Raw genomic sequence first — 111,472 nt, forward strand, 5'->3', positions numbered from 1 at the left:
GCGCGGGCAATCGAGCCAGTCGTTCCCGACGCCGTCGCAACCATTGTTGGGAGCGCCTTCGGTGGACGTGAAAGTCGTCGGCGTCAATGGCGTGAGATTGCCGTAACCGCTGTTGCGCAATCCATCCATGCGCGCGCTCAGCATCGCAGCCACGCGCCCACGCACCTTCGCGTCCGCGGAGGACCGCGTCATGTTGCCCTGCAGGGCAGCGAGCGCGAGCAAGCCGACCGACAGCACGACGACGGCGATCAACACTTCCAGGAGGCTGAAGCCAGGCGCCCGGCGATGCATGACGAAGAAGCGATTCATGGCGTCCTCCTGCCTCAGTACGACCGTGCGTCGGTCCACGCGCCCGGCAGGGTCGAGAAGACCATGCCCGCGTCTTCCACGACGCCCTGCATCACGTTGCCGTCGTAGATGACCGCCGACGTGCCGTTGACCTTGATCTGGCCCTGGATCACGAGGCCGCCATAAATCGCCGAGCCCGCGTTCATGCGCAGCATTTCGCCGCCCGTGCTGGTGCCGGTATCCGGATCCAACGGCGAGCCGGTATCGCGGATGAAGACGAAACCGAAGACCACGCCGTGGATCTGCACGGGGCCGTCGAGGATCAACAGCACCGGTGCACTCGGCGTGCCCACTTGTGCGTTGCCGATGTCGCAATCGGTCTGGCACCAGATGATGCCGTGGCTGGCGGAAGAGCCCAGCAACGCCGACGTGCCGAGCTGGCTGACTTTCACCAGCGGACGATTGGCGGTGGTCGGGATGATCCTGTCCGCGATCTTGTACAGGTAGGCCTCGTCCGGACCGACCGACGCGACGGCCGCAGTGTTGTCGGGATTCTGGTAGATCACGTTGGCCATCTTCGTTTCGGCGAAGCAGTCGTGGTCGTTGTCCTGCCACGCGGAGACGCCGAACACGAAACGGAACAGATCGGGCGGGAATTCGCAGTTCGGCCACGACAGGGAGTCCGAGCGCACGTTGTAATTCGCACCCACCTGGCCGCCGGTGTTGTAGCCCGTCGTGGAGTTGGTCCCCGCGTCGACATCGAGGACGTCGATGCCCTCGCAGTCGGCCGTGCTGCTTGCGCAACGGTTGTAGCCGCTCGCATCGAAACTGAGCGTCTGCGGCGACCCGTTCGCGTCGCACTTGCAATCGTCGCAGCGGATCGTGTTCTGGTAGATGCTCGGCGTGTGGCTGCCTTGCGTGTAGCGGAAGAATTCGTCCGCGTAGCAGGTGTTGGGCGTGCCGTGCTTGTCGACGTCGTGTCGCGTCCACACCGACACCGGCACGCCCGTCCCTCCCGCATTCGGATTGGTGACGATCTGCAGGTTGCCCGTCACGTCCGCCGTGCCCGACGTGGTGATCGGCGGCTTGTTGACCAGGCTGTCCGGCACCTTCGGGTACTGGCCGATGGTCTGCACGAGCGTGCTGCCCGCGTTCTCGCCCGGGATGCGCGCGACGCTGACGAACGTGACGATGCTCGTGCTGGTGAGCGTGGCGCCCACGCCATTGCCGCACGGAATGCCCGTGTTGAGGCCGTTCGGCGGCGCGGTGGCGAAGCACACGACGGGCGCGACGCCGTAGGCGACCGTTTCGCCGTTCGGCATCGTGCCGATCTTCGATCCCGCGGCCAACGGGAGCATGTACTGCGTCAGCGCGGAGTCGAGCCCCGCGATCGTGTTGGTGTTGTCCGCCTTCAGGCGGTACATCGTGCCGCGCCGCACCACGGGCGCCGTGGTCGGGTCGCCGTCGTTGTCGAAGGTGGCGTTGCTGATCGCACCGCAAGGGAAGGTCGTGTCGTTGTCCGCGCACTTCTCCCACAGCGACGGCGTGATGAGCATGTCGCGATGCTGCCGGATCAGGTACTCGAACCCCTGCGCCAGCCCCGCCTCGGCCACGTCCGCGACTTCCTTGCTGCGCATGTCGTTGCCGGTACTGCGCTGTTCGAACAGCCCGACCTTCAACGCGAACACCGTGAGGATGCCCGCGAGGAGCAGCAGGACGATCGCGACCACCAACACCATGCCGGATTGACGGCGATGGGCAAGCAGGCCATTGGTGCGCATGGCACCCTCCTCGGATGTCGTGGACTCAGATGCCGGTGCCGACCGAACGGACGTAGACGGTCTGGCTCATCGTGCGGTTGACGGCGGCGACGTTCGCGTCGCTGTCGACCAGGTGCCCGGTGATGGTGACGTCGAACTGGCGCACCACGTTTTCATCCGTGGCCAGCGGTGGCGTGCTCGACGTCGTCGTCGGGGTGAAGGTGAGGCTGGTGATCTGGACCTGGGCGGAACCGATCGGCGTGGGCGTTCCCGCGGGCGTGCAATTCGCCGGGCGGTTCACCGAACCTTGCAAGGTGATGCGCCCGTTGTTGTCCAGGCGCACGATGTGCCACGGGCCATCGACGGCACCGTCGTAGGCATACACGATGCAGCTCCCGTTGACGCTCATGGCGCCGAACGGATTGCCGCCGACGGCCAGCGCGGTCGTCAGCGGATCGCCGACGCCGCGCGCACGGCGCAGGTCGCTGGCCACCACCGCCAACGTGGCGCGCAGTTCCTGGTTGAGCCGCGTGGACTGCAGCGTCTGCCGGTTGGAACGGATGATCGACAGCACGAGCGCGAGCACGGCGGTCATCACGATCAGACCGAGCGCGAGCGCGACCATCATTTCGATCAGGGTGAAGCCGCGTGCCGGCTTCCGGAGGCGGGCGGTCAGCATGACGGCAGGCTCGACATCGTGGGCTTGCCCGCCGGCGTGCAGGCACTCGCCTGCCCCAGCGGATTGACCTGCACCTGCACGTCGTACTTGCCGCTCTGCGAGGTGAGCGTGATCTGCCGCGCACCCATCGGGACGAGCACGCCCATGTTGCTGTCGAAGGTCATGTTCGCGGGCAGCGCACCGATCGACACGGTGGGATGCGCACCGGATTCCACCGCGTAACGCGTGCCGTCGATCAGGCATTGCGTACTGTCCGTGCAATCGCAGGCCGCGGCCGTGGCGGCGGGCGCGCCACCGGTAGGCGGCGTTGCGCCGTTGCCGCCGGCGCACCAGTTGGTGCCGGTGCCCTGCAGCGAGATGCTGACGTCGAGGTCATGCTTGACCGCTTCGGCGCGCGCGTTGCTGACCAGGCTGACGAGGTCTTCCGCTGCGTTGCGCACGCGACCACGCTCGAAGAAGTCTCTGAACGACGGTACGGCGACCAGCGCCAGGATGATCAGCACCATCACCGCGACCATCAGTTCGACGAGCGTGACCCCGGGGGAAGGGTTCGCTGGACGATGCATGATGTACTCGCTTTGCGCGCAGGGGATTCGCGCTTGATGGAGGCTACGTTGCGCGATGCCTCTTCACGGGCACCCAACGGACGGACGGGCTCGTTCGTGGGACAAGCGAGTGTTGCGATGCGGAAGTCGCGCTAGCTCTGCAGTTCGCGCACCGAATGCGGATCGACTGAATAGGGATGCACGACGCCGTCGAAATCCGGCTGGGCTTCGATGCGCGCGACCCATTCACGAAGGCGTGAATATGGCGTGAGCGCGATCCCGGCTTCTTCCGCGCGGCTGGCGTAGGCGAACAAGGCGATGTCCGCGATGGTGTATGCGTCGCCTGCGATGAAGGGGTGGCTGGCGAGCAACGTATCCAGGATGTCGAGCGCGCGCAGTCCCGCCTTGCGCTTGGCCGCCACGAGTTCCGCCGAACGCCGTTCGAGCTTGCCGGTCATCGTCCAGTGGCGCAGTGCGCCGATGGTCGATTCGACGTTCTCCTGCTCGAACGACAACCATTGGTGCACCTTCGCGCGCGCGTACGGTTCGCTCGGCAGGTAACGCGTTCCGTCGGCGAGGAACGCCAGGATGGCGTTGGATTCGGCGAGCGCGCGGCCGTCGTCCAGGCGGATCGCCGGCACGCGGCCGGTGGGATTCAGCGCGAGGAAGCCGGGCGACTGCCCTTCCCCTTCGAAGATCGACACCTGCTGCGTGGCGTGGGGAATCCCGAGGTGGGCGAGCAACTGGCGGACTTTCCAGGCGTTGCGCGAAGGGAGGTAGTCGAACAGCGTGAGCATCGGCGTTGGTCCGTGTCGGTGGAGGCGCAGTGTCGGTTCGACGCGTCGCGTGCGATATCCGAATCCTGCGCCGTGGCGTATAACGCGCACTCCCTCGCAGCCGCTTCCGGAGCCCATGGCGCATTCCGACGAGACGCATTCCGATGAGGTCAGGATCGTGCCGGTCGCGCAGGACGACGCGGCCGCATTGTCTGCGCTGTGCCGCGCGATCTATCCCCAGTTCTACACGCACCTCTGGGACGACGAAGGGGCCTGGTACACGGAGGCGACCTATGGCGTTGCGACGCTGCAATCCGAACTGGCAGCCCCGAACTCGCGCTTCTGGTACCTCGAAGTCGATGGCCAGCGCGTCGGCTATCTCAAGCTGAACCTCGCGCGCGACCTCGCCGGCGAACCCGGCGGTCTGGAGATCGAACGCATCTACTTGCTGCGCGAGTTTACCGGGCAAGGGCTGGGTGGACGCCTGATGGCCTTCTCGCTCGACGTCGCCCGCGGACTGCACCGGCGCTATGCCTGGCTGCACGTCATGGACAGCAGCGAGGAATCGATTGCGTTCTACACACGCCTGGGCTTCACGATCGTCGGCGAGACCATGCTTCCCTTCGACCACATGCTCCCGCACTACCGGCGCATGTGGCGGATGCGCAAAGCGCTGGACAATTAGGCCAGCGCGTCAAGAATGTCGCGCCGCCACGGTTCCTGTTCGAATTGCCCGAGCAGTCGCCGCGTCACCATCGCGACGCCATGCATGCGCGCACCGCGCGAACCGATGCACTCGTGCGCCGCCTTGATCACCACCGCGACGCCGCGCGGTTGCAACACGCGACCCAGCGTATCGGCGATCTCCGCCGTCAGCCGCTCCTGGATCTGCAGGCGCCGGCCGTAGGCATCCACCAGGCGCGCGAGCTTGGAGATCCCCACCACGCGCTTGCCCGGCAGGTAGGCGACGTGCACCACGCCGCGGATCGCGGCCATGTGGTGTTCGCACACCGATTGCAGCGGGATGTCGCGCAGCAACACGATGTCGTCGTAACCGCCGGTTTCCTCGAAGGTGCGGCTGAGGATGCGCGCGGGGTCGAGGCGATAGCCGCCGAACCATTCCTCGTAGGCGCGCACGACGCGCGCGGGCGTCTCGTGCAGGCCCTCGCGCGCCGGTTCGTCGCCGGCCCAACGGATGAGCGTGCGCACCGCGTCCTCCGCCTCTTCGCGTGAAGGGCGCGCGGCCGGTTGGGCCGCCGGCTGCGCCAGGGAACGTTCAATGAGTTGCAGCGGGTCGTCGAGCACGACGCATACCTCGAAACAGGTGGGCCTGTTCGAATGGATGCACCAGTGCGGCAGCGGTTCCCGGGAACCGGCCCCTGCCCGCTGCATCCAATCCATTGCACCGACGAGGAGAACGACGATGGGCCACTCCGACACGCCGCCGCCAGGGCCGGATTTCGCGCAAGGCGTCGCGTTGTCGAGCGTGCCCGCAGCGGGCGTGCTCGCGGGGCATGTCGACGGCGAAGCGGTGTTGCTCGCGCGCCTGGACGACGGCCTCCACGCCGTGAGCGGCACATGCACGCATTGGAGCGGCACCCTCGGCGAGGGGCGCGTCGAAGGCGATGTCGTCCACTGCCCCTTGCACCACGCCTGCTTCAGCCTGCGCACGGGGCGGGCACTGAAAGCACCGGCCTTCGCGCCGCTCGATACGTGGTGCGTCGAGGTCGAGGGCGACAAGGTCTTCGTGCGTGCGAAGCAGGACATCGCCGGGACCCGCGCGCCAGGCACGCAGGCCCATCCGCAACGCATCGTGATCGTCGGCGGTGGCGCGGCGGGGTTCGCGGCCGCCACGCGCCTGCGCGAACTGGGCTTCGAGGGTGCGCTGACGATGTTGAGCGCCGACCACGATCCGCCGTGCGATCGACCCAACCTGTCGAAGGATTTCCTGGCCGGCAACGCGCCGCCCGAGTGGATTCCGTTGCAGCCGGATTCGTATTACACCGAACGGCGCATCGACCTGCGCCTGCGTTGCGACGTCAGCGACATCGATACGACCGCGCGCGAAGTGGTCACCGGCGCCGGCGAACGCTTCGGCTACGACGCGCTGCTCCTTGCCACGGGCGCGGAACCCGTGCGCCTGCCCACGCCGGGATTCGATCGTCCCAACGTCTTCATGTTGCGCACGCTGCAGGATGCGAGCGCAATCGTGGCGGCCGCGAAGAGCGCAAGGACAGTGGCACTCGTCGGCGCGGGCTTCATCGGCATGGAGGCCGCCGGGGCGTTGCGCGCGCGCGGCCTCGACGTGCATGTCATCGCGCGCGAAGAAGTACCGCTGGAACGGGTGTTCGGGCGCGACTTCGGCAACGGCATCACCGATCTGCATCGCGCACATGGCGTCAACATCCACCTGAAAGCCACGGCGGCGTCGTTCGACGGGGCGTCGCTCACGCTCGAAGACGGCGCGCGCATCCCCGCGGACCTGCTGATCGTCGGCGTCGGCGTGAAGCCGCGCACGCAACTCGCCGAACGCGCGGGTTTGCAGGTGCAGGACGGCATCCTCGTCGACGCGCTGCTGCAAACCTCGACGCCGGGCATCTGGGCCGCAGGCGACGTCGCGCGCTATCCGCTCGGCGAAGGTCGCGCGAGGATCGAACATTGGGTGCACGCCGAACGCCAGGGGCAAACGGCGGCGGCGAACATGCTCGGCGCGAAGCAGGTGTTCGACGATGTGCCCTTCTTCTGGACGTACCACCAGGGCCACGAATTCCGCTACACCGGGCATGCGGAGCAATGGGACGACCTGCGCGTCGACGGCAGCGTGCCGGACGGCGATTGCACGGCGCGCTTCTATCGCGGGGGACGCTTGCTGGCCGCTGCGTCGGTCGGGCGCGACGTGGAAAACCTCGAGATCGAGGCGCAATTGCGGGGTTAGGGCGCCAGCACCTTGCGATACACGATGAAACCGGTGGGCGCTGCGAGCGTGTCGTAAAGCCGGCGCGCAGTCGCGTTGGCCTCCTGCGTCTGCCAATACACCTTCGGCAAGCCCTGCGTCCGCGCGAACGCGTACACCGCTTCGATCAATGCACGCCCGACCCCTGCGCCGCGCACCGCATCGTCGACAAAGAGATCCTGCAGGTAGCAGTTGTCCTGCACCTGGATGGTGCTCCGATGCAGCACGACGTGGGCGAGGCCCACCAGCGCACCTCCTTTCTCCGCAACGAATCCAAGCACGGGTTCGGCCGGATCCAGCAGGCGCGACCAGGTCGTCGCGTTGATGGCGTCGGACAGCGCCGTCGCGCCCAGCCGCCCGTAGAACGCGTTGTAGCCGGACCAGAGCGCCGACCACTGCGCCTGATCGGCGGACGACAAGGGACGAACCATGAGATCGGACATGCGTTGGCCATTCCGCGAGGCGGACCGACAGGATGCTGCCCGCCCGATGCGCGCGCAATTGCACTTTGACGGGAGGGACTTGCGCCCCCGCCCAGACCATGTATACGCTGTATACATGCCCGACCCGACCACCGCCGAACGCATCGTCCTGGCCGCCCGCGAGCTCCTCGAGCGCGAGGGTGTCGGCGCCGTTTCGATGCGTCGCGTCGGCGACGCGGTGGGCATCACGCCGATGGCGATCTACCGGCATTTCCCGGATCGCGAGGCGCTGCTGCAACGGATCAGCGATGACGCCTTCGGGGAGATCGCGCGCCAATGGGCGGCCGCTTCGCGCAAGGGCACGCCGCTCGCGCGCCTGCTGGCCGTGCATCGCAACTACCTCGACTACGCGTTGGCGCACCCCCACCTGTTCGATTACGTGTTCTCCAGTGCGCACACCGGGACGCGCCAGTTCCCCGAGGACATGCGCGCGCATCGTTCGCCCACGCTCAACGTCGTCGCCGACCTGGTGCAGGCCGCGATGGACGAAGGCGTGCTGCGACGCGACGACGTGTGGGAGATCGTCATGACCTTCTGGGCGCATTCGCACGGATTGATCGCGCTCTACCGCGCCGGCCGCTTCAGCTACGACGCCCCGGCGTTCCGCCATTTCTACGATGCCTCCCTGCGGAGATTGATCGATGGACTCAAGGCCTGAAACGAATTTCCGGCGCACGCTGTTCGCGGCGTGCGTCGCCGTTGCGATCTCCGCCACCGCATGGTGGTTCGGCACGGGCTTGCAGCCGATCTGGTGGATGACGTGGATCGCGCCGATGCCGCTGCTCTGGCTCGCGACGCGCTTCCCGCTGCGCGTGTGGATGCCCGCGACGCTCATCGCGCCCATGCTCGGCAGCTTCAACCTGTGGTCCTACCTGCACGACAAGCTGCACCTGCCGGCGAGCGTGCTGGTCCAGCTCATCGTCCTGCCGGCCTTGGTCGCCACGCTGCTCGTTGCGCTCTTTCGTGCATGGATCCGTCGAGGGCGGCCGTTGCACGCGGCATTGGCGACGGCGGCGGCCGCCACGGCCATCGGCTTCGCAAGCGCTGCGTCCTCGCCCCACGGCACCTGGGGCGACATCGCCTACACGCAGATGGATGCGGTGTGGGTGATCCAGATCGCGGCGCTCACCGGTTTGTGGGGCATCGGGTTCGTCCTGTGGTGGGTTGCGGCATGCGTCGTCGCGGCGACGGCGCCTGCGTTGCCGCGCAAGGCGCGCATGCAGGCCGGCCTCGGTGCGGTCGGCATGCTCGCGATCAGCCTGGGCTTCGCGGCGTGGCGGCTCGCCGTGCCTGCGCCTGATGCCGAAGCGCGCGTGGGCCTGCTGGCCGTCGATGGCCCCATTCGCGCGGATGTCGACACCCCGGTCGGCGCATCGTTGTTGCGACGCTACGTCGCCGGCATCGATCGCCTGGCCGATGCGGGCGCGAACGTCGTCGTGTTGCCTGAAACGGTGTTCTCCGCCTCGCAGACCCGCATCGCACCGCTGGCCGACGTGGCCCGCGCGCGCGGCGTGCGTTTGGTGGCCGGCGTCGACCATCGCATCGCGCCGAGCGAAGAACGCAACACGGCCGTCGCCTTCGTGGCAGACGAGACGTTCGCCTACGCGAAGCAACATCTGTTGCCCGGGCTCGAATCGCAGTACCAGCCTGGCAATGCGCGCCTGTCCTTGCCGGGCACGCCCCGCATGGCGCTGGCGATCTGCAAGGACCTGGACTTCAGCCACATCGGCCGCGACAACGCCGGCACGCAATTGCTGCTCGCACCGGCGTGGGACTTCGGCGTGGATGGTTGGCTGCACGCGCGCATGGCGATGTTGCGTGGCGTGGAGAACGGATTCGCATTGGCGCGCACGGCGCGCGATGGACGCATGACCTTGAGCGACGATCGCGGGCGCGTGGTGGTGGATGCTTCGGCTGCGGGCGACGTCGCGTCCGCGATCGGCACCCTGCCCTTGCGTTCCACGCGCACGCTCTATGCGCGATGGGGCGACTGGTTCGCCTGGGTGTGCGCGGCGGCCAGCGTGGTGTTGCTGGCCGCGTTGCTCGTGCGACGGGGCGCCGCTACTCGGTGAACCCGACCACGGTCCACGTCTTCGCCGCCACCGTCGAGACAGCCTGCGTCATCGCCGAATTCGCCGACAGCCAGATGACGTTGGCGCCGGTGTTGGAATTGCGCCACAGGACGTCCGCGCGACGGTCGCCGTTGTAGTCGCCCGACGCCACGATCTTCCACACCGCGGGAACGGTGGCCACGGACTGTGTGGTCGCCGAGTTGCCCGCACGCCAGATCACGTTCGCGCCCGAGCTGATGTTGCGCCACAGGATGTCCGACTTGCCGTCGCCGTCGTAGTCGCCGGAGCCGGCCACGGTCCAGACCTGGCCCGCCACCGTCGTGACGGCCATGGTCGTCGCCGAATTCGCGGCACGCCAGATCACGTTGGCGCCGGTCGCACTGTTGCGCCACAGGATGTCCGACCTGCCGTCGCCGTCGTAATCGCCCGAGCCCACGATGTGCCAGACACTCGCGATCGTCGGCATCGCGGTCGCGGTGGTGGAGTTCCCCGAGCGCCAGATCACGCCCTGGCCGGTCGTGACGTTGTGCCACAGGATGTCGGCGCGGTGGTCGCCGTCGTAGTCGCCCGAGCCGGCCACTTGCCAGGCCGTGCCGGCCACGCGGCCGACGGCCAGCGACGCGGCGGAGCTGCCCGCGCGCCAGATCACGTTCACGCCGGAGCTGGCGTTGCGCCAGAGGATGTCCGACTTTCCGTCGCCGTCGTAATCGCCCACGCCCACCACTTGCCACGGCGGGACGGCGGTCGTCACTGCGGTGGTCGCGTTCGAAGCACCCGAGCGCCAGATCACGTTGGCCCCCGACGCTGTGTTGCGCCACAGGATGTCGGAACGTCCGTCGCCGTTGAAATCGGATTTGCGCGACATGACCGCCGGCGCGCTGATGGTGATCACGCCCGACATGCCGACGCCATTCGGCCCGCCATGTTCGTCGCAGAAGAACCGCACGGTGCCCGCCGTCGGGAACGCGACGACCGCCGACCAGGCCGCGCTGCTCAGGTTGCCGTTGCCACCTGCGCCGTCGCATCCGTTTGCGCAACGGAACGCAGTGATCGCGCCGGGATCGGAGCGCGCGTTGTGGAAGCCGCCGCCGTTCTGGAACGTCACCGTATCGCCGGCCGCAATGGTCAGCGTGTTGGGCGTGAACGTGCGGTTCGCGTTCGCCGTCACGACGTGGTTGGCGGCGGACGCCGTCGCCGACAGCACCAGGCCGGCGGCCAAGGCCGAACCGAGGGTCCCGGCATTCGCAAACGCTGATCCCTTCGCTCGCATGGCGCACCTCGCGTCTTGGCCCGATGTTCCGGGCCGAATTAGGAGGGCACCACCGCTTCGATTGCGTGAACACGCCACCGACGAGCTGCCCCGACGGCACGTGCATATCGGTTGGACGCGGATTGGTTCATCGGCGCCGCCCGGCGGTTAAAACTTCGTTGCCGGGCGGGGGGGGCAAGGATTACGCGGTCGCGCCGGATTTCGCCTTGCGCGGCGGATTGGCGGGCGCGGGATGCGTCCCTTCCGAGGCCGCGATGTGCTTCAGCGTGCAGGTATTCCCGAGCTTTTCGATCACGCCACCTGCCTCTTCGAAGGCGGTCAGGTCCGCGGCGATGCTTTCGTGCGTGGGTTCGCGATTCGCCTTCGCGAGGGGCTTGCGGGCGAACAGGTGCCCTGTGTTGCCGGGCGTTTTCACAGCCATGGTGTCGTCCTGAGTTCCGGAACAGAGCTGCACGGAGGCTCGGGACACGACGCGAGGCACGGGGCCGGTCGAGTGCCGGCCCACTATACAGGGCGAACGTGAATGCCTTCGATCAGTGGGCCGGGGCCGGCAGGGCCTTCACCGCATCGAGGGTTTCCTTCACGTGCATGTTCGGATTGAGGTCCGAATACACGTGCGCGATGTTGCCCGAGGGCGCGATCACGTAGGACGTCCGGTTCGACCACTCGGGCTTCTGCGACAGGATCGCGTCGTATTGCTTGGCGATTTTCGCGCCCGGATCGGCCGCGACCGGGAACTTGCCGCCGCAGTGCTCGGTTTCCTTCGAGAACGCGGCGAGCTCGCTCGTGTTGCCCGCGGTGACGCCGATGACCGTGGCGTGCTGCGCCTTGAAGTCGTCGATGGCTTCGGAGAACAGGTGCGCTTCCAGGTTGCAGCCCGGGGTATGGGCCGCGGGGAAGAAGTACAAGACCACCGGGCCCTTCTTCAGTGCATCGGCGAGGCTGAAGGTGAAGGGTTTGCCGGCGAGGTAGGCCGGGGCGCTGAAGTCGGGCGCCTTGGTGTCGACCTTCAGGGCGGCGAAGGACGGTGCGGCGAACGCGGCGACGGCGATGGCGCAGGAGGCGGCAAGCTTGAGCACGGGCTTCATGGCGGTCCATTCCTCGTGGGGTACGCGACAGCATAATGCGCCCCGACCGCCGCTGCAGGACGACGCCTTGGAACACCTCGCCCACCTCTCCACCTTCGTCTCGCTGATCTACGGATTGGGCGTGGCCAACGTGCTGGCGCACCTCGCCTCGCTCATCAAGCGTGGCAAGCGCGCCGACTGGTACTGGGTCCACACGCTGTGGAGCGCGTTCCTGCTCCTGGCGATGGCGAGCTTCTGGTGGTTGCTGCAGAACTGGGCCCGCGTGCCGCACATCAGCTACCTCACCTACCTGAGCATGCTGCTGATTCCTTCGCTGTTGTTCATGCTGTCGGACCTGCTGTTCCCCGATCGCGGCGAAGGCGCGGTGAACCTCAAGGCGCATTTCTTCGCGATCAAGCGCCCGCTGTTCCTGCTCCTGTCCGCCCTGGTCGCCGCCGACACGCTCGACTCCGTGCTCAAGGGTTGGCAGCACATGCGGGAGCTGGGGCCCCTGTACTGGAGCGCGCAGGTGTTCTTTTTCCTCGGCTGCCTAGTCTGCGCCCGCTCCGGCAGCGAGCGCGTGCAGGGCGCGTTCGCGGTCGTGACCTTCGGGCTGTATCTCGTCGGGATCAGCAACGCGCTGGCATCGGTCTGACCGGACCTGCGTCACGGTTGACATGACTGATGGGCCAGCGGTCGGGGCCGGTGGGGGTGGCAAACTCGCTTCTTTGTCGCGTTTCCACAGGGGAAAACCAATGAAGCGAGTGCTGCTGGCGGCTACCGTCGCCATGCTGGTCGGCGGGCTGCACGCCGAAGAACGTGTCGACCTGTCGATGACGGGTCGGATCCGCACCGAGGCCTTCCAACGCTCGCAGGTGATGCCGCTGCTGACGCACCTCACCGAGGACATCGGTCCGCGCCTCACCAATTCGCCGGCGATGGCGAAGGCCAATGCCTGGACGCGTTCGAAGTTCAACGAATGGGGCCTGGCGAACGTGCACGACGAAGCCATGAGCGAACCGTTCGGCCGTGGCTGGGAGTTCCGCTCGGCGAGCATGGAGATGCTGGGCCCGCGCGCGTTCCCGCTGCATGCGCTGCCGAAGGCGTGGACTCCGGGCACCAACGGCCCCGTGGAAGGCGAAGCGATCGCCGCCAAGCTCGAAAAGAAGGAAGACCTTGAGAAGTTCAAGGGCAAGCTGAAGGGCAAGATCGTCTTCCTCAGCGAAGCGCGCGCGTACAAGCCGGGCGAGAAGCCCGACTGGAACCGCGAGACCGACGACACGCTCCACGCGATGAAGGACTTCACCGTTCCCGCGGACCAGAAGCCGGAAGCGAAGAACGAAGCGCGCGAGCGCCGTCTGCAGCGCCTGGAATTCGCGCCGCTGCTCAACAAGTTCCTGGTCGATGAAGGCGCGGTCGGTTCGGTGAGCCAGAGCAGCTGGGACAACGGCGTGATCGTCGTGTCCGGTGGCGGCTCGCGCAAGGCGGGCGAATCCGTCGGCGTGCCCTCGATGGCGATGGCCGCCGAGCACTACAACGCCGTGATGCGCGCGCTCGACCGCAAGGAAACGGTGCGTCTGCGCATGAACGTGGATGCGAACTTCACCAGCGACACCGACCAGCCGGCCTACAACACCATCGCCGAAATCCCGGGCACCGGTCCGCACCGCAACGAAGTGGTGATGATCGGCGCGCACATGGATTCCTGGCATGGCGGCACGGGCGCGGCGGACAACGGCGCGGGCGTGGCGGTGATGATGGAAGCGATGCGCATCCTGAAGGCCGTGGGCGCCAAGCCCGATCGCACGATCCGCGTCGCGTTGTGGACGGGCGAGGAACAGGGCCTGCTGGGTTCGGCCGATTACGTCTCGCGCCACTTCGGCCATTTCCCCGAGCCGACCGATCCGAAGGAAAAGGCGCTGCCGGCGTTCCTGCGCACCTCGCGCGGCCAGCTGCAGCCGACGGGCGAGTACAACAAGCTCGCCGCGTACTTCAACGTCGACAACGGCGGCGGCAAGATCCGCGGCGTGTACGCGCAGGAAAACATGGAAGCTGCGCCGATCTTCGAGCAGTGGCTGACGCCGTTCAACGACGTCGGCGCCACCGTCGTCACCCAGCGCAACACCGGCAGCACCGACCACATCTCCTTCGATGCGATCGGCCTGCCCGGCTTCCAGTTCGTGCAGGATGGCCTGGACTACTTCACCAACGTCCACCACACCGATCTGGACGTGCTCGACCACATCGTGCCGGAAGACCTGAAGCAGGCTTCGGCGATCGTGGCGTCGTTCGCGTACGACGCGGCGATGCGTCCGGAAAAGCTGCCGCGCAAGCCGGTCGCTGCGGAGTAATCCCGATACGCGCAGCCGGTCAACCGACCGGCTGCGCTTCCGGGAATTTCCAGGTGCCGTCGAGGATCTGCGGCTTCGACCGGTACAGGCGCACCATGTAATTCCAGCCCGGCGCGATCGGCAGGCAGTTCGGGATCTTCCCGTCGCAGCCGCCGAACTGGATGTCGATCCCGCCGTCTGCGTTCTTCTTCGCCGTGATGTTGTTGAGCGTGTACGCGTTGTAGTCGTTCTTCTCGTAGTAGCCCTTCGCGTTGTAGACGCTGATCGACCAGAAGCCGTCGACGGGCACGTCCTTCACGCTGAGCTTGTAGATCGTCTTGCCGTCGTTCTTCTCCGGCGTGACGTTGAGGTACAGCGCGTCCTTTTCCGGATTGCCACCCCAGGCCGACGCCGACGCGACCAGGTGGCGCACGGGATCCACCTTGCCGCGCGGGCCGAACGCGCCCTTGGTATCCGGCATCGATTCGGACAAGGTCAGCAGCGCGTCGCGGATCTTCTTCTGGCTGACCGGATCCCAATTGGGGATCTCGAACGTGCCCGGCTTGTCCTGCTTGACGACGATCTTGTCCTGCAGCGCGTTGGCTTGCTTCACGTCCTCCGGATCATCGGGATTGACGAGCGTGCGGATTCCGGTGGCGACGTAGCGCGTGCCGATGTCCTTTCTCGTGAGCGTGTGCGTGCCCGCGCCGTAGTACACGTTCGGCACATGCTCGTCTTCGTCGATGATCTGCAGCGCCTGGAAGCGCTTGCCGGGGTCGGGCATTGTGATCGTGACCGGCCCGGCATCCAGGTCGAACACGCCGATCGAATACAGCGTGTCGCGATTGCCACGCACGACGAACTGCTGGTCGACGCCCATCAACTCGCGATGGTGCAGCAACTTGGAGAACGCATTGTCCTTCACCGCCGTGTTGGCGAAGTACGAGTCGGTCTCGGCGCGGGCGAAATTATCCACGGTGACCGGCATCAGCGGCCCCTTCTTCACCGCAGCGATGGCGGCGGTATCTTCGGTGGCGCCTTCGGCGACTGCGGTCGTGGCGGCCGTCACGGCAGCGGCGACCGACTTTGCGGCGGACTCGGCAGTCGCCGCGGCGTTGGCCGCCGTCTCCGGCGCCTTGTTGCAGCCGGCGATGGTGAGCAGTGCGGCGGCGAGCGGAAGCAAACGGTTCGTCTTCATGGCGATATGTCCAGACTGCGTATGGATGAGCCCGATTCGAGTCTCATGTTCGACGGCGGCACCGATGGGCGGCATCAGTGATTCGTGCACTTCCAGCCAGTAGAACTACGCAAGGCGCAGGCGACACCGTCTCGCACAATGGCGCGGACTTCGCTGCTGGGCGCCGCGTCGCATGGAATCGGTACACGCGAACCCGTTCGTTTCGACAGGGACCTTGCCACCCGTCGATCTCGTCACCGAGCTGGTGCTCGAGGCGCATGCGCGTTTCGGCGAGGTGACGCTCGGACAGAATTCGCAGGTCTATCCCGCGCTCGCGCGCGTGCCGGCCGAACTGTTCGGAATCTGCGTCGTGTCCGTCGACGGGCGTGTGTTCTCCGCCGGCGATGCGGAGCACACGTTCACCATCATGAGCGTGTCCAAGCCGTTCGTGTTCGCGCTGGTATGCGACCTGATCGGCGCGACGGGCGCGCGTGAACGCTTGGGTGCCAACGCCACGGGCTACGCGTTCAACTCGTTGGCGGGCATCGAACGCACCGGCGATGGCCGCACCAATCCGATGGTCAATGCGGGCGCGATCGCGACAACCAGCCTGGCCCCGGGCGACACCGAAGCGGACAAGTGGCGCTTCCTGCACGAAGGCCTGTCGCGCTTTGCCGGACGCACGCTCTCCGTCAACGACGAAGTGTACGAATCGGCATCGAAGACGAATTTCCGCAATCGCAGCATCGCGTGGATGTTGGAAAGCATGGGCCGCCTGTATTGCGACCCCGCGCTGGCGACGGAGCTGTACACGCGACAGTGTGCGCTGGATGTCAGCGCGAAGGACCTTGCCGTGATGGGCGCGACGCTCGCCCACGGCGGCTTCAACCCGGTGACGCGCGAACAGGTCGTCAAACCCGAGGTCTGCCATCCCGCACTCGCCGTGATGGTCACCGCAGGCCTCTACGAAACCTCGGGCGACTGGCTCTACGAGATCGGCCTGCCGGGCAAGAGCGGCATCGGCGGCGGCATCGTCACCGTCTCGCCCGGCAAGGGCGGGCTGGGCACGTTCGCGCCGCCGCTGGATGAAGCAGGCAACAGCGTGCGCGGGCAACTGGCGGCGCAGTTCCTCTCGCAACGCCTCGGACTCGACTTGCTGGTGTCGTCGCCCGACTGATCCAGCTGGAGCATCGCCATGGCAGAAGCAAAAGCCTCGTGGATCCCGATGATCGCCATCGCCTTCGGGCAGGCCATCATGTCGTTCAACGTGGCGTCCTTGCCGGTCGCATTGGGCGGCATGGTCGAAAGCTTCGGCGTCGCGCCGACGGTGGTGGCCACCGGCATCGTCGCGTATTCGATGATCGTCGCGGGCTTCGTCATGTTGGGTGCGAAGCTCGTGCAGCGCTTCGGCGCGCTGCGTGTGTTCCGCTTCGCGGTGATCCTCTTCGGCGTGGGCCAGGTGCTCATGACGATCAGCCCCAACGCCACCGCGATGATCACCGCGCAAGCGATCTGCGGCGCGGCGGGCGCGGTCATCGTGCCCTCGCTCGTGGCGCTGATCGCGGAAAACTATTCGGGCACGCAGCAAGCGAAGGCGCTGGGGGCGTTGGGCTCTGCGCGCGCCGGTGCCGGCGTGCTCGCGTTCCTGATCGGCGGCGTGCTCGGCACCTACATCGGGTGGCGGCCCGTGTTCGGCATCCTCGTGGCCGTCTCCGCGTTGGTGCTCGTGCTGAGCCTCAAGCTCAGGCCGGACCACGGGCGCCCCGACGTGAAGATCGATTTCGTCGGCGTGCTGTTCGCGGCGACCGCAATCATCCTCATCAGCTTCGGCTTCAACAACCTCAATCGATGGGGCATGGCGCTCGCGCGCCCGGGCGCGCCCTTCGACATCGTCGGGCTGTCGCCGGCGCCGGTGATGATCGTCGTCGGCATCGTGCTGGGGCAGGCGTTCTTCTTGTGGACGCGCCGCCGCGAAGCCCAGGGTCGCACGCCGCTGCTCCCCTTGTCGGTGCTCGAATCCCCGCAGGAGCGCGCGGCCGTCTACGCCATGTTCTCCGTGGTCGCACTCGAAGCCGCGCTCAACTTCTCCGTGCCGCTGTACATCCAGATCGTGCAGGGCCGCTCCCCGCTGGCGACCGCCGTCGCGATGCTGCCGTTCAACCTCACCGTCTTCTTCGCCGCGATGTTCATCGTGCGCTTCTACGACCGCCTCACCCCCCGCCGGATCGGCCTGTTCGGCTTCGGGCTGTGCGCCACCGCGCTGTTGTGGCTGGCGTTCGTGGTGCACAACGACTGGAGTTCGGTGCCCGTGTTGTTCGGCCTGATCCTGTTCGGCATCGGCCAGGGTTCACTGGTGACGTTGCTCTTCAACGTGCTGGTCACGTCGTCACCCAAGGAACTTGCGGGCGACGTGGGCTCGTTGCGCGGTACCACCAACAACCTGGCTGCCGCGGTGGGGACGGCGGTGGCGGGTGCGTTGCTGGTGGGTTTGTTGAGTTCGGCGGTGGTGCGGCAGCTTGCGCAGAATCCGACGTTGCCGATCGAGGTCCAGTCGGAGGTCAATCTCGACAACATCACGTTCGTCAGCAACGATCATCTGGAGGAGGTGATCGGGCGGACGAGTGCTTCGCCTGAGCAGAAGGCGGAGGCGTTGCGGATCAACACGGAGTCGCGATTGCTCGCGCTGAAGATCGGGTTCTGCATCATGGCGGGGTTGGCGTTGCTCACGATGCTGCCTGCGTCGCGGTTGCCTGCGTATCGGCCGGGGGAGATTCCGGCGGACGACTGAGTTTGTTGCTGCACAAGACGGGCGTTCCGCCGCGAGCCGTCGTGTGCTCCTCGACGGGAGCTTGCTGTATGTGAGCGGCGAGGAGCACACGGCAGCTCGCGGCGGACCGCCCGTCTAGTGGAGATCAAGGCTTAGCAGCAGCCAGTGTGTTCTTGAAAACCTGCCCGTTCTTCATGATCACCAGGAACTTGTTCTGCGGATCCGCGACCAGCTTGATGTTCTCGATCGGATTACCGTCGACCAACAACAAGTCCGCCAACGCCCCCTCCTGCACACGCCCCAACACCCCAGGATAAGGATTGCGCTTCCCCGAAAGCTGCAGCAGATCCGCATTCGTACTGGTCGCCATCGTCAACGTCTCCGCGGGCGTGTACCAACGCGTCAGGCTCGCCAGGATCGCACCCTGCTTCGTCGCGAGCGCCCGGGAGAACAACACGTCGGTGCCGAAGGCCACCTTGATGCCGAGCTTCTTCGCAAGCTTGTAGGCATTGTCATTGCCGGCAAAGACTTCCTGCGCCTTGTTCCACTCGTTAGAACCCTTCGGGAAGGCATCGGCCAGCTCATCCGGGAACGGCTGCATGCTCAACCAGACGCCCTTGTTCTTGACGAGCTGCGCGGTGGGCTCGTCCATCAGGCTGCCGTGCTCGATGCAGGTCACGCCAACGTCGATCGCCTGGCGCATCGCTTCGGACGTGTACGCATGCACCGTGACGTAAGTGCCCCAATTCTTTGCGGCTTCGACGGCCGCACGCAGTTCTTCCGGCGTGAACGTGATCGCGTCGAGCGGGCTGTTCGGTGACGACACGCCGCCGCCGGCAGTGAGCTTGATCTGCGAGGCGCCTTGCGCGAGCTGTTCGCGCACGCGCATGCGGACTTCGTCCGGGCTGTCCGCGATCATCGCTTCGCCGCTGGCTTCCTGGTGCGACAGCGGGCCGCCGATCACCCGGGGAAATTGGTTGGCGCTGCGGAAGTCGCCATGGCCGCTGGTCACGGAGATCATCGCGCCCGAGGGATAGATGCGCGGCCCGGGGAGTTGGCCTTCGTCGACGGCGCGCTTGAGCGCGAAGGACGAGCCGCCCACGTCGCGCACGGTGGTGAATCCGCGCATCAGCGTCCGGGTCGATTCGGCCGCGGCGAGGATGTTGATGTAGCCGTTGTCCGCGGTCTCGACTTCCGCGAGCGGGGCAACCGCGAACATGGAATGCCAGTGCATGTCGATCAGGCCAGGCATGAGCGTGCGCCCTGCCCCGTCGATCACCGTGGTGCCCGCTTCCGGCGCGATGTCCGCGGTGGAGATGCGCTCGATGTGGTTGCCGCGCACGAGCACGTTGCTGGCGGCCGACAAGTCCGTGCCCGTGCCGCTGAAGATGCGGACGTTCTTGAAGAGCGTCGTGGTCCCTGTCGCCGCTGGCGGCGGCGTATTGGGTTGGGCCTTCGCCGCCTGCAGCTCTGCAACACCTGCGGTCGAAGAGGTGCCTTCCTGCTCCTTTGGGGTGCAACCGAGCACCGCCATGGACACCAGGACCGCCATGAGGATTCGTCGGTTCGACATGCACATGTCCTGTCAGCGGCGGCAATCAGATCATTGAGTGGCACGGGCCGTTAACGAAAGGTGTTGCAGGAATGAGGATCACGGCGCGTTAACCGGCATGCGTATGCTCGCCACCACATGGAACGCCACCGCGCCACGCCGTCGCTTGCACGCCGCGCACCGCTGCGGTGGATGACTCATCTGTTCCTCGCCGCCTGCGTCGTCTGGGCGTTCCTGGGGATCGGCTATGCGCCGCTGGGCATCGCACCGGTGCGGTGGATCGTCGCCACGATGTTCCTGCTGTTCGCAGGCTGGTCGCTGTGGAAGGAACGGTGGCGCTGGCCTGCATGGATCGCGCTCGCGCTCATCGCCTTCGTGTTCGGGAGCCGTTGGCTCATCCATCCCTCGCTGCATCGCGACTGGACGCCCGAGGTCGCCGTCATGCCGCACGTACGGATCGACGGCGACCGCGTGCACATCACGGGGTATCGCGACTTCCATTACCGCGGCACGGACGACTTCGACATCCACTACGAAGAGCGGGAACTGCGGTTGTCCGATCTGCAATCCATGGATTTCTTCGTGTCCTATTGGTGGCCGGGGCCGGTGGCGCACACCTTCGTCAGCTTCGACTTCGCCAATGCCGATCCGGTGGCGGTGTCGATCGAGACGCGCCCCGAAGTGGGCGAAGGCTTCGACCCGATCGCCTCGATGTTCCGGCGCTTCGAACTGATCTACGTGGTGGGCGACGAGCAGGACATCGTCGGCGTGCGCACGAACTACCGGCACGAAGATGTCTACCTGTATCGCACCAACACGTCGCCGGAGGCCGCGCGGCGCCTGTTCCAGGTGTACGCCGAGCGCATCAACGCGCTCGCGGTCCGCCCCGAGTTCTACCACCTGCTGAGCAACAGCTGCACGATCAACATCGTGCGCTACGCGAACCGCGCTGGCCGCACGGGCCCGCTGGACTACCGCCATGTGTTGAACGGCTACAGCGATCGCTACCTGTATCGCAGGGGCTTCATCGATACATCCCTGCCCTTCGCCGATCTGCGCGCGATGTCCCGCATCAACGCCAAGGCCGAGGAGGCCGCGGATTCGCCCGAGTTCTCCCGCCGCATCCGCGAAGGACTGCCGGTGCCGGCAGCGCGCTAGCGCAAGTCCGAGAACACCTCGATGCGTTCGACCATGTACGCGTGGAACGGATTCCAGCTCAGCCGGTTGAGGCTGTCCTGCGACACCGCGAGCGTGTTGCGTTCGCCGCGAACCGCGATGGTGCCGAGCTGCAGCGCCCAGCGCGAAGCACGCTGGTTGCCGTAGAGCGGATCGTCGGCCGGGAACGGGACGGCGATGTGCGACAGGGAATAGATGTCGGGCGGATAACGCAATCCCGTCGGTTGCACCTGCACTTCCGTCGCGCCCGGTGCCCGCGATCGCGCCACGACGGTCGGATCGTCTTCCGAGGCCGCGCCCAGCACCGTCAGCGCATAGCGGCGCGTCGACACGGCGAGCGCGTCGCGCGACCACGCCGTCGCCGATTCGCGGAGGATCGGTTCCATGGCGCGCGAACGATTGACGTCGAACAACACGAGCTCGCTGCCGTTGGCGGGCAGCGCATCGAACAGCTGCGTCATCACGGCGGACGCGGTGACCGTGTCATCGACCACGGACTGGAACGCCAGGATCGGGGGCACCTTCCCCATCGCGCCATGCGCCGCCACGTCGGCGATCGCCGTTCGCAGCTCGCTCGTGACCAGGAACGACTCGCGCGCGGCGCGCACGGGGAACGAGTTGTACTTGAAGGCGTTGAACTCCGGCAGCAGGTCCAGCCACGCGGCCCTCGCGTAGCGACCGAGCAAGGCCGGCCAGGCCGCGATACCCGCGAAACGTGCCGCCGCGTTGACCTCGATCATCGGCGAGAGCAGGACGACGCGTTGCACGTCGCTGGGCTCGCCTCGGGCGATGCGCCGCATGACGTGCAGGGTCGCGAGGGCGCCGCCGTTCGAGTAGCCCACCAGGTGCACGGGCAAGCGACCGCCTGCGCGCCGCGTCGCTTCGGCCATCGCCATGTCGACGGCGGCCTCCCATTCCACGCGGCCTTCGCGTGTCAGGCCGGCGGGCACGGTGCCGTGCCCTGGCAAGCGCGGCACGAGTGCGATGAAGCCGTGGTCGCGATACACCATCGCGAGGCTGCGCATGCTGTACGGCGAATCGGTCAGGCCATGCAGCAGCACCACCACGCCGCGCGGTGCGCCTGCGGGCGCGAGTTCGAAGGAGCGATTCCAATCGCGCCCATAGGCCAGCGGCGACGCGCGTCCGCCATCGAGGTAACGATTGAGCGGCGTGCGATCCGAAGGATTCATCTTGCGCTGCAGGCCGTCGTGCACCTGCTCGAACATGCGCGATTCCGCCGCGACGTACTTCGCCCAACCGCCGCGCCGGATCGCGTCCGCATCGAGCTCGACCGGTGCGAGCGTGTGCCACGGCCGCAGCGGCGGGCCCTGCGTGGATTGCCACGCACGCAAGCCGACGATGGCGAGCAGCAGCAGGATCGCGAGGGTCGCGAGCTTGCGCGCCACGCCGCCGATGCCGCCGATCGCGCGGCGCAGCAGTGAAGGATGGCCCGGGGTCCCCATGGCCGGCACGATACCAAGTCCCGCTGCAGGTAGAACTGCTGTAGGTAGAACTACTGAAGCCGGCGCACGAACGTGGCGGGATACTGCGCGCATGGATCGAACTCTTCGGTTCGCATGCTCGCTGGCGCTCGCGCTCGCGGCGACCCCCGCGCTGGCATCGGGGGAAGGCACCCCCAGGTTCACCGCGCGCGTGGTGTTCACCAACTTCGGCACCGCTCAACTCGCGGGCGATGGCGACACGGACGCGTGGTTCGCCGGCAAGGTCGATGCGTACCTGACGGTGCGTGGCTGGGAAGGCTTCACCCTGGACCTGCAACCCGAATACACCTACGGCCGCAATCCCAACGGCAGCGGCAACGGTGCGTTGCTGCCGGTCAACACGGCGGCCGCCTTCCCGATCAACAACAAGGCCGACTTCGACATGGCCCTGAGCGTGAGCCAGCGCATCGACAATGCGACGCTCACGATCGGCAAGATCAACATGGTCACGCGTGCGGCCGCCACGCCCATTCTCGGCGGCGGCGGTCGTGAAGGCTTCCAGGCCCTGCAACTGGCCGCGCCGGTGTCGTTCAACACGCCACCGATGGTGCTCGGCGGTTTGCTCGTGGTGCCGACGGCGCGCGCGCAAGTGGTCATCGGCTTGTGGGATGCGCAGGACGCCACCAATCGCACCGACCTGCACGATGCGTTCCAGAACGGCGTTTCAGGATTCGCCACCGTCACCTTGCGCAAGCCATGGCGTGGACGCATGGGCTTCCACAGCTTCACGGTGGGCGGCACGACCGAGCGCAGCCTGGATCTGCGCTCCATTCCCGAACTGATCTTCCCGCCGGGCACGGGCGGTGCCACGCCCAGCCAACGCGAAGGGGGATGGCAGGTGCGTTATGCGTTCCAGCAATTCGTGCGGCAGGATCCCGCGCAACCGCTGCGCGGCTGGGGCGTGTTCGGTTACGCGAGCCTGTGGGACGGCAACCCGACACTCGGGCGCTGGTCGATGGGGCTGGGGGTGGCGGGCAATCCCTCGTTCACCGCGGCGCGCCCCGACGATCGCTTCGGCATCGGCTACTACCGGTTCGCGCCCAGTTCCACGCTCAAGCGCGGCCTGGCGCCCGTGTTCTCGGTCGGCGACGAACAAGGCCTGGAGCTGTTCTACACCTTCGCCTTCAGCGCGCACTTCCTGCTGACGGCGAACGTGCAGTTCATCGATCCCGCGCCTGGGGGATACGCCAACGACGTGTTCGCGGGCCTGCGCACCAACATCCAGTTCTGAGCGTGGCTCAGCGCCGGAACCAGCGACGCCAGACACGGGTGAAGTAGAGGGCGACCAGGACGCCGACACCGATCGCCAACAGCAAGCCCGTCGTACGGAACCACGCGTTGCGCGCATGACGGAGGCGCTCGCCGCTGATCACCTGTTCGAGCGCCTGCGTGCAATTCGCATCGAGGGTCGCGACGCCCGCGGTGGCACTGCGCGCACGGTCGAGTTCGCGTCGCGCCTCGCGGCGCGTCACGGGCTCGGTGAGCGTCGGACATTCGGCCAACGTGCCGGTGGACCGCGCCGTCGGCCAGGACGGCATCCGATACACGCCCACCAACGCGATCAGGATGCCGATGGCGATCCACAGCGCAGTTCGATACATGGCCCGGCTCCACGCACGTCGAAGCGCGCAAGCATGTCGCGCGTGCGTGAAATCCGCGTCATCGGAACTGCTGTGTTGATCGCCGCTTTACCGACGTTGGCGTATGCAGCGGCAGTCGGTCGTCGACGATTGCCGGGAATCGAGATGAAAGCACTGCTGTTCGTCCTGACGCTGGCGGGCGTGAGCGCCTGCTCCCACGGGCCCACCTTGTCGACGGAGGATCGCCTCTCGCTGTATCGCGAGCACGCCGGCGATTCGGTGAACAGCTTCCGCATGGATCGTGCACCCGGCATGCAGAACTGGACGCCTTTGGGCGACCAGGCCGTCGCCGTGTGGCAGACCGCGAATCGTGGCTTCCTGCTGGAGCTGCGCACGCGCTGCAGCGGCCTGGGATCGGCGAGCCGCATCTCCATCACCAACTCGCTCGGCGTGGTGACGACGCGACTGGATAGCGTCGTCCCGCGCACCGCCGCCGGGAGCCAGGTGGGCATGTCGTGCCGCATCGACGTCATCCGTCCGATCGACGGCAGTGCGTTGCGCGATGCCAAGCGCGAGCTGCGCGAAGCCGAGTACATCGAGCGCAGTGCGGCGCCGCCGGAAGAAACGCCCGCGCCCTGACGGCGACTATTTCCAACCGCGATCGCGGTAGATCGCGATGATCGAATCGGCGATGCCGTCCGCGGTGCGTTGCGCGGCGCCGCGGATCGATTCCGCACCGCGTTCCTGCATGACGTTGGACGCGCCCGACACCGCCGCGTTGGTGCCCATGCCCGCAAGTCCGATCGGCAGCAGCACGCCGGGCAAGCGGCCGCCTTGCGTGTCGGCCTGCGCGCTGGCGAGCGGGCGCGGACCTGCGGCCGTGATCTGGTATGTCTCCACGAGCGTGCTCATCTGCGCCCGACCTGCGCCGAATCCCACGAGCACCCGCATCGAGCGGCTGCCGGTGTCGACCGACACGAACTCGCCGCGCACGACCACGTCGCCGACTTTCGGCACGGGTCCATACGCGACGGGATAAGCGTCGATGCCCGCGCTGCGCAGCCTGGCGACAAGTCGCTGCGCCACCTGCTGGCCCAACTGCTTGCCGAGCGCCACGTCGTCCGCCGACTGGGCAGGCGCACTCGCATCGACGGCGCTCGCGATCTGCGTGTCCGGCGGAAGTTCGTCGCGCGTACCGACGAAGTCGTAGACGAGGATGCGCTCCGGTCGCACGACCGCCTGCGTCGTGTCGGATTGTTCGAACCGAGGCGACGGCGTCGTCGCGCAACCGGCCGTTGCGGCGAGGATCGCGCATGACAACAGGCAAGCAAGTTTGCCGCGATCGAGCACGTCCATGACCTGCATGCAAAGTCGTGGAACTAAACGCCCTGCACGGTGATGCGTAAGTGAGCGCAACCCATGCATCCCCCATGCGGGTGACTTGCCCGGTCGGCTACGCAACTTGTACAGGGAAGCACGCCCAGCAAAGGAGATCGATGCAATGCGCACGTTATCGAAATGCGCCTCCGCAGTCGCGTTGGTCGTCGGCTTGTGCTTCGCGGGCGTGACGCACGCGCAGCACGTCGTGGTCGACGGCAACATGTGGCTGAAGTCGTCGCAGGAAGTCCGCAAGGTGTTTCTCGTGGGCGCGGGCAACATGGTCGCGCTCGAGAAGGCCTATGCACAGAAAAAGGGCACGCCGCCACCGACCGTCGGCACGATGGCCGCGAAGGCGGTGGAGGGCATGACGCTCGACGACGTCTCCAACCGCATCACGCAGTGGTACCAGGCGCATCCGGATCGCACCGACGTGCCCGTGATGGGTGTGTTGTGGATGGACATCATCAAGCCCGCATCGACCAAGTGAGGACATCGACATGAAGCGCACATTGAGACTCTTCGCCGCGCACTGCCTGCTGCTCCTCGCTGCATGCGCCACAGTCGCCGGCACCGCCGTGGGTGCGGGCATCGGCAGCATCTCGGGCAATGCCGGCGCAGGCGCGCTGATCGGCGGCGGCATCGGCATGATGGTCGACGTCATCGATTGACGAGCGCGGCTAGAGCAGGAGCTGCCAGTACCCCACGTCGATCCATCGATCCTGCTTGAAGCCGACCTGCCTGAAGCGCGCGACGTTCTCGAAACCCAGGCGCTCGTGCAAAGCGATGCTCGCCGCGTTCGGCAGCGCGATGCCGCCGATGACGGTGTGCATCGCGCGTGCGCGAAGCGCGTCGATCAGCGCGACGTACAACGCCTTGCCGATGCCCTGCCCATGGTGTGCGGCGTCGATGTACACGGTCGACTCGACCGCGTACCGATACGCGCAACGCCCTTTCCATTTCGAGGCGTACGCATAGCCCGCCAGGACGTCGTCCTTGAGCGCCACCAGCCAGGGCAGGTTTGCGGCCGAGGCTTCGGAGATGCGCGCCGCCATCTCCGCCTTCGAGACAGGCTCAGTCTCGAACGTGATCGTGCTATCGGCAACGTAGGGGTTGTAGATCGCAGCGACGGCGTCGGCATCGCGGGTCGTGGCAGCCCGGAGTTCGAGTGGCATGGGAGGCCTTCAGCAGGTGCAGCAGGCACGGTCCGCCTGCCTGGGCGGACACGGGACCGAACCGTACGAACAGAACACGCAACAGTCTCCTTCCCTGGGCTGGAAGATCGCGCCGCACGCGAGGCAATCGAAGAAGAACACGCAGGCGTCCTCGGGCATGGCGTGCGTGGTCGTGTGACCGCAGGCCGGGCAGGTCAGATCGCTCTGGAGTTGGATGTTCATGCATTCTCCTCAAGCGAACAGAAGCGGAAGGACGAAGGCAAACGCGACCCCGGTGGCCACTGCGACCAGCGCCACCCACCACAGCACCACGCTCGTCGCACGCAACCGACGGCACGCCGCTGCAGCTTTCGGGTCTGCCGGACAGGGCAGCGACCGCGCGCGCCACAGCATCACGCCGGATAGCGCGAGCATACCCGCCGCGACGCCGAAGACGAGCGCCTTGTGCTCCGACAGCCAGATCAGTTGCGGCACCGCAGTCACCAGCCCCGCCAGCGCCGCGCCGGCGCCCAGCGCCACCATGACGGCGGGCAGGACGCAGCAGACGAGTGTTCCGGTGCTGGCGAGCAGCGTCAGCGCTGCGACGCCGACGTTGCGTTTGAGGGGTGCGTTCGCGGCGACGTCATTCATGCGTGCCCATCCCCGGCATGTCCTTCATGTCGTGGTTGTGCTTTGCGGGATCGGCCTTGGGCAGCGCCTTCTCGTGCGACACGCGCTCGCGGATGGTGGCGATGGATTCGTCCGTGCGGCGGATCGTGACGAGCGCGTATCCGGCATCGGTGATCGCTTTCTTCAGCGCGGCGTCGTCTATGTCCTGCCCATCCTTGAGCTCCACCGCGACGATGCGGTGTTCGAGGCTGACGAACACCTGCTCGGTGGCCGGGAATCCCTTGAGGGTCTTCTCGATGCCCTGCGCGCAGAACGCGCAGACCAGGCCGTTGACGTCCATCTCGATCGTCTTGGCGAACGCACCGGGCGCAACAGCGAGGAGCATGGAGAACAACAGGGTCTTGAGGATTTTCATTGTCGGGGTCCTTCGAATCAGAAATTGAACATGGCCATGGCTTGCAGCTTGCCGTCGGTCGTCGCGCCGAACTCCACCCAGGTGCCGCCCTTGAAGAAGCGAACGAGCAAGGCAGTTTCGGTGCCGTCGGAAATGCCGCCGGTGTAGCGGCGCCCCTGGACGACGAACCACGTGGCCAGTTGGTCGTAATCGTGCGCGTACGGTGCCCAACCGAGTTGCAACGTATCGATGCGGTGGGAGAAGCGATCGCTTTCGTGCAGGTCGCTGCGGAACGACGAGTAGACACGCCGCGTTTCGTAGTCCGCCTGGAAGCCGACATTGCGCGACAACTCGGGGCCTTCGAAGTCGTTGCCGGTCGCCCGACCGAGGCCGCCCCAGACGAAGACGTTCGCCTGCGCATTCGGCATGTTCCAACGTTTCGCCAGCAGGTTGGCCCGCAGGTAAGTGATGTCGCGTCGCTTCCGGCCGTCCTCGCTGTCGAGTTCCAGCCATCCGCCGCCGAGCGAATACCAGTAGCGTGGCGCGTAGAACATCTGCGCCTCGTACATGGTGCCGGCGCCCCACTCCAGCATCAGCGTCTTGCCTTTCGCGAACGCGATCGGCTTCGCCGCTGCCGCGAACGGCAGCAACCCGAGCAGCAACAATGCTGCCCAGCGTTTCGTCGACTCCATCCCAAGTCTCCATGGAAGCCGCGCACGGCGGCGTCGGGCGCGTGGATGCGCCCTCGGATCACGCGATGGGATTCAGGCGATGGGAGGCCGGAGGGGCGTGTCGAGCACGCCGGAGGGCACGAACGGCACGTCCGCGATATCGAGTCGGCCGGCGCTCGGGACGTGCGCGGTCATGCGCGGCATTTCGGGCAGGCACGCCGCGGCGCCCAGACAGACCGCGAGGCTGCAATGCGCTTTCGCGGCAGGGTCGTGCGAAGGCGCCTGCTGCATTGCGCCCATCTCGGCGCACGGCATGTCCATCGGCGCGGCGCCGGGGATGCTCGCCATCGCTTCCTTCGCCGCGGACACGGGCGCCATCACGCCAGCCAGGCCCATCGAGAGGACCAGGACCAGGTGCAAGGCGACGCGAGTGAGCTTGCGCAGCGACATGGCGTGGATTCTACGCGTGCATCTGCGGGCGTCGAGGCGGGGGCTTGACCATCCTCGTTATTTCCATATTCTTGGAACTATGGAAATGCCATCCGCCCTTGCCAGCCTCTCCTCCCTCGGCCACGAATCCCGACTCCGCGCGTTCCGCCGCCTCGTCGAGGCCGGCCCCGATGGCATGCCGGTCGGCGAACTACGCGAACACCTGGACCTCCCCGCCGCGACGCTGACCGCGCACCTCAACGTGCTGCGCGGGTCCGGCCTGGTCGTCGACCAGCGCGAGGGCCGCGTGATCCGCGTGCGCGCGAACTACGACCAGATGAACGCGCTGATCGCTTACTTGACCGAGAACTGCTGCGCAGGGACTGCGGATTGCGGCCCCGATTGCAAGCCGCGCAGGAAGCGCCGATGAAGCGCGTCCTGTTCGTCTGCATCGAGAATTCGAACCGCAGCCAGATGGCGGAAGGATTCGCGCACATGCTCGGTGGCGCGGACGTCGAAGCGATGAGTGCGGGGTCCGCGCCGTCCGGCGTCATCAACCCGAAGGCGATCCGCGCGATGGCGGAACTCGGCTATGACCTCACCACGCACGGCTCGAAGTCGCTCGATGACATCAGCGGCGAGTTCGACGCCGTGGTGACGATGGGCTGCGGCGATTCGTGCCCATGGGTGCCCGCGAAGCGGCGCGAAGACTGGGCGCTGCCCGATCCGAAGCACCTCGAAGGCGACGAGTACCGCGCGGTTCGCGACGAGATCCGCGAGCGCGTCCGCGCACTGCTGGCATCGCTGTGAACGCACTCGGCCGTCGGCTGCTCGCCGAGTTCATCGGAACCGCCGTGTTGCTCGCCACCGTCGTCGGCTCGGGCATCATGGGCGTGGCCTTGTCGCGCGGGAACGACGGCATCGCATTGCTCGCGAACGCCGGGGCCACCGCCGGCGCGCTCTACGTGTTGATCGTGCTGTTCGGGCCGATCTCGGGGGCGCACTTCAATCCCGTGGTCACGATGGCGATGCGCCTGCGCGGCGAACTCGATACGCGCACTGCCCTCGCCTATGTCGCCGTGCAGGTCATCGCCGCTGTTGTCGGCGTGGCGATCGCGCACGCAATGTTCGGCCAGGCGTTGCTGCAGACCGGCACGCATGCGCGAACGGGCGCTGCGCTGTGGTTGAGCGAAGGCATCGCGACGTTCGGCCTGCTTCTCACCATCCTGCTCGGCGCGCGACATCGTCCAGGCGCGTTGCCTGCGCTCGTCGCCGCGTGGATCTTCGCCGCGTACTGGTTCACGGCCAGCACGTCATTCGCGAACCCCGCGGTGACCTTTGCGCGCGCGTGGACACAAAGCTTTTCCGGCATCCGGCTCATCGACGTGCCCGCCTTTGCTTGCGCGCAAGTCATCGGTGCGATCGTTGCCTTGCTTGCCGCGTCTGCGCTCATCAAGCGCGACGATTGATATCGCGGCTATTCGCCCGCCGGAATCGATCCGTCGAACATGCGCCACTTCCACGCATCGCCGTGTTTGACCATCACGCCCGAGAATCGATAGGGCGTCCTGCTGGTTTCGCCGACGTCGTTTGTCAGCGTCATGGTGCCGTCGACGAACACCCAGGCGGTGTTCCCGTTCGAGTCGATGTCGGCGTGCGAGAGGTCCCACGAGAAGCGATGGTGTTCGAACAGCCCGCTCACCCAAGTGCGAATGGCCGCCTGGTCGCGGAACACCTCACCGTGGTCGGAGCCCGCGAGGAGCACCTCGCCGGCGGGGTCGAACTGTTGCATGAAGGCATCGATGTCGCCCCGACTGGCCGCTGCATTCCATGCTTCCAGCGCCGCGGCGACTTGCTGTTTCGTGTCCTGTTTGCCTGCAACCCCCATCGGAGACAACGCGAACAGCAACATGCAGGACAGCACTGCGTTCCGGATCATCCGACGTTCTCCCCAGATCGCCCTCAGGCGTAATACGACAAAAACATATCCACGGCCGATTCGGCCACCTGCTTCTGCTTCTCCGGCGTGAGCGGCGGCTGCCCCATCGCGATCTGTGGCCAGAACGCGAAGCCTTTCACCAGCGCCTGCATCTGCTCCGCGGCGAACAAGGGATCGGTCGTCTTCAAACGCCCGTCCGCGGCGGCGGCGCGGATCCACGTGGTCATGCCTTCTTCGCGATTGCCCATGCGCGCGATGAGTTCCTGCGCCAGGTCGGGTGCGTGCAGGCCGGCGGCGATCGCCACGCGCGCGAGGTCCGCGAAGTACGCGTCGTTCAACAGGCGGAATTTCTGTTCCAGCAGTTCGAGCAACTGCGCGCGCAGCGGCCGATCCTTGCGATACGCGAGGTCCGTCCCTTCAAACGCGCGTTCCCACAACTGTTCGAGGATCTGCACGAACAACACTTCCTTGCTGGGGAAGTGGTTGTACACGGTGCGCTTGGACACGCCGGCGGTGGCGGCGACCTTGTCCATGCTGGTGGCCGCATAACCCGACTGGCGGAACTCGGCCACGGCGGCGTCGATGATCGCCGCGCGCTTGCGGTCGGTCAGGCGGGCGGGGGCGGTCTGGCTGGACATGGCGGAAAGTTTACACCGGGGGGTTTACTTTTCGAAAATGGAAACTACACTGTGTCGTGTACTTCCTCAGGTCCCGGTCATGAACGCCCCCCTCGCCCCCTCCCAACGCTTCCGCAACCCCGCCCCCAAGCCGGCCGACGGCATCGCCAAGACCCTGGGGATCATCTGGAACGTCCTGCTCAACAAGCCGAAGACGACGGTGCCGGCTGCCCCGGTGCCGGTCGAGCGGCTGACCCGGGCGGACCTCGAGGCGGCGCCGGACCGCAGCCTGTTCCGCCTCGGGCACTCGACGATGCTCATCAAGCTGCGTGGGGATTTCTGGATCACCGATCCGGTGTTCGCGAAGCGTGCGTCGCCGGTGCAGTGGATGGGCCCCAAGCGTTTCCATGCCCCGCCGATCGCGCTGCAGGACCTGCCGCCGCTGCGCGGCGTGCTCCTCTCTCACGATCACTACGACCATCTCGATCGCACCACCATCCTGCACCTGGCGCGCACGACCGATCTGTTCCTCACGCCGCTCGGCGTCGGCGACCGATTGATCGCATGGGGCGTGGAGGCGTCGAAGGTGCGCCAGTTCGATTGGTGGGAAGGCACGACCATCGACGGCATCCAGTTCACCGCCACGCCAGCACAGCATTTCTCCGGGCGCGGCATGTTCGATGGCAACAAGACCTTGTGGGCCTCGTGGGTCATCGTCGACGACGCGCTGCGCTTGTTCTTCAGCGGCGACACCGGCTACTTCGACGGCTTCAAGGAAATTGGCGAGCGCTTCGGCCCCTTCGACGTGACGTTGCTGGAAACCGGCGCCTACGACCCGCAATGGCCGTACGTGCACATGCAGCCCGAACACACCGTGCAGGCGCACGAAGACCTGCGCGGCCGCTGGCTGCTGCCGATCCACAACGGCACCTTCGACCTCGCCATGCACCCCTGGCAGGACCCCTTCGAACGCGTGCTCGCCCTGACCCGTGACCGCAACATCCCCCTGGCGACGCCGCGCATGGGCGAACGTGTCGATTTGAAGGCCCCTCGTTCGTCTACAAGATGGTGGCGCGAAGTGGAAACGGCGATCGACGTGGATCGCATCACGGCGCTGACGGCGGAGTGAGTCCAATGGCACCGATCCAGCAAGCAGTCGAAAGTGCGGCGATCGCGATGCCCACGATCGCCGCCAACATTCAACTGCAAACCGCAGCGCCATCGGCTTTCCGCGCGTGCGGATGCCCGTACGACCAAGCCTGCACGTGCACGCCGCGCCTGCGCATCCTCGACCCGACGGGCAAGCTGCTGATGATGCCCGTGTACTACTGAGTCGCCGTCCCGAAGGTCCACAGCGGGCGGAAGGCCCGACGGAAATGCCATGCAAGGGCGAGGAGTACCGCCATGTGCAAGGTGCCCCAGATCCAGGCGGTATCGAGCAGCGTGTTGGTGAGGAAGATGATCAGCATGACCGGCGCCAGCAACACGATCCCCAGCGGCGCGGTGCGATGGAAGAGCATCGCGATGCCCGCGACGACATACGTGGCCGCCAAGGCCGGCACGATGAACCCGGTCTGCGCCAGCGCGGCCTGGAATGCGCTGTCTTCCGGACTGAGCTTGAGCTGCGGCGGCGGCAGCAGGCCAAGCAACACGAGGGCCATCTGCATGCCGGTGACGATGTAGAAAGCGGCGTACAACCAACGAATCAAACGCCAGGCGACAGGGTCTTTCATCGAGCCTCCGAGTGATTGGGCGGGCCGAGCATATCCAAACACCGCACCGCAACACGGCCGGGCGCGCAGACGCGCGCCACCCTCGCGAGTGACGTCCGATACCCCGAGTTGGTGCGCGATCTACGCCAGATCGTCAGCGCAGCCGCACCACGTGCCCGTTGGAGTCGACTTCCACCGTGTCGCCGACGCGCAAGTCGCTGGCGTCGTCCACCGTGACATTGATGAAGTTGCTGGCTCCGAGCTTGATGCGCACCGTCGCGCTGCTGGTGGGCGCGTTGTTGCTGGAGGCCGCGTTGCCGACCGCGCCGCCGGCGACCACGCCACCCACGGTGGCGGCCCTGCGGCCTCTTCCACCGCCGACCCGGTTGCCGATCAGACCGCCCACCACCGAACCGGTGATGGTCGCTGCCGTGCTGCCTCCGGTGCTGGCCTGGTTGTTGACGTTCTGCGTGATGCTTTCCACGGTGCCGCACATCGCACACCGCAGATAGATCCCATCATCGCGTTCGAGGACACCGTTGTTGGCGTTCTGGGCACTCGCGACGCCCATGCCCGCGAGCACCAGCGAACCCAGCAACATCATCTTGGACATAGCGTTGCGCTTCATGATCGGGAGCCTCCGCGTGGGGACCGCTCAATTTCGCACCCAGCCACCATGTGGGCCATGCGCAATATTTCGTTTGCCCGTCGGTAAAACTACTGAGGGCCGGTGCAAGCGCGCTTCGGAACGGATGGGTTCGGAGGCTTCCGCCAGCGGACGATCAGCGGACGCTCGCTCGATACGCTCGCGGCTCCTTCTCGAAGCTGGAGCCCGTCATGGCGATCTTCGACCACAACCGAACACTGTTCGCCGAAGTCGATCCGGCGACGCCCGTCGTCATCTTCAACCATTCCCGGCCGCATGCGCGCACGCCAGTGTTCATCTGCCTGCCCGCAATGGGCCTCGCCGCGCGCTACTACGCGCCCTTCGCGGAAGCGCTTGCGAAAGCTGCCGCGGGCGTCGCGGTGCTGGCCGACCTGCGCGGACAGGGCGAGAGCGCGACGCTTGCACGAGAGGGCGCGCGATTCGGCTACCACGAGATCGTCGCGCAGGATATTCCGTCGTTGATCAGCGCGATCGCCGCGCAGTTTCCCGCTCGGCCCATTTATCTCGTGGGCCACAGCCTGGGCGGCCAACTCGGCAGTCTCGCGACCGTACACGCGACACCACGCCTTGCGGGTTTGATCCTCGTGGCGAGCGGCACCGCGCACTATCGCGCGTGGCCGAAAGCGCTGCAGTGGCGCGCGCGCATCACGGTGCAGGCGGTCCGCATCGCGTCGACCATGCTGCCGTGGTATCCGGGCCGACTGCTGGGCTTCGGCGGCGACCAACCGCGACGATTCATGGCCGATTGGCGTTACAACGCCACCACCGGCCGGTATCGCGCTGCCGGCAGTAGAATCGATTATGAGGAGGCGCTGCATGACCTCGCGTTGCCTGTCCTGTCGGTCGAAATCCGTGGGGATCCCGTGGCACCGACGGGCGCGACGAGCGAACTGCTTGCGAAGCTCGCCTCCTGCGCGATCGCGCGTCGACCGATCGACGGCGTCACGACCGACGCACCATGGAAGCGTCACTTTTCCTGGGCGCGGCAGCCGGACGAAGTGGTCGCGGAAATCGTGGACTGGGAGCGGTTGCACCGCGCCGATGTCGAATGCTTCGATCGGGCCGCTGCATGAGCGTTGAGGTCGCGGCACGTCCCGTGCTTCGCGTGCTCGGACCCGTGCGCATCGAGTCCGCATCGGGGGCGTTCGAGCCGGGCGCACGGCGCGAGCAGGCCGTCCTCGCCCTGCTCGCCGCCGAGGCGCGCCCGATGAGTCGCGCGCGCCTCGCCGCAATGCTCTGGCCCGACGCGGATGAAGTCGACGCACGCGCGCGCATGCGTCGCTTGTTGCATGCGTTGTCGCACCACGTGGGGCAGGACGCGCTGGTCATCGATCGTCAGACCGTCGCGCTCGCGCGCGATCTGTGCGACGCCACGGATCTCGCTTCGCTGCGCGGCGCGCTCGCGCAAGGCCTGTATCGCGCGAACGACGAAACAAGCGACGAAAGTCTCGCCGCCCTCGAACGGGCAGCGCAGCTGGCCGCCGCCGAGTTCGCGGAGGGCCTGGCGCTCTACGAATGCGACGAGTTGTCGGCATGGCTCGAACGACAGCGCGAATCGTTGCGCCAGGCACGCGCGCAGGCTTTGGCGCAGCTCGTCGTGCGACTGGAAGGCGCAGGACAGCACGAACGCGCGCTCCACCATGCGCAAGAACTGGTCGCGCTCGATCCGCTGAACGAAGCGGCGCAGCGCCAACTCATCCGGTTGTATGCCACCGTCGGACAGCCGCACGCAGCGTTGCAGCAATTCGAGCGATGCCGGCAACTGCTGCACGACGAGCTCGGCGTCGATCCGGAAGCCGCAACGCGCCAGCTCGCCGACGAAATACGCGCCAACACGGCGACGTCCATCGACAACCCGCCGGCGCCGGTCGCGGTGCAGTTCACGCACAGCGGCGACACGCACCTCGCTTATCAAGTGCTGGGTTCCGGACCGCTCGACATCCTCTTCATCAGCGGCTTCGTCTCGAACCTCGAACAGGCCTGGGAGCCTGGCGGCCCCGCGAATTTCTTCCGAGCACTCGCCCGCGACTTCCGGCTCATCCTCTACGACCGGCGTGGTGTCGGACTCTCGGATCGCACCGTCGATCCCGCCGACACTTCCGTGAGCAGTGCTGACGCGCTCTCTGTCCTCGACGCCGCGGGCAGCCGCCGCGCGCTCGTGTTCGCGGTCTCCGAAGGCGGCCCGATCGCGATCCGGCTCGCTGTCGAACATCCGGAGCGCGTCGCGGGCCTGGCGCTCTGGGCAACGCTCGCACGCGGAACCGCCGCACCCGACTACCCGTGGGCACTGACGGCCGAACAATTCGAGCGTTGGCTCAATGCACTCGTCGCGCAATGGGGCCGACCGGCGGCCATCGAGACGTTTGCGCCCGATCAGGCAAGCGATCCGCTGTTGCGACGCTGGTGGGCGCGCATGCTGCGCCTCGGCTCCAGCCCGCGCTGCATGCAAGCCGTCCTGCGCACCCTCGCCCTGAGCGATGTCCGCACCTTGCTGCCGCAGGTACGCGTCTCGACGCTGGTCATGCATCGCACAGGCGACCGCGCCGTCCGCGTCGACGCCGGCCGCCACGTCGCGACCGCGATTCCCGGCGCCCAGTGGCTCGAACTGCCCGGCACCGCACATTGGTGGTGGCTGGGCGACACCGCACCGATCCTCGAAGCGATCAAAGACTTCGCAAAGCGTCTCTAGAACGCTTTCGGCCAATGCGATGACATTTGTGACACGACCCGACAAGTCGTCGATTAGAAAGGACGCCCGGCTTGGCCAGGCGTCCTCGAATCCGCTTCAGCAGTCGATGTCTCCGGCGATCAGTCCCTCGCAAAGGCGCTGGCCGCGAGCTTCTCCAGATCGAGGTACTGTGCCTTTTCCACCGTCACGCCGACGAACTTGATCTCGCCGCCCTGGAACTCACCGGGCGACTGGTATTCCTCGCTGACGGCGTCGCCGCTGTCGCGACCGATGCAGAGGCCGTCGCCCGCGAGCGTGAACTTGCCGAGCTGCGTCTTCATCGGCCCTTCCGCGACGACCTTGTCGTCCACGTACAGCTTGGCGCTGCCGAGCGATTCCCCATGCTCCCCCGCCTTCTCGCGCGTGAACTCGATGCCCAGCGTGTACTTCCCGGGCTTGAGCGCTTGCTTCGACACGAACTTCTGCTCCGGCTTGATGCCCAGGAAGTTCGACACGTAGTGCAGCTTCTGGTCCTTGATGAACAGGCTGTGCCCGCCGAACCGCGAGCCATGCGCGAAGATCACGCCCTCGCAGTCGGCGCCCTGGATGTCGACGTCCGCGACGATCTTGTAGGAACGGCCGCGCGTGTTCACCGCGACGCCCTCCGGCACGGGCGATGTGCCCGGGTAGTAGATGTAGCGCTCGCGCGGGGCTTCCTCCGTCGGACGTTCGACGCCCAGCAGTTCCGCGGCGCTCCGATCGTCCAGCGGCAGGACCTTGTTGGTCTCGGCTTCCTCGAACCAGGCATCGATCAGTGCCTTGAGTTTCTCCGGGTGCTCCTTCGCCAGGTTCTTCGATTCCGAGCGGTCCACGTCCACGTGGTACAGCTCCCACTCGTCCTTGTCGAAGTGGCCCTTGCTCACCAACGGCGCATGCAGCGCGGCCGCCTTCCAGCCGTCCGCCCACATCCCGCGCGTGCCGAGCATGGCGTAGTACTGACGCTTCTTCGCGGTCGGCGAATCGGGCTTGGCGTCGAAGGAATACTTCATCGACACGCCCGACAGCGGGTATTGCTCGACGCCGTTGTAGACCTTGGGCATTTCAAGCCCGCAGGCTTCGAGGATCGTCGGCACGACATCGGTGCTGTGGTGGTACTGGTTGCGCACCTGCCCCTTGGCCTTGATGCCCTTCGGCCAGTGCACGACCATCGGGCACGCGGTGCCGCCGGCGTACTCGGAGTAGCGCTTGAACATCTGGTAGGGCGTGGAGAACGCCACCGCCCAGCCGGTCGGATAGTGGTTGTAGGTTTCCACGCCCCCGAGGACGTCAATGTATTTCAGGTTTTCCGACAACTCGTCGGGGAAGTTGTTGAAGAACTTGTTCTCGTTGACCGAACCGCTGGGGCTGCCCTCGCCCGATGCGCCGTTGTCCGAGCAATAGAACACCAGCGTGTTGTCGAGCTGGCCGCTCTGTTGGAGATAGTCGATCAAGCGGCCGACCTGCACGTCGGTGTACTCCGAGAATCCGGCATACACCTCGGCCATGCGCGCGAACAACTTCTTTTCATCGGCGTTGAGCGACGCCCATGGGCGCACCGCGTCGCCTGCGTTGGCCACGTCTTCGGGCAACGGGTTGATCGGCGTGAGCGTCGTTCCCTTGGGCAACATGCCGCGTTCGATCATCCGCGGCATCACCCACTCGCGATACGCCTCGTAACCGTCGTCGAACTTGCCTTTGTACTTGTCGACGAACTCCTTCGGCGCATGGTGCGGCGCATGGTTCGCACCCGGGCAAAGCCACATGAACCATGGCTTGGACGGGTTGCTCGCCTTCTGGTCGCGGATCATCTGCAGCGCCTGGTCGACGAGATCCTTCGACAGGTGGTAGCCATCCTCCGGTCCGTAGGGCTGATCGATGAACCTGTTGTCTTCGACCAGATCGGGATACCACTGGTTGGTTTCGCCGCCGAGGAAACCGTAGTAGCGATCGAAGCCCTTGCGCAGCGGCCATTCCGAACGGCTGGCGCCGGAGGCGATGTCCCCTTCGGGCACGTTGTGGTCCTTGCCGAGCCAGAACGTGCTCCAGCCAGCGTCCTGCAGCACCTGGCCGATCGTCATGCATTCGGCCGGCGTGCGGCCGCTCCATCCAGGGAAGCCCTGCGCGCCCTCGGTGATGCACGAGCAGCCGTTGAGATGGTGGTTACGGCCGGTGAGGAACGTGGACCGCGTCGGCGAACACAAGGCCGTGGTGTGCCATTGCGTGTAGGTCAGGCCGTTGTCGGCGAGCTTCTGCATCGTCGGCATGCGGATGCGGCCGCCATAGGGTTCCCACGCCGCCTGGCCCGTGTCGTCGTAAAGGACGATCAGGATGTTTGGCGCGCCCTTCGGCGCCTGCGGCAAGGTGAATGGACCCCAGTCGGGCTTAGAGTCGCGAACGTCGAGCTTGATGACGCCCTTGAACGGTTTCGTCGCCATAGTCGCAGCCTCCGCAGGGGAAGCCGCCATGATCGGCAGGCGACGCATGCCTCGCATCAGTGGTTTCCCGGGCCGGCGAACAGTAGAAATACGCAAGCGGCCGCGTCCTGCCTGCTGCGAGCATCGGCACCATCGGAGGCGCCGCATGCACGGATTCGACGAACGCTACCTGCAGGTCCCGCTTTGGGTGCTGTCGTTGTGCCTGTTCGGCGCGCTGCTGGTCGCGCGCGAAATCGGATACGCGCTGCGCAGGCGATCTCGGCTGGACAAGGGGGACGACGCGGACGCCTTCGCCATGACCTCCGTTCTGGGCCTGCTGGCGTTGTTCATCGGATTCACCTTTTCCATCGCACTCGACCGTTACGAGCACCGGCGCACGCTCGTCGTCGCCGAGGCCAATGCGCTGGGCACGACATGGCTGCGCACTGCGCTGCTCGATCCGCCCGAACGGGACCAACTGCGCGCCGTGCTGCGGACTTACGTCGCCACGCGCGTGGCCTACGGCAACGCCGTCGACCCCCGGACGGAAGCCGACGCATGGCGACGCACGGAAACGCTGCAGGCGACCCTGTGGGACACGGTGATGCGCGCCGTCGGGCCGTTCCGAGATACGCCGCGCGCCTCGCTGCTGGTGGCCACCACCAATGAATCGATCGACCTGGCCGGCGAACGCTATGCGACGCGACAGTCGCACGTGCCGCCGCGCATCCTGCGGATGCTTGCCTTCTTCGCGTTGACCTCTGCGGCCATGGTGGGATTCGAGCGCGGCAGGCAACGCAATGCGACGACCTTGCTGTTCGCACTGCTCACGCTGGCGATGACGCTCGTGTTGGACCTGGATCGCCCGACGACGGGGCCCACCAACGTGCCGCAACAGGCGATGCTCGACCTGCAGCGTTCGCTCCAGTGACCCGCGGTGCGATGTGTGGCGTCCACTTTGGCCAAAGCGGACATCGGCGGCACCTGAGGCCATAGCGGCTGCTTCACGTCCGACCTAGTCCTTGGCGACCCAAAAAACTACTGGGCACAAAGGCGAAAAACTACGGAGGCCACGATCTGCACCGAGAGTTGCGGGGTTTAAAAGTCGGCTGCGCGCTGCGCTTGAAACAAGCTTTGTTGCGAGCTGGCACGCTGCAATTGAGCGGCCTGACAGGACGCCCAATCTGGTGTGGACCCCTTTTGGTAAAAGGGGCGGCGCGACAGCGCGGGGTATTTGGCTTGCAACCCTTTGCCAAAGTTTTGCTCCGCAAAACTTTGGCCATCACGGCCCACCAAATGACATCGGCCCAGGCATCCTCCCCTGAAGGAAGATAACTGGGCCGACGTCATTTGGTGGGCCGTGATGGATTCGAACCATCGACCAGCGGATTAAAAGTCCGATGCTCTACCGACTGAGCTAACGGCCCACGAGGCGCGCATTCTAGCCTACGTAGCGCGTGGGATCGTCTACGCCCGCCGCGGCGAAGCCCTCCGCGCGCAGCCGGCACGCGTCGCAGTGGCCGCAGGCGCGGCCCTTGGCGTCGGCCTGGTAGCACGAGACGGTCAGCGCGAAATCCACGCCCAGGCGCAGGCCTTCACGCACGATGTCCGCCTTCGACATCTTCATGAGCGGGGCATGCACGCGCAGGCCCGCGCCTTCCACGCCGGCCTTGGTCGCCACGTTGGCCAATCGGTCGAACGCCGCGATGAATTCCGGGCGGCAGTCCGGGTACCCGGAGTAGTCCACCGCGTTGACGCCGCAGAACAGATCCGCCGCGCCGAGCACTTCCGCCCAGCCCAGCGCGATCGACAACATGATCGTGTTGCGCGCGGGCACGTAGGTGACGGGAATGCCGGGGCCGCCGGATTCGGGGACGTCGATGTCGTCGGTCAGCGCGGAACCGCCGATCGAACGCAGGTCCACCACCACCGTCTTGTGCGCGGCCGCGCCGAGCGCATGCGACACGCGATCGGCCGCATCGAGTTCGGAGGTGTGCCGCTGGCCGTAACGCACGCTCAGCGCGTACGGCTCGAAACCTTGTTCGCGCGCGATCGCCAGCACGACCGCGGAATCCATGCCGCCGGACACGAGCACGACGGCGCGCTTCTTCCCTTCCACGCTCAACGCCCCGGCTCCTCGCCCCACAGGGCCTTGTGCAACTGCATCTGGAAACGCACGGGCAGGCGCGCTTCGACGATCCAGTCGGCGAGTTCGCGCGGCGACACCTGCGCGTGGCTCGGCGAGAACAATACGTCGCAGCGTTCGTGCAGTTTGTGTTCCGCCAACACTTCGCAGGCCCAATCGAAATCAGCGCGGCTGCAGATGACGAACTTCACCTGGTCGTGCGGCGTGAGCTGCGGCACGTTGCTCCACAGGTTGCGCGCGACTTCGCCCGAGCCAGGCGTCTTGATGTCGACGATGCGCGAGACGCGCGTGTCGACGTCCGCGATGTCGATCGCGCCCGACGTTTCCAGGGAGACGACATACCCCGCATCGCACAGCTTGTGCAGCAAACCGATCACGCGCTTCTGCGAGAGCGGTTCGCCGCCGGTGACGCACACGTGGCGCACGCCGTGCTTCGCGACCTCCTCAAGGATCCCGTCGATGTCCCACCAGGTACCGCCGTAGAAGGCGTAGGCCGTGTCGCAGTAATGGCAGCGCAGCGGGCAGCCGGTCAGGCGCACGAACACGGTGGGCCAGCCCGCATCGCGGGCTTCGCCCTGCAGGGACAGGAAAATCTCGGTGAGCTTGAGGCGCTCCGCCGAAACGGCGGAGGCCGCATCGGCGGGCTGGACTGCGGACATGCCGCGATTTTAGCGCACGCCCTGCAGCTGGATGGCGCGAAGGCGGTCGTCGGCCGTGCGGGCTGCGTCGGTGCCCGGGTAGCGCTGGGAAACCTGGGCCAGGGTGGCCTGGGCGGCGTCCATCTGCTTCAGGCCGTACTGCGACAGGCCGACCTTGAGCAGGGCCCCGGGGGCCTTGTCGTGGGTGGGGTAGCGGTCGAGCAGCGCCTGGAACTGCTGGAGGGCGAGTTCGTAGTTCTGGGTGACGTAGTAGCTCTCGCCCAGCCAGTACAGCGCGTTGGGGGCATAGGTGCCCGCCGGGTAATCGGTGAGGAATTGCGAGAACAGCTGCGCCGACTGCACGTAGTCGCCGGACTTCAGCACGTCGAAGGCGGCGTTGTAGGCGCTGCGTTCGTCGGCCGACTGCGCGGTGAGGCCCTTGTCGCCCTTCACCGTCGGCGCGCGTTCGACGGGCGTGGCGGCGTTGGCGGGGAGGTTGCGCGTGGCCGCCGCAGGGGGCGTGGTGCCGCCCGTTGCCGGCGCCGCACCGCCTTCCAGGCGGGAGATGCGACCGTCGAGGTCCAGGTACTGGTTGCGCGCGTTCTGCTTCAGCTGTTCGTTCTGCTGCTGCAGTTCTTCCAGTTGCGAGCGCAGCTGCGTCACTTCGGTGCGCAGTTGCTGCACCTGGTTGAGCAGGTCCACGTTGCCCTGGTTGTTGGCCGCCTGTTGTTCGAGCGCGCTCACGCGTTCGGCCAGGCTCGCGCGTTGCGCGGATGCGGGCGCGGCGGCCACGAGGGCCGCCGCGATCGCGATTCCGATGAGGGTCGGATGGCGCATCGATTACTTCGCCGTGTAGACGATCTCGACGCGACGGTTCTTGGCCCAGCAATCCTCGGTCGATTCGTTGCAGGTCGGGCGTTCCTCGCCGTAGCTGACGACCGTGATCTGGCTGCCCGAAGCCCCGTTGGCCTGCAGCGCGGAGGAGACCGCGTTGCCACGGCGCTCGCCGAGGCCGAGGTTGTATTCGCGGCTGCCGCGTTCGTCGGTGTTGCCTTCCAGCGTCATGCGCGCCGACGGGCGATCGCGCAGGTACTTGGCATGGCACTGCATCGCGGCCTGGAATTCAGGACGCAACGCATCCTGGTCGAAGTCGAAGTACACCACGCGCTGGCGCAGGCACGCATCCCGGTCCAGGTCTTCGGGCGTGAACGCACCCGGCGTAGTGGGCTGCTCGGTGACCGGCTGGGTAGTGCTCGGTTCCGGCGGCGGCGGCGGGACTTCCTTGACCTTCTTCGAGCAGGCAGCGGCCGCGACCACCATCGTGGCGATCAGCAGGACCTTTGCAAACTTCGGAGGGGTGGTTGCGTTCATCGTCATTCCTTTCGTCTTCTCGCAGGGGGACGACCGCGACGACCCATGTCGACGCGATCGGGGTTTCGGAGTCTACGCCTGTTCAGCGTTTCTGCCGGTAAGGACCCCATGCCGGTTCCTGGACGTTGGCGCCGGCGACAGGCAGTCGCAGTCGCGCACGGCCATCGGCCGACACGGTGTACAGCACGCTGCGTCCGCCTTCCTTCGCGGCGTACAGCAGCATGCTGGCATTGGGGGCGAAGCTCGGCGATTCGTCGAGGTTGCCGGGGGACAGCGTGGTCCAGCGATTGCCCAGCGCGCGGTCCATCAGCGCGATGCGATAGGCATTGCCGTTGCCCTGCGCGGTGGCGATTTTCTTGCCATCGTAGGACACGGTGGCGCGCGCGTTGTAGCTGCCCTGGAAGGTCAGTCGCGTCGCGCCGCCGCCGCTGGCGGGCGCCTGGTAGATCTGCGGGCGGCCACCGCGATCGGACGTGAAGTAGATCGTCGCGCCATCGGCGCTCCACACCGGCTCGGTGTCGATGCCCATCTGGTTGGTGATCTGGTGCAACTGCTTGCTGCCGAGGTCCATCACGTACACCTCGGGGTTGCCGCTGCGCGAGAGCGTCATCGCCAGGCGCGTGCCGTCGGGCGAGAAGGCCGGCGCGCCGTTGATTCCGCGGAAACTCGCGATGAGTTCGCGACCGCTGCTCGCCAGGTTCTGGATATAGATCGAGGAGTTTCCGCGATCGAAACTGACGTAAGCGAGGCGCTTGCCATCCGGGCTCCACGAGGGCGACAGGATCGGCTGCGGCGAGCTCACCACGGACTGCGCATTGAAGCCGTCGCTGTCGGCGACCATCAGTTCGAAATGGCGGTTGTTACCCGTGCCGCTCGCGGTGACATAGGCGATGCGCGTCCAGAACGCGCCGCGCACGCCGAGGACTTTTTCGTACACGGCATCGGCGATCTGGTGCGCGACGTCGCGCGCCGCCGCGCCGGGGGCGATCTTCGCCTCGCCGAGGATGCGCGTCTGCTTGGCGACGTCGAACAGTTCGTATTCCACGCGCAGCTGCGCGCCGTCGGGGATCACGCGGCCGATGAGCAGGAAGTCCTGGCGCAGCGTGCGCCACGTGGGATAGCTGACCTGGGCGGCGGACGTCGGGCGTTCGACCATGTCGCCCTCGGGCAGCGTGCGGAACTGGCCCGAACGATCCAGGTCGGCCGCGATCACCTTCGCGATGTCCGTCTCCCCTGCACTGCCGGCGAAGGGCACCACCGCGATCGGCAACGCGGCCGCCTGGCCACCGATCACATCGATCTGCGGCGGTTCCTGGGCCGATGCGAGCAAGGGCGCGAAGAGAAGCACGAGGGCGGCGAGCCGGCGCAGGGTTCGGGTCATCAGCGGGATCCTGAATGGAGCGGAGCTAGGTAACAGCTTGGCCGTGAAATGCGGAACAAAGATGAACGTTTGCGGACCCGGGGTCCGCGCCACGATCACTCGGTGGGTTTGAAGCGAATCGTGAGCTCGCGGGCGAACACCGATTCGAAGCCTGCATACGGCAAAGGCTGGGCCTTCAGGACGGCGGCTTCGACCGAGCGCCGGCCCTGCTCGTCGTAGGGGCACGAGGGCAGCACTTCGACATCGATGACTTCCCCGCCCGGCACCTGGCGGATGCGGATGGGACAGAACACGTTGCCCGGGATGTTGTCCGGCCGCGTCCAGTTGCGCTTGATCGCGTCGCTGATCGCGGCGTAGTACTGCGCCTTGAGATTGTTGTCCGGCCCGTTGTTGCCGGGCGGCGGGCTCGTGTTCGACTCCGTCTGCGCGTTCGCGTCGGCGGCATTGCGCGCATCGGCCAACTGCCGCAGCTTCTGCTCGGCGAGGGTCGCTTCCTTCTGCGCCTGCTGCCGCTGCTTGCGGATGTCGGCGATCTGCTGCTGCCGCATCTTCTCCATTTCGGACAGGCGCCGCGTACGTTCTTCCTCGTCCTTGCGCTCGCGCTCGGTGAGGTCGATCTGTTCCTGGCGGCGCTTGGCTTCCTGCTCGCGATCCACCGGCGGCTTCGGCGAGATCGCCTGCTTGCTCGCGGCTTCCTGTGCCTTCGTATCCGGTTCCGGCACGCGTTCCTGCGCCACCGGTTGCGGCGGCTGCGGCATGTCTTCCGGCTTGGGCTCCGGCTTCGGCTGTTCCTTCGGCGCCGCCTCTTCCGGTTGCGGCGGCACGGGCGCGGGCTGGTCGGGGCGCGAGGCCAGCGTGCGACGCATCGACGCCGACAAGGCATGCGGATCGATCAGCTCGGCTTCGATCACCGGGCCTGCGGGATTCACGGGCGCGGCGGCGCGCGTCCACCACATGCCGAAGAAGGCGAGCGCAAACAGCAGCGCATGCAAGAGCAGCGCTGCGATGAAGGCCTGCACCGTATCGGCGCGGGTTTCCTTCACTGCTTCGACTCTCCCTGCTGGCTCATCAGCCCGGCACGCGGCACGTTGGCGCGCGTCTGCAGCGCGGTGAGCACGTCGTAGACCTTCTGGTACGCCACGTCGCTGTCGGCCGCGACATACACCGGCACGTCCTTGTTGTTGCGCACGAACGCACCGACCTGCGCGACCATCTGCTCTTCGGTCACGGGCTGGTTCTTGGCGCCCTGGAGCGTGATCCACATGCGCCCCTGCTTATCCAGGCTCACGATGATCGGCTCCTTCTTCTGCTCGAGCGGGTGCGCGTTGGATTGCGGCAGCTCGATGTCCACGCCGAGGTTCAACAGCGGCGCGGTCACCATGAAGATGATCAGCAGCACGAGCATCACGTCGATGTACGGCACGACGTTGATTTCGGCCTTGAGCTTGCGCTTCTTCTTCCGGCGCGACGACATGGAGGTCATGCGTGTGTCCTCGCCTTATTCGTCGACGTGCGCCTGGCGCTGCAGGATCGAGGAGAACTCCTCGGAGAACGCGTCGTAGCGCGTGGCGATGCGCTCGACCTTGGTGGCGAAGCGGTTGTACGCCCACACCGCCGGGATGGCGGCGAACAGCCCCATCGCGGTCGCGATCAGCGCTTCGGAGATGCCCGGCGCGACGGTCGCGATGGTCGCTTCCTTCACGTTCGCCAGGCCCTGGAACGAAATCATGATGCCCCACACCGTGCCGAACAGGCCGACGTAGGGGCTGATCGAACCGACGTTGGCGAGGAATTCGAGGTTGTGTTCCAGGCCGTCGAGTTCGCGCGAGGTGGTCGCGCGCATCGCGCGCTGCGCGCCTTCCAGCTGCATGCGGCCGTCGGCGTTGCGGCGCTGGCGCACGCGGTTGAATTCACGGAAGCCGGCTTCGAAGATCGCTTCGAGGCCATCGGCGGAGCGGCCGCGCTCGGTGGCGCCGGAATACAGCTTCGCCAGCTCCGCGCCCGACCAGAAGCGTTCTTCGAAGCGCTCGGCTTCGCGTTCGGCGCGGTCGAGCACGCGCTTCTTGCGGAAGATGATCAGCCACGAGGCGATCGAGGCGAACAGCAGCAGCAACATCACCAGTTGCACCGGGATGCTGGCGTGCACGATCAGCTGCAGCAGGTCGATGTGCCCCGCGGGATGCGCGGCGGCATTGGCGGCCGCGGTGCCTGCGATCTCGACGGTCTGCGCGGCGCCCTGGTCGGGCAGTGCCTGGGTCGTCGCGGCCTGCGCCATCAACATCGGATTCATTCTGGGCTCTCCACGAGGGCGTTCAGTGCTTCGAACAACGGTTGCGGGATCGGACAGGGTTTGAACCTGGCGGCCGACAGCGCAGCGACGCGGACTTCCGCGTCGAGCAGCAGCGTGTCGCCGCGGCGAATCTCCTGCGCGAGCACGAGGCTCGCGCGGCGGCATTCGCGCAGCGCGACCGTCACTTGCAAGGCGTCGTCCAGGCGCGCAGGCAGGCGGAAGTCGATACGCATCGCCCGCACGGCGAACACGAGGTCGTGCTCTTCGCGCAGGCGATCCTGGCCGTGGCCCCGTGCCCGCATCCATTCGGTGCGCGCGCGTTCCATGAAGGCGAGGTACTGCGCGTGGTAGACCACGCCGCCAGCGTCCGTATCCTCCCAATACACCCGTGTCGGCCAACTGAACACGAGGTCACTCTTGGGTTGCATCATCCGGGCTCGTCGGTTCCGGGTGGACGAACAGGTCCTGCGCGCCGGCCTTCGGGCGCAGCCCGAGGTGGCGATACGCCTTCGCCGTGGCCATGCGGCCGCGCGCGGTGCGCACCAGGTAACCCTGCTGGATGAGGTAGGGCTCGATCACGTCTTCGAGCGTGCCGCGTTCTTCGCTGAGCGCCGCGGCGAGCGATTCGACGCCGACCGGGCCGCCGTCGAAGGATTCCACGATGGTGCGCAACAGGCGGCGGTCGAGTTCGTCGAAGCCCTGCGGATCGACCTTGAGCATCTGCATCGCCGCATCGGCGACGGCGCGGTCGATGTGGCCGCTGGCGCGCACCTGCGCGAAGTCGCGCACGCGGCGCAGCAGGCGGTTGGCGATGCGCGGCGTGCCGCGCGAGCGGTTGGCGATTTCCGCCGCACCCGACGCATCGCAATCGATGCCGAGGATCTGCGCCGAACGCCGCACGATGCGCGTGAGTTCCTCCGGCGTGTAGAACTCCAGGCGCTGCACGATGCCGAAGCGGTCGCGCAGGGGTGCGGTGAGCAGGCCCGCGCGCGTGGTGGCGCCGATCAGCGTGAACGGCGGCAGGTCGAGCTTGATCGAACGGGCCGCGGGGCCCTCGCCGATCATGATGTCGAGCTGGAAATCCTCCATCGCCGGATACAGCACCTCTTCCACCAGCGGCGAGAGGCGATGGATCTCGTCGACGAACAGCACATCGTGCGGCTGCAGGTTGGTGAGCAGCGCCGCGAGGTCGCCGGCCTTTTCGATCACGGGGCCGGAGGTCTGGCGCAGGCCGACGCCCAATTCGTTGGCGATCACGTGCGAGAGCGTGGTCTTGCCCAGGCCCGGCGGCCCGAAGATCAGCACGTGGTCCAGCGCTTCGCCGCGTCGCTTGGCCGCCTCGATGTAGATCTGCATCTGCTCGCGGACGGGCGCCTGGCCCAGGTATTCGTCGAGCTTGCGGGGGCGGATCGAAGCTTCGATCGCCTCGTCTTCGCGCGTGGCGGCGGCGGTGATGACGCGAGGGTCGTTCATGGCCCTATCGTCGCACGGTCGCAAGACCGCTGCGACCGTTGCGGGTGTGCCCTTTAGGGCGGGCCGCGATCAGATCTCGACCTGCGCGCCCAGTTCGACCAGCCGGTTGCCCGGGATGCGGAAGAAGCCCGTCGCCGGCGCCGCGTTGCGGTGCAGGAAGGCGAACAGGCGGTCGCGCCAGATCGGCATGCCGCGGTGGCGGCCGGCGACGACGGTTTCGCGGCTGGCGAAGAACGTGGTGTCCATCGGGTCGAACGGAATGCCCCGCGCCTCGCCCATGTCGCAGCTGCGCATCAGCGCCAGCGGCACGTCGGGCACTTCCATGAAGCCGAAGCGCACCAGCACGCGCCAGAAGTCGTCGCCGATCGGCTCGATCCGCAGGCGTTTGTCTTTCGGCGCGTGCGGCACGTTGAGGGTTTCCACCGTCAGGAACACGTTGCGCTCGTGCAGCACCTTGTTGTGCTTGAGGTTGTGCAGCAGCGCGTGCGGGACCATGCCCTTCTGCGCTATCAGGAAGATCGCGGTGCCCGGCACGCGCGCGGGCGGCGCGAGCATCAGGCCAGGCAGGAAGGTGTCGATCTGGATGCCGTCCTTGCGGATTTCCTCGTACAGCAACTGGCGACCGCGGCGCCAGGTGCGCAGCACGGTGAACACGATGATGGCGAGCACCACCGGGAACCACGCGCCATCGAGGAACTTCACGCCGTTGGCGATGAGGAAGGCGACGTCGATGATCGCGAACAGCAGGCACAGCGGCAGCACCCAGGCGCGCGCCTTCGGCCACATCGCGCGCGCGACCAGGGCGAGCAGGAGCGTGTCGATGAGCATCGTGCCGGACACCGACACACCGTACGCCGAGGCCAGGCCCGTGGAGCTGCGGAAGGCAAGCACCAGGCCGAGCACCGCCAGCATCAGCACCCAGTTGATCCACGGGATGTAGATCTGGCCGATGGTGTCCTTGGACGTGTGCTGGATGCGCATGCGCGGGATGTAGCCCAGCTGCATGGCCTGGCGCGCGACCGAGTACGCGCCGGTGATCACGGCCTGCGAGGCGATCACCGCCGCAGCCGTGGCCAGGATGATCATCGGGATGCGCGCGACGTCCGGCACCGACATGTAGAAGGGGTTGTGCGCGATGCGCGGGTCGACCAGCAGCAGCGCGCCCTGCCCCATGTAGTTGAGCATCAACGCCGGCAGCACGAACCAGTACCACGCGTGCCGGATCGGGCGCGCGCCGAAGTGGCCCATGTCCGCGTACAGCGCCTCGCCGCCGGTGACGGCGAGCACCACCGCACCGAGGATGAAGATGGCATGCGCGCCGTGCGTGGCGAAGAAGTTCATCGCCCACCACGGATTGATCGCGTGGAAAACCTCGGGGTTGTGGCGGATGTTGATCACGCCGATCGTCGCCAGCGCGAGGAACCACACCACCATCACCGGCCCGAACACCTTGCCCACGCGCTCGGTGCCGAAGCGCTGCGTGCCGAACAGGAACACGATGATCGCCAGCGTGATCGGCACGACCCAGGTGTGCATCTGCGGTGCGACGACCCCCAGGCCTTCCACTGCCGAGAGCGTGGTGATCGCCGGCGTGATCACGCCGTCGCCGAAGAACAGCGAGGCGCCGAAGATGCCGAGGATGCCCACCGCATACGTGGAGCGCGAATTCTTCGGCAGCGTGCGCTGGGCGAGCGCCATCAGCGCCATGATGCCGCCCTCGCCTTCGTTGTCGGCGCGCATGATGATGGTGACGTACTTGAGCGTCACCACGATCATCAGCGCCCAGAACACGAGCGAGAGGATGCCGAGCACGGTGTCGTGGTTGGCGGTCAGGCCGTAGTGCGGCGAGAACGCTTCCTTCAGCGTGTACAGCGGACTGGTGCCGATGTCGCCGAAGACCACGCCGACCGCGCCCACCGCCAGGCCGAGCAGCCCCGCGCGGCCGCCGTGCCCGGAATGCCCGTGCGTGTGCGAATTCGTTGCCTGCTGGCGGGTGTCGGCCATTTGGGGGTCTTCAGCGGAGCGCGGACTTTAGCGCCTTGCGGATGATGGTCGCGGCGTCGTCGCCCGTTGCGGCGGCATCGCGCACCATGCGCGAGGCTTCCGCGGGCTTGTAGCCGAGTTGCTGCAGGGCGACGACCGCTTCGGATTGCGCATCGGCCGGCACGTTGCCGCCGATCGGGCCGCCACCACCGCCGAGGTCCGCGGCGCGGTCGCGCAGTTCCACGACCATGCGCTCGGCGGTCTTCTTGCCGATGCCGGGAATGCGGGTGAGCGCAGTGACGTCGCCGGCCTGCACCAGGCGCGCGAAGTCGTCCACGCTCACGCCCGAGAGCACGGCCAGCGCGATCTTGGCGCCGATGCCCGTCACCTTCTGCACGTCGCGGAACAAACGACGCTCGCCTTCGCGCAGGAAGCCGTACAGCGACACGCTGTCTTCCTTCTGCGCGTAGTGCGTGAACAGCGCAACTTCGCGGCCGAGCTCGGGCAGGTCGTAGAACGTGCTCATCGGCGCTTCGAGCTCGTAGCCCACGCCATGCACGTCCACGACGAGCCACGGCGGCTGCTTGTGCACGAGGATTCCCTTGAGGCGTCCGATCACGCAGTGGCTCCGGTCGTGTGGGTCAGCGGCGGCGGCGCAGCAAGGCGACGCTCGCGCCTGCACGCAGCGCGGTCGCGCGCATGTGCGCATGGGTGAGGGCGACGGCGAGCGCGTCCGCGGCGTCGGCCTGCAGTTTCGCGTCGGGGAGTTTGAGCAACAGGCGCACCATGTGCTGCACCTGCGCCTTTTCCGCGGCACCGCCGCCGACCAGCGATTGCTTGATCAGGCGTGGGGCGTATTCGTGCACGGACAGCTGGCGGCGCACCACGGTGGCGATCGCGGCGCCGCGCGCGTGCCCCAGCTTGAGCGCCGAGGTCGCGTTCTTGTCCATGAAGACGGTTTCGATCGCGACTTCGTTCGGGGCCCAGGCGTCGATCAGGGCATCGAGGCCTTCGCACAGGCGGCCCAGGCGCGCGGGGAAGTCGGCGGCGTCCAGCAGCACCAGCGCTTCGCAATGGACGAACGTGCAACGCCCGGCATCGTCCACGTCGATCACGCCCACGCCGGTGCGCTGGGAGCCGGGATCGATGCCGAGGATGCGGGTCACTCGGGCAGTCTACGCGGCGTAGGCGTCGTCGCCGAGGTCGGCGTTGGAATAGACGTTCTGGACGTCGTCCAGGTCCTCGAGCCAGCGCAGCAGCTTGGCGACCTGCTGGGCCGTCTCGCCGGCCACCGCAATATCGTTGTCGGCACGCATGGTGACTTCGGCGATGTCGGGCTTCAGGCCCGCGCCGTCCATCGCGGCCTTGACCGCGTCGAAGCCGTCCTGGGCGGTCAGCACGTCGATGGCGCCGTCCTCGGGGTAGACGACCACGTCGTCGGCACCGGCATCGATCGCCACCTCGGTGATGCGGTCCTCGTCCGCGCCGGGCGCGAAGGACAGGACACCGAGCTTCTTGAACATGAAGGACACCGAGCCATCGGTGCCCAGGTTGCCTCCGAACTTGCCGAAGGCATGGCGCACGTCGGCGACGGTGCGGACCTTGTTGTCGGTGAGGCAATCCACGATCACCGCGACGCCGCCGGGCGCGTAGCCCTCGTAGCGGATTTCCTCGTAGGTGACGCCTTCCAGTTCGCCGGTCGCCTTCTTGATGGCGCGCTCGATGACGTCCTTCGACATGTTCACCTGCAGGCCGCGATCGATGGCGGCGCGCAGGCGCGGGTTCGACGACGGATCGCCGCCACCGGCGCGCGCGGCGACGCCGATTTCGCGGATCACCTTGGTGAAGATCTTGCCGCGCTGCGCGTCGACCGCGTTCTTGCGGGCTTCGATGGAAGGGCCACGACCCATGGGGACATCCGGTTGCTGGTCTTTCAGGGGCGCAAATTCTACAGGGGCGCCAAGCCCCGTGGCCGTCAGGCGGGGCGGGAAAAGCGGCCGTCCCGCAGGAAGGCGATCGCCTGGTCGGCGGCGTCGACGGACCAGAGCATCCCGCTGTGGCTGGCATCGATGACCACGTGGTCGGCGACCCCGGGCAGCCGGGTTTCTTCGACGGCGACCGTGCCGTCGTGGTCGCCCGCGAACTGGCCGAACAAGGCGCCGAGCCCGTGCGGCACGCGGCCGGCGACCACGCCGACCTGCGCCTGCCCCTGCCAGTGCGGGAAGCCGGATTGCAGCAAGGTCGCGCTGCGCCCGAGCAGATAGGTCGCCACCGGCCAGCGCAGCATGCCGGATGCGGCGCCGCTGCCCGCGAGTGGGGAGCCCAGGCACACCACGCGCCGCACCTTCAGGTGCGGTGCGTCGAGCAAGGCCTGCAGCGTGATGAGTCCGCCGAGGCTGTGCGCCACGATGTCGACGTCTTCATCGCCGATGATGTCGATCAAACGCGGCACGGCGCGATCGGGACCGTCTGCGACGCTCCCGTACGCGAAGATTTCGGGATCGAACCCCGCCGAGCGCAGCTTGCCCGCGAGCCAGGCCATCGCGAAGCCCGGCATCCAGAGACCATGCAGCAGGAGGACGCGCCGGCTCACGCGGTGGCGCTGCGTGCCTTCGGGGAGGCGGCCGCGTCGCGCCGCAGGATGAACTCGGGGTCGCGCGTGTTGCCGACCATGAATTCGTAACCGCCGACCTTCTGGAAGCCGAGGCGTTCGTAGAAGCGCTGCGCACCGAAGTTCTGCGAGTACACGCCGATCCACAGCGTGCAGGGGCCGTCCTGTTCCAGCCAATCGAACGCGGTCTGGATCAGGCGCGCACCGATGCCGCTGCCCTGTGCTTCGGGCAGCAGGTAGATGCGCTTCAGCTCGCCGTCCTCGGGACGCACGTCCTCGTGCGGCAGCATGCACGGGCGGCCGGCGAGCGCGTAACCCAGCGCCTGCCCGTCGCGTTCGACGATCCACAAGGCATACGTCGGATCGGTGAGGAACTTGCGCTGCTTCTCCACCGAATACGCGTCTTCCAGGAAGGCCGCGAGATCGTCCGGCGGATACAGGTGCCCGAACGCGCTGACGAACGCGCGCTCGCCGACATCCTTCAGGCGCTCGACGTCGTCGAGCGTCGCGCGACGGATCGTGGGCTCGCTCACTTGTCGGCCTTCTCGCGGACGGAGACGTGCACTTCGGCGAGCTGCTTGTCCGGCACCGGCGACGGCGCGCCGGTCATCAGGCACTGCGCGGTGGTGGTCTTCGGGAAGGCGATGACGTCGCGGATCGATTCCGTGCCCGCCATCAGCGCGGCGATGCGGTCGATGCCGAAGGCGATACCACCGTGCGGCGGCGCGCCGTACTTCAGCGCGTCGAGCAGGAAGCCGAACTTGCCTTCCGCTTCTTCCGCCCCGATGCCCAGCATGTCGAACACCGCCGACTGCATCTGCGAATTGTGGATGCGGATCGAACCGCCGCCGATCTCGTTGCCGTTGAGCACCATGTCGTAGCCGCGCGACACGGCGGTCTTCGCGTTCGCGCGCAGGTCGTCGATCGAATCGACCGCCGGCGCGGTGAAGGGATGGTGGAGCGCGACGTAACGCTGCTCTTCCTCGTCCCATTCGAACATCGGGAAGTCGGTGACCCACAGCGGCGTCCAGCCCACGGCGACCAGGCCCAGGTCCTTGCCGAGCTTCAGGCGCAGCGCGCCCATGAAGTCGGAGGCGGACTTGTACGTGGCGGCGCCGAAGAAGATCGCATCGCCGGTCTGCGCGCCGGTGGCCTTGAGGATCGCGGCGATCGTCGCGTCGTCGAGGAACTTCGCGATCGGCGAATTGATGCCTTCGCGACCCTTCGACGCGTCTTCGACCTTCATCCACGCCAGGCCCTTCGCACCGTACTTGGCCGCGTACGCGCCGTAGTCGTCGATCTGCTTGCGCGAGAACTGCGCGCCACCCGGCGCACGCAGCGCGACGACGCGGCCGTCGGCGTGGTTCGCCCAATCGGTGAACACCTTGAACTCGCAGGTCTTCACGAGCTCGGCGATGTCGGTGAATTCCATCGCGTTGCGCAGGTCCGGCTTGTCCGAACCGTAGCGGCGCATCGCCTCTTCGTACGTCATGCGCGGGAAGGGATTGGCCAGCTCCACGTCCATCACTTCGCGGAACACCACGCGGATCATTTCCTCCACGGTGTCCTGCACGTCGCGCTCGGACACCCACGCGAACTCCATGTCGAGCTGCGTGAATTCCAGCTGGCGGTCGGCACGTAGCGCTTCGTCGCGGAAGCAGCGCGCGATCTGGTAGTAGCGGTCGAAGCCCGCCATCATCAGGATCTGCTTGAACAACTGCGGCGACTGCGGCAACGCGTAGAACTCGCCCGGATGCATGCGCGCGGGCACGAGGAAGTCGCGCGCGCCTTCGGGCGTGGCCTTGGTGAGGATCGGCGTTTCGATGTCCTGGAAACCGCGCGCGTCGAGCCAGCGGCGCAGCGCCTGCACGAGCTTGATGCGCGTGCGCATCATCCGCTGCATCTCCGGCGTGCGCAGGTCGAGGTAGCGGTACTTCAGGCGGATGTCCTCGCCCGGGTTTTCGTGGGCGTGGAACGGCAGCGGCTCGGCCTTGTTGAGCAGTTCGATCTTCGTGGCGACGACTTCGACCTGGCCGGTCCTGATCTTCGCGTTCACGCTCGAGCGGCGGCGCACGACGCCGGTGATGCGCAGGCAGTCTTCGTAGCCGATCTTCGAAGCCGCTTCCACGACCGCCGCGTTGCCTTCCGCATCCGAGGATTCGGCGACGACCTGCACGATGCCTTCGTGGTCGCGCAGGTCGATGAAGCACAGGCCGCCGAGGTCGCGGGCGACGTCGGCCCAGCCGCACAGGGTGACGGTCTGTCCGACCAGCGCCTCGTCGACGAGGCCGCAGAAGTGGGTACGCATGGGAGCTCCAACACGGATGGCGGTCCGGCCGGGGCCGGAAAGACGCGCATTTTAGCCCGAGGCCTGCCCGGCCCGCCGCCCGCGTTCGTTCTTAATGAGTGGGGTGAGAAAGGGGTGGCCGATGGTGTTTCCGCCGGAACGCGAGGCGGCGTACGTCCAGCGAATGTTTGGTTGGCAGCGCGTGCGATTGCGCCGCCTGGTCCTGCTGGCCCCGCTACTGCTGCTGATTTTCGTGGCCGTGGAAGCCCTGCTCATGCCCGCCCCGCTGTCGGAGTGGCTGCGCGATCCCGTGGTGTGGGCCGGTTTCGTGATCCTGCTGGCCATCGCGCTGTGGATGCGGGGCATCGAGAGCGCCGACCTGTTCGCCTGGGTCGGGGTCGGGCTGCAGACGCTGTTCCTCGTCGCCTGCGCCCTCACAACCCGGCCCGGGCATGGCGGGCTCGCCCTGCTGCTTCCGATGTTCATCGCCACCCCGCTGGTGACCGCGCCCTTCTTCGCCCGCACGCGCACGGTGGTGATCGCGATCGTCTCCGCGTACGCGGCCGGTGCACTGGCGCTGTGGCACAGCAGCGCGGGCAGCACGGTCTGGCTGGCCTACGGCATCCAGGCCCTGGCCGGCGGCATCACGGCGATGGCGATGCACGGCACGGTCGACTATTCGCGTCGCGCCTACTTCCTCGCCGAAGAGGAGCTTGCGCAACGGGCCCGGCTCGACGCCCTCACCTCCGTGCTCAATCGCCGCCACTTCATCGAAATGGGCGAAGCGGCCCTGGCGCGCCTGCATCCGGGCGACCTGCTCACGGCCTGCTTCATCGACCTCGACCATTTCAAGCGCGTGAACGACGAGGGCGGCCATCGCCTCGGCGACCAGCTGTTGTCGGCGGTGGCGCAATGCCTGCTGGACCTCGAAGGTCCCGGTCGGTTGATCGGGCGCGTGGGCGGCGAAGAGTTCGCGATGCTGCTCTCGGGCATGCGCGCGGCCGACGCGGAGCAGATCACGAAGGATCTGTGCGCGCGCATCGCCGGGCTGAAGGTCGAGGACTTCTCATGCACCGCGAGCGTGGGCATCGCGGAATGGCATCACGGGGAATCGCTCTCCGACCTGCTGCATCGCGCCGACCTGGCGCTGCTGCATGCGAAGCGCACGGGGCGTAACCGCATCGTGCGGTGGCAGGAGCACCTGGCGGCCTGAGGTTTACTCCGACTTCGCGGGCGTCGACGGCTTCGAATCGGATGACGACGACGAAGACGAAGACGACGAGCCCTCCGTCAGGTTCTTCTTCTTGTCGCTGCCCTTCTTGAAGTCCGTCTCGTACCAGCCGCTGCCCGAGAGGCGGAACGACGGCGCGGTCACCTGGCGTTTCACCGCATCGGCGCCGCACTGCGGGCAGGCGGAGGGATCCGGGTCCGCGATTTTCTGCAGACGGTCGAAGTGGTGGCCGCAGGCGGCGCATTCGAAGGCGTAGATGGGCATGGCGGGCGAATGTCGCTTGGAATCGGAGGAATATTGGGGTCAGGCCGCTTCGTACAAGGCGAGCAGGTCGGCCTCGGCGCGAGTGAGCTCGGCGCGCAGGTCGGCTTGTTTGCGGCCCAGGTCCGCGGCCTTGGCCTTCTCGGCGTAGACCTTCGGGTCGGCCAGCACCTTGTCGATCTCGGCGATCTTCGCTTCGAGCTCGGCCACGCGGGCTTCGGCCTTGGCCAGGGCGTGCGGATTGGTTTTCTTCGCGGGCTTGGCCGGCGCGGGCGGCGCTTCCACTGCAGCGGGCTTGGCCTTTTCGGCCTTGTCCGCCTTCGAGGATTCGCTCCCCGGGCGCGAGCGCAGCCACGCGGCGTATTGGTCGAGGTCGCCATCGAAGGATTCGACCTTGCCGTCGGCCACGCGCACGAAGGTGTCGCACACCAGGCCGATCAGGTGGCGGTCGTGCGAGACCAGCACGATCGCACCATCGAAATCGCTGAGCGCCTCGGCGAGCGCTTCGCGCATGTCGAGGTCGAGATGGTTGGTCGGCTCGTCGAGCAGCAACACGTTCGGTTGCTTGAACGCAATCATGGCCAGCGCCAGGCGCGCCTTCTCGCCGCCTGAGAACCCGTCGATCGATTCGAATGCGCGATCGCCGGGGAAATTCCACTTGCCGAGGAAATCGCGGAACTGCTGCGTCGGCAAATCGCCTGCGACCTTCCGCAGGTGGTCGATGGGCGTCTGCCCGGCCATCAGCGATTCGACGGTGTGCTGCGCGAAGTAGCCGATGCGCATGTCCGGATGCGCGTTGCGTTCGCCCGCGAGGAGCGGCAACTCGCCGACCAGGGTTTTCACGAGCGTGGACTTGCCGGCGCCGTTCGGGCCGAGCAGGCCCACGCGATCGCCTGCTTCGAGGCCGAATCCCACGTCCGCAAGGATGCGCGTGTCGCCGTAGCCCGCATCGACGTGGTTCAGGCGCACCAGCGAGTTCGGCAGGCGCTGCGGCTCCGGGAATTCGATGCGCAGGGAACGCTCGGCGCGCACGGCTTCCGTGCCCGCGAGTTTCGCCAGGCGCTTCATGCGCGACTGCGCCTGCTTCGCCTTGCTGGCCTTGGCCTTGAAGCGATCGATGAACGACTGCAGGTGCGCGCGTTCGACCTGTTCCTTCTCGAAGGCGATCTGCTGCTGGCGCAGCTGTTCCGCGCGCTGGCGTTCGAACGCCGTGTAATCGCCGGTGTAGAGCTTGGCGCGGCCTTCGTGCAGGTGCAGCGTGTGCGTGGTGACGTTGTCGAGGAACTCGCGGTCATGCGAGATCACCAGCAGCGTGCCCGGGTAACGCAGCAGCCACTGCTCGAGCCAGAGGACGGCGTCGAGGTCGAGGTGGTTGGTCGGTTCGTCGAGCAACAGCAGGTCGCTCGGCGTCATCAGCGCGCGCGCGACGTTGAGGCGCACGCGCCAACCGCCGGAGAACTCGGACACGGCCTTCGCATGCGTTTCCGGCGGGAAGCCGAGGCCATGCAGCAGGCGGCCGGCGCGCGCGGTGGCGTCGTAGCCATTCAGTTCTTCGAGGCGTTGGTGCGCTTCGGCCACCGCTTCCCAGTCTTCGTTCGCGAAGGCATTCGCTTCGAACTGGATCGCGTCGTGCACCGCGGCGTCGCCGGAGAGCACGAAGTCGATCGCACTGTCGGGCAGCGACGGCGTTTCCTGCGCGACCGAGGCGATGCGCGCCTTGCCGGGCAGGTCGATGTCGCCCTTGTCGGGTTCCACCTCACCCATCATCGCGGCGAACAGGGAGGACTTGCCGGTGCCGTTGCGGCCGACGACGCCCACGCGATAGCCGGCGTGGAGGGCCAGGTCGACGTCGGACAAAAGGAGGCGCTCGCCCCGGCGGAGGGCGAAGTTGCGGAAAGCGATCATGGGCGCGAAGTTTACAGGCCCCGGGGCGGGCGATTCCCTGCGGATTCGCAGGCGTGCGGACAAATTCAGGCGGGATTTGCGGCCCGGCCGCGACCCGGGGACACTCGCCGCAACCCAAGGACGAGGGAAATACGGTGGATTTTGCGACCCGCTACGACTACCTGAAGACGGCCATCGCCCGCTACGACGGGTATTTCAATCTCGCCGCAGTGAAGGGCTCGCTGGTCCTCACGAGCAACGCGATCTTCCTCGCGCCCGCCATCGGCCAGCGCAGCGAACTCCTGGCCGCCTTGTCGGCGGGCGGCGCGGCGCGGGTGCTGCTCATCGCGGCCACGCTCCTGTCGCTCACCTCGATGGTGCTCGCATCGCTCGTGCTGGCCTCCTGGCTTGGGCGCTCGCGACCGGAATCGCTGATGTTCTCCGACACGGTCGCCGCCACGCGCCCCGACGATTACGTCAACGCCGTGGCGCAATTGGACGAAACCCGCGTCCTGGCCGATCTCGCGCGGCTGGCGCACATGCTCGCCACGGGGCTCACGCGCAAATTTCGCTACGTGACACTGGTCCTCGCGGTGGCGTGCGCATTCCTGGCACTGCTGGCCTGATCAACCCTTCCGGAAGGCCAGCTGGCCTCCCGAAGCCTCCACGTGGATGGTGTCCCCGCTCGTGAATTCGCCCGACAGGATCTTCGTGGCGAGGGGATTCTCCAGTTGCTGCTGGATCGCGCGCTTGAGCGGCCGCGCGCCGTAGACGGGGTCGAAGCCCACGTTCCCGAGCAATTGCAGGGCCGAGTCCGCGAGTTCGATCTTGATCCCCCGCTCCGCCAGCCGCTTGCCCAGGTACTGCGTCTGGATACGGGCGATCTCGCGGATCTGCGCCTTGTCGAGCGGATGGAAGACGACGATCTCGTCGAGGCGGTTGATGAACTCCGGGCGGAAGTGGGCCTGCACCACGCCCATCACCGCGGCCTTCATCTGCGTGTAGGCCTCCGGCGTGTCGCCCGACATCTCCTGGATCATCTGCGAGCCCAGGTTGGAGGTCATCACGATCACCGTGTTGCGGAAATCGACCGTGCGTCCCTGCCCGTCCGTCAATCGGCCATCGTCCAGCACCTGCAGCAGGATGTTGAACACGTCCGGGTGCGCCTTCTCGACTTCATCGAGCAGGATCACGCTGTAGGGACGACGCCGCACCGCTTCGGTGAGGTAACCGCCTTCTTCGTAGCCGACATAGCCCGGAGGCGCGCCGATCAGTCGCGCCACCGAATGCTTCTCCATGAACTCGCTCATGTCGATGCGCACCATCGCGTCGGGCGAATCGAACAGGAAATCGGCGAGCGCCTTCGTCAGTTCGGTCTTGCCCACGCCGGTCGGGCCGAGGAACAGGAAAGACCCGTTCGGCCGGTTCGGATCGCTCAGGCCCGCGCGCGAACGGCGGATCGCATCGGACACGGCACGCACCGCTTCGGCCTGGCCGACCACGCGCTTCTGCAACTGCTCTTCCATCTTCAGCAGCTTCTCGCGCTCGCCTTCGAGCATCTTGCTGACCGGGATGCCGGTCCAGCGAGCCACCACCTCGGCGATCTCCTCGGCGGTCACCTTGTCCTGCAGCAGCGTGAAGCCCTTCGACTCGGCTTCCTGCGCGGCCTTCAATTCCTTCTCCAGCTCCGGAATGCGCCCGTACTGGATCTCGCTCATCGTCGCGAAATCCTGCTTGCGTTGCGCCGCTTCCAGTTCGAGCTTCGCGTGTTCGATCTGCTCCTTGATCTTCGTCGCGCCCTGCAGCGTGGCCTTTTCGGCCTTCCAGATTTCTTCGAGGTCGTTGAACTCGCGCTCCAGCCGCGCGATCTCCGCTTCGAGATCGGCCAGGCGCTGCTTCGACTCCGCATCCTTCTCCTTCTTCAACGCCTCGCGCTGGATCTTCAGCTGGATCAACCGACGTTCCTTGCGGTCGAGCTCTTCCGGCTTCGAGTCGATTTCCATGCGGATGCGCGACGCGGCTTCGTCCATCAGGTCGATGGCCTTGTCGGGCAGCTGGCGGTCGCTGATGTAGCGGTGCGACAGCGTCGCGGCCGCGACGATCGCCGGGTCGGTGATCTCCACGCCGTGGTGCACCGCGTAGCGCTCCTTCAGGCCGCGCAGGATCGCGATGGTGTCCTCCACGCTCGGCTCGCCGACGAACACCTTCTGGAAGCGACGCTCCAGCGCCGCGTCCTTCTCGATGTACTTGCGATATTCATCGAGCGTGGTCGCGCCGATGCAATGCAGCTCGCCGCGCGCGAGCGCCGGCTTGAGCATGTTGCCCGCGTCCATCGCGCCCTCGGCCTTGCCCGCGCCGACCATCGTGTGCAGCTCGTCGATGAACAGGATGATCTGGCCTTCGTTCTTCGCCAGGTCGTTGAGCACGGCCTTCAGGCGTTCTTCGAATTCGCCGCGGAACTTCGCGCCGGCGATGAGCGCGCCCATGTCGAGCGACAACAGCCGCTTGCCGCGCAGGCCTTCCGGCACTTCGTTGTTGATGATGCGCTGCGCGAGCCCTTCGACGATGGCGGTCTTGCCCACGCCGGGCTCGCCGATCAGCACGGGGTTGTTCTTGGTGCGGCGCTGCAGGACCTGCACGCAGCGGCGGATTTCCTCGTCGCGGCCGATCACCGGATCCAGCTTGCCGCTCTCGGCGCGCGCGGTGAGGTCGATCGTGTATTTCTCCAGCGCCTGGCGCTGGTCTTCGGCGTTCTCGCTCTGCACTTTTTCGCCGCCGCGCATCGCGTCGATGGCGGCTTCGAGCTTCTGCTTGTTCGCACCGGCGGCTTTCAGCGCGCGGCCGGCCTCGCCGTTGTCGTCGAGCGCGGCGAGCAGGAACAGTTCGCTGGCGATGAACGCATCGCCCTTCTGCTGCGCGAGCTTGTCGGTGACGTTGAGCAGGCGCGCCAGGTCGTTGGACACGCTCACGTTGCCGGCCTGGCCGGAGACCTTCGGCAGCTTGTCCAGCGCCTCGCCGATGCGTTCGCGCAGCAGCGGCGCGTTCACGCCGGCCTGGGTGAGCAGCGCGCGCGTGCCGCCGCCCTGCTGGTCGAGCAGCGCCGCGAGCAGGTGCACGGGCTCGATGACGTTGTGGTCGCGGCCGACCGCGAGCGATTGCGCATCGGCGAGCGCTTGCTGGAAGCGCGAGGTGAGTTTGTCCATTCGCATGGAAAGGGCTCCGGGAGCATCTGGGGCCGGGCACGGCGCCGGCGATAGCCTGCAGATGCGGGCGTGGAGGCGGGGCCAAAAGGGGGACCGGCGCGGGCCGGCCGTGTGGGTCGGGGGCCGACCCCTTGGATCGGGCCGCCGGGCGGCTATCCTGTGCGCCGTTTTTCGGCTGGCCGGGTCGTGGTGATGGTGCGTCTGGGGTGGGGAGCGCTCAATGCGCTGCAAGCGATGTTCACGATCCTGGTGACGGTGTTGGGGTTCCCCGTCGCGCTGCTGCTGGGGATGTTCTGCGGACCGGCCGTCCCCTTGCGGATGGCCTCGTGGTACTGGGCGCCGCTGCTGTTCGCCGGCGCGGGTGCGAAGCTCGAGGTCGAGGGCGCGGAGGCCATCGACTGGTCGCGGGCGCAGGTGCTGGTGGCGAACCATGCGTCGATGTTCGACATCGCCGCCATGTTCCATGCCGTGCCCGTGCCGCTGCGCTTCATGCTCAAGCGCGAACTCGCGGCCATGCCCTTCATCGGTTGGTACGCACGCGCGATGGGCATGGTGTTCATCGACCGCGCCAATGCGCGCGAAGCGCGGCGCAGGCTCGGTGACGCGGCCGATCGCTTGCGCGCGGACGCCACGCTCATCGCATTCCCGGAAGGCACGCGCAGCAAGGACGGCACGACGGGGCCCTTCAAGGGCGGCGCGTTCCAGGTTGCGATCGAAGCCGGCGTTCCCGTGGTGCCGGTGGCGATCATCGGCAGCGGCGAGGTGTTGCCGCCTTCGGGCTTCAACGTGCGCCCGGGTACGATCCGCGTGCGTTTCGGTGCGCCGATCGACACGCGCGGCATGCAGGCGTCCGACCGCAGCGCACTGACCCAGCGTGCGCGCGATGCGGTGATCGCGCTGCAGGCCTGATTCGAAGTCTTAGAGGAACCGGTCCGCGTCGCGGGCGTCGGGAACGACGCACGCCTCGTGTCGGCCGAACCAGCGATAGCGATTGCGCGCGAGCGTGCGATAGCCCGCATCGCGCGAGGGCGCGGGCACCAGGTGCATCGCATGCGCGGCGCGCCACGCGCCGCCGAGGCCCGTGATCACGCGTCGAATGGCATCGGTGTCCCGGTGCGCGCCCGATTCGTCGAGCAGCAGGAAGGAACTGGGGTCGTCGGGGTCCAGGCCATGTTGCGCGAGCAAGCTGCGCCCGGCGTCGTTCTGCATCGCGGCGAAGCAATAGCGCCGCCGACGATCGTGCTTCAGCAGGAAGCGCACCCAGCCGTTGCACACGACGCAGGTGCCGTCGAAGACGATGATCGCCTCACCCACGTGCGAGCCAGCCTTCGTAACGGATGATCGGGCCGACCAGCGGCATCGCCGCCTCCACCAGGAATTCGTAGCGACCTTCGCGTTCCCGCTCGCGGCAACGCACCTGCGTGAACCACGACGAGGGCAGCGGCAGCACGCCGAACAGGTGCACGCCGGTGGTGTGCCACAGGATTTCGCCGTCGTGCACGCCCAGCGAGAACACGAATTCCAGCGGCCCGAGGCGTTCGAGCAGGCGCCCGTTCCATTCGCGGTAGCGCGAGGACATGCGGGCGCCGCCGAAATCGCGGTGCCAGTGTTCCCGCGTGCCATCGACCGCGAAGGTCACCGACGTCGGTGCATCGCGGCGTGCGCCAGGGAGGCCGGCGACGGTGGCGCACAGCTTCGACAACAGGTTCCTGCCGCGCGTGATGTTGGCCGCACCGCGCCAGGTTTCCTGCGTCGATACGGCATGCACGCCGCGCACCAGCGGCGGCAATGCGTCGAAGGCCTGCGCGCCGAGCACGCGGCGGAACAAAGGTTCGTTCACGGCGCCATCCAGGCGATCGTCGCCATCCGCCCCGTCCGCTGGTCGCGGCGATGCGAGAAGAAGCGCGCATCGCCGATCGTGTCGAAGGCTCCGCCATGCACGTCCATCACGCCGGCGCGCGCGAGGCGCTGGCGTGCGAGGGCATACAGGTCGACGCGCCAATGGCCTTCGCGCGTCGGCACGAAGGCCGCCGCGGCGGCCGAAGCGTGCGACACGAACGCGTCGTACACCTCGCGCCCGATTTCATAGGACTGCGGCCCCGCGGCCGGGCCGAGCCACGCGACGATGTGTTCGCGCGGCGTGCGCATCGCATCGAGCGTGGCTTCCAGCACGCCGCCCGCGAGTCCGCGCCAGCCCGCATGTGCGGCGCCGAGTTCATCGCCGTCGCGCGAGGCGAAGACGACGGGCATGCAATCGGCCGTGAGGATCGCGAGCACGGTGCCCGGCGTGCGGGTCACCGCGGCGTCGGCTTCGGGTTCGTCGTGGCCCGGTTCGATCGCGACATGCGTGCCGTGCACCTGGCGCAACCAGCGCGGTGCCGACGGCAATGCAAAGCGTTCGATCAGTTCCGCACGGTTGCGCGCGACGGCATCGAGGTCATCGCCGCTGCGCAATCCGAGATTGAAGGCATCGAAGGGCACGATCGAGCGCCCTGCCCCATGCCGCAAGGTCGTGAACGCCTGCACGCCGCCCGGCGCGGGCCATTCGGCGCGCAGGACGGCCTCGCTCACCGGGCCGCCTCCGTCGCGGCACGCTGGTCGTCGCGCAACGCGTCCATCAGCTTGCGCAGGTCCGCGGGCACGGGCGCGGTGCAGCGGATCGGCTCGCCGCTGATCGGATGCGTGAACTCCAGCGTTTCGGCATGCAGCGCCTGGCGCCTGAAGCCGCGCAAGGCTTCGATCAGCTCGGGCGTCGCGCCGCGGGGGAGCTTCAAGGGTCCGCCGTACAGGGGATCGCCGACGATCGGGTGCTTCAGATGCGCCATGTGCACGCGGATCTGGTGCGTGCGCCCCGTTTCCAGGCGGCATTCCAGCGCGGTGTGCGCGCGGAAGCGTTCGCGCAGGCGGTAGTGCGTGATGGCTTCCTTGCCGTCGTCGCGCACGGCCATGCGGATGCGGTCGCGCGGGTGGCGGTCGATCGGCGCATTCGCCGTGCCGCCGCTGACCAGCGCGCCCACGACCACCGCCAGGTACTGGCGATGCACGCCGCGCGCGGAGAGCTGTTCGACCAGCGCGGTGTGCGCGGGCAGCGTGCGCGCGACCACCATGACGCCCGACGTGTCCTTGTCGAGGCGATGCACGATGCCCGCGCGCGGCAGGACTTCCAGCGAGGGATCGCGGTGCAGGAGCGCATTCACCAGCGTGCCGGCCGGGTTGCCCGCGCCCGGGTGCACCACCAGGCCCGCGGGCTTATCGAGGACGAACACCGCTTCATCCTCATACAGGATGTCCAGCGCGATGTCCTCGGCGACGGCCGTGGTCTGGACCTCGAGCACGACCTGCAGCGACACCGTCTCGCCGCCGCGCACGGGATCGCGCGGCCGCGCGGGGCGTCCATCGAGCAGCGCATCGCCCGATTTGATCCACTCGGACAGGCGCGATCGCGAAAACTCGGGGAACAATTCGGCCAGGACGGCGTCGAAGCGACGTCCGGCAGCCGAGTCGGGCACGATCGCGGTACGCGACTCGGCGCCCGCGTCGGGATGGGAAGAGGTCATGCGGACTCCGGTTCAGCCACGGGGACCGGGACCGGCCCGGCCCCTCGCGACGGGCTGTTATTATCCGGGCTTCGTGCCTCCGGCGCCCCCACTTCCTTCAGCCTCCTGCCCATGACCCTTCGCTTCGTGCCGCGTTCCCTGCTCCTGCTGCTGCTCGCCGCCGTCCTGGCCAGCTCCGGGTGCTCGAGCTTCAAGAACCTGTGGGGCAAGAAAGACAAGAACGAGGGCCAGCCCGTCGAAGTCCTGTACGACAAGGCCCACCAGGACATGCTGAAGGAACGCTGGTCCAGCGCCACCGAGGTCTGGCAGCGCCTGATCGCCCAGTATCCCTATGGCCCGTACACCGAGCAGGCCATGATGGAAATGGCCTATGCGCAGTTCAAGGCGGGCAAGCACGACGATGCGGTGAGCACCATCGACCGCTTCATCCGCACCTACCCCACGCATCGCAACATCGCCTACTTCTATTACCTGCGCGGCCTGTCCAATGCCACGCGCAACGCCATCTTCCTGCAGAAGGTCTTCTCGCTGGAGATGAGCAACCGCGACCTGTCGGCGCCGCAGCAGGCCTACAACGATTTCTCCACGGTCTCCGAGCGCTACCCGAACAGCCGTTACGCCGAGGACGCCGGCAAGCGCATGATCGAATTGCGCGACCTGTTCGCGAAGCACGAGCTCGACACCGGCCTGTATTACCTGCGTCGCGGCGCCTACGTCGCGTCGGCCTCGCGCGCGAAGTACATCCTGGAAACCTATCCGCAGAGCGCCTGGCAGAACGATGCCGTTGCGCTGCTGGCCGAGTCCTACACCGAGATGGGCAACAAGACGCTCGCCGACGATGCCCGTCGCGTGCTGCAGCAGAACGACCCGAACCACCCGTGGCTCTCGGGCGACTGGCCGAACTTCCCGTCGACCTTCCGCAAGCTCAACCCGTTCGCGGGCGAGAAGTCGGCGGCGGAGCACTAAGCCGTCATTTGTACCCGTTCGTGATCGGATAACGCCGCTCACGCCCGAACGCGCGCCGCGAGACCTTCGGTCCCGGCGCGGCCTGGTGGCGCTTCCACTCGCTGATCCGCACCAGGCGCAGCACGCGCTCCACGGTGGCGGCATCGAAGCCCGCCGCGACGATCTCGTCGCGCGCCTGCTCCAGGTCCACGTGGCGATACAGGATCGCGTCGAGCACGTCGTAGGGTGGCAGCGAATCCTGGTCCTTCTGGTTCTCGCGCAGTTCCGCCGACGGCGGGCGATCGATCACCCCCATCGGGATCACCATGCCTCCGTGCGGCGCCGTGCCGCCGAACGCATTGCGCCAGCGCGCGAGCGCGTAGACCTCGGTCTTGTACAGGTCCTTGATCGGCGCGTAGCCGCCGCACATGTCGCCGTAGATCGTCGCGTAACCCACGGCGTATTCGCTCTTGTTGCCGGTGGTGAGCAACAGGCCGCCGAACTTGTTGGACAAGGCCATCAGCAACACGCCGCGACTGCGCGACTGCAGGTTCTCTTCGGTCACGTCGGGCGCCTTGCCGTCGAACAGCGGCGCCAGCGCTTCGAGGAACCCGGCGAAGGGTTTCTCGATCGACACCGCTTCCAGCCGCACGCCGAGCGAGCGGCACTGCTCCGCCGCGAGGTCGTTCGACATGCCCGCCGTGTAGCGTGAGGGCAAACGCACCGCAGTGACGTTCTCCGGCCCGAGCGCATCGACCGCGAGCGCGAGCACCATCGCCGAGTCGATGCCGCCCGACAAGCCGAGCCACACCTTTTCGAATCCGTTCTTGCCGCAGTAATCGCGCAGGCCGCGCACGATCGCGCGCCAGGCCAGGGCATCGCGGCTTTCCTCCGGCTCCACCGGCCACAGCAGCGGCAGGAAGCTGCGCGTGGCGGGATCGAAATCCGCGACCAGCCACGCATCCTCGAATGCGACCGCGGCCGGATGCACGCGACCGTCGCCGTCGGCGATGACCGAGGCGCCGTCGAACACCACCGCATCCTGGCCGCCCACGACATTGAGATAGGCGAGCGCGGTGCGCGCTTCGGCCACGCGCTCGGCGATCAGGCCGTCGCGCTGCGCGTGCTTGTCGCGCTCGTAGGGCGACGCGTTCGGCACGAGCACGAGCTGGACGTTCTCGTTCGCCAGGCGCGCGATCGGCTCGGGGAACCACAGGTCTTCGCAGATGACCAGGCCCACGCGCACGCCCTGCACGTCGAAGACGCAGGCTTCGCCGTCGGGATCGACATCGAAGTAACGGCGCTCGTCGAACACCGCGTAGTTGGGCAGCTCGCGCTTGCGATACGTCTGCTCGATCGCGCCGTCGCGCAGCACGCTCGCGGCGTTGTACACCACCGCGCCCGCGGCCTGCGGCCAGCCGACCACGGCCACGATGCCCTGCACGTCGCGCGCGATGCGTTGCAGCGCCGCTTCGCAATCGCGCAGGAAGCGCGGGCGGAGCAGCAGGTCTTCCGGCGGATAACCGCTGATCGCCAGTTCGGGGAACAGCACGATGTCGGCACCGTGTTCGTCCCGCGCGATCGCGATCATCTCGGCGATGCGCTCGGCGTTCGCCTCGACCGCGCCCACCGGGAAATCGAACTGGGCCATCGCCAGACGAAGGGCCATGCGTCGCTCCGCTGTGTTCCTGACGCGCAAGTCTAACGCGGCGCCTTCGGGCGGCGCGCGGCGCGCAACAGGCGCAGCGCGGCCTGTTCCCACTGGCGCGGCCCGCGCGCGTCCTTGCAGGCGCGGTGCAGGCGGCCGTCTTCCCATGCCTGGAAGACCGTCGGGTCGATGTAGGACTTGCGGCAGACCGCGGGCGTGTTGCGCAGGCGCTTGGCCACGCGCTCGACCACCGTGTTGCGGATGGCCGTGGCCACGCGCTGGTTGAGCCCCCCGTTGTCCTTCAGCGGCACCGTCTGGTCTGCGAGCAGGCGCAGCGCGGAGAGCGTCGCCCCCCAGGTGCGGAAGTCCTTCGCGGTGAACGCCGCGCCCATCGCGTCGCGCAGGTAGTCGTTGACCGTGCCGCTGTCGACGGGCTGCGGATGGTCCTCCTCGTCGAGGTACTGGAACAACGACTGCCCGGGCAGTTGCTGGATGCGACGCACGAGCCGCGCGACGCGGGCATCGTCGAGCACGATGTCGTGCTCCTGCCCGCTCTTGCCGCGGAAGCGCAGGCGCGCGCGGCCACCGGCGAATGCCACGTGGCGATTGCGCAGCGTGGTCAGTCCGAAGGACTGGTTGCCGCGCGCGTATTCGTCGTTGCCTACGCGGACCAGCGTGTCGCCCATGATCGCCACCATCATCGCGGTGACTTTTTCGCGCGGGAGTCCATCGAGCACGAGATCCCGCCGCAACGCGCGGCGCAGGCGCGGCAGCGCAGCACCGAAGGCGACGATGTGGTCGAACTTCTCCGCATCGCGCACGACGGACCAGCGCGGGTGGTAGCGATATTGCTTGCGACCGCGCGCATCGCGCCCGGTGGCCTGGAGATGGCCGTTGGCGCGCGCGCAGATCCAGACGTCGCGATAGGCCGGCGGAACGGCGAGCTTGCGGATGCGCTGCAGCGTGCGCGCATCGCGCACCACGCGACCGTCGGCATCCACATACGAAAAACCCCGGCCTGCGCGCTTGCGGCGCAGGCCGGGGTCGTTGTCGCTGACATACACGAGGCCGCCTTCTTCCGCGGACTTCTCGTTCGGGTCGGTGTTCGCCATCGCCGCAGCGTTGCGGCGGAGGCGTCAACGCACCGTGTCGATTACTTCTTCAAACGCGCGGCGATCGCGGCACCGAGGTCGCCCGGCGACTTCACCGTCGTCACGCCCGCCTTTTCCATCGCGGCGAACTTGCCTTCGGCCGTGCCCTTGCCGCCCGAGGCGATCGCACCGGCGTGGCCCATGCGCTTGCCCTTCGGCGCGGACGCACCGGCGATGAAGCCGACGACCGGCTTGGTCACGTACTGCGCGATGAACTCCGCGGCTTCTTCTTCGGCGCTGCCGCCGATCTCGCCGACCATGATGATGCCTTCGGTCTGCGGATCGTCCTGGAACCACTTCAGCGCGTCGATGAAGTTGGTGCCGTTGATCGGGTCGCCGCCGATGCCGATGCAGGTCGACTGGCCCAGGCCTACGTCGGTCGTCTGCTTCACCGCTTCATAGGTGAGCGTGCCCGAGCGCGACACGATGCCGATCTTGCCCGGCTTGTGGATGTGGCCCGGCATGATGCCGATCTTGCACTCGCCCGGCGTGATCACGCCCGGGCAGTTCGGGCCGACCAGCACGACGTCGTCGTAGCCGTTGAGCGTGTTCTTCACGCGCAGCATGTCGAGCACCGGGATGCCTTCGGTGATGCACACGATGACCTTGATGCCCGCATCGGCGGCTTCGAGGATCGCATCGGCCGCGAACGGCGGCGGGACGTAGATGACGGAGGCATCGGCGCCGGTCTGGTCGACCGCGTCGGCGACGGTGTTGAACACCGGCAGGCCGAGGTGCTGCGTGCCGCCCTTGCCCGGCGTGACGCCGCCGACGACCTTGGTGCCGTACTCGAGCATCTGTTCGGCGTGGAAGGTGCCCTGCGAGCCGGTGAAGCCCTGGACGATCACTTTGGTGTTCTTGTTGATCAAAACGCTCATGGTGTCGTCGGTCCTTACTTGCCGGCGGCGGCAGCAACCGCCTTCTTCGCGCCGTCGTTGATGTCGTCGGCGGCGATGATCGCCAGGCCCGAATTCTTGAGGATGTCCTTGCCGGCTTCGACGTTCGTGCCTTCCAGGCGCACGATCACCGGCACCTTGACGTCGACTTCCTTGACCGCGGCGATGATGCCCTCGGCGATCATGTCGCAGCGGACGATGCCGCCGAAGATGTTGACGAAGATCGCCTTGACGTCCGGATCGCGCAGGATGAGCTTGAAGGCTTCGGTCACGCGTTCCTTGGTGGCGCCGCCGCCCACGTCGAGGAAGTTCGCCGGCTCGCCGCCATTGAGCTTGATGACGTCCATCGTGGCCATGGCCAGGCCCGCGCCGTTGACCATGCAGCCGATGTTGCCGTCCATCGTGACGTAGTTGAGGTCGTGCTGGCTGGCCAGCACTTCGGTCTCGTCTTCCTGGCGGATGTCGCGCATCGCGGCGAGTTCCGCGTGGCGGAAGGTCGCGTTGTCGTCGGAGTTGACCTTGCCGTCGAGCACCGCGAGGTTGCCGTCGGTCATGATGGCCAGCGGGTTGAGTTCGACCAGCGCCAGGTCCTTTTCGTTGAACAGGCGGAACAGGCCCAGCATGATCTTCGTCAGCTGGTTCACCTGCTTCGCGTCCAGGCCGAGGGCGAAGCCCATGTCGCGGCACTGGTAGGGCTGCAGGCCCTGCACGTAGTTCACGTGCAGCGTCTTGATGGCGTCGGGATTCTTTTCCGCGGTCTCTTCGATGTCCACGCCGCCTTCGGCGGAGGCGATGTAGGTGATCGCCTTGCTGGAACGGTCGACGAGCACCGACAGGTACATTTCCTTGGCGATGTCGGTGGCCTGGGTCACCAGCACGCAGTCGACGGGCAGCGCCACGCCGGCGGACTGGTAGGTCTCCATCTTCGTGCCCAGCATGCCCTTGGCGTACTCGCGCACCTGGTCGAAGGTCTTGGCGAGCTTGACGCCGCCGGCCTTGCCGCGGCCGCCCGCGTGGATCTGGGCCTTGACGACCCAGAAGTCGCCGCCGATGGCCTTGGCCGCGTCGACGGCCTCCTCCGGCGTGCGGGCAACGCGCCCGGCCGGGACCGCGATGCCGTAATCGGCAAACAACTGCTTCGCCTGATATTCGTGGAAGTTCATGCGTCACCAATGAGGGGAGGAACCCCGCGCGCAAAGAGGCCTGTTGGCCGGGGCGCGCGAAAAGGGGCGCGTATTGTCGCCGATGCCGGACCCGCGGGGCAAAGCCGCATCCCCCTATACTCCGGCCAACCTCATCGGGAAGCCCCCCTTGCCGCGCACGCACGCCCCCGTCAGCACCGAGAGCGCGCTGCGTCGCGAGCTGTATTTCTTCACGCTCTATCGCGCGCTGGAAGCCGGGCTGCTGGCGCTGGTGGTCTTCAGCGTCTTCGGCGATTTCTTCGGCAAGCCGCGCGACCCCTCCCTCGGGCAGGCGACCGCGAGCCTTTACCTGCTGGCCGCGCTGGCCCTGTTCCTGAGCGGCCGCAAGGGTCCGCTGGCGCGCGAAGCGCTGGTCGGCGTGATGATCGACATCGTCGCGGCCACCCTGGCCATCCACGCGTTGCCGGGGGCGGCGTCGGGCATTGCCTTGATGTTGTTGTTCAACGTCGGCGCGGCCTCGCTGTTCCTTCCCCTCCCCCTGGGGCTCGGCACGGCGGGCCTGGCGGGCGCGGCGCTGATCGGCGAAATGGTCTGGTCCGCGATGGCGGCCAGCGGCAACCCCCGTTCGCCGGCGGAGTTGCTGATGTTCGCCATCAGCTTCCTGGCGGTGGCGACCCTGACCAACCTGCTGGGCCGGCAGATGCGCGCGAGCCAGGCGCTCGCCGATCGCCGCGGCGCGGAGGCGGCCAGCCTGTCGGAGATGAGCGAGCTGATCATCCGTCGCATGCGCACGGGCGTGGTGCTGATCGACGGCGACGGCAAGGTGCGCATCGCCAACGAAGCGGCGATGCTGCTGATCGGCAACCAGTCGGGCGACACGCTGGCGCGCTTCACGCCGGAGCTCGATCGTCGCCTGCGCCGCTGGCGCCACGATGGCGTGGCGGATGAAACGCCGATGAAGTTCGCGCCCGACCTGCCGGAAATCGTGCCGCGCTTCACCCGCCTGCTCGCCGACAGCGACCAGACACTGGTGTTCCTCGACGACACCACGCTGCTCTCGCGCCGCGCCGAATCACTCACGCTGGCCACGCTGGGCCGCTTCTCCGCGAGCCTGGCCCACGAGATCCGCAACCCGCTCGCGGCGATCAGCTACGCGACGCAGTTGCTGGAGGAGTCGCGGGAAATCCTGGACGCGGATCGTCGGCTGCTGGAAATCATCCACCAGCAGACCATGCGCATGAACGGCATCGTCGAGAACGTGCTGGGCCTGGCGCGGCGCGAACGCGCGCAGCCGGAGTACGTGGAGCTGGTGGGCTTCGCGCGGCGCTTCATCGAGGAGTACCGCACCAACCACCCGCTGGAAGGCGACACGCTGCAGGTCGCGAGCGACCACCTCGCCGTGCCCGCGCTCGCCGATCCGCGCCAGCTGCACCAGGTGCTCGTCGCGCTGGTGCACAACGCGCTGACCTATGGCCGCATGCCCGGCCAACCGGCGCGCGTGACCCTGCACATCGCCACGCCGCACGGCCCGCAGATCGATGTCATGGACCGCGGGCCCGGCATCCCGGAGACGGTGGCGGCGCAATTGTTCCGCCCCTTCTTCACGACGTCGGGCCACGGCACGGGCCTGGGCCTCTACATCGCCCGCGAGTTGTGCCGGGCAAACCAGGCCACGCTCGAATACGTTCCGATGCCCGGCGGCGGGTGTTGTTTCCGGATTCGCCTCGCCGGTCCGCATTCACTCTTGCCCGCGTAGCTTCCGCGCAGGTCGGAAAGCGCGGTAATGTTGCGGCCGGGGGGAAGGGAGCCCGATGAACGACCAGAGAAGTGCATTGATCGTGGACGACGAGCGCGATATCCGCGAGCTCCTCGTCCTCACCCTCGGGCGCATGGGATTGCGCACGGAAACCGCATCGAGCCTCGCCGAAGCACGCGCGCAGCTCGCCGCGAACCGTTACGACCTGTGCCTCACCGACATGCGCCTGCCCGATGGCTCGGGCATCGACCTGATCGGCGAGATCTCCGCCCAATACCCGAACACGCCGGTCGCGATGATCACCGCGTTCGGCAACGTCGACGCCGCGGTGGAAGCGCTGAAGGCCGGCGCGTTCGACTTCGTCAGCAAGCCGGTGGACCTCGCCGTGCTGCGCGGGCTGGTCAAGCACGCGCTCGACCTTCCGCAGAAGGGCAGCAAGCGCGCGGCCGCCGTCGGCGCCGCGAGCGACGTGCTCGCCACGCGCCTGTATGGCAACTCGCCCGCCATCGTGTCGCTGAAGGCCACGCTCTCCAAGGTCGCGCGCAGCCAGGCGCCGGTGTACATCGCCGGCGAATCGGGCGTTGGCAAGGAGCTCGTCGCCCGCACGATCCATGAGCAGGGCGCGCGCGCGACCGGCCCGTTCGTGCCGGTGAACTGCGGCGCGATTCCCGCCGAGCTGATGGAAAGCGAATTCTTCGGACACAAGAAGGGCAGCTTCACCGGCGCGCACGTCGACAAGCCCGGCCTGTTCCAGGCGGCCGACGGCGGCACGCTGTTCCTCGACGAGGTCGCCGAGCTGCCGCTGCCGATGCAGGTCAAGCTGCTGCGCGCCATCCAGGAAAAGTCGATCCGCCCCGTCGGCGCCAACACCGAAGTGCTGGTCGACGTGCGCATCCTGTCGGCCACCCACAAGGACCTCGGCGCGCTCGTCGCCGAGGCCCGCTTCCGCCACGACCTGTACTACCGCATCAACGTCATCGAACTGCGCGTGCCGCCGCTGCGCGAGCGCCGCGACGACCTGCCCGGCCTGGCCGATGCGATCCTGCAGCGCCTCGCCGCCGCGCAGGGCCGCCCGGTTCCGGCACTGACCGAAGACGCGAACGAAGCGCTGCGCACCTACCCGTTCCCCGGCAACGTGCGCGAGCTGGAGAACATCCTCGAACGCGCGCTCGCGCTGGCCGAGGACGACCGCATCGAAGCCGCCGACCTGCGCCTGCCGACCAATTCGCCCGCGCCTTCGGCTGCGCCGCCCCTGGTGCCGGCGTCGGCGATGCCGTCCCGCGAACCGCTCGTGCGCGACCCGCGCACCGCCGACCCGCGCGACAGCATGACCAGCGCGCTCCCGAGCTACATCGAGGAGATCGAGCGCAACGCCATCCAGCAGGCGCTCGAGGACAACCGCTACAACAAGACGAAGGCCGCGGCGGCGTTGGGCATCACCTTCCGGGCGTTGCGGTACAAGTTGAAGAAGCTCGGAATCGATTGATCCGAGCTGATGCGGCGCACCCGCGGCACAAGTGACGCACCGGTCGACTGACGTATTTGGTCACTTGCCGACATAAAGGGCCAATTGGCCGGTCCAAACCCATGGTTCCGTGACAGACAGCACCACCTCGAAGTGGCACGCGTCCACTGTCCCACTTGGCACGTAATCTGCGTATCCTTCCGGGCACGTGCAGCGTTGCACGGCTGCCCAACGGACCGGAGAGGCCGGGCCAACGGGGCACGTGAAGTTCAAAACTCCTAGGGGAAATACCATGAAGAAGATGCAGGGTTTTACCTTGATCGAACTGATGATCGTGGTTGCGATCATCGCGATCCTGGCCGCCATCGCCATCAGCCAGTACCAGGACTACGTCATCCGTTCGCAGGTTTCGGAAGGCAGCTCCCTGAGCGACGGCGTCAAGACGTCGCTGGCTGAGTTCTACAACAACAAGGGTCGCTTCCCGCCGAGCAATGCGTCGGCTGGTCTCGCCGACCTGGCCTCGATCAGCGGTAACTACGTGAGCCAGGTGGACGTGGGCCAAACGGCCGGTCAGATCCAGGCCACGTTCTCGTCCACCGCTCCGCGCGAAGCCAATGCGAAGATCGACGGCACGATCCTGATCTTCTCGGCCGTCACGCATGCCGGTTCGATCGAGTGGAACTGCTACTCGACGACGATCCAGCAGAAGTGGCTGGCTTCGAGCTGCAACGCGCGTTGATCTGACGCAAGCGTCAGCTGATGCGTTACAAAGGGGCCGCTTTCGCGGCCCCTTTTCTTTTGCCTCCTTGCGCCCCTTCCCGATGACCCGACGCTGGGCCTTGTTCGCGTGGATGCTGGTCCTGATCGCCGCCTGGTGCGCCTATGCACCGGGGCTGTCGGGCGGCTTCGTGTTCGACGACTTCATCAACCTGCCGGCCCTGGGCGAGACCGGCCCCGTCCACGACGCCGCCACCTTCTGGCGCTACATCACCTCCGGCACGGCGGACCCCACGGGCCGGCCGATCGCCCTGCTCTCCTTCCTGCTCGATGCGCGCAACTGGCCTGCGGATCCCGTGCCGTTCCTGCGCACGAACATCCTGCTGCACCTGCTCAACGGCACCTTGCTGTGGTGCTTGCTGCGTCGCCTGGGCAACGGGCGCGCGGGCGCGCCGGCGCAGGTCGAATTCGCGGCGGTCACCGGCGCGGGACTGTGGCTGCTGCACCCGCTGTTCGTGTCGACGACGCTGTACATCGTGCAGCGCGAGGCGATGCTGCCCGCGACCTTCACGCTGCTCGGGTTGCTCGGGTGGGTGCACGGACGCGAGCTCGCCGCGACGGATGCCCGGCGTGGTGCGACGTGGATGCTGGTCGCGATGGTGGGCGGTACGTTGCTCGCCTTCCTGTCGAAGGCGAACGGCGCGTTGCTGCCCTTGCTCGCGTTGGCGCTCGACGCCACGGTGCTGCGCGAGCTCTCGGCGCGGGAAGCACCGCGCGTGCGCGTGCTCCGCCGCATCCTCGTCGTCCTGCCGTCCATCGCGATCGCGGTGTATTTGTTGCTTCCGCTGCGCCACATGCTGGATCCGATCCCGGGCCGGCCATGGACGCTCGCCGAGCGCCTGCTCACCCAGCCGCGCATCCTCGTCGACTACTTCCAGTTGCTCTTCGTGCCGCGCGTGTTGTCGACGGGCGTATACAACGACGCTTACGCGGCTTCCACCGGCCTGCTTTCGCCGGCGAGCACGCTCTTCTCGTTGCTTGCGATCGCGGCGTTGCTTGTCGGCGCGTGGTGCGCGCGCGCGCGGACGCCGGCGTTCTCCGCGGCGGTGCTGTTCTTCTTTGCCGGGCAGGTCATCGAGAGCACCACGATTCCGCTCGAGCTGTTCTTCGAGCACCGTAATTACCTGCCGGCGATGCTCGTGTTCTGGCCGCTGGGCCTGGCGCTTGCGCGCTGGAAGGTCGCGCCTGCCGTTCGCGTCGGCGCCGCATGCGCGTTGCTCGCGCTGTGCACCGTGCTGACCTGGCAACGCGCCACGCTGTGGGGCGACCAACCGACCATGGCGGCGCTGTGGGCCGCACGCAGCCCCGAGTCCTCCCGCGCGCAGGCCACGGCTTCGAGCTTCGACGTGCAGGCGGGCCATCCCGATCGCGCGCTCGCTCGCCTGCTGCCCTTGTGGTCGCAGCGCCCCGACGACCTGCAACTCGCGCTCAACGCCGCGAGTGCGTTCTGCGCGCAAGGCGAACTGCCCGCGGACGTTGCGCAAGGCATCGCCACCGCGCTGCACACCGCCACCGAGGGCGACATGCTCGTGCATCGCTGGCTCGATCGCGCGCTCACGGTGGTCGATGCGCACTCCTGCCGGGGGTTGACGGACGCCACGGTGCAAGCCTTCGCCGAGGCCGCCTATGAGAACCCGAAGCTGCACGCGATCCCCGGCCGCCGCCAGGATCTGCTGTCGATCCAGGGCCGCCTGGCGTTGCGTCGCGGCGACGCGGCGCAGGCCCTGCGTCTGTTCGATCGTGCGTTGATGGAAGAACCCACGCCGCAGGTCGCCGGCGTGCAGGCTTCGATCCTCGCGAGCGCCGGGGAGTACGACCGCGCGCTGGCCCACCTGGACCACTACGCGACGTTGCCGCCGCCGCCCGCGGCCGCGTTCGGAATGCCGCGCGTGCATGCGTGGGTGCTGGATCGCCAGGCATATTGGCCGCACCGGATCGACAACCTGCGGCGCGCCATCGTCGCCGAACGCGACAAGGGACAGCATTGATGCGTGCGCTTTCTTCGCCCCGCTTCGCCTGGGCTTTTTCGATCGCGTTGTGCATCGCGACGATGGCGCTGTACTGGCCCGGCCGCGGGGGCGGCTTCGTGCTCGACGACTTCCCGAACATCGCAGACAACACGGCACTCCAGTTGAGCCGCCTGGCCTGGAACGACTGGCTGGCCGCGATGTTCTCCTCGCCCGCGAGCGACCTGCAAAGGCCGCTGTCGATGCTCAGCTTCGCGATCAACACCTACTTCACCGGCTTCGACCCCGTGCCGATGAAGCTCACGAGCATCGGCGTGCATGCGTTGAACGGCGTCCTCGTCTTCCTGCTCGTCGCGCGTTTACTGGCGCTGGGCGCGCCGTCGGCGAGCGAGGCGCGGCGCCGATGGACCTCCGTTTTCGTTGCCGCGGCATGGACCTTCCATCCGATCCAGCTCACCGCGGTGTTGTACGTGGTGCAGCGCATGGAGAGCCTGAGCCACACATTCGTATTCCTCGGTCTGTTGGTATACCTGTCGGGCCGCGCACGGCAGATCGCGGGACAGCCCGGTTGGGGACGCGTGCTCACTGGCCTCGTGGTATGCGCGGCCGTGGGCATGCTGGCGAAGGAGTCCGCCGCGCTGCTTCCGCTCTATGCGTTCCTGATCGAAGCCTGCGTGCTTCGGTTCGAGACGGCCCATGCGCGGACGCAACATCGCCTATGGGCGGTGTATGTCTGCGTGCTGGCCCTGCCGGCAATCGCAGGCGGCACCTGGCTGCTGATGCACGCGCTCGCCCCAGCGGCTTACTCGGGGCGCGACTTCACGATGGGCGAGCGCCTGTTGACCGAAGGCCGCGTGCTCGTCGACTACCTGCGGTGGACCGTCTTCCCCAGCCCGCGCGCCTTCGGCCTGTACCACGACGACTACGTGATCTCGCGTGGATGGCTCGCGCCCGCTGCAACGCTCGCGAGTTGGGTGTTCCTCGCCGTGCTCGCGGCCCTCGCGTTCTGGTTGCGGCGCCGCCGGCCGCTCGCGAGCCTGGGCATCGCCTGGTTCCTTGCGGCGCACGCGCTGACGGCCTCGTTCCTCCCACTCGAACTCGTCTACGAACACCGCAACTACTTCGCCTCGCTCGGCGTCCTGCTCGCGATGGGTGACTTGTTGCTGCTGGCGCCCTCGTACGCGCCAGCCCAACGGATCGGTGCGTTGCTGGCCATGGCCGCGGTGTTGTTCTACTCCGCTGGCACATTTGCGCGCGCTTTCGAATGGGGCGATGCGTATCGCCTGGCGGCCAGCGAAGCGACCAGGCACCCCGACTCGCCGCGCGCGACCTACGGCCTCGGCCGCATGCTCGTCATCATGACGGGCTATCGCGCCGACTCGCCGTTCGTGCAGCCGGCGATCGACGCACTCGAACAAGCCCGGCGCCTGCCCGGCAGCGGCGTGCTGCCGCACAGCGCCTACCTGTTGCTCGCCGAACACATCAAGCGCCCCATCCCCGACCTGTGGTGGGACGATTTCGAAGCGCGCCTGCGCACGCGCCCGATCGGTCCGCAGGAGATGAACGCGGTCTCGAGCCTGGTCAAGTGCGCGCGCACGCGCGAATGCCGCTTCCCGCCGGAGCGCATCGAAGGGCTGTTCGAAGCCGCCGCGACGCAGGGCCCGCGCGCGGACATGGTGACGATGCAGGGCGATTACCTGCTCAACCAGCTCGGGGATCGCGATCGCACCCTCGTGCTGTGGCGCCAGGCCGTGACGCTGGCGCCGACGACTGCGCAATACCGGATCAACCTGGTGAAGCTGTTGATCGCGATGGGCCGCTTTGATGAAGCGCGCGCGGAGATCGCGGAGATTCGCCGGCTCGGCGCCTTGGGGCAGTACGACAAGGCGGCCGCGGAGCTCGAAACGCGGCTGCAAGACGCAACGAGGAAGTGACGCGCTTGATCAGCTCCGCAAGAACAGCATGAGGTCTTCTTGCGGATTCACGCCGAATTTGTCCGGGTCGACATCCCCCAAGGCAGCAGCATGTGTGATCGGCAGGGCTTGCAAGCCCGAGGCGGCTATTCGTTCGTAGATGTCGCGCCCAAACAATCGCACGTGGTCTGCCTGTCCATACAGCTGCAAGCGTGCCTCTTCCGACCGGACGCCATGATCTTCAATCGTCTTGTCGATGCCTTGGCACCATGGCGCCTGCAGGATGGCGTGACCGCCCGGCACAAGGACGCGCGCGATTTCACTTGTGGCCCGATCCAATCGAACGACGTGCTCGAGGACATGGTTTGCGATGACGAAATCGAAACTCGCCTCCTCGAACGGGATCGCCTCCAAGTCCATCCGCTGGATGTCGAGCCGCGAGGGATACAGATCGGCGAGGACATGGCGCGAAGGACCAAGCGTGGCAATCCATGCCATCAAGGGCGCCTCCGGCGCAAAGTGAAGAATGCGCGCGCCGCGCAGGCGATCGCAGAGCTTGGTCCGCTCGAGATACAGCCTCAGGTGTCGATCCCGATCGTTTGCGCCACACCTGGGGCAAGCGAAATGATCCAGGTCGCTCCCGACCATTCCCAGGCTCCGCATCAGTGGCGGGGCCGCCTTCCACCCCCCTCGCCAAGGCAGGAAGGCTGGCACGCGACGTTCGCAGACGACGCACCAGCGCCAGCGTCCCGACGCGGCGCGCGCGCTACCAGCTGCAATTGCAATCGCCGAGGCCAACCATCCTTGAAGCTTTTCCTGCATATCAATCCTCTCAAGGAAAGTAGATCCCGCGGCGACGGGATAACCACGAATGTAGTGCACGCATGGGTGCGAGTACGGTCTGCGCAACGAACCAGGCGGGGTTTGCACCCAAGCGGGGCACGGCCCGCAGGCGCTGGGTGAAGTAACGCAAGCTGCCCAAGTTTCGCGCCACTACGGCCTGCACCAGCGCCTTACTCCATGCGCGACCGGCGGCGCGCCGCAGGTCGGATGGGGCAGCACCGGCGTCGAGCGCTTCGACGAAAGCATCCATGTGGCCATCGAGCACAGCCCGCGGCATCGTGCGGATCATTGAACCCGGCGTCCGCCAACGATGCACCACAAGGGGCGAGTCAACGTAAGCAAGCGCTCCACGGGACGCCAGCCGAACATGGAGGCGGTAGTCGATCCAAGGCGGCGCCATCGCCAAAACGGCATCTACGACCTCGACGCGATACAACAACGAGCTGTGGTTGAGGAAGTTGCCGCGACGTAACAACTCCCGCATGTCGACGCGCTTGGGAACCCCCTGGTTGAACACGCCCAAGGGCTGGTCATCAGGGGTGACCACTCGCGCATTCGAGTACACAGCGACAATTCCGGGATCCGTGTCCAGCAGCGAGAGTTGTGCCGCGAGCTTGCCGCTTTCCCATGCGTCATCGCCATCCAGATGCGCGATGGCGCGACCCCGCGCCATCGCGACGAGACTGTTGAGGTTGCCGGTTGGCCCGAGATTGGCCGCATGGAACACAGGCCTGACCCGCGAGTCACGCGCCGCAAGTTCGGCGACCAAGTCCCGGGTTCCATCTGTCGAGCCATCATCGCCCACCAACAGCTCGAGATTGCCGGCGAAGGACTGCGACAACACGGATTCCATGCACCGGCGAATGAATCGAACGTGCTGGTACGTCGTTACGCACACACTCACATCGGGCGCTTCATCCGATTGCATGCGCGTCCTTCCATTCCCGAATGACCGCACGAGCAGACGGATTCGCCGTGACCGCCGCAAGGAACGATGCACCGGCGCCCAACGCAGTCGCGAAGAGCCCCCAAGTCGGTCCATCGGGGATCGCATGGGCCAAATGGACGCTACCCCAGCCCACGATTGCCCCGGCGATCAACGAAGGAAGCAACTGCTTGAGAAGCCACGGCATGTGGCCATTCGGCAGGAACCGCTCGTGCGCAATCGGAATCCACCCAACTACGAACAACCAGTTCACCAATGCAAATGCCCATGCCGTGCGCACGACATCGCCCCTCGCCGATGCCCATGCCATCAATGGCACCTGGACCAACGCCTGCAGTGCCGTGCCCCATGCATGGAACCGAAGCACGCCTCGCGCATTCTGTAGTTGGTAAGCGAGTGCAAGGAGTGCGACGGCCATGTTGCCGAAACCATAGAGCCAAGCAACCTGAAGGGGATCGATCCCGTCAACGGCGACGCGCAGCGAAGGAACGAGCGTGCGCCCGCCAATCGCGATCGCCACAACGACTCCGCAGGACATGGCAACTGTTAGCGCCGTCGCCACTCCATAAAGATCGCGCAGAGGACCCTGCTCCCCGGCGGCGACCTGTCGGGTCATGCGGGGCAGCACAGCGCCATGAACCGTACCGACGGCGAGGAGAGTCACTGATGCGACGTGCACGCCGAGCGAATAAGCACCGTATCCCGAAAGAGAAAGGCGGTCTGCCAGTAATGCCTTCTCGATCTGGGACGTTGCCAACCATGCCGCGGACAGACCTGCAATGCCAAGCGCAAAGCGCATATGCGCAGCGAGCTCATTCTGCGGGATCGGCGACGCGCTTGCGGACAGCACCGAACTCAACGCCCGTCGGTAGAAAACACCCTCCACGAGTGAAACGGGCACCTGGATCGCAAAAAACCCGACGACACCGGTGCCGGTCGCTGCAGCGAAAACAAGGGCCCCGAACGTACGCGCGACGGCGGCAAACGCCTGGATTGCATTTGCTCGAACCTGCAATTCGAGCGCCATCAGCGTAGCGCGCCACAAGCCTGCCACCATGCGCACCGCCAGTGCGCCTGCCATCAGCCACAAGGTGATGCGCACCGACGCAACGGGGATCGCAGCGTGGCCGAGCCAATGACTCGCGGCGAACCCGGCGCAAGCGCAAGTGATCGCGAAGAATGCAGTCGCCAGTACGACAACCGGCCGCTGGGCCGTTTGGACAAGCGTTCGAACCTCACCCAAGGACCTCTCGCGATGCCAGGCAACGGCGCGCGCAAGGCCCGCGGTGATGCCTGCATCGAACAGGGGCATCAAGGTCTGGAGCAACACGTAAACACCGACAAGGCCGTACGCATCGGGCCCCAGCCAGCGATAGATCAGGGGGGCGGAGAGGACAGCCGCTACGGCCGCGATCGCCATCCCGGCGACATTTGCAGCGACGTTGTCGCGCAGTCGCGCCGCGGAGATCACAAGCCCTCGCGGGATCGCAATTGCGCTTCGAGCTGGAGCAACTGGCGGCTGCGCTCGCCTACGCGCTTTGCCGGCGTACCGGTGTAGATGCCGAACGCAGCACACGAGTCCCGGACGAGAGACAAGGCCCCGACGGCGACGCCCTCCTCCAGGACAACGCCCGGCAACACGACTGAGCCGCTTCCCACGATCACATGGCGGCCGATGACGACGTCGGCGTGGGACACGCCCGTGTACTCCGCGGGAACCATCGGGTTTGTCATCGTCCGGCCGCTGTAGTCGTCGTTGCTCGAATAAATCGACACGCGGGACGACAGATTCGCAAAGTCACGTACTTCGATGCGGCCCTTCCCAATGAGGCTCGTGTACACGGCGATATGGACGCGGCTACCGACGTCGATGCCACCCTCTCCCGCGCTCAACACACAAAAATCGTCGATGCGGACATGATCGCCCAAGCGGATGCGCTCCGCGCCGTAAAAGGACGCTTTGCGCGAAACCAGAACGTCGCCCCCCCAGGCAGCGAACCCGATCTCACGCAACTCCTCTTGCGTGTAGTGCGCGCTCGTCATGTGGCAGCGGTCCGAATGCAGTCGATCACGCGCTGCTGATCACTCACTCCGAGTTCGGGATAGATCGGAAGGCAAATGACTTCATCCGCGATCCGGTGCGCCGTCGGCAAACCGGACTTGGCAGCACTCGGGCGCCCTCGGTACATCGGAAAATCACTGATCAGCGGATAGAAATAACGTCGCCCGTGGATTCCTGCATCCCGCAGGCGTGCGTACAGATCGTCGCGCGACACAGGGAAGTCGCGACTGACGAAGATGGGGTAGTAGCTGTAGTTCGGGACATATTGCTCGAGGCCGCCGAGCACATCGATGCCCGCAATGTCCGCAAAGGCCGCGTCATAGCGCTGAGCTACCATGCCACGCTGCCGAATACTGGCATCGATGTGGTCGAGTTGCAGCATGCCGAGCGCCGCTTGGAACTCACTCATCTTGCCGTTGATGCCCGCGGCGACGACGGTGACTTCGTCCGCGAACCCGAAGTTCTTGAGATAGTCGATGCGCTGCTTGGTCTGGGCGTCGCGGCTCACGATCGCGCCACCTTCGAATGTGTTGAACACCTTCGTTGCATGGAAGCTCAGGACCGACAGGTCCCCGTAGTCCGCCAGGGACCTGCCGCGAAAGCGGGCGCCGAATGCATGTGCGGCGTCATAGATGATTTTCAGCCCATAGGTGTCCGCGATGCGCTGCAGTCCATCCACGTCGGCCGGCCTGCCGTAGACATGCACCGGCATGATCGCCGTGGTGCGCGGAGTAATGGCGGCCTCCACGCGTGACGCATCCAGGGTCAGCGTGTGCGGATCGATGTCGACAAACACGGGCTCCACGCCGTTCCAGAGCAGGGAATGCGCAGTAGCCACGAACGAATAAGGCGTCGTGATCACCTCGCCCGTGATGCGCAGGCATTGCAGCGCAGTCACGAGCGCGATCGTCGCGTTCGTGAACAACGAAACGAAGGGCACTCCGAGGTAACGGGCGAGCGCCTGCTCGAATTCGCGATGGAATGCGGCGCCATTGGTGAGATCGCGTGTCGCCCAGATTCGCTCGAGCGACGGCAACAATTCCTCCAGCGGCGGCAGGAACGGTCGCGTCACATAGATCTTTTCGTCACTCACTCCCGCTCCTCGCGCGCTCTGCGCGCCACCCTTCCGAAAACCCGGATGCCATCGCCCGAAGCTGCGGCCCGCGGGACGCATCGAACAGCCCATGCGCCGCAAACGTCATCGCGAGCTTGGCGACGGCCCACCCCTTCCATACCCGCGGCACATAAGGACGCCGCATCAAACGAACCGCATTGCGAAACAGGTAACGATGGCGCAAAGGAGACCGATACGGCCAGATACGCCACCCCCACCACCAAAAACGCCACGTCTTCTCGCCCATGCGGTGTCGGAAAACGACACCGGGAGCTCCATATAGGCCAAACCCGTTCGCAAGGACGCGAAAAGCCCATTCCGTGTCGACGTGGTCGATGAAGAAGTCGCTCTCAAGTCCACCCAGCCTGTCCAGGACTTCCCTTGGTGCGAGTGTCCCGCTTCCATTGAGGTTCGCGCAACGGACGACTGACTGATCGCCTGCGCGCGGCCATATCCGGACCCATCGCCAGCCCCGGAGTTGATGAAAGCCGTGATCCAGGCCAGTCGACGCATCGACCAGCCGGGGGCCCATGCATGCGGGACGCGGGTCGGCCTCACGCAACCGGTCATGTGCTTCGCACAGTGCAAGGACACCGTGCTCTCCCGGCTCCGTGTCCTGATCGAGAAACAAAACGCGCTCGCAACCGGCTTCCCGGGCTCGCGCGATTCCGAGATTCGTGGCCGCCGCCAGCCCAAGGTTCGTGGTGTTTTCCACGAGTTCCGCCCCAACTTCGGTCGTCAGCGCGCGCAAACCTGCAAGGAGGAGCGGGGGCGACGCATTGTCGACCACGATGCGCAACGCGTCGCTGGGGAGCTGCGTCAACTGCGCGCGCAAGATCGGCAGATCGGGATGGTAGGTCACCGTCACGGTGGCCAGGCTGGCGGTCGCGCTCATCGCGATCGCTCCGCCGGCGGCGGACTCGCATGCTTGGTCTGGGTCATCGTCTTGGCGCCGCGACGCCCCTGCCCTCCGACGGCCTCGGAGCCGGACTAGTTATACGGGCCGCCCCGGCCCCGTCGCAACCTGCGGACGTCGCAATTCCCTGCATAATCGACCGAACGCGATGCGTGCATGACGTACGAGGCCAACAACCTTGCGACTCCTGTTCGTTTGCCAGCGACATCCCAAGCAACGCGATCTCGTCACTCTCCCCTACGGGCGGCTTTTTCACTTGCCCACGGCCCTGGCCGCCCTGGGCCACGAGGTCAGCGTCACCCTGTGCAGCCATCGCGCGCTGCCCTCGGAGCGCTTCCAGCGCGAAGGCGTGGATTGGGCCAGCGAGGACGTGCGTACGCGTGGGCCGCGGTTCCTCGCGGCAGTGGATGCGCGCGCGAAGGCGTTCCGCCCGGATTGGGTGGTCGGGTGTTCGGATGCCTGGTACGGGCCGCTGGCGCGACGCCTGGCGGCTCGCCATGGCGCTCGCCTCGCAGTGGACGCCTACGATAATTTCGAAGCCTACATGCCATGGAACGTGCCGCTGCACTGGCGGTGGCGGCGCGCGGTCCGCGCGGCCGACCTCGTCACCGCGGCGGGTCCGCAACTGGCGGCGTGCCTGGACGCGCATCGCCGCGGTCGACGCCCCACGCAGATCGTGCCCATGGCGGCGGACCCTGCATTCGTCCCGCACGACGGCGTGGCCGCACGCAGTGCGCTCGGGCTCCCCGCCGACGCGCCGCTGATCGGATATTCCGGTGGCTGGGCGAGCAATCGCGGCACCGACGTCCTGCTCAAGGCCTTCCGCCTCGTGCGTGCGAAACGACCGGACGCACGCCTGGTGCTCACCGGCAAGCCGCCCGCGCATGCGCTCGCCGAACCCGGTGTCCTCTCGCTCGGCGACCTGCCCGATGCGCAATTGCCCATGGCGCTGTCGGCGCTCGACGTGGCGTGCGTGATCACCGCGGACACCGCGTTCGGCCGTTACAGCTATCCCGCGAAACTGTGCGAAGCGATGGCGTGCGAAGTGCCGGTGGTCGCGATGGGCACGGCGCCGGTGCGATGGATGCTCCACGACGACGAGCGCCGCATCGCGCCCATCGGCGATGCGCGCGCCATTGCCGATCGCTTGTTGTGCGACCTGCGCGGTCAGCGCGTGTCCTATCGCGACCTGCCGACATGGGACGACAGCGCACGCCGCTTCGACGCCGCGCTGGCAGGCAGCTAGCGCGTCAGCGGCGCGAGCGTGTAGATCAGCGTCGGGAACGCACGCCGCGCCACGGCATACATCGCATCGGGGACGTGCTGCAGCACGTGGCGATACAGCGGCGCGTCCGGGCGCTCCAGTTCGAAGGTGAGACGCAGGGCATCGGCCGTGCGCTGGCGCCACGCGAACCCGCTGTCGGTGAGCATGGGTTCGAGCCGTCCGCACGTCAGCGGCCGGCAGTCGTAATGCGTGCCCTTGCCCGCGAGCCGCACGTACGCATGCGACAGCGGCATCGGCAGCCAGCTGAGGAACGGAAGCTTGAAGTGCGGCTCGACCGGCATCCAGCGATTCGGGACGGCGAGGTAAGCGACGCCGTCGTCGCGCAGCACGCGGCGCACTTCGCGCAGGTGCGCGCGTTGCGCCGCTTCGTCGCCGACATGTTCGATGACGTGGTTGGTGAGCACGACATCGAAGCACGCATCCTCGAACGGCAGCGTGGTGCCGGAGACCGTCTGGAAGCGGTAGCCGTCTCGCACCAGGCGCACGTCTTCGACATCCACCGCGTCCACGTCCCAGCGCATCGGGCCCGCGTCGCCGAACCAGCGCGAGATGCCACCGGAACCGCAACCGATCTCGAGCAAGCGCCTGCGCGGGCCGTTCGGAGGAAGGCCAAGAAGTTGCGCGATCTTCATCGCTTTGAAGTCGCGCGAGGGAAGATCCAGGACCGCGTGGCCGCGGCGTTCCAGCGGCTCACTGTTCATTTGGCGGACTCCAGCGCATCGGTGATCTCGCTGCCGAAGCGCTCCCAGGAAAACCGCTGCGCGAAGCTGCGCGCGCGCGAGGACTGGTCGGCTTTTTCCTGGCCCAGCAGCTCGACCACGGCACGCGCGAAGGCATCGTGGTCATCGGCAGGAATCAGCCGCCCGTTGCTGCCATCGACCACCGCATCCGCAACGCCGCCGACATCGAAAGCGACCGTCGGCAGTCCGTGCGCCGCCGCTTCGATCGCCACCATGCCGAAGCCTTCGACATCGCCGGGAAGATCGCGCACGGGGAAAACGTGGACGTCCGCGCCCTGGTAGGCATCGGCGAGTTCCTGCTCGCTGCACGGCCCCAGCCAATGCACCGCATGTGCGATGCCGCGACTTTCGGCGATCGCGCGCACGCGCTCGAATCCGGCGCCGGTGCCGCGATGCAATGCATCCGCGGCCTGGTCGCCGATGATCACCAAGCGCGTGTCCGGATGTCGGGCGAGGACCTTCGGGAAGCCGTGCTCGACGAATTCCGCCAAGCCTTTGCGCGTGGTCAGGCGACCGACCGACAACAGGATGGGAGCCGCCGCGTCGAACTTCATGCGCGCGCGAAATCGCTGGCGCGCGGAGGGATCAGGCACGGGCAGGTCGGTGCCCGGATGCACGATGCGAATGCGTCCGGGATCCACCCCTGCACCGATCGCAAGGCGGCGCGTGTTCGCGCTGTTGACGATCACCCGCCGGCAACGCCGGATGCACGGCCACCATGCTGCGCGATAGACGCGGCTCGGCGCGACGATGTCGAGACCGTGCAGGTACACGGCGGGCACCGCCCCGCTGGCGCGCGCCGCGGCGACCGCGGCGGGTGCGGTGAGGCCGCTGCCGGCCAGCACGATGTCGGGGCGCACGCTGCGCGCCATCGCGACCCCCCGCGCAACGCTCGCCAGCACCGTCATCGGCAGCGACCCCGCGGGCAGCTCCGCAAGGCGCGTTCCGTCCGGTACGAAGGCCGCGCAGCCGGCGGGCCCCACCAGGGCGGACGTCGCATCGTGCGCATGCAGGTGCAGGAACATGCGTGCGTTCAGGCGCTCCATCCCCCCGCGCAGCGGCGGGAAATTCCGCGTCAGCAATAGGGTGCGCATGGACGCCGCAGTCACTGGTCCCGGCGGTAGGTCAGCGCGGTGATCTGCTCGGACACCAGGCCGATCAGGAAGATGATGACCGACGCACTCAACATCAACGCGCTCATGTTGGTGAAGCGTTCTTGCGTGATGTACGTGTAGGCGTAGTAGCTCAGGCCGAGTGCCCCGAACACGAACGACGCCGGCGCAAACAACTTCAACGGCGAATACAGCGTCGCGATGCGCAGGATGATGATCAGGAACCGCGCCCCGTCGCGCAGCGGGCGGATGTGCGAGCGGCCGATGCGGCGGGCGACGTCGATCGGCACGTAGGCCACCGGGTAGGCGCTGCGGAAGAACGCCATCGTGCTGGTGGTCGGGTAGCTGAAGCCGTTCGGCAGCAGGTGCAGGAATTCGCGGAAGCGCTCGGCGCGGGCGGCGCGGAAGCCGGAGGTGAGGTCGGCGATCCGGTGGCCGGTCATCCAGCTGGCCACCCGGTTGTAGAAGGCGTTGGCGGCGCCGCGGCCGATGTTGGCCTGGCCGCCCGCGTTGCGGGCGCCCACCGCCATGTCGTAGCCGGCTTCCAGCCGCTCCAGCAGCTTGGGGATGTCGGCGGGGTTGTGCTGGCCGTCGGCGTCCATGAACACGAGGACGTCGCCGGAGGCCGCGCGCGCGCCCCGCTTGATGGCCGCGCCGTTGCCCATCGCATAGGGCGAGGACAGCACCCGGGCCCCATGTTCGGCCGCCACGGCCGCCGTGGCGTCGGTGGAGCCGTCGTCCACGACGATGACTTCGGCGTCGGGCATGAGCGCCCGCAGGCCGGGCAGGGTCTGCCGCAGGCCCTCCGCTTCGTTCTTGGCGGGTAGGATGATTGAAATGCGCATCGAGGCTCCCCTGACCCATACAGGTTAAGCGAGAACCGCAAGTCCGGAATAGCGACGAACATCCGTTGTGTGATGAAGGGTTTGCGGTATCTTCGGCAACAGAATTGGGGGAGTTTCAAAGATGGCGACCGTTGCGACCGCCAACCTGGTGGGCATCACCGGCATCGCCCGGCGCTTGGTCATGGACGGCGCCCTGGACGAAGCTGCCGCCCGCGGGGCGATGGAAACGGCGACCCGCGAGCGCAAGCCGCTGGCGCTGTTCATGGCCGAGCAGAAACTGGTGACGTCGGCCCAGCTGGCCGCGGCCAATTCGGCCGAGTTCGGCATGCCGATCTTCGACGTGACCGCGCTCGACCCGAACCAGTCGGCCATCAAGCTGGTGAGCGAGGAGCTCGTGCGCAAGCACGCGGCCCTGCCGCTGTTCAAGCGCGGCGGCCGCCTCTTCGTGGGCATCTCCGACCCCACCAACAGCCACGCGCTGGACGAGATCAAGTTCCACACCAACCTGGCGGTGGAACCCATCCTGGTCGACGACGACAAGATCCGCCGGACGATCGACCACTGGCTGGAGCAGGCCGACGCGCTGGCCGATGCCGTGGCCGACAGCGAGGGGCTGGACAACCTCGACACCAGCGGTGGCGACGAGGAATTCAACAACGACTCCGGCGTCGACGCGAAGGGCGACGACACGCCGGTCGTGAAGTTCATCAACAAGGTGCTGGTGGATGCGATCCGCCGCGGCGCCTCGGACATCCACTTCGAGCCCTACGAAACCGACTACCGGGTGCGCCTGCGCATCGACGGCCTGCTCAAGCAGGTCGCCCGCGTGCCGGTGAAGCTGCAGGCCCGCATCGCCGCGCGCCTGAAGGTCATGGCGCAGCTGGACATCGCGGAAAAGCGCGTGCCGCAGGACGGCCGCATCAAGCTCAACCTGTCGAAGACCAAGCAGATCGACTTCCGCGTGAGCACGCTGCCCACGCTGTTCGGCGAAAAGGTCGTGCTGCGTATCCTGGACGGCGGCGCGGCCAAGCTGGGCATCGACAAGCTCGGTTACGAGGAAGACCAGAAGAAGCTCTTCCTCGAAGCCGTGCAGAAGCCCTACGGCATGGTGCTGGTCACCGGCCCGACCGGCTCGGGTAAAACCGTGTCGCTGTACACCGCGCTGAACATCCTCAACGACGACACGCGCAACATCTCCACCGTCGAGGACCCGGTCGAAATCCGCGTCCCGGGCATCAACCAGGTGCAGATGAACGTCAAGCGCGGCATGACCTTCGCCGCGGCCCTGCGCAGCTTCCTGCGACAGGACCCGGACGTGATCATGGTCGGCGAAATCCGCGACCTGGAAACCGCCGAGATCGGCATCAAGGCCGCGCAGACCGGCCACATGGTGCTCTCCACGCTGCACACCAACGACGCGCCGCAGACCATCGCGCGCCTGATGAACATGGGCGTGGCGCCGTACAACATCACCTCCTCGGTGACCCTCGTCATCGCACAGCGCCTCGCGCGCCGCCTGCACGACTGCAAGCGCGAAGTGCACCTGCCCGACCATGCGCTGCTCGCCGAAGGGTTCACCTCCGACGAGATCCATGGCGGCATGAAGGTGTACGAGGCGGTCGGTTGTCCCGACTGCACCGAGGGCTACAAGGGACGCACCGGCATCTACCAGGTGATGCCGATGAGCGAAGAGATCCAGGACATCGTGCTTTCCGGTGGCAACGTGATGCAGATCGGCGAGGCCGCGCAACGCTCCGGCGTGCGCGACCTGCGCCAGTCGGCACTGGTCAAGGTCCGGAATGGCGTGACAAGCCTCGCGGAAATCAACCGCGTGACGAAAGACTAACTGCAAGGATCTGGGGGAAACGCCGCATGGCCGTCACCAAGAACGTCGCCCGCACCACCGCGGCCGAGAAAGCCGCCGCCCGCCGGCCGGACGCGATGACCGTGTTCGTCTGGGAAGGCAACGACAAGCGCGGCGTCAAGATGAAGGGCGAGCAGCCCTCGAAGTCGGCGAACCTGCTGCGCGCGGAACTGCGCAAGCAGGGCATCACGCCTTCGATGGTCAAGCCCAAGCCGAAGCCGCTGTTCGGCAGCTCCGGCTCGCGCGTCAAGCCGAAGGACATCGCCGTGTTCAGTCGCCAGATCGCGACCATGCTCAAGTCGGGCGTGCCGATCGTGACCTCGATGGAAATCATCGGCGGCGGCCAGAAGAACCCGAAGATGGGCGAGCTGGTGAACAACATCCGCTCCGACATCGAAAGCGGTTCCTCGCTGTCGGAATCGCTGAGCAAGCACCCGGTGCAGTTCGACGAGCTCTACCGCAACCTGGTCAAGGCCGGTGAATCCGCGGGCGTGCTGGACACCGTGCTCGACACGGTGGCCACGTACAAGGAAAACATCGAAGCGCTGAAGGGCAAGATCAAGAAAGCGATGTTCTACCCGGCGATGGTCGTCGCGGTGGCGCTGCTGGTCTCGGCCATCCTGCTGGTGTGGGTGGTGCCGCAGTTCAAGGACGTGTTCGCGAACTTCGGCGCCGAGCTGCCCGCCTTCACCCTGGCGGTCATCAACCTCTCCGAGTTCATGGTCAAGTGGTGGTGGCTGATCTTCCTGGTGGTCGCCGGCACGATCGTCGGCTTCATCGCGCTGAAGAAACGTTCGCCGCCCTTCGCGCACCTGCTGGACCGCGTGGTCCTGAAGCTGCCGGTCATCGGCAAGATCATGAACGAGGCGGCCCTCGCCCGGTTCTCGCGCACCCTCGCGGTGACCTTCGCCGCCGGCGTGCCGCTGGTCGAAGCGCTCGACACCGTGGCCGGCGCGTGCGGCAACACCGTCTACGAGAACGCCGTGCGCCGCATGCGCGACGACGTCTCGGTGGGCTACCAGGTCAACGTGGCGATGAAGCAGACGGGCCTGTTCCCGCACATGGTCACGCAGATGACGGCGATCGGTGAAGAAGCCGGTGCGCTCGACACGATGCTGTACAAGGTGGCCGAGTTCTACGAGGCGGAGGTCAACAACGCCGTCGACGCGCTGGCCAGCCTGCTCGAGCCGATCATCGTGGTCATGCTCGGCGTGATCGTGGGCTCGATGGTGATCGCCATGTACCTGCCGATCTTCAAGCTCGCATCGGTGGTCTGATTGGCGTTCCTCGACCAGAACCCCGGCCTCGGCTATCCCGCCGCGGCCGCCTTGGGACTCGCGCTAGGCAGCTTCCTCAACGTGGTCATCCTCCGCCTGCCCCGCAGGCTGGAGTGGCAGTGGCGTCGCGACAGCCGCGAAGTCCTCGGTGAGCCGGAGATCTACGATCCGCCGCCGCCGGGGATCGTGGTCGAGCCTTCGCATTGCCCGCACTGCAAGCACAAGCTGTCGTGGTACGAAAACATTCCGGTGTTCAGCTGGCTGGTACTGCGCGGCAAGTGCCGGCATTGCCATGCCCCGATCTCGGCGCAGTACCCGCTGGTCGAGTTCGCCACGATGCTCCTCGTGCTGGCCTGCGTGTGGCAGTTCGGTTTCGGGTGGCGCGGCTTCGGCGCCGTGCTGTTCACCTGCTTCCTGGTGTCGCTCGCGGGCATCGACCTGCGCACGCGCCTGCTCCCGGACCAGCTCACCCTGCCCTTGTTGTGGCTGGGCCTGATCGCGAGTGTCGAGAATCTCTTCGTGGGCCAGAAGGCGGCGCTGCTCGGCGTCATGGCCGGCTACTTCTCGCTCTGGTCGGTGTACTGGGTGTTCAAGCAGCTCACCGGCAAGGAAGGCATGGGGTACGGCGACTTCAAGTTGCTCGCGGCCATCGGCGCGTGGGTCGGGTTGAAGGGCATCCTGCCGACGATCCTCATCTCCTCGGTCGTGGGCGCGGTGGTCGGTTCGATCTGGCTGTACACGAAGGGCCGCGACCGCTCCACGCAGATTCCGTTCGGCCCGTACCTGGCCATCGCCGGGTGGATCGCGTTCTTCTGGAGCGATGCGCTGATCGACGGCTATCTCCACCTCGCGGGATTGCAGCGCTAAGCCCATGTACTGCGTCGGCCTGACCGGCGGCATCGCATCCGGCAAGAGCGCGGTCGCCGATCGCTTCGCCGCGAAGGGCATCGTGGTCGTGGATGCGGATGTCGCCGCGCGCGATGTCGTCGCGCTCGGCCAGCCCGCGCTGGCGGAGATCGCGGCGATGTTCGGCGAGGACGTATTGCAGGCCGACGGCACGCTGGATCGCGCGGCCCTGCGCCGCCATGTGTTCGGCGACGATGCGGCCCGCCGCAGGCTCGAAGGCCTCCTGCATCCGCGCATTCGCGTGCGCATGCACGAACAGGCGATGCGCGCCGCGGGGCCCTACGTGATCGTCGCCATTCCATTGCTGGCCGAAGGCGGCGGGCGGCTCGCCTATCCCTGGCTCGATCGCATCCTCGTGGTCGACGCGCCGCGCGAAGCGCAACGCGCGCGCTTGATGCAGCGCGACGGGATCGATGCGGCGCTGGCCGAACGCATGCTCGCCGCGCAGGTCGATCGCGCGGCGCGGCTGGCGATCGCGGACGATGTGATCGTCAACGACGGGCCGATGGCCTCGCTCGATGCGGAAGTGGATGCGCTGGACCGGCGCTATCGCGCGCTCGCGTCGGGCTGACGCTCAGATCGTCGGCCACAAGCCGCGGATCGCGGCGATGCCCTGCGCACCGTGCGCACGCGCCACGGCGAGATCGTCCACCTGCAGTCCGCCGATCGCGTAGATCGGCAGTGCAGTTTCTTCGCGCAGCGCGGCGAACCCCTCCCAGCCCATCGGGCTTGCATCGGGATGCGACGGCGTGGGTTGCACCGAACCGAGCACGATGAAGTCGCAGGCCAGGGCTTCGGCGCGACGGATGTCGTCGAGCGAATGGCACGAGGCGGCGATGCGCGGACCTTCGGTCCAGGGGCGCGCGCTGAGTTCCGCGAGTTGCGCCGCGCGCAGGTGCACGCCGACATCGAGCGACTGCGCGAGCGCGACGTCGCCGTTCACCAGCGCTTCTGCGCCATGGCGCCGGCACGCATCGATCGCGGCTTCGGTGAGTCGCTGCCAGCGCGCCGGCGGGCAATGCGGCGCACGCAGTTGCACGCGGCGCACGCCCGCGTCGAGCGCGGCTTCCAGGTGTTCCAGCCACGCGTTGTCCGACGCCTCGGGCGCGGGCGTGACGAGGTAGCGATCCGGTTGCAGCAAGGCCGCGACGACGGGGATGTCGGCGGACGGCATCGCGTAGGAGGCGAGCGTGTGCGGCGGCACCCAGGCGAGCGCCTGGCCTTCGTGGCCCTTCACCGTGCCCGTCCAGCGCGCGATGTGGCGGACGTCCAGGCGCAAGCGTTTGTGCGGATAGCGCTGGGGCACCGCGATCAGCGGCGCGCCGCAGTCGATGTCGATGCCGAGTTCTTCCTGGAGTTCGCGGGCCAGTGCGCCTTCCGGCGTTTCACCCGCTTCGCGCTTGCCGCCGGGAAATTCCCAGAGACCGGCCAGGTCGCGCCCTTCGGTGCGGCGCGCCAGCAGGATGCGGCCCGCCTTGTCGCGGATCACCCCCGCGACGACGTCGACGGGGGTGGCACCTTCCGGACTTCGGCCTTCGCCGCCCATTACCTGGTGGCGATCAGGCCAGCTGGCCGTGGCAGTGCTTGTACTTCTTGCCGCTGCCGCAAGGGCAGGGATCGTTGCGGCCCACGCGCGCGGTGCGGCCCGGGGGCAGCAGTTCGAGCGACTGGCCGTCCAGCGCGGAAGCCACTTGCGCGGCTTCTTCGTCGGCACCCAGGCCGCCCATTTCCGCATGCTGGAACTGCATCTGGCGGGCGAGCGCTTCGGCGCGCTGGCGCTCGGCGGCTTCGGCCTGCGCGATCTCTTCCTCGCTGCGGATGCGCACGCGGGCGAGCAGCGAGACCACTTCGCGCTTCACCTTGTCCAGCATCTGGCCGAACAGTTCGAAGGCCTCGCGCTTGTATTCCTGCTTCGGCTGCTTCTGCGCGTAACCGCGCAGGTGGATGCCCTGGCGCAGGTAGTCCATGCGGCCGAGGTGTTCCTTCCAGTTCTGGTCGAGCACGTTGAGCATGATGTGCTTTTCCAGCATGCGCATGTTCTCGGGGCCGATCTGCGCTTCCTTGTCCGTGAACAGGTGCTTGACGCGCTCCTGCACGACTTCGGCGATCTGCTCGGCGTCGACTTCGGTGCGTTCCTTGACGTAGCCGACCATGTCGGTGCGCACGCCGAATTCGGTGTCGATTTCCGCGTCCAGGCCCGGCAGGTCCCACTGCTCGTCGATCGAGTTCAGCGGCACGAAGCGGCCGACGATCTCGGCGACCACGTCCTCGCGGATGCCGTCGATGCTGTCCTGCACGCCGTCGGCGTCGAGCACTTCGTCGCGCTGCTGGTAGATCACCTTGCGCTGGTCGTTGTTGACGTCGTCGAAGTCGAGCAGGTTCTTGCGGATGTCGAAGTTGTGGGCCTCGACCTTGCGCTGCGCGTTGGCGATCTGCTTGGTCACCAGCGGGCTTTCGATGATGTCGTCTTCCTTCAGGCCCATGCGCGCCATGACGCGCTGCACCCAGTCGGCCGCGAAGATGCGCATCAGGTTGTCTTCGAGCGACAGGTAGAAGCGCGAGGAACCCGGGTCGCCCTGGCGGCCCGAGCGGCCGCGCAGCTGGTTGTCGATGCGGCGCGATTCGTGACGTTCGGTGCCCACGATGTGCAGGCCGCCGGCGGACTTCACTTCTTCATGGCGTTGCTGCCAGGCGGCGCGCACGGCGCCCTTGTCGGCGTCGCTCGCCTCTTCGCCCAGCGCCTGCAGTTCGGCTTCCAGCGAACCGCCGAGCACGATGTCGGTACCGCGGCCGGCCATGTTGGTGGCGATGGTCACCGCACCCGGGCGGCCGGCGTGCGCGACGATCTGCGCTTCGCGTTCGTGCTGCTTGGCGTTGAGCACTTCGTGCGCGATGCCCGCGGCCTGCAGCTGTTCGGAGAGCAGTTCGGAGACTTCGATCGACGTGGTGCCGACCAGCACCGGCTGGTTCTTCGCGTTGGATTCCTTGATCTCGTTGACCACCGCGCGGTACTTGCCGGCGCGGTTGAGGAACACGAGGTCGGAATGGTCCTTGCGCACCATCGGGCGGTGCGTCGGGATGACCACGACTTCCAGGCCGTAGATGTTCTGGAATTCGTAGGCTTCGGTGTCCGCCGTACCGGTCATGCCGGACAGCTTGTTGTACATGCGGAACAGGTTCTGGAACGTGATCGAGGCGAGCGTCTGGTTCTCGCGCTGGACCTCGACGCGCTCCTTGGCTTCCACCGCCTGGTGCAGGCCGTCGGACCAGCGGCGGCCCGGCAGCGTGCGACCGGTGAATTCGTCGACGATCACCACTTCGCCGTCGCGCACGATGTAGTCGACGTCGCGCTGGTAGATCGCATGCGCGCGCAGGGCGGCATTGAGATGGTGCACGACGTGGATGTTGTGCGCCGCGTACAGCGCGTCGTCGTCTTCCTTCAGCACGCCGGCGTTGCGCAGCAGCGCTTCGACATGCTCCATGCCCGCTTCGGACAGGTGGACCTGCTTGCCCTTCTCGTCCACCCAGTAATCGCCCTCGCCTTCCTCTTCCTTCTGGCGGGAGAGCGCCGGCACGATGGCGTCGACCTGGTGGTACAGCTCCTGCGATTCGTCCGCGGGGCCGGAGATGATCAGCGGCGTGCGCGCTTCGTCGATGAGGATCGAGTCGACTTCGTCGACGATCGCGTAGTGCAGGCCGCGCTGGTAACGGTCTTCCTTCGCCAGCGCCATGTTGTCGCGCAGGTAGTCGAAGCCGAATTCGTTGTTGGTGCCGTAGGTGATGTCGGCGGCATAGGCGCCGTGCTTGTCCGAATGCGGCATGCCCGGATACACCACGCCCACCGACAGGCCGAGCCAGTTGTACAGGCGGCCCATCCACGCCGAGTCGCGGCGTGCGAGGTAGTCGTTGACGGTGATGACGTGCGTGCCCTTGCCTTCGAGAGCGTTGAGGTAGGTCGGCAGCGTGGCGACCAGCGTCTTGCCTTCGCCCGTGCGCATCTCGGCGATCTTGCCCAGGTGCAGCACCATGCCGCCGATCAGCTGCACGTCGTAGTGGCGCATGCCGAGCACGCGGCGCGAGGCTTCGCGGCAGACGGCGAAGGCTTCGGGCAGCAGCTTGTCGAGCGTTTCGCCCTTGGCGATGCGTTCCTTGAACTCGGGCGTCTTGGCCTGGAGTTCGGCGTCGCTGAGCGCCTGCATCTGCGGCTCGAGCGCATTGATCTTCTTGACAATGCCACCGAGCTGGCCGAGCAAACGTTCGTTGCGGCTGCCGAAGACGCGGGTGAGCAGGCTGTTGAGCATCGTGGTGTGGGACCGGAATTCGAGTGAGGGGAGTGGTTCTGCGAACCATGAAAAAAGGGCGCGGGGCGCCCTTTGTTCGGCAACGCGGCATTGTAGCTGGGGACCGGGATGCCGCCTATCAAGGTGGCACCACGGACGCCCGATTCACATCACCCGCGCTGGACGGCGCTCCGCGAGCCGAGGAACTTCCGCGGATTCACCACGCGGCCGTTCTCCCACACTTCGAAATGCACGTGCGCGCCGGTGGAACGGCCGGTCGAGCCCGCCTTCGCGATGGTCTGGCCGGCGCGGATCAGGTCGCCGACGTGGCCGAGCAGGCGGGAGTTGTGGGCGTAGCGGGTCACGTAACCGTTGCCGTGGTCGATTTCGATCACGTTGCCGTAGCCCGAACGGACGCCGGAGAAGCTGACCACGCCATCGGCGACGGCCAGGACGGGATCGCCGACGTTCGCCTTGAAGTCGATGCCCTTGTGGAACTGGTGGCCGCCGACGATCGGGTCGGCACGGCCGCCGAAGCCGGAGGTGATGTAGCTGCCGGCGATCGGATCGCGCGAGGGCACGGCGTTGCGGTCGAGCTCGCGGTTGAACAGCAGCGACTCCATGACGCCGAGCTGCTGGCCCGAAGCGGCGTATTCCTTTTCCAGCGAGGTCAGCTCGCGGGAGAGCTCGTCGCGCGGCATGTCGCGCACCGGGCCGGCACCACCGGTCGGGACCGGCTGGTCGAAATCGAATTCGCCGTCCTCGAGCTGGCCGGCGCGCGTGAGGCGCTCGCCCAGGGCGTTGAGTCGGTTCGCCTGCGCCTGCAGCTCGCCCAGGCGGGCGGCGAGTGCGTTGATCTCGCGCTGCGAGTTGGCGTGGACCGCGGCGAGCTCGGCTTCCTGCTTCTCCACCTTCGCGCTCAGCTGCGCGTTGCGCGCGGCGGCGAAACCGACGCTGGCGCCGAGGCCCAATACGAGCCCGGTCGAGAGCAGAATGCTCGCTGCGACTCCGGGACGGCGCTGCGCCGTATCCGCGAGTCGATCCACGAGGCGCGCCGAAGGGCGTCGCCGATTGTTCAGGATGATCTTGAAGCTCATATCGATGTCGGATTCCAAGTCCAGCGGACCAAAGCCCGCACGCGTGTCTCGAACCGCGGGTCCCCAGGCAGCCATGGAGGCCTTGCTTGGTGACACCGCCTTCGATCCCCTGCGTCGTGCCCTCTGGCTTGACGCGCTGGATCAGCGGTTGCGCCCATCCCTGCCTCCGTCGCTCGCCGGGCATGCCCGACTTGCGAATCTCGACGGCGGCAGGCTCGTCTACGTCGTGGATGCACCGGTGTGGCGGGCCAAACTGCGGCTCGTCGCACCCGACATCCTCGACGCGGCCCGATCCCTCGGGCTCGGTGTGGCGGAGCTGGTCGTCAAAACAACGACCCACCCGATCCACCCGGAAAAACGGGCGGAACCAAAGGCCAAACCGATGTCGGCGGCTGCGAAGGAAGCGTTGCAGGCCGCTCTGGCGTCCCTGAAAGATCCCGGTAAAACGGGACCCGAAGACTCCTGACTCTGGCCGTTCCGGCCGTCCCGTTACGTTCTCCGCGGACGGCCTGTGATCGGCTGGTAGGGATGCTACCCCGGCCTTCCGTCACCAATCGCTAACGAATCATTCGATATTTGTTAAATCCGCGTTAAAGCGGCGCGTCCGATTCACAAATCGATGACGCTCATCCGGGCACGGGACGTGCCGAGAAATGGATCACGCGATCGCAGGGTTGCCGTAGACGACCGGGGCGGCCGCGGGGTCGTCGAAGGTGACTTCGTCCCAGGCCGTGACATCGTCCAACAGGGCGCGGACGAGTTTGTTGTTGAGCGCATGGCCCGACTTGTAACCCTCGAAGGCGCCGATGACCGGCCGGCCGGCGAGGTAGAGGTCGCCCACCGCGTCGAGGATCTTGTGGCGGACGAACTCATCCGCATAGCGCAGGCCGTCGTCGTTGAGGACGCGGAATTCATCGAGCACGATCGCGTTGTCCATCGAGCCGCCGAGGCCCAGGTTGCGCTCGCGCATGAATTCCAGGTCGCGCATGAAGCCGAAGGTGCGCGCGCGACTGACTTCCTTGACATAGGACGTCGTGGAGAAGTCGATCTCGGCGCGCGACTGCGCGGCCGGAATCGCGGGATGGTCGAAGACGACGGTGAAGCCGATGCGGAAGCCGTCGTGCGGGATGAAACGCGCGACCTTGTCGCCCTCGCGCACTTCCACGGGCTTGCGCACGCGGATGAAACGCTTCGGCGCGGTCTGCTCGGCGATGCCGGCGGATTGCAGCAGGAACACGAAAGGACCGGCGGAGCCGTCCATGATCGGCACTTCCGGCGCCGACAGGTCGACGTACGCGTTGTCGATGCCGAGGCCGGCGAACGCGGACATCAGGTGTTCGATGGTCATGACCTTGCCGCCGTCGCGCGACAGGCCGGTGCACAACATGGTCTCGGTGACCAGGTGCGCGCTCGCGGGAATCTCCACCACCGGATCCAGGTCCACGCGCCGGAACACGATGCCGGTGTCGACGGCGGCAGGCCGCAGCGTGAGATACACCTTCTCTCCGCTGTGCAGGCCCACGCCAGTCGCGCGGATCACGTTCTTGAGGGTGCGTTGGGGCAGCATCGGGCGGTGGATCCGGACCTCGAGACGCGGTGAACGGGACGGCGGGGGGACGCGCTGTGTCGCAGCGGCCGCAAAGGGTAGCACGCGACCCGCTGAACGCTTGGCGAAACCGGTCCCGAAAACAGCCCGCCGACGCACGGTCGACGGGCCGAAGGTCATCAGGCCGGGCGGCGCAGCCCGGCCTTAAGAGGACAACGCGGACCGATCAGTCCGCCTGGCGACGCAGGAACGCGGGAATGTCGAGGTAGCTGCTGTCCCCGCCGAAGTCCGCCGCCGCCGGTTCGCCGCGGCCACCGCCGCCCGAACGCAGGTTCGAGGAGGCCGCACCGAAGTTCGGCACCACCGGCTCGTTGAGGTTCGCCATGGCGTCGAAGTCCGGCTGGCCCGTGGTCGCGTTGCGGACGAGCTTGATCGGCGAGCGCACCGCGTGCTCGCGCTGGCCCTGCTGCTCGAAGCCGCGCGTCGGCAATGCCTGGCGCGACACCGCACGGTTGAGGCCGGTGGCGACGACGGTGACCTTCACCTCGTCCTGCATTTCCGGATCGAGCACGGTGCCGATGACGACCGTGGCGTCTTCCGACGCGAAGTTCTCGATCGTGCGGCCCACTTCGTCGAACTCGGCCATGGTGAAGTCCGGACCGGCCGTGATGTTGACCAGGATGCCGTTGGCGCCGGAGAGATTGACGTCGTCGAGCAGCGGATTCTGGATCGCCGATTCCGCGGCGGCCTGCGCACGATCGTCGCCGCGCGCCGAACCGGTGCCCATCATCGCCAGGCCCATTTCCGACATCACGGTGCGCACGTCGGCGAAGTCGACGTTGATCAGGCCGGGACGCACGATGAGGTCGGCGATGCCCTGCACCGCACCGAGCAGCACGTCGTTCGCCGCGCGGAAGGCCTGGATCATCGTCGCGTTGCGGCCGAGCACGGTGATCAGCTTTTCGTTCGGGATCGTGATCAGCGAGTCGCAGTGCTGGCTGAGCTCGTCGATGCCCTTGAGCGCGACCTGCATGCGGCGGCGCCCTTCGAACGGGAACGGCTTGGTCACGACCGCGACCGTCAGGATCCCCATTTCCTTGGCGAGCTGCGCCACGACGGGCGCAGCGCCCGTGCCCGTGCCGCCGCCCATGCCCGCGGTGATGAACACCATGTCCGAGCCCTGGAGGGCATCCATGATGCGTTCGCGATCTTCCAGCGCGGCCTGGCGGCCGACCTCCGGGTTCGCGCCCGCGCCCAGGCCCTTGGTGACGTTGCTGCCGAGCTGCAACTGCAGCTTCGCGCCGCAGTTCTTGATCGCCTGCGCGTCGGTGTTGGCGGTGATGAATTCCACGCCGTCGACGCTCCCGTTGACCATGTGCGCGACGGCGTTGCCGCCGCCACCGCCCACGCCAACGACCTTGATCACTGCATTCGGGGCCATCTTTTCAACCAATTCGAAGTGCGCCATGTCCGTGTCCTCTTATAGGTATGTTTTGAACTACGTCCTGCCAAAACCAAATTCGTTCGCTTCGCCGCGCCCGCCTTCCGCTCTCCGCTAGAACTCGCCGCGATACCAGTTCTTCACCTTGTTGAAGAACGACCCTGCGCGGCCGGCGCTGATCGACGGCCTGCGCGGGTTCTCGATCTGGCTGCCCATCAGCAGCAGGCCGACGCCGGTGGCGTGCACCGGGTTGCCGACCACTTCGCCGAGTCCCGTGACGTGCTGCGGGATGCCCACGCGCACCGGCATCTGCAGCATTTCCTCCGCGAGTTCGACCACGCCTTCCATCTTCGACGCGCCGCCCGTGAGCACCATCCCGGCGCGCACGTGCTGTTCGAACCCACTGCGGCGCAGTTCCGCCTGCACCATTTCGAAGATTTCCTCGTAGCGCGCCTGCACCGCCTGCGCGAGCGAATGGCGCGGCAGCCGGCGCGGCGGACGATCGCCCACGCTCGGCACCTGGATGCTTTCCTCCGCCGTGGCCAGCTGCGCGAGCGCGCAGGCGTAGCGCACCTTGATCTGCTCGGCTTCCGGCGTCGGCGTGCGCAGCATGTGCGCGATGTCTTCGGTGACCTTGTCGCCGGCGATCGGCAGCGAGGCCGAATGCGCGATCGCGCCCTGCACGAACACGGCGATGTCGGTGGTGCCTGCGCCGAGATCCACGAGCACGACGCCGAGTTCGCGTTCGTCCGGCGTGAGCACCGCGGTGCTGGATGCGAGCGAGGCGAGGATCAGATCGTCCACCTGCAGGCCGCAGCGCTGCACGCACTTGCTGATGTTCGCCGCCGCCGACTGCGCGCACACCACCAGGTGCGCGTGCACTTCCAGGCGCACGCCCGTCATGCCCACCGGATTGCGGATGCCTTCCTGCGAATCGTCGAGCACGTAGTCGCGCGGGATCGCGTGGAGGATCTTCTGGTCGGCCGGGATGGCGACCGCCTTCGCGGCATCGAGCACGCGATCCAGGTCGGCGTAGGTGACCTCGCCGTCGCGGATCGGCGCGATGCCCTGCGAATTGCGGCACTGCACGTGGTTGCCGGAGATCGAGGCGTACACCGAGCGCACTTCGCAGCCGGCCATCAGCTCGGCTTCCTCGACCGCGCGCTGGATCGACTGCACCGTCGATTCGATATCCACCACCACGCCGCGCTTGAGGCCGCGCGATTCGTGCGAGCCGATGCCGATCACTTCGATCGGGCTGCCCGGTGAGTATTCGCCGACGAGCGCGGTGACCTTCGACGTGCCGATGTCGAGGCCCACGATCAGGGATTTGTCGCCTTTGCGGTTCATGTGTTTCCTTGCGAAGTCGTACTGGCCGGCGCGGGTGCGGGCAACTCGCCCCACTGCAACGCGAAGCCATTGGTGTAGCGAAGATCGGCGCGACGCAGCAGGCCCTGCGGCTGCGCGAGCAGCTGCGGCAGCAGGCGCGCGAAGCGCGACAGGCGCGGGCGCGCATCGCTGCGGCCCACGATCACCTCGGTGCTGCCCGCGACCGGCGTGGTGCCCGCGAGCACCAGGGACCAGCTGCCGCGCGCATCGAGCTTCAGCGCGCGCACGTCCTGGCCGGTGCTGGCGAACAACACGCGCGATTCGTTGTAGAGCGCGACCACGTCCTGCACGCGCGCATCGGGGCCGCCAAGCAAGGGCAGCGAGGCCGGCACGCGAATCCCCTTCACGGGGAACAGGCGGCCGTGTTCGGACAACAGGCGGTCCTCGCCCCAGCGCGCGAACGGGCGGTGCTCGACCACGTGCACTTCCAGCACGTCGGGCCAGTGCTTGCGCACTTCCGCGCGCTCCACCCACGGCAGGCGCGCCACCGCTTCCTGCGCGTCCTCGAGCTTCACGGCGAAGAAGCCGCGCTTCGCAAACGGCAGCACCGTCGCGCGCAACTGCTGCTCGTTGACGTTGTGCAACGACCCCTGCACGCGCAGCGTGCGCAACGGCCACCGCTCGGAAGCGATCCAGCCGTTGAGCAGCGCGACCACCGGCAGCGCGACGAGCGCCACCGCCAGGGTCCACGCGAGGATGCGCAGGAGGGCGTTCACTTGCGCCCACCTCCGTCGCGGTCGAGCGAGGTTTCGAGCACGCGCCAGCACAGCTCGTCGAACTCGATGCCTTCCTGGCGCGCGGCCTTGGGCACCAGCGAGTGGCTGGTCATGCCCGGCGCGGTGTTCACTTCGAGCAGGTAGAACTTGCCGGTGGCGCGATCGCGCATCACGTCGACGCGCGCCCAGCCGCTGCAGTCCACGGCCTTGAACGCGGCCACGGAGATGCGCTTGATTTCTTCTTCGGCTTCGCCGTCCAGGCCCGGGCACAGGTACTGCGTGTCTTCGGCCACGTACTTGGCGTGGTAGTCGTACCACTGGCCCTTCGGCACGATGCGGATCGAGGGCAGCGCGTTGTCGCCGAGCACGGCGACGGTGAGTTCGTCGCCTTCGATCAGCTGTTCCATCAGCAGTTCGCCGCGCGCTTCCTCATCGATGTAGCGCTTGGCCAGTTCGATCGCGGCATCCAGGTCGGCTTCGGAATACACGCGCGAAACGCCCACGCTGGAACCTTCGGCCGCGGGCTTCACGATCACCGGCAGGCCGAGCGACTTTGCCGCCGCATGCACGTCCGCGCCCTTGCCCAACTGCACGTAACGCGGCGTCGGCAGACCGAGCGACAGCCACACCTGCTTGGTGCGGATCTTGTCCATGCTCAGCGCGGAGCCCAGCACGCCCGAGCCGGTGTACGGCACGCCCATCGCATCGAGCAGGCCCTGCAGCACGCCGTCCTCGCCGCCGCCGGCATGGCCGTGGAGGATGTTGAACACGCGCGTGAAATGCTTGTCCTGCAATTCGCGGATCAGGTTCGGAATGCCATCGACCGCATCGGCGGCGATGCCGCGCGAACGCAGCGCATCGAGCACGTTGCGGCCGGAGTCGAGCGAAACCTCGCGCTCGGAACTGGTGCCGCCCATCAGCACGGCGACGCGGCCGAATGCGGCCGGATCGGTCACGCGCAGCGGGGGGAATTTGTCGCGGTTCACTTGCCTGCTCCTTCGAAACCTTGCGTGGCGAGCTGCTGCGCCGCGGCGCCGATGTCGCCGGCCCCCATCAGCAACAGCAGGTCGCCGTCGTTCAACACATCCGGCAACACGTCGGCCAGGTCGCTTGCGCCCCCCACCACGATGGGATCCACGCGGCCACGCGTGCGGATCGCACGTGCCAGCGCCTTCGCATCGGCACCGGTGATCGGCGCTTCGCCGGCCGGATACACCTCGGTCAGCACCAGCGCATCCACCGTCGACAACACCGCCGCGAACTCATCGAACAGATCGCGCGTGCGGCTGTAGCGATGCGGCTGGAACGCGACGACCAGGCGCTTGTCCGGCCAACCGCCGCGCGCCGCGGCGAACACCGCTTCGAGCTCCTTCGGGTGGTGGCCGTAGTCGTCGACCAACTGCACGGTCGCGCCCTTCGCCGTCTTCAGCTGCGCGAGCACGTTGAAGCGGCGGCCGATGCCTTCGAACTTCGCGAGTGCAGCGGCGATCGCCGCCGGCGCCACGCCGAGCTGCCAACCGATGGCCGCCGCGGCGAGCGCGTTCTGTACGTTGTGGCGTCCCGGCAGCGCGAGCTGCACCTGCGTGCGCGAACCATCGGGCAGGTGCAGCATGAAGTGCATGCACGCGCCTTCCTGGCGGACGTCTTCGGCGCGCACGTCGGCCTCCGGCGCGAAGCCGTAGCTCATGACGTGGCGCGGCGTGTCCTTGGCAAGCGCTTCGACTTCCGGATCGTCGATGCACAGCACCGCCAGGCCGTAGAACGGCAGGCGATGCAGGAACTCGGCGAAGGCGGCCTGCACGTTCGCGAAGTCGCCGCCGTAGTTCTCGAGGTGGTCCGCGTCGATGTTGGTGACCACCGCGACCGCGGGGTTCAGGCGCAGGAAGCTGCCATCGCTTTCATCCGCTTCGGCCACCAGCCACTGGCCGCCGCCGAGCCGCGCATTCGCGCCGGCCGCGAGCAGCTTGCCGCCGATGACGAAGGTTGGATCCATGCCGCCCTCGCCCAGCACGCTGGCGACGAGCGAGGTCGTGGTCGTCTTGCCGTGCGTGCCGGCCACCGCGATGCCGCGGCGGAAGCGCATCAGCTCGGCAAGCATCTCCGCGCGCGGCACGATGGGGATGCGCAGTGCGCGCGCTTCCATCAGTTCCGGGTTGTCCTTGCGGATCGCGCTTGACACCACCACGCAATCGGTATCGAGCACGTTGGCCGCGCTGTGGCCGCGATGTACCTTCGCGCCGAGCTGCGCGAGGCGACGCGTGACCGCGTTGTCCGCGTTGTCCGAGCCCGAGACCTGGTAGCCGAGCGTGCACAGCACCTCCGCGATCCCGCTCATCCCGACGCCGCCGATGCCGATGAAGTGCACGCGCGGATAGGCCTTCGCGAGGTCGCCGGTGGTCTGCAGGCGGCGTTGCACGTTGGGCATCACGCGGCCTCCCGCAGCTTGATTTCGTCGAGCACGATGTCCGCCACGCGCGCGGCGGCATCGGGCTTCGCGATGGCGCGCGCGGCTTGGGCCATCGCCATGCGCTTGGCGGGATCGGCGCGCAGTTCGCGCAGCACGTCGACCAGGCGCGCGGCGAGTTGGTCGTCCTGCGGCAACAGTTCCGCCGCGCCGCGTTCGACGAGGAACTCGGCGTTGCGCGTCTGGTGGTCGTCTACCGCCTGCGGGAACGGCACCAGCACGCTGCCCACGCCCGCGGCGCACAGTTCGGCGAGCGTCAGCGCACCCGCGCGGCAGACCACGAGGTCCGCCCAGCCGTAGGCACCCGCCATGTCGGCGATGAAAGGTTCGACGCTCGCCTTCAGGCCGGCCTGCGCATACGCGGCTTCGGCATCGGCGCGCAGCTTTTCGCCGCACTGGTGGCGCACTTCGATCCCCGCATCGGCGAGTTCGCGCAGCGCCTGCGGCACGGCCATGTTCAACGCACGCGCGCCCTGGCTGCCGCCGAGCACGAGCAGGCGGAAACGATCGCCGGCGTCGGCCAGGCGCAACTGCGGCGGCGCGACGGCCGCGATCTCGCCACGCACGGGATTGCCCACCACTTCTTCGATCATGTTGCGGAACGTCTGCGGAAAACCGGTGAGGACGCGGCGCGCGAAACGCGCGAGCACGCGATTGGTGAAGCCCGGCGCGCGGTTCTGTTCGTGGACGATCAGCGGCACGCCGGCGAGCTTCGCGGCCATGCCGCCTGGGCCCGCGGCGTAGCCGCCGAAACTGATGACCGCGCGCGGCTTGCGTCGTGCGACGACGCGCGAGGCGGCGCGCACCGCGCCGATCACGCGCAGCGGCGCACCGAGCAGCGTGGCGATGCCCTTGCCGCGCAGGCCCTTCACCGCGATCGTGTCGATGGCGATGTCGTGCTGCGGCACCAGGCGCGTTTCCATGCCGCCGTCCGCACCGAGCCAGGTGACGTCGACGCCGCGATCGCGCAGCGCGTGCGCGACCGCAAGGCCCGGAAAAATGTGCCCGCCGGTGCCGCCGGCGAGGATCATGACGCTGGGGGTTTGTGCGCTCATCCGAGCTTCCCCAGGGTCGGTTCGATGCGCTGGCGCAGGCGGCTCGTGCCGCGCACGCTCGCCGTTGCCGCAACCGCTGCCGGCTGCGCGGTCGCCGGCATGTTGCCCGGCGAGGGCTGCAGCGCTTCGCCGCGCAGGCGCGCGACCTGGCGTTCGGCGCGATCGAGTTCATAGGACACGCGCAGCAACAGGCCGAGCGCCATGGACGTCATCAGCACGCTCGAGCCGCCGGAGGAAATCAGCGGCAGCGTCAGGCCCTTGGTGGGCAGCAGTCCGAGGTTCACGCCGATCGACACGAAACTCTGCAGGCTCATCCACAGCGCGATGCCGAAGGCGCAATAGCCCGCGAAGTGGCGACGCATCTCCACGCACTTCAGGCCGATCCAGAACGCGCGGCCCGCGAGCAGCGCATACAAGCCCACCACCAGCGACACGCCGACCAGGCCGAGTTCCTCCGCGATGACCGCGAGGATGAAGTCGGTATGCGCTTCGGGCAGGTAGGAGAGCTTCTGCACCGACGCACCCAGGCCCACGCCGAACACTTCGCCGCGGCCCACGGCCATCAGCGCATTCGTTAGCTGGTAGCCGCTGTCGAAGGGATCGGCCCAGGGATTCATGAAGGAGGTGAAGCGACGCACGCGATACGGTTCGGCGATCGCGATCGCCGCCAGGACCGGCAGGCCGACCAGCACCGGGCCGAACATGCGCGGCATGTTCACGCCGCCGAGCACGAGCATGCCGGCGGTGATGGCGAGGATGAGCGAGAGCGAACCGAAGTCCGGCTGCAGGATCAGCAGGCCCACCAGCGCCACGGCGACGCCGAGCGGCTTAAGCATCGCCTTCCACGTCGCATTGACCTCGTCGCGGAAACGCACGAGGTAGCTCGCCAGCCACACGATGTAGAGCAGCTTGACCGCTTCCACCGCCTGGAAATTCGAGACGCCCAGGTTGAGCCAGCGGCGCGCGCCGTTCACCGTGCGCCCGATGCCCGGCACGAACACCGCCAGCAACAACACGAAGCAGGCCAGCAGCAACAACTGGTTGTGCGATTCGATCGTCTTCAGCTCGGTGCGCATCATCCACAGCGCCAGGCCGACGCCGCCGGCCAGGAACACGAGATGGCGCGTGAGGAAATAGAACGGCCCGACGTTCAGCCCCTCGCCGATCGCGATCGAGCTCGAAGCGACCATCACCACGCCCATGCAGGCGAGCGCGATCGACGCGCCCAGCAGCCACGGATCGAAGCGGCCTTCGATGGCGTCGAGTCGTGTCGCCTGGCGCGGGGTGTCGGTCATCAGCGCACCTTCAACGTGGCCAAACCGACCAGCACGAGGATCACGGAGATGATCCAGAAGCGCACGATCACGCGCGGCTCCGGCCAACCCTTGAGCTCGAAGTGGTGGTGGATGGGGGCCATGCGGAACACCCGCTTGCCCGTGAGCTTGAACGAGGCGACCTGGATCATCACCGACAGCGTTTCGATCACGAACACGCCGCCCATCACGACCAGCACGAGTTCCTGGCGCACGATCACCGCGATGCAACCGAGCACCGCGCCGAGCGCGAGCGCACCGATGTCGCCCATGAACACCATGGCCGGATAGGTGTTGAACCAGAGGAATCCCAATCCCGCGCCTGCGATGGCGGCGCAGATGATCACGAGTTCACCTGCCCCGGGCACCGCTGGAATTTGCAGGTACTCGGAGAACACCGCGTTGCCCGACGCGTAGGCGAACACGCCCAGCGCGCAGGCGACGAGCACGCTCGGCATGATCGCGAGGCCATCGAGGCCGTCGGTGAGGTTCACCGCGTTGGAGAAACCGACGATCCAGAAGTACGCGATCGCCACGAACGTGATCGAGGCCAGCGGCAGCGCCACCGTCTTGAAGAACGGGATGTAGAAGTTCGTCGCCGCCGGTGCATCCGCCGTGTACCAGAGGAACAGGCCGGCCCCGAGGCCGAACAGCGACTGCAGCAGGTACTTCCAGCGCGACTTCATGCCGTTGGGATCGCGCTTGACGATCTTGATCCAGTCGTCCCACCAGCCGATCGCGCCGAAAGCCACCATCACCGCGAGCACGAGCCACACGTAGCGGTTGCGCAGGTCGCCCCACAGCAGCACCGAGGCGATGATCGTGAGCAGGATCAGCGCGCCGCCCATCGTCGGCGTGCCCGCCTTGGAGAAGTGCGACTGCGGGCCGTCCTTGCGGATCGGCTGGCCGCCCTTGAGCTGCGCCAGGCGGCGGATGACCGCCGGGCCCCACCACAGCGAGAGTGCGAGCGCAGTGAGCGCGCTGAGGATGCCGCGGAACGTGAGGTAGCCGAAGAGTCCGAACAGGCTCTGCAGTTGTTCCAGCCAGCGGAAGAGTTCAAGCAGCATGCGGATCGTTCCCCTCGTCGCGCAGCAGCGCCGACACGATCTTGTCCATCGCGCTTCCGCGCGACCCCTTGACCAACACGCGTACGCCCTCGCGCAGGCCGCTGCGCAATGCTTCGGCCAGTTGCGCGTGCGTCGCGAAATGATGTCCGTCTTCGCCGAAGGCCTCGACCGCGTGCTGGCTGAGCGGACCCAGCGCATACAGGCGTTCGATGCCGGCGCTCTTCGCGCGGCGGCCGGCTTCGGCGTGCAGCAGTTCGGCGTCGGCGCCGAGTTCGCGCATGTCGCCGAGCACCAGCCAGGCGCGATCGCCACTGGAGGCGAGCGTGTCGATGGCGGCGTTGAGCGAACCCGGATTGGCGTTGTAGCTGTCGTCGATCAGCACCGCGCCGCTCGACAACTTGTGCGCGACCAGGCGACCGGCCACCGGGCGCGCGGCGGCCAGGCCGGCGGCGATCGCTTCCGGTTCCACACCCGCGCCCAACGCGATCGACGCGGCCGCGAGTGCGTTCAGGACGTTGTGACGCCCCTGCATCGCCAGGTCCACTTCAACTTCGCCGATGGGCGTGACCATCAGGAAGCGCGCGCTTTCGGCATCGAGCTCGATCGCCTGCGCGGTCACGTCGCTGCTGGCGTCCAGGCCGAAGCGGATCAGGCGGCGGCCGTGTGCGCGCTCGGCGAAGTACGGCGCGAACGCGTCGTCGGCGTTGATCACGGCGACACCGTCCGCGGGCAGCGCGTCGTAGATCGCGCCCTTGGTGTCGGCCACGCCGAGCAGGCTGCCCATGCGTTCCAGGTGCGCCGGCGCGATGTTGTTCACCACGCTGATGTCCGGGCGCGCGATCGCAGTGAGATACGCGATGTCGCCCGGCTTGCCCGCGCCCATCTCGTACACGGCGAAGCGCGCGTCTTCCGGCGCTTCGAGTACGGCGAGCGGCAGGCCGATCTCGTTGTTGCGATTGCCCGGGTTGGCGTACACGTCGCCCGCTTGCGGGAACGCTTCGCGCAGGATGGACAGCACCAGCGTCTTCACGCTGGTCTTGCCGTTGCTGCCGGTGATCGCGATGACCTTGGTGCGGCGCTCGCGCTGCACCGCCGCGGCGAAGGCCGCAAGCGCGCGCTCGGTGTCGGCCACCAAGATCTGCGGCAGGCCCGCATCGGATTCGCGCGAGACCAGCGCGGCGACGGCGCCGTTGCGCACGGCTTCGCGCAGGTGGTCGTGGCCGTCGAAGCGCTCGCCCTTCAGCGCGATGAACAGCGCGCGTCCGCGCGGCATGTTGCGCGTGTCGGTCGCGGGCAGGTCGACGGTGACGTCCTCGCCGATGACGCGCCCGCCCACCATGTTCGCGATCCGCGACAGCGGCATGGCGATCATGCGTTGCCCCCAAGCGCGCGTCGCGCGACGTCCGTGTCGTCGAAGGGATGCTTCACGCCGTGGATTTCCTGGTAGGGCTCGTGGCCCTTTCCGGCGATGAGCACGATGTCGTTCGGGCCCGCTTCGCCGACGGCGCGCGCGATGGCGGCGCCACGGTCGCGTTCGACCGCCAGGCGTGCATCGTGGCGCATCGCATCGCTGAAGCCGGCCATGATGTCGGCCACGATCACGTCGCCGTCCTCGCCGCGCGGATTGTCGTCGGTGACGAACACGCGGTCGGCGAGGCGCTCGGCGATCGCGGCCATCTGCGGGCGCTTGCCGCGGTCGCGTTCGCCGCCGCAGCCGAACACGCAAACGAGCTTCGCCGCGGCGTGCGCGCGCAGCGAGGACAAGGCCTGGTCCAGCGCATCCGGCGTGTGGGCGTAATCGACCACGACCAGCGGCAGCGCATCGTGTCCGCCCAGCCGATTCATGCGGCCGTGGATCGGCTGCAGGCGAGAGAGCACGTCGGCGACGTCGGCCGACGGCACGTCGAGCGCCGTGAGCACGCCGGCGACCGCGAGCAGGTTGTCGACGTTGAAGCGACCGAGCAGCGGCGATTCCACACGATGACGCGCGCCCTCGACCACGAGGTCGAATGCGACGCCGCGGTTGTCGAGCGCGATGTGCTCGGCGCGCACGTTCGCATCGTCCACGCCCCGCGCGCTCGTCCCGATGCTGCGCAGGCTCGGGTGCAGCGCGTCGAACAGTGCGCGGCCGTAATCGTCGTCGAGGTTGATCACCGCCGAGCGCAGGCCCGGCCAACCGAACAGCTTGGCCTTCGCCGCGCCGTAGGTCGCCATGTCGCCGTGGTAATCCAGGTGATCGCGCGTGAGGTTGGTGAACACCGCGACATCGAAGTGCACGCCCGCCACGCGCTGCTGGTCGAGCGCATGCGAGCTCACTTCCATCGCAAGCGCCTGCGCGCCTTCGTCGCGGAGTTCGGCCAGCAGCTGGTGCATCTGCAGCACCAGCGGCGTGGTGAAGCCGGTCGGCACCGCCTGGCCGTACAGGCCCGCGCCGAGCGTGCCGATGGTGCCGGCGCGCGTGCCGAGCAGCGTCCACGCCTGCGCAATCAGCTGCACGGTCGAGGTCTTGCCGTTCGTGCCCGTCACGCCGA

At 67.1% G+C, this 111,472-nt stretch carries 111 protein-coding genes, 1 tRNA gene and 2 pseudogenes (2 of these 114 running past the window's edge); 36 read left to right on the forward strand and 78 right to left on the reverse strand.

Annotated features, from left to right (window positions below):
- The 5 genes from LVB87_RS01320 to LVB87_RS01340 all read right to left on the reverse strand — a co-directional run.
- On the reverse strand, positions 1-309 hold the start of the coding sequence (locus LVB87_RS01320) for a prepilin-type N-terminal cleavage/methylation domain-containing protein (protein ID WP_232899127.1). The gene continues 2,055 nt to the left of window position 1, outside the view; only the first 309 of its 2,364 coding nucleotides appear in the window; its start codon is at positions 307-309; its stop codon lies beyond the left edge, outside the window.
- 14 nt (positions 310-323) lie between these two features.
- Entirely contained in the window at positions 324-2,069 is a 1,746-nt protein-coding gene (locus LVB87_RS01325; protein WP_232899128.1) for a hypothetical protein, read from the reverse strand.
- A 25-nt stretch (positions 2,070-2,094) separates the two neighbouring features.
- Positions 2,095-2,727 carry a prepilin-type N-terminal cleavage/methylation domain-containing protein gene (locus LVB87_RS01330; RefSeq protein WP_232899129.1) on the reverse strand — a complete coding sequence of 211 codons (633 nt, stop codon included), beginning with the start codon at positions 2,725-2,727 and terminating at the stop codon, positions 2,095-2,097.
- Positions 2,721-3,293, reverse strand: a complete 573-nt coding sequence (locus LVB87_RS01335) for a GspH/FimT family pseudopilin (RefSeq protein ID WP_232899130.1) — start codon at positions 3,291-3,293, stop codon at positions 2,721-2,723. Before LVB87_RS01335 ends, LVB87_RS01330 begins: the two co-directional genes overlap by 7 nt.
- A 131-nt stretch (positions 3,294-3,424) precedes the next feature.
- Positions 3,425-4,069 carry a glutathione S-transferase family protein gene (locus tag LVB87_RS01340; RefSeq protein WP_232899131.1) on the reverse strand — a complete coding sequence of 215 codons (645 nt, stop codon included), beginning with the start codon at positions 4,067-4,069 and terminating at the stop codon, positions 3,425-3,427.
- 115 nt (positions 4,070-4,184) lie between these two features.
- Here LVB87_RS01340 and LVB87_RS01345 point away from each other — a divergent pair, with 115 nt between their 5' ends.
- The gene (locus LVB87_RS01345; protein ID WP_232899132.1) at positions 4,185-4,733 is read left to right on the forward strand and encodes a GNAT family N-acetyltransferase; all 549 of its coding nucleotides are present in this window, start codon (positions 4,185-4,187) and stop codon (positions 4,731-4,733) included.
- Here LVB87_RS01345 and folE read toward each other — a convergent pair.
- The gene (gene folE / locus LVB87_RS01350; protein ID WP_232900408.1) at positions 4,730-5,338 is read right to left on the reverse strand and encodes a GTP cyclohydrolase I; all 609 of its coding nucleotides are present in this window, start codon (positions 5,336-5,338) and stop codon (positions 4,730-4,732) included. The genes LVB87_RS01345 and folE overlap by 4 nt on opposite strands.
- A 133-nt stretch (positions 5,339-5,471) precedes the next feature.
- Here folE and LVB87_RS01355 point away from each other — a divergent pair, with 133 nt between their 5' ends.
- The gene (locus LVB87_RS01355; RefSeq protein ID WP_232899133.1) at positions 5,472-6,983 is read left to right on the forward strand and encodes an FAD-dependent oxidoreductase; all 1,512 of its coding nucleotides are present in this window, start codon (positions 5,472-5,474) and stop codon (positions 6,981-6,983) included.
- On the opposite strand, the gene LVB87_RS01360 is transcribed toward LVB87_RS01355, so the two are convergent.
- The gene (locus LVB87_RS01360; RefSeq protein WP_232899134.1) at positions 6,980-7,444 is read right to left on the reverse strand and encodes a GNAT family N-acetyltransferase; all 465 of its coding nucleotides are present in this window, start codon (positions 7,442-7,444) and stop codon (positions 6,980-6,982) included. The genes LVB87_RS01355 and LVB87_RS01360 overlap by 4 nt on opposite strands.
- 115 nt (positions 7,445-7,559) lie before the next feature.
- On the opposite strand from LVB87_RS01360, the gene LVB87_RS01365 reads away from it, so the two are divergent.
- Positions 7,560-8,141: a TetR/AcrR family transcriptional regulator gene (locus LVB87_RS01365; protein WP_232899135.1), complete on the forward strand. Its 582-nt coding sequence runs from the start codon at positions 7,560-7,562 to the stop codon at positions 8,139-8,141.
- Complete coding sequence (locus tag LVB87_RS01370; protein ID WP_232899136.1) at positions 8,125-9,555, forward strand: nitrilase-related carbon-nitrogen hydrolase; 1,431 nt, start codon at positions 8,125-8,127, stop codon at positions 9,553-9,555. Before LVB87_RS01365 ends, LVB87_RS01370 begins: the two co-directional genes overlap by 17 nt.
- On the opposite strand, the gene LVB87_RS01375 is transcribed toward LVB87_RS01370, so the two are convergent.
- From LVB87_RS01375 to LVB87_RS01385, 3 genes are all read right to left on the reverse strand, one after another.
- Positions 9,545-10,774 carry an FG-GAP-like repeat-containing protein gene (locus LVB87_RS01375; protein ID WP_232899137.1) on the reverse strand — a complete coding sequence of 410 codons (1,230 nt, stop codon included), beginning with the start codon at positions 10,772-10,774 and terminating at the stop codon, positions 9,545-9,547. The genes LVB87_RS01370 and LVB87_RS01375 overlap by 11 nt on opposite strands.
- A gap of 232 nt (positions 10,775-11,006) precedes the next feature.
- Positions 11,007-11,246, reverse strand: coding sequence for a hypothetical protein (locus tag LVB87_RS01380; RefSeq protein WP_232899138.1), 240 nt, complete (start codon positions 11,244-11,246; stop codon positions 11,007-11,009).
- A gap of 112 nt (positions 11,247-11,358) precedes the next feature.
- Positions 11,359-11,913, reverse strand: a complete 555-nt coding sequence (locus LVB87_RS01385; protein WP_232899139.1) for a peroxiredoxin — start codon at positions 11,911-11,913, stop codon at positions 11,359-11,361.
- Between the two features lie 67 nt (positions 11,914-11,980).
- On the opposite strand from LVB87_RS01385, the gene LVB87_RS01390 reads away from it, so the two are divergent.
- Together LVB87_RS01390 and LVB87_RS01395 are read left to right on the forward strand one after the other, a co-directional pair.
- Positions 11,981-12,547: a hypothetical protein gene (locus LVB87_RS01390; RefSeq protein WP_232899140.1), complete on the forward strand. Its 567-nt coding sequence runs from the start codon at positions 11,981-11,983 to the stop codon at positions 12,545-12,547.
- A gap of 100 nt (positions 12,548-12,647) precedes the next feature.
- Positions 12,648-14,243, forward strand: coding sequence for a M20/M25/M40 family metallo-hydrolase (locus LVB87_RS01395; protein WP_232899141.1), 1,596 nt, complete (start codon positions 12,648-12,650; stop codon positions 14,241-14,243).
- A gap of 19 nt (positions 14,244-14,262) precedes the next feature.
- On the opposite strand, the gene LVB87_RS01400 is transcribed toward LVB87_RS01395, so the two are convergent.
- Complete coding sequence (locus LVB87_RS01400) at positions 14,263-15,420, reverse strand: DUF1254 domain-containing protein (protein WP_232899142.1); 1,158 nt, start codon at positions 15,418-15,420, stop codon at positions 14,263-14,265.
- 214 nt (positions 15,421-15,634) lie between these two features.
- Between LVB87_RS01400 and glsA the strand changes: the two genes are divergently transcribed.
- Both glsA and LVB87_RS01410 read left to right on the forward strand, forming a co-directional pair.
- Positions 15,635-16,576 carry a glutaminase A gene (glsA, locus tag LVB87_RS01405; protein WP_232899143.1) on the forward strand — a complete coding sequence of 314 codons (942 nt, stop codon included), beginning with the start codon at positions 15,635-15,637 and terminating at the stop codon, positions 16,574-16,576.
- A gap of 18 nt (positions 16,577-16,594) precedes the next feature.
- Positions 16,595-18,187, forward strand: a complete 1,593-nt coding sequence (locus LVB87_RS01410) for an MFS transporter (protein WP_232899144.1) — start codon at positions 16,595-16,597, stop codon at positions 18,185-18,187.
- A 124-nt stretch (positions 18,188-18,311) separates the two neighbouring features.
- On the opposite strand, the gene LVB87_RS01415 is transcribed toward LVB87_RS01410, so the two are convergent.
- Positions 18,312-19,739, reverse strand: coding sequence for an amidohydrolase family protein (locus LVB87_RS01415; protein ID WP_232899145.1), 1,428 nt, complete (start codon positions 19,737-19,739; stop codon positions 18,312-18,314).
- A 117-nt stretch (positions 19,740-19,856) separates the two neighbouring features.
- On the opposite strand from LVB87_RS01415, the gene LVB87_RS01420 reads away from it, so the two are divergent.
- Complete coding sequence (locus LVB87_RS01420; RefSeq protein WP_232899146.1) at positions 19,857-20,876, forward strand: DUF4105 domain-containing protein; 1,020 nt, start codon at positions 19,857-19,859, stop codon at positions 20,874-20,876.
- Here LVB87_RS01420 and LVB87_RS01425 read toward each other — a convergent pair.
- The gene (locus LVB87_RS01425) at positions 20,873-22,357 is read right to left on the reverse strand and encodes an alpha/beta fold hydrolase (protein ID WP_232899147.1); all 1,485 of its coding nucleotides are present in this window, start codon (positions 22,355-22,357) and stop codon (positions 20,873-20,875) included. The two genes, LVB87_RS01420 and LVB87_RS01425, sit on opposite strands and share 4 nt — an antisense overlap.
- A gap of 91 nt (positions 22,358-22,448) precedes the next feature.
- On the opposite strand from LVB87_RS01425, the gene LVB87_RS01430 reads away from it, so the two are divergent.
- A complete protein-coding gene (locus tag LVB87_RS01430; protein ID WP_232899148.1) occupies positions 22,449-23,627 on the forward strand; it encodes a carbohydrate porin in 1,179 nt (392 codons plus the stop codon).
- Between the two features lie 7 nt (positions 23,628-23,634).
- Here the strand turns inward: LVB87_RS01430 and LVB87_RS01435 are convergent, their stop codons facing one another.
- Entirely contained in the window at positions 23,635-23,997 is a 363-nt protein-coding gene (locus tag LVB87_RS01435) for a hypothetical protein (RefSeq protein ID WP_232899149.1), read from the reverse strand.
- 144 nt (positions 23,998-24,141) lie between these two features.
- Here LVB87_RS01435 and LVB87_RS01440 point away from each other — a divergent pair, with 144 nt between their 5' ends.
- Entirely contained in the window at positions 24,142-24,615 is a 474-nt protein-coding gene (locus LVB87_RS01440) for a DUF6491 family protein (protein ID WP_232899150.1), read from the forward strand.
- Between the two features lie 6 nt (positions 24,616-24,621).
- Here LVB87_RS01440 and LVB87_RS01445 read toward each other — a convergent pair whose 3' ends face one another.
- On the reverse strand, positions 24,622-25,341 hold the full coding sequence (locus LVB87_RS01445) for a DUF4410 domain-containing protein (RefSeq protein WP_232899151.1): 720 nt from the start codon (positions 25,339-25,341) through the stop codon (positions 24,622-24,624).
- Between the two features lie 136 nt (positions 25,342-25,477).
- Between LVB87_RS01445 and LVB87_RS01450 the strand changes: the two genes are divergently transcribed.
- Both LVB87_RS01450 and LVB87_RS01455 read left to right on the forward strand, forming a co-directional pair.
- On the forward strand, positions 25,478-25,843 hold the full coding sequence (locus LVB87_RS01450; RefSeq protein WP_232899152.1) for a hypothetical protein: 366 nt from the start codon (positions 25,478-25,480) through the stop codon (positions 25,841-25,843).
- A 10-nt stretch (positions 25,844-25,853) separates the two neighbouring features.
- Positions 25,854-26,024, forward strand: coding sequence for a hypothetical protein (locus LVB87_RS01455; protein WP_232899153.1), 171 nt, complete (start codon positions 25,854-25,856; stop codon positions 26,022-26,024).
- A gap of 9 nt (positions 26,025-26,033) precedes the next feature.
- Here LVB87_RS01455 and LVB87_RS01460 read toward each other — a convergent pair whose 3' ends face one another.
- The 6 genes from LVB87_RS01460 to LVB87_RS01485 all read right to left on the reverse strand — a co-directional run bounded on the left by LVB87_RS01460 (position 26,034) and on the right by LVB87_RS01485 (position 28,652).
- On the reverse strand, positions 26,034-26,528 hold the full coding sequence (locus LVB87_RS01460) for an arsinothricin resistance N-acetyltransferase ArsN1 family B (protein WP_232899154.1): 495 nt from the start codon (positions 26,526-26,528) through the stop codon (positions 26,034-26,036).
- A gap of 9 nt (positions 26,529-26,537) precedes the next feature.
- The gene (locus LVB87_RS01465) at positions 26,538-26,750 is read right to left on the reverse strand and encodes a GDCCVxC domain-containing (seleno)protein (protein ID WP_232899155.1); all 213 of its coding nucleotides are present in this window, start codon (positions 26,748-26,750) and stop codon (positions 26,538-26,540) included.
- Between the two features lie 9 nt (positions 26,751-26,759).
- Positions 26,760-27,158: a hypothetical protein gene (locus LVB87_RS01470; protein WP_232899156.1), complete on the reverse strand. Its 399-nt coding sequence runs from the start codon at positions 27,156-27,158 to the stop codon at positions 26,760-26,762.
- Positions 27,151-27,552 (reverse strand): heavy-metal-associated domain-containing protein, encoded by a 402-nt coding sequence (locus LVB87_RS01475; protein WP_232899157.1) that lies wholly within the window; start codon positions 27,550-27,552, stop codon positions 27,151-27,153. Before LVB87_RS01475 ends, LVB87_RS01470 begins: the two co-directional genes overlap by 8 nt.
- Positions 27,553-27,569: 17 nt before the next feature.
- Positions 27,570-28,223, reverse strand: coding sequence for a hypothetical protein (locus tag LVB87_RS01480; protein WP_232899158.1), 654 nt, complete (start codon positions 28,221-28,223; stop codon positions 27,570-27,572).
- A 72-nt stretch (positions 28,224-28,295) separates the two neighbouring features.
- Positions 28,296-28,652, reverse strand: coding sequence for a hypothetical protein (locus tag LVB87_RS01485; RefSeq protein WP_232899159.1), 357 nt, complete (start codon positions 28,650-28,652; stop codon positions 28,296-28,298).
- A gap of 85 nt (positions 28,653-28,737) precedes the next feature.
- Here LVB87_RS01485 and LVB87_RS01490 point away from each other — a divergent pair, with 85 nt between their 5' ends.
- The 3 genes from LVB87_RS01490 to LVB87_RS01500 are packed head-to-tail and all read left to right on the forward strand — an operon-like array spanning position 28,738 to position 30,100.
- Positions 28,738-29,061 (forward strand): metalloregulator ArsR/SmtB family transcription factor, encoded by a 324-nt coding sequence (locus LVB87_RS01490; protein WP_343223405.1) that lies wholly within the window; start codon positions 28,738-28,740, stop codon positions 29,059-29,061.
- Positions 29,058-29,441, forward strand: coding sequence for an arsenate reductase ArsC (locus tag LVB87_RS01495; RefSeq protein WP_232899161.1), 384 nt, complete (start codon positions 29,058-29,060; stop codon positions 29,439-29,441). The genes LVB87_RS01490 and LVB87_RS01495 overlap by 4 nt, the downstream gene beginning before the upstream one ends.
- Positions 29,438-30,100: an aquaporin gene (locus tag LVB87_RS01500; RefSeq protein ID WP_232899162.1), complete on the forward strand. Its 663-nt coding sequence runs from the start codon at positions 29,438-29,440 to the stop codon at positions 30,098-30,100. Before LVB87_RS01495 ends, LVB87_RS01500 begins: the two co-directional genes overlap by 4 nt.
- Before the next feature lie 8 nt (positions 30,101-30,108).
- Here LVB87_RS01500 and LVB87_RS01505 read toward each other — a convergent pair whose 3' ends face one another.
- Positions 30,109-30,570: a nuclear transport factor 2 family protein gene (locus LVB87_RS01505; protein WP_232899163.1), complete on the reverse strand. Its 462-nt coding sequence runs from the start codon at positions 30,568-30,570 to the stop codon at positions 30,109-30,111.
- Between the two features lie 23 nt (positions 30,571-30,593).
- A complete protein-coding gene (locus LVB87_RS01510) occupies positions 30,594-31,208 on the reverse strand; it encodes a TetR/AcrR family transcriptional regulator (RefSeq protein ID WP_232899164.1) in 615 nt (204 codons plus the stop codon).
- A gap of 79 nt (positions 31,209-31,287) precedes the next feature.
- Here LVB87_RS01510 and LVB87_RS01515 point away from each other — a divergent pair, with 79 nt between their 5' ends.
- Together LVB87_RS01515 and LVB87_RS01520 are read left to right on the forward strand one after the other, a co-directional pair.
- Positions 31,288-32,316, forward strand: coding sequence for an MBL fold metallo-hydrolase (locus LVB87_RS01515; protein ID WP_232899165.1), 1,029 nt, complete (start codon positions 31,288-31,290; stop codon positions 32,314-32,316).
- A gap of 5 nt (positions 32,317-32,321) precedes the next feature.
- Entirely contained in the window at positions 32,322-32,519 is a 198-nt protein-coding gene (locus LVB87_RS01520; RefSeq protein ID WP_232899166.1) for a hypothetical protein, read from the forward strand.
- On the opposite strand, the gene LVB87_RS01525 is transcribed toward LVB87_RS01520, so the two are convergent.
- Positions 32,513-32,920: a hypothetical protein gene (locus LVB87_RS01525; RefSeq protein ID WP_232899167.1), complete on the reverse strand. Its 408-nt coding sequence runs from the start codon at positions 32,918-32,920 to the stop codon at positions 32,513-32,515. The genes LVB87_RS01520 and LVB87_RS01525 overlap by 7 nt on opposite strands.
- A gap of 133 nt (positions 32,921-33,053) precedes the next feature.
- A complete protein-coding gene (locus LVB87_RS01530; protein ID WP_232899168.1) occupies positions 33,054-33,527 on the reverse strand; it encodes a glycine zipper 2TM domain-containing protein in 474 nt (157 codons plus the stop codon).
- Between the two features lie 50 nt (positions 33,528-33,577).
- On the opposite strand from LVB87_RS01530, the gene LVB87_RS01535 reads away from it, so the two are divergent.
- Together LVB87_RS01535 and LVB87_RS01540 are read left to right on the forward strand one after the other, a co-directional pair.
- Entirely contained in the window at positions 33,578-34,639 is a 1,062-nt protein-coding gene (locus LVB87_RS01535) for an alpha/beta fold hydrolase (protein ID WP_232899169.1), read from the forward strand.
- The gene (locus tag LVB87_RS01540; RefSeq protein ID WP_232899170.1) at positions 34,636-36,255 is read left to right on the forward strand and encodes an alpha/beta hydrolase; all 1,620 of its coding nucleotides are present in this window, start codon (positions 34,636-34,638) and stop codon (positions 36,253-36,255) included. Before LVB87_RS01535 ends, LVB87_RS01540 begins: the two co-directional genes overlap by 4 nt.
- Before the next feature lie 119 nt (positions 36,256-36,374).
- Here the strand turns inward: LVB87_RS01540 and LVB87_RS01545 are convergent, their stop codons facing one another.
- On the reverse strand, positions 36,375-38,708 hold the full coding sequence (locus LVB87_RS01545; protein ID WP_232899171.1) for an arylsulfatase: 2,334 nt from the start codon (positions 38,706-38,708) through the stop codon (positions 36,375-36,377).
- Positions 38,709-38,853: 145 nt separating this feature from the next.
- On the opposite strand from LVB87_RS01545, the gene LVB87_RS01550 reads away from it, so the two are divergent.
- Positions 38,854-39,618 (forward strand): hypothetical protein, encoded by a 765-nt coding sequence (locus tag LVB87_RS01550; RefSeq protein WP_232899172.1) that lies wholly within the window; start codon positions 38,854-38,856, stop codon positions 39,616-39,618.
- A gap of 420 nt (positions 39,619-40,038) precedes the next feature.
- Here the strand turns inward: LVB87_RS01550 and LVB87_RS01555 are convergent.
- The 18 genes from LVB87_RS01555 to aspS form a co-directional block, all read right to left on the reverse strand.
- A tRNA-Lys gene (locus LVB87_RS01555) sits at positions 40,039-40,114 on the reverse strand.
- A 14-nt stretch (positions 40,115-40,128) separates the two neighbouring features.
- Positions 40,129-40,764 (reverse strand): 7-cyano-7-deazaguanine synthase QueC, encoded by a 636-nt coding sequence (gene queC / locus LVB87_RS01560; protein ID WP_232900410.1) that lies wholly within the window; start codon positions 40,762-40,764, stop codon positions 40,129-40,131.
- Positions 40,765-40,808: 44 nt separating this feature from the next.
- Positions 40,809-41,492 carry a 7-carboxy-7-deazaguanine synthase QueE gene (gene queE, locus LVB87_RS01565; RefSeq protein WP_232899173.1) on the reverse strand — a complete coding sequence of 228 codons (684 nt, stop codon included), beginning with the start codon at positions 41,490-41,492 and terminating at the stop codon, positions 40,809-40,811.
- Between the two features lie 9 nt (positions 41,493-41,501).
- Complete coding sequence (gene ybgF / locus LVB87_RS01570) at positions 41,502-42,308, reverse strand: tol-pal system protein YbgF (protein WP_232899174.1); 807 nt, start codon at positions 42,306-42,308, stop codon at positions 41,502-41,504.
- A 3-nt stretch (positions 42,309-42,311) separates the two neighbouring features.
- Positions 42,312-42,842, reverse strand: coding sequence for a peptidoglycan-associated lipoprotein Pal (gene pal / locus LVB87_RS01575; protein ID WP_232899175.1), 531 nt, complete (start codon positions 42,840-42,842; stop codon positions 42,312-42,314).
- An 82-nt stretch (positions 42,843-42,924) separates the two neighbouring features.
- The gene (gene tolB, locus LVB87_RS01580; protein WP_232899176.1) at positions 42,925-44,223 is read right to left on the reverse strand and encodes a Tol-Pal system beta propeller repeat protein TolB; all 1,299 of its coding nucleotides are present in this window, start codon (positions 44,221-44,223) and stop codon (positions 42,925-42,927) included.
- A 95-nt stretch (positions 44,224-44,318) separates the two neighbouring features.
- The gene (locus LVB87_RS01585; RefSeq protein ID WP_343223422.1) at positions 44,319-45,179 is read right to left on the reverse strand and encodes a TonB C-terminal domain-containing protein; all 861 of its coding nucleotides are present in this window, start codon (positions 45,177-45,179) and stop codon (positions 44,319-44,321) included.
- 83 nt (positions 45,180-45,262) lie between these two features.
- Positions 45,263-45,706, reverse strand: a complete 444-nt coding sequence (tolR, locus tag LVB87_RS01590; RefSeq protein WP_232899178.1) for a protein TolR — start codon at positions 45,704-45,706, stop codon at positions 45,263-45,265.
- 15 nt (positions 45,707-45,721) lie between these two features.
- The gene (gene tolQ / locus LVB87_RS01595; RefSeq protein WP_232899179.1) at positions 45,722-46,513 is read right to left on the reverse strand and encodes a protein TolQ; all 792 of its coding nucleotides are present in this window, start codon (positions 46,511-46,513) and stop codon (positions 45,722-45,724) included.
- Positions 46,510-46,944 carry a tol-pal system-associated acyl-CoA thioesterase gene (ybgC, locus tag LVB87_RS01600; protein ID WP_232899180.1) on the reverse strand — a complete coding sequence of 145 codons (435 nt, stop codon included), beginning with the start codon at positions 46,942-46,944 and terminating at the stop codon, positions 46,510-46,512. Before ybgC ends, tolQ begins: the two co-directional genes overlap by 4 nt.
- Positions 46,925-47,986 (reverse strand): Holliday junction branch migration DNA helicase RuvB, encoded by a 1,062-nt coding sequence (gene ruvB, locus LVB87_RS01605; RefSeq protein ID WP_232899181.1) that lies wholly within the window; start codon positions 47,984-47,986, stop codon positions 46,925-46,927. Before ruvB ends, ybgC begins: the two co-directional genes overlap by 20 nt.
- Before the next feature lie 69 nt (positions 47,987-48,055).
- Positions 48,056-49,990 carry a potassium transporter Kup gene (locus LVB87_RS01610; RefSeq protein WP_232899182.1) on the reverse strand — a complete coding sequence of 645 codons (1,935 nt, stop codon included), beginning with the start codon at positions 49,988-49,990 and terminating at the stop codon, positions 48,056-48,058.
- Between the two features lie 10 nt (positions 49,991-50,000).
- Positions 50,001-50,588, reverse strand: a complete 588-nt coding sequence (ruvA, locus tag LVB87_RS01615) for a Holliday junction branch migration protein RuvA (RefSeq protein WP_232899183.1) — start codon at positions 50,586-50,588, stop codon at positions 50,001-50,003.
- 22 nt (positions 50,589-50,610) lie between these two features.
- A complete protein-coding gene (gene ruvC, locus LVB87_RS01620; protein ID WP_232899184.1) occupies positions 50,611-51,135 on the reverse strand; it encodes a crossover junction endodeoxyribonuclease RuvC in 525 nt (174 codons plus the stop codon).
- Between the two features lie 9 nt (positions 51,136-51,144).
- Positions 51,145-51,879 (reverse strand): YebC/PmpR family DNA-binding transcriptional regulator, encoded by a 735-nt coding sequence (locus LVB87_RS01625; protein ID WP_232899185.1) that lies wholly within the window; start codon positions 51,877-51,879, stop codon positions 51,145-51,147.
- Positions 51,880-51,944: 65 nt separating this feature from the next.
- A complete protein-coding gene (locus tag LVB87_RS01630; RefSeq protein WP_232899186.1) occupies positions 51,945-52,562 on the reverse strand; it encodes an alpha/beta hydrolase in 618 nt (205 codons plus the stop codon).
- Positions 52,559-53,113 (reverse strand): GNAT family N-acetyltransferase, encoded by a 555-nt coding sequence (locus tag LVB87_RS01635; protein WP_232899187.1) that lies wholly within the window; start codon positions 53,111-53,113, stop codon positions 52,559-52,561. Before LVB87_RS01635 ends, LVB87_RS01630 begins: the two co-directional genes overlap by 4 nt.
- Positions 53,110-54,888 (reverse strand): aspartate--tRNA ligase, encoded by a 1,779-nt coding sequence (gene aspS / locus LVB87_RS01640; protein WP_232899188.1) that lies wholly within the window; start codon positions 54,886-54,888, stop codon positions 53,110-53,112. Before aspS ends, LVB87_RS01635 begins: the two co-directional genes overlap by 4 nt.
- Positions 54,889-55,009: 121 nt before the next feature.
- Between aspS and LVB87_RS01645 the strand changes: the two genes are divergently transcribed.
- Entirely contained in the window at positions 55,010-56,080 is a 1,071-nt protein-coding gene (locus tag LVB87_RS01645) for a GGDEF domain-containing protein (RefSeq protein WP_232899189.1), read from the forward strand.
- Positions 56,081-56,083: 3 nt separating this feature from the next.
- Here LVB87_RS01645 and LVB87_RS01650 read toward each other — a convergent pair whose 3' ends face one another.
- Together LVB87_RS01650 and LVB87_RS01655 are read right to left on the reverse strand one after the other, a co-directional pair.
- Entirely contained in the window at positions 56,084-56,362 is a 279-nt protein-coding gene (locus tag LVB87_RS01650) for a zinc ribbon domain-containing protein (RefSeq protein WP_232899190.1), read from the reverse strand.
- A 39-nt stretch (positions 56,363-56,401) separates the two neighbouring features.
- Positions 56,402-58,264: an ABC-F family ATP-binding cassette domain-containing protein gene (locus LVB87_RS01655; RefSeq protein WP_232899191.1), complete on the reverse strand. Its 1,863-nt coding sequence runs from the start codon at positions 58,262-58,264 to the stop codon at positions 56,402-56,404.
- Between the two features lie 134 nt (positions 58,265-58,398).
- Between LVB87_RS01655 and LVB87_RS01660 the strand changes: the two genes are divergently transcribed.
- Positions 58,399-58,869 carry a Pycsar system effector family protein gene (locus LVB87_RS01660; protein WP_232899192.1) on the forward strand — a complete coding sequence of 157 codons (471 nt, stop codon included), beginning with the start codon at positions 58,399-58,401 and terminating at the stop codon, positions 58,867-58,869.
- Here LVB87_RS01660 and clpB read toward each other — a convergent pair whose 3' ends face one another.
- On the reverse strand, positions 58,870-61,452 hold the full coding sequence (clpB, locus tag LVB87_RS01665) for an ATP-dependent chaperone ClpB (protein WP_232899193.1): 2,583 nt from the start codon (positions 61,450-61,452) through the stop codon (positions 58,870-58,872).
- Positions 61,453-61,638: 186 nt separating this feature from the next.
- On the opposite strand from clpB, the gene LVB87_RS01670 reads away from it, so the two are divergent.
- Complete coding sequence (locus LVB87_RS01670) at positions 61,639-62,355, forward strand: lysophospholipid acyltransferase family protein (protein ID WP_232899194.1); 717 nt, start codon at positions 61,639-61,641, stop codon at positions 62,353-62,355.
- A 9-nt stretch (positions 62,356-62,364) separates the two neighbouring features.
- Here LVB87_RS01670 and LVB87_RS01675 read toward each other — a convergent pair whose 3' ends face one another.
- The 4 genes from LVB87_RS01675 to rluD are packed head-to-tail and all read right to left on the reverse strand — an operon-like array spanning position 62,365 to position 65,003.
- Positions 62,365-62,760, reverse strand: coding sequence for a thiol-disulfide oxidoreductase DCC family protein (locus LVB87_RS01675; RefSeq protein WP_232899195.1), 396 nt, complete (start codon positions 62,758-62,760; stop codon positions 62,365-62,367).
- Positions 62,753-63,286: a DUF4166 domain-containing protein gene (locus tag LVB87_RS01680; RefSeq protein ID WP_232899196.1), complete on the reverse strand. Its 534-nt coding sequence runs from the start codon at positions 63,284-63,286 to the stop codon at positions 62,753-62,755. The genes LVB87_RS01675 and LVB87_RS01680 overlap by 8 nt, the downstream gene beginning before the upstream one ends.
- The gene (gene pgeF / locus LVB87_RS01685; RefSeq protein ID WP_232899197.1) at positions 63,283-64,017 is read right to left on the reverse strand and encodes a peptidoglycan editing factor PgeF; all 735 of its coding nucleotides are present in this window, start codon (positions 64,015-64,017) and stop codon (positions 63,283-63,285) included. Before pgeF ends, LVB87_RS01680 begins: the two co-directional genes overlap by 4 nt.
- Positions 64,014-65,003, reverse strand: a complete 990-nt coding sequence (gene rluD / locus LVB87_RS01690) for a 23S rRNA pseudouridine(1911/1915/1917) synthase RluD (protein ID WP_232899198.1) — start codon at positions 65,001-65,003, stop codon at positions 64,014-64,016. Before rluD ends, pgeF begins: the two co-directional genes overlap by 4 nt.
- A 111-nt stretch (positions 65,004-65,114) precedes the next feature.
- Here rluD and LVB87_RS01695 point away from each other — a divergent pair, with 111 nt between their 5' ends.
- Positions 65,115-65,969 carry an outer membrane protein assembly factor BamD gene (locus tag LVB87_RS01695; protein ID WP_232899199.1) on the forward strand — a complete coding sequence of 285 codons (855 nt, stop codon included), beginning with the start codon at positions 65,115-65,117 and terminating at the stop codon, positions 65,967-65,969.
- 4 nt (positions 65,970-65,973) lie between these two features.
- On the opposite strand, the gene LVB87_RS01700 is transcribed toward LVB87_RS01695, so the two are convergent.
- From LVB87_RS01700 to sucC, 4 genes are read right to left on the reverse strand one after another with little or no spacing between them, the layout of a single operon-like run.
- Entirely contained in the window at positions 65,974-67,617 is a 1,644-nt protein-coding gene (locus tag LVB87_RS01700; RefSeq protein ID WP_232899200.1) for an NAD+ synthase, read from the reverse strand.
- Between the two features lie 32 nt (positions 67,618-67,649).
- Positions 67,650-68,708 carry a DNA topoisomerase IB gene (locus tag LVB87_RS01705; RefSeq protein ID WP_232899201.1) on the reverse strand — a complete coding sequence of 353 codons (1,059 nt, stop codon included), beginning with the start codon at positions 68,706-68,708 and terminating at the stop codon, positions 67,650-67,652.
- A gap of 41 nt (positions 68,709-68,749) precedes the next feature.
- A complete protein-coding gene (gene sucD, locus LVB87_RS01710) occupies positions 68,750-69,625 on the reverse strand; it encodes a succinate--CoA ligase subunit alpha (protein WP_232899202.1) in 876 nt (291 codons plus the stop codon).
- A 14-nt stretch (positions 69,626-69,639) separates the two neighbouring features.
- Positions 69,640-70,806 carry an ADP-forming succinate--CoA ligase subunit beta gene (gene sucC, locus LVB87_RS01715; protein WP_232899203.1) on the reverse strand — a complete coding sequence of 389 codons (1,167 nt, stop codon included), beginning with the start codon at positions 70,804-70,806 and terminating at the stop codon, positions 69,640-69,642.
- A gap of 148 nt (positions 70,807-70,954) precedes the next feature.
- Between sucC and LVB87_RS01720 the strand changes: the two genes are divergently transcribed.
- From LVB87_RS01720 to LVB87_RS01740, 5 genes are all read left to right on the forward strand, one after another.
- Positions 70,955-72,541, forward strand: coding sequence for an ATP-binding protein (locus tag LVB87_RS01720; protein WP_232899204.1), 1,587 nt, complete (start codon positions 70,955-70,957; stop codon positions 72,539-72,541).
- A gap of 55 nt (positions 72,542-72,596) precedes the next feature.
- A complete protein-coding gene (locus LVB87_RS01725; protein ID WP_232899205.1) occupies positions 72,597-74,027 on the forward strand; it encodes a sigma-54 dependent transcriptional regulator in 1,431 nt (476 codons plus the stop codon).
- Positions 74,028-74,298: 271 nt separating this feature from the next.
- Positions 74,299-74,745 (forward strand): pilin, encoded by a 447-nt coding sequence (locus LVB87_RS01730; protein WP_232899206.1) that lies wholly within the window; start codon positions 74,299-74,301, stop codon positions 74,743-74,745.
- Positions 74,746-74,827: 82 nt separating this feature from the next.
- Positions 74,828-76,771 (forward strand): tetratricopeptide repeat protein, encoded by a 1,944-nt coding sequence (locus tag LVB87_RS01735; RefSeq protein WP_232899207.1) that lies wholly within the window; start codon positions 74,828-74,830, stop codon positions 76,769-76,771.
- Entirely contained in the window at positions 76,771-78,684 is a 1,914-nt protein-coding gene (locus LVB87_RS01740; protein WP_232899208.1) for a hypothetical protein, read from the forward strand. Before LVB87_RS01735 ends, LVB87_RS01740 begins: the two co-directional genes overlap by 1 nt.
- 9 nt (positions 78,685-78,693) lie before the next feature.
- Here the strand turns inward: LVB87_RS01740 and LVB87_RS01745 are convergent, their stop codons facing one another.
- From LVB87_RS01745 to LVB87_RS01770, 6 genes are all read right to left on the reverse strand, one after another.
- Positions 78,694-79,161 carry a class I SAM-dependent methyltransferase gene (locus tag LVB87_RS01745; protein WP_232899209.1) on the reverse strand — a complete coding sequence of 156 codons (468 nt, stop codon included), beginning with the start codon at positions 79,159-79,161 and terminating at the stop codon, positions 78,694-78,696.
- Between the two features lie 334 nt (positions 79,162-79,495).
- Positions 79,496-80,359, reverse strand: coding sequence for a glycosyltransferase (locus LVB87_RS01750; RefSeq protein ID WP_232899210.1), 864 nt, complete (start codon positions 80,357-80,359; stop codon positions 79,496-79,498).
- Positions 80,360-80,420: 61 nt separating this feature from the next.
- Positions 80,421-81,923: an oligosaccharide flippase family protein gene (locus LVB87_RS01755; RefSeq protein WP_232899211.1), complete on the reverse strand. Its 1,503-nt coding sequence runs from the start codon at positions 81,921-81,923 to the stop codon at positions 80,421-80,423.
- Complete coding sequence (locus LVB87_RS01760; protein WP_232899212.1) at positions 81,920-82,495, reverse strand: acyltransferase; 576 nt, start codon at positions 82,493-82,495, stop codon at positions 81,920-81,922. The genes LVB87_RS01755 and LVB87_RS01760 overlap by 4 nt, the downstream gene beginning before the upstream one ends.
- A complete protein-coding gene (locus tag LVB87_RS01765; protein WP_232899213.1) occupies positions 82,492-83,607 on the reverse strand; it encodes a DegT/DnrJ/EryC1/StrS family aminotransferase in 1,116 nt (371 codons plus the stop codon). Before LVB87_RS01765 ends, LVB87_RS01760 begins: the two co-directional genes overlap by 4 nt.
- Complete coding sequence (locus LVB87_RS01770; protein WP_232899214.1) at positions 83,600-84,523, reverse strand: glycosyltransferase family 2 protein; 924 nt, start codon at positions 84,521-84,523, stop codon at positions 83,600-83,602. The genes LVB87_RS01765 and LVB87_RS01770 overlap by 8 nt, the downstream gene beginning before the upstream one ends.
- Positions 84,524-84,800: 277 nt before the next feature.
- Here LVB87_RS01770 and LVB87_RS01775 point away from each other — a divergent pair, with 277 nt between their 5' ends.
- Complete coding sequence (locus LVB87_RS01775) at positions 84,801-85,790, forward strand: glycosyltransferase family 4 protein (RefSeq protein WP_232899215.1); 990 nt, start codon at positions 84,801-84,803, stop codon at positions 85,788-85,790.
- Here LVB87_RS01775 and LVB87_RS01780 read toward each other — a convergent pair.
- The 3 genes from LVB87_RS01780 to LVB87_RS01790 are packed head-to-tail and all read right to left on the reverse strand — an operon-like array spanning position 85,787 to position 88,526.
- A complete protein-coding gene (locus tag LVB87_RS01780; RefSeq protein WP_232899216.1) occupies positions 85,787-86,530 on the reverse strand; it encodes a class I SAM-dependent methyltransferase in 744 nt (247 codons plus the stop codon). The two genes, LVB87_RS01775 and LVB87_RS01780, sit on opposite strands and share 4 nt — an antisense overlap.
- Positions 86,527-87,663, reverse strand: coding sequence for a glycosyltransferase family 4 protein (locus tag LVB87_RS01785; RefSeq protein ID WP_232899217.1), 1,137 nt, complete (start codon positions 87,661-87,663; stop codon positions 86,527-86,529). Before LVB87_RS01785 ends, LVB87_RS01780 begins: the two co-directional genes overlap by 4 nt.
- A gap of 11 nt (positions 87,664-87,674) precedes the next feature.
- A complete protein-coding gene (locus LVB87_RS01790; RefSeq protein WP_232899218.1) occupies positions 87,675-88,526 on the reverse strand; it encodes a glycosyltransferase family 2 protein in 852 nt (283 codons plus the stop codon).
- A gap of 121 nt (positions 88,527-88,647) precedes the next feature.
- On the opposite strand from LVB87_RS01790, the gene pilB reads away from it, so the two are divergent.
- From pilB to coaE, 4 genes are all read left to right on the forward strand, one after another.
- The gene (gene pilB, locus LVB87_RS01795; RefSeq protein ID WP_232899219.1) at positions 88,648-90,372 is read left to right on the forward strand and encodes a type IV-A pilus assembly ATPase PilB; all 1,725 of its coding nucleotides are present in this window, start codon (positions 88,648-88,650) and stop codon (positions 90,370-90,372) included.
- A 95-nt stretch (positions 90,373-90,467) separates the two neighbouring features.
- Positions 90,468-91,667 (forward strand): type II secretion system F family protein, encoded by a 1,200-nt coding sequence (locus tag LVB87_RS01800; RefSeq protein ID WP_232900412.1) that lies wholly within the window; start codon positions 90,468-90,470, stop codon positions 91,665-91,667.
- The gene (locus LVB87_RS01805; protein ID WP_232899220.1) at positions 91,668-92,534 is read left to right on the forward strand and encodes an A24 family peptidase; all 867 of its coding nucleotides are present in this window, start codon (positions 91,668-91,670) and stop codon (positions 92,532-92,534) included. It abuts the gene before it with no gap.
- Positions 92,535-92,538: 4 nt separating this feature from the next.
- The gene (coaE, locus tag LVB87_RS01810; protein WP_232899221.1) at positions 92,539-93,144 is read left to right on the forward strand and encodes a dephospho-CoA kinase; all 606 of its coding nucleotides are present in this window, start codon (positions 92,539-92,541) and stop codon (positions 93,142-93,144) included.
- A gap of 3 nt (positions 93,145-93,147) precedes the next feature.
- Here coaE and LVB87_RS01815 read toward each other — a convergent pair whose 3' ends face one another.
- From LVB87_RS01815 to LVB87_RS01825, 3 genes are all read right to left on the reverse strand, one after another.
- On the reverse strand, positions 93,148-94,119 hold the full coding sequence (locus LVB87_RS01815; protein ID WP_232899222.1) for a Nudix family hydrolase: 972 nt from the start codon (positions 94,117-94,119) through the stop codon (positions 93,148-93,150).
- 13 nt (positions 94,120-94,132) lie between these two features.
- Positions 94,133-96,874, reverse strand: coding sequence for a preprotein translocase subunit SecA (secA, locus tag LVB87_RS01820; RefSeq protein ID WP_232899223.1), 2,742 nt, complete (start codon positions 96,872-96,874; stop codon positions 94,133-94,135).
- A gap of 149 nt (positions 96,875-97,023) precedes the next feature.
- Entirely contained in the window at positions 97,024-97,950 is a 927-nt protein-coding gene (locus LVB87_RS01825; RefSeq protein WP_232899224.1) for a M23 family metallopeptidase, read from the reverse strand.
- Between the two features lie 4 nt (positions 97,951-97,954).
- Between LVB87_RS01825 and LVB87_RS01830 the strand changes: the two genes are divergently transcribed.
- Positions 97,955-98,416 carry a DUF721 domain-containing protein gene (locus tag LVB87_RS01830; protein ID WP_232900413.1) on the forward strand — a complete coding sequence of 154 codons (462 nt, stop codon included), beginning with the start codon at positions 97,955-97,957 and terminating at the stop codon, positions 98,414-98,416.
- Positions 98,417-98,608: 192 nt separating this feature from the next.
- Here LVB87_RS01830 and lpxC read toward each other — a convergent pair whose 3' ends face one another.
- From lpxC to LVB87_RS01885, 11 genes and pseudogenes are all read right to left on the reverse strand, one after another.
- Positions 98,609-99,517, reverse strand: a complete 909-nt coding sequence (lpxC, locus tag LVB87_RS01835; RefSeq protein WP_232899225.1) for a UDP-3-O-acyl-N-acetylglucosamine deacetylase — start codon at positions 99,515-99,517, stop codon at positions 98,609-98,611.
- Positions 99,518-99,722: 205 nt separating this feature from the next.
- Positions 99,723-100,964, reverse strand: a complete 1,242-nt coding sequence (ftsZ, locus tag LVB87_RS01840; protein ID WP_232899226.1) for a cell division protein FtsZ — start codon at positions 100,962-100,964, stop codon at positions 99,723-99,725.
- An 87-nt stretch (positions 100,965-101,051) separates the two neighbouring features.
- Entirely contained in the window at positions 101,052-102,287 is a 1,236-nt protein-coding gene (gene ftsA, locus LVB87_RS01845; RefSeq protein ID WP_232899227.1) for a cell division protein FtsA, read from the reverse strand.
- A gap of 53 nt (positions 102,288-102,340) precedes the next feature.
- A pseudogene (locus tag LVB87_RS01850) lies at positions 102,341-103,042 on the reverse strand (cell division protein FtsQ/DivIB); the annotation flags it as partial.
- Positions 103,039-104,028 carry a D-alanine--D-alanine ligase gene (locus LVB87_RS01855; RefSeq protein WP_305067748.1) on the reverse strand — a complete coding sequence of 330 codons (990 nt, stop codon included), beginning with the start codon at positions 104,026-104,028 and terminating at the stop codon, positions 103,039-103,041. The gene LVB87_RS01855 and the pseudogene LVB87_RS01850, both read right to left, overlap by 4 nt.
- On the reverse strand, positions 104,025-105,458 hold the full coding sequence (gene murC, locus LVB87_RS01860; protein WP_232900416.1) for a UDP-N-acetylmuramate--L-alanine ligase: 1,434 nt from the start codon (positions 105,456-105,458) through the stop codon (positions 104,025-104,027). Before murC ends, LVB87_RS01855 begins: the two co-directional genes overlap by 4 nt.
- Before the next feature lie 32 nt (positions 105,459-105,490).
- Positions 105,491-106,561, reverse strand: a pseudogene (gene murG, locus LVB87_RS01865) (undecaprenyldiphospho-muramoylpentapeptide beta-N-acetylglucosaminyltransferase); the annotation flags it as partial.
- Positions 106,558-107,856, reverse strand: a complete 1,299-nt coding sequence (gene ftsW / locus LVB87_RS01870) for a putative lipid II flippase FtsW (RefSeq protein WP_232899228.1) — start codon at positions 107,854-107,856, stop codon at positions 106,558-106,560. The gene ftsW and the pseudogene murG, both read right to left, overlap by 4 nt.
- Positions 107,856-108,941, reverse strand: a complete 1,086-nt coding sequence (gene mraY / locus LVB87_RS01875) for a phospho-N-acetylmuramoyl-pentapeptide-transferase (RefSeq protein WP_232899229.1) — start codon at positions 108,939-108,941, stop codon at positions 107,856-107,858. The genes ftsW and mraY overlap by 1 nt, the downstream gene beginning before the upstream one ends.
- On the reverse strand, positions 108,931-110,313 hold the full coding sequence (murF, locus tag LVB87_RS01880) for a UDP-N-acetylmuramoyl-tripeptide--D-alanyl-D-alanine ligase (protein WP_232899230.1): 1,383 nt from the start codon (positions 110,311-110,313) through the stop codon (positions 108,931-108,933). The genes mraY and murF overlap by 11 nt, the downstream gene beginning before the upstream one ends.
- Positions 110,310-111,472 carry the 3' portion of a UDP-N-acetylmuramoyl-L-alanyl-D-glutamate--2,6-diaminopimelate ligase gene (locus LVB87_RS01885; protein ID WP_232899231.1) on the reverse strand. Its footprint extends 322 nt past the window's final position, so only the last 1,163 of its 1,485 coding nucleotides appear in the window; the start codon falls outside the window, past its right edge — the gene reads right to left on this strand; it ends in the stop codon at positions 110,310-110,312. Before LVB87_RS01885 ends, murF begins: the two co-directional genes overlap by 4 nt.

Source organism: Lysobacter sp. KIS68-7 (assembly GCF_021284745.1).
GTDB lineage: Bacteria > Pseudomonadota > Gammaproteobacteria > Xanthomonadales > Xanthomonadaceae > Noviluteimonas.

Excerpts from the sequence above, each read along its gene's own strand:
- LVB87_RS01325 (WP_232899128.1), bottom strand. The coding sequence starts at position 2,069 with ATGCGCACCAATGGCCTGCTTGCCCATCGCCGTCAATCCGGCATGGTG.
- LVB87_RS01330 (WP_232899129.1), bottom strand. The coding sequence starts at position 2,727 with ATGCTGACCGCCCGCCTCCGGAAGCCGGCACGCGGCTTCACCCTGATC.
- LVB87_RS01335 (WP_232899130.1), bottom strand. The coding sequence starts at position 3,293 with ATGCATCGTCCAGCGAACCCTTCCCCCGGGGTCACGCTCGTCGAACTG.
- LVB87_RS01340 (WP_232899131.1), bottom strand. The coding sequence starts at position 4,069 with ATGCTCACGCTGTTCGACTACCTCCCTTCGCGCAACGCCTGGAAAGTC.
- LVB87_RS01345 (WP_232899132.1), top strand. The coding sequence starts at position 4,185 with ATGGCGCATTCCGACGAGACGCATTCCGATGAGGTCAGGATCGTGCCG.
- LVB87_RS01355 (WP_232899133.1), top strand. The coding sequence starts at position 5,472 with ATGGGCCACTCCGACACGCCGCCGCCAGGGCCGGATTTCGCGCAAGGC.
- LVB87_RS01360 (WP_232899134.1), bottom strand. The coding sequence starts at position 7,444 with ATGTCCGATCTCATGGTTCGTCCCTTGTCGTCCGCCGATCAGGCGCAG.
- LVB87_RS01365 (WP_232899135.1), top strand. The coding sequence starts at position 7,560 with ATGCCCGACCCGACCACCGCCGAACGCATCGTCCTGGCCGCCCGCGAG.
- LVB87_RS01370 (WP_232899136.1), top strand. The coding sequence starts at position 8,125 with ATGGACTCAAGGCCTGAAACGAATTTCCGGCGCACGCTGTTCGCGGCG.
- LVB87_RS01380 (WP_232899138.1), bottom strand. The coding sequence starts at position 11,246 with ATGGCTGTGAAAACGCCCGGCAACACAGGGCACCTGTTCGCCCGCAAG.
- LVB87_RS01385 (WP_232899139.1), bottom strand. The coding sequence starts at position 11,913 with ATGAAGCCCGTGCTCAAGCTTGCCGCCTCCTGCGCCATCGCCGTCGCC.
- LVB87_RS01395 (WP_232899141.1), top strand. The coding sequence starts at position 12,648 with ATGAAGCGAGTGCTGCTGGCGGCTACCGTCGCCATGCTGGTCGGCGGG.
- LVB87_RS01400 (WP_232899142.1), bottom strand. The coding sequence starts at position 15,420 with ATGAAGACGAACCGTTTGCTTCCGCTCGCCGCCGCACTGCTCACCATC.
- LVB87_RS01410 (WP_232899144.1), top strand. The coding sequence starts at position 16,595 with ATGGCAGAAGCAAAAGCCTCGTGGATCCCGATGATCGCCATCGCCTTC.
- LVB87_RS01415 (WP_232899145.1), bottom strand. The coding sequence starts at position 19,739 with ATGTCGAACCGACGAATCCTCATGGCGGTCCTGGTGTCCATGGCGGTG.
- LVB87_RS01420 (WP_232899146.1), top strand. The coding sequence starts at position 19,857 with ATGGAACGCCACCGCGCCACGCCGTCGCTTGCACGCCGCGCACCGCTG.
- LVB87_RS01425 (WP_232899147.1), bottom strand. The coding sequence starts at position 22,357 with ATGGGGACCCCGGGCCATCCTTCACTGCTGCGCCGCGCGATCGGCGGC.
- LVB87_RS01430 (WP_232899148.1), top strand. The coding sequence starts at position 22,449 with ATGGATCGAACTCTTCGGTTCGCATGCTCGCTGGCGCTCGCGCTCGCG.
- LVB87_RS01435 (WP_232899149.1), bottom strand. The coding sequence starts at position 23,997 with ATGTATCGAACTGCGCTGTGGATCGCCATCGGCATCCTGATCGCGTTG.
- LVB87_RS01440 (WP_232899150.1), top strand. The coding sequence starts at position 24,142 with ATGAAAGCACTGCTGTTCGTCCTGACGCTGGCGGGCGTGAGCGCCTGC.
- LVB87_RS01445 (WP_232899151.1), bottom strand. The coding sequence starts at position 25,341 with ATGCAGGTCATGGACGTGCTCGATCGCGGCAAACTTGCTTGCCTGTTG.
- LVB87_RS01450 (WP_232899152.1), top strand. The coding sequence starts at position 25,478 with ATGCGCACGTTATCGAAATGCGCCTCCGCAGTCGCGTTGGTCGTCGGC.
- LVB87_RS01455 (WP_232899153.1), top strand. The coding sequence starts at position 25,854 with ATGAAGCGCACATTGAGACTCTTCGCCGCGCACTGCCTGCTGCTCCTC.
- LVB87_RS01460 (WP_232899154.1), bottom strand. The coding sequence starts at position 26,528 with ATGCCACTCGAACTCCGGGCTGCCACGACCCGCGATGCCGACGCCGTC.
- LVB87_RS01465 (WP_232899155.1), bottom strand. The coding sequence starts at position 26,750 with ATGAACATCCAACTCCAGAGCGATCTGACCTGCCCGGCCTGCGGTCAC.
- LVB87_RS01470 (WP_232899156.1), bottom strand. The coding sequence starts at position 27,158 with ATGAATGACGTCGCCGCGAACGCACCCCTCAAACGCAACGTCGGCGTC.
- LVB87_RS01475 (WP_232899157.1), bottom strand. The coding sequence starts at position 27,552 with ATGAAAATCCTCAAGACCCTGTTGTTCTCCATGCTCCTCGCTGTTGCG.
- LVB87_RS01480 (WP_232899158.1), bottom strand. The coding sequence starts at position 28,223 with ATGGAGTCGACGAAACGCTGGGCAGCATTGTTGCTGCTCGGGTTGCTG.
- LVB87_RS01485 (WP_232899159.1), bottom strand. The coding sequence starts at position 28,652 with ATGTCGCTGCGCAAGCTCACTCGCGTCGCCTTGCACCTGGTCCTGGTC.
- LVB87_RS01490 (WP_343223405.1), top strand. The coding sequence starts at position 28,738 with ATGCCATCCGCCCTTGCCAGCCTCTCCTCCCTCGGCCACGAATCCCGA.
- LVB87_RS01495 (WP_232899161.1), top strand. The coding sequence starts at position 29,058 with ATGAAGCGCGTCCTGTTCGTCTGCATCGAGAATTCGAACCGCAGCCAG.
- LVB87_RS01505 (WP_232899163.1), bottom strand. The coding sequence starts at position 30,570 with ATGATCCGGAACGCAGTGCTGTCCTGCATGTTGCTGTTCGCGTTGTCT.
- LVB87_RS01510 (WP_232899164.1), bottom strand. The coding sequence starts at position 31,208 with ATGTCCAGCCAGACCGCCCCCGCCCGCCTGACCGACCGCAAGCGCGCG.
- LVB87_RS01515 (WP_232899165.1), top strand. The coding sequence starts at position 31,288 with ATGAACGCCCCCCTCGCCCCCTCCCAACGCTTCCGCAACCCCGCCCCC.
- LVB87_RS01520 (WP_232899166.1), top strand. The coding sequence starts at position 32,322 with ATGGCACCGATCCAGCAAGCAGTCGAAAGTGCGGCGATCGCGATGCCC.
- LVB87_RS01525 (WP_232899167.1), bottom strand. The coding sequence starts at position 32,920 with ATGAAAGACCCTGTCGCCTGGCGTTTGATTCGTTGGTTGTACGCCGCT.
- LVB87_RS01530 (WP_232899168.1), bottom strand. The coding sequence starts at position 33,527 with ATGAAGCGCAACGCTATGTCCAAGATGATGTTGCTGGGTTCGCTGGTG.
- LVB87_RS01540 (WP_232899170.1), top strand. The coding sequence starts at position 34,636 with ATGAGCGTTGAGGTCGCGGCACGTCCCGTGCTTCGCGTGCTCGGACCC.
- LVB87_RS01545 (WP_232899171.1), bottom strand. The coding sequence starts at position 38,708 with ATGGCGACGAAACCGTTCAAGGGCGTCATCAAGCTCGACGTTCGCGAC.
- LVB87_RS01550 (WP_232899172.1), top strand. The coding sequence starts at position 38,854 with ATGCACGGATTCGACGAACGCTACCTGCAGGTCCCGCTTTGGGTGCTG.
- queC (WP_232900410.1), bottom strand. The coding sequence starts at position 40,764 with ATGGATTCCGCGGTCGTGCTGGCGATCGCGCGCGAACAAGGTTTCGAG.
- queE (WP_232899173.1), bottom strand. The coding sequence starts at position 41,492 with ATGTCCGCAGTCCAGCCCGCCGATGCGGCCTCCGCCGTTTCGGCGGAG.
- ybgF (WP_232899174.1), bottom strand. The coding sequence starts at position 42,308 with ATGCGCCATCCGACCCTCATCGGAATCGCGATCGCGGCGGCCCTCGTG.
- pal (WP_232899175.1), bottom strand. The coding sequence starts at position 42,842 with ATGAACGCAACCACCCCTCCGAAGTTTGCAAAGGTCCTGCTGATCGCC.
- tolB (WP_232899176.1), bottom strand. The coding sequence starts at position 44,223 with ATGACCCGAACCCTGCGCCGGCTCGCCGCCCTCGTGCTTCTCTTCGCG.
- LVB87_RS01585 (WP_343223422.1), bottom strand. The coding sequence starts at position 45,179 with ATGTGGTGGACGCGCGCCGCCGCGCCCGTGAATCCCGCAGGCCCGGTG.
- tolR (WP_232899178.1), bottom strand. The coding sequence starts at position 45,706 with ATGACCTCCATGTCGTCGCGCCGGAAGAAGAAGCGCAAGCTCAAGGCC.
- tolQ (WP_232899179.1), bottom strand. The coding sequence starts at position 46,513 with ATGAATCCGATGTTGATGGCGCAGGCCGCGACGACCCAGGCACTGCCC.
- ybgC (WP_232899180.1), bottom strand. The coding sequence starts at position 46,944 with ATGATGCAACCCAAGAGTGACCTCGTGTTCAGTTGGCCGACACGGGTG.
- ruvB (WP_232899181.1), bottom strand. The coding sequence starts at position 47,986 with ATGAACGACCCTCGCGTCATCACCGCCGCCGCCACGCGCGAAGACGAG.
- LVB87_RS01610 (WP_232899182.1), bottom strand. The coding sequence starts at position 49,990 with ATGGCCGACACCCGCCAGCAGGCAACGAATTCGCACACGCACGGGCAT.
- LVB87_RS01625 (WP_232899185.1), bottom strand. The coding sequence starts at position 51,879 with ATGGGTCGTGGCCCTTCCATCGAAGCCCGCAAGAACGCGGTCGACGCG.
- aspS (WP_232899188.1), bottom strand. The coding sequence starts at position 54,888 with ATGCGTACCCACTTCTGCGGCCTCGTCGACGAGGCGCTGGTCGGACAG.
- LVB87_RS01645 (WP_232899189.1), top strand. The coding sequence starts at position 55,010 with ATGGTGTTTCCGCCGGAACGCGAGGCGGCGTACGTCCAGCGAATGTTT.
- LVB87_RS01650 (WP_232899190.1), bottom strand. The coding sequence starts at position 56,362 with ATGCCCATCTACGCCTTCGAATGCGCCGCCTGCGGCCACCACTTCGAC.
- LVB87_RS01655 (WP_232899191.1), bottom strand. The coding sequence starts at position 58,264 with ATGATCGCTTTCCGCAACTTCGCCCTCCGCCGGGGCGAGCGCCTCCTT.
- clpB (WP_232899193.1), bottom strand. The coding sequence starts at position 61,452 with ATGCGAATGGACAAACTCACCTCGCGCTTCCAGCAAGCGCTCGCCGAT.
- LVB87_RS01670 (WP_232899194.1), top strand. The coding sequence starts at position 61,639 with ATGGTGCGTCTGGGGTGGGGAGCGCTCAATGCGCTGCAAGCGATGTTC.
- rluD (WP_232899198.1), bottom strand. The coding sequence starts at position 65,003 with ATGACCTCTTCCCATCCCGACGCGGGCGCCGAGTCGCGTACCGCGATC.
- LVB87_RS01695 (WP_232899199.1), top strand. The coding sequence starts at position 65,115 with ATGACCCTTCGCTTCGTGCCGCGTTCCCTGCTCCTGCTGCTGCTCGCC.
- LVB87_RS01700 (WP_232899200.1), bottom strand. The coding sequence starts at position 67,617 with ATGGCCCTTCGTCTGGCGATGGCCCAGTTCGATTTCCCGGTGGGCGCG.
- LVB87_RS01705 (WP_232899201.1), bottom strand. The coding sequence starts at position 68,708 with ATGGCGAACACCGACCCGAACGAGAAGTCCGCGGAAGAAGGCGGCCTC.
- sucD (WP_232899202.1), bottom strand. The coding sequence starts at position 69,625 with ATGAGCGTTTTGATCAACAAGAACACCAAAGTGATCGTCCAGGGCTTC.
- sucC (WP_232899203.1), bottom strand. The coding sequence starts at position 70,806 with ATGAACTTCCACGAATATCAGGCGAAGCAGTTGTTTGCCGATTACGGC.
- LVB87_RS01725 (WP_232899205.1), top strand. The coding sequence starts at position 72,597 with ATGAACGACCAGAGAAGTGCATTGATCGTGGACGACGAGCGCGATATC.
- LVB87_RS01730 (WP_232899206.1), top strand. The coding sequence starts at position 74,299 with ATGAAGAAGATGCAGGGTTTTACCTTGATCGAACTGATGATCGTGGTT.
- LVB87_RS01735 (WP_232899207.1), top strand. The coding sequence starts at position 74,828 with ATGACCCGACGCTGGGCCTTGTTCGCGTGGATGCTGGTCCTGATCGCC.
- LVB87_RS01740 (WP_232899208.1), top strand. The coding sequence starts at position 76,771 with ATGCGTGCGCTTTCTTCGCCCCGCTTCGCCTGGGCTTTTTCGATCGCG.
- LVB87_RS01745 (WP_232899209.1), bottom strand. The coding sequence starts at position 79,161 with ATGGCATGGATTGCCACGCTTGGTCCTTCGCGCCATGTCCTCGCCGAT.
- LVB87_RS01750 (WP_232899210.1), bottom strand. The coding sequence starts at position 80,359 with ATGGAATCCGTGTTGTCGCAGTCCTTCGCCGGCAATCTCGAGCTGTTG.
- LVB87_RS01760 (WP_232899212.1), bottom strand. The coding sequence starts at position 82,495 with ATGACGAGCGCGCACTACACGCAAGAGGAGTTGCGTGAGATCGGGTTC.
- LVB87_RS01770 (WP_232899214.1), bottom strand. The coding sequence starts at position 84,523 with ATGAGCGCGACCGCCAGCCTGGCCACCGTGACGGTGACCTACCATCCC.
- LVB87_RS01780 (WP_232899216.1), bottom strand. The coding sequence starts at position 86,530 with ATGAACAGTGAGCCGCTGGAACGCCGCGGCCACGCGGTCCTGGATCTT.
- LVB87_RS01785 (WP_232899217.1), bottom strand. The coding sequence starts at position 87,663 with ATGCGCACCCTATTGCTGACGCGGAATTTCCCGCCGCTGCGCGGGGGG.
- LVB87_RS01790 (WP_232899218.1), bottom strand. The coding sequence starts at position 88,526 with ATGCGCATTTCAATCATCCTACCCGCCAAGAACGAAGCGGAGGGCCTG.
- pilB (WP_232899219.1), top strand. The coding sequence starts at position 88,648 with ATGGCGACCGTTGCGACCGCCAACCTGGTGGGCATCACCGGCATCGCC.
- LVB87_RS01800 (WP_232900412.1), top strand. The coding sequence starts at position 90,468 with ATGACCGTGTTCGTCTGGGAAGGCAACGACAAGCGCGGCGTCAAGATG.
- coaE (WP_232899221.1), top strand. The coding sequence starts at position 92,539 with ATGTACTGCGTCGGCCTGACCGGCGGCATCGCATCCGGCAAGAGCGCG.
- LVB87_RS01815 (WP_232899222.1), bottom strand. The coding sequence starts at position 94,119 with ATGGGCGGCGAAGGCCGAAGTCCGGAAGGTGCCACCCCCGTCGACGTC.
- secA (WP_232899223.1), bottom strand. The coding sequence starts at position 96,874 with ATGCTCAACAGCCTGCTCACCCGCGTCTTCGGCAGCCGCAACGAACGT.
- LVB87_RS01825 (WP_232899224.1), bottom strand. The coding sequence starts at position 97,950 with ATGAGCTTCAAGATCATCCTGAACAATCGGCGACGCCCTTCGGCGCGC.
- LVB87_RS01830 (WP_232900413.1), top strand. The coding sequence starts at position 97,955 with ATGTCGGATTCCAAGTCCAGCGGACCAAAGCCCGCACGCGTGTCTCGA.
- lpxC (WP_232899225.1), bottom strand. The coding sequence starts at position 99,517 with ATGCTGCCCCAACGCACCCTCAAGAACGTGATCCGCGCGACTGGCGTG.
- ftsZ (WP_232899226.1), bottom strand. The coding sequence starts at position 100,964 with ATGGCGCACTTCGAATTGGTTGAAAAGATGGCCCCGAATGCAGTGATC.
- ftsA (WP_232899227.1), bottom strand. The coding sequence starts at position 102,287 with ATGAACCGCAAAGGCGACAAATCCCTGATCGTGGGCCTCGACATCGGC.
- ftsW (WP_232899228.1), bottom strand. The coding sequence starts at position 107,856 with ATGACCGACACCCCGCGCCAGGCGACACGACTCGACGCCATCGAAGGC.
- mraY (WP_232899229.1), bottom strand. The coding sequence starts at position 108,941 with ATGCTGCTTGAACTCTTCCGCTGGCTGGAACAACTGCAGAGCCTGTTC.
- murF (WP_232899230.1), bottom strand. The coding sequence starts at position 110,313 with ATGATCGCCATGCCGCTGTCGCGGATCGCGAACATGGTGGGCGGGCGC.